The organism is Mucilaginibacter koreensis (assembly GCF_054783355.1).
Genome location: NZ_BAAGQS010000001.1, coordinates 1 through 115,343 on the forward strand (window position 1 = coordinate 1; position 115,343 = coordinate 115,343).

The window sequence follows — 115,343 nt, forward strand, 5'->3', positions numbered from 1 at the left end:
AATGGTACTGCCGTAACAGGTGGAAGAGTAGGTCGGCGCCATACCTTACAAACTAAACCCCCTTACTGAATAAGTATGGGGGTTTTCTGCGTTGTGGACGGTGAGGACGGATGGAAAAGCGCAAATATCCTTTAAAGATGTTTGCCCTTTTTTATGATTTTCCAGTTTGGTTAACTTATCAACTTCTCCGGTGATATAGGCAACTCTCTTACTCTTTTGCCGGTAGCATTATATATGGCATTTGCAATTGCAGCGCTTATACCTGTTATTCCAATTTCTCCAATACCGCGTGCGCCAACTGGAGATATGATCATATCAGGCTTCTCGATAAATTTTACTGTGAACTCCGGCATGTCTGCATGTACGGGTACTAAGTATTGGGCTAAATCTTTAGTCACAATTCGTCCACGGTTAGGGTCATAGGTAGTTTGTTCCATTATCGCCATGCCAATCCCGAAGATCATGCCACCCATTATTTGATTGGTAGCTGTTTTTGCATTCATTACGGTTCCGATATCCATTACAGCCACAGCCTTGTCCACTTTAACAGTTCCAAAATCTTTATCCACGAACACTTTTACAAAATGAGCACCGAAGGAGTGGAAAGAATATGGCTTTCTGTCCGTCTTTTCATCAGCTTGTACCGCGGCATTCTGTTTACTTTCTTTCTGTGCTTCTTCGTCTGGGCCGTTACCTGAAGCAGGATTTGCCTCTTGTTGTTGGCGTGTGGACACATTGGTTACCGCTAATGCTTCTACTTTTTGCAACCCCTGTCGATTCATGATCGCTAAAAAGCTTTCTCCGCGTTCAGGTTTACCGGCAATAACCAAGCGTCCGTTTTCTGCTTTTAAATCTTCTTCTTTTTGATTATGCAGTGGGGAGCGGGAGTCACCAATAGCAGCTTTTGCCAATTTGCTGATCGCACCCAAGGCGGCCGCACGTATAGCAGGGCCTACACTGGCGGTTACCTGTGAGCCACCTGAGTTAGCTCCCTTTGGATAACTGCTATTACCCAATTTTACTTTAACCTGGCTAATAGGTAATGATAAGGTGTCTGCTGCTAACTGTGTCATTACTGTATAAGTGCCTGTGCCTATATCTTGCGAAGCACACTCGAATTCAGCACGGCCATCAGCATAAATAATGGCTTTGGCTGTAGAGGCGCCCCTGTTGGCGGGGTAGGTAGCTGTGGCCATGCCGTAGCCCACCCAATAATTGCCCTCCAACTTGGTAGCCGGCTGGGCACTGCGTTGCGTCCAGCCAATCAAATCTGCTCCCTGCTTATAACATTCAGTTAAGTTCTTTGATGAAAACTGTTTGTCATCCTGTAAATCCTTCTCATTATAGTTAGTAAGGCGTAATTGCAAAGGGTCAATTTTGAGATGTTCTGCCAATTCATCCATCGCTACCTCAATGGCATAAGTCCCTACAGACTCGCCTGGTGCACGCATTGGGCACGGTGTACCACGGTTTAGGCGTACTAAATTATGTGCAACATCTGAATTAGGATTGTTGTATAATATGGTGGTTGCTAAACCTGCCGTTTCTATAAATTCATCTACAAATGAACTTTCTACTGTGGTATCATGCTTTATGGATGATACGCAACCTTCGGCATTAGAACCTAAACTGATTTTTTGCAAAGTTTCGGAGCGTCGGCCACCGGTAGTAAATACATCTTGCCGACTTAATACCAATTTCACCGGCCGGTTGATTTGTTTGGCCGCCATTGCTGCAAGCACTGTATTAGGCCATTGAAAACCTTTGGAGCCAAAGCCGCCGCCAATATATAAAGCAATCACTTCCACTTTTTCGGGTTGTACACCTAAAAGGGAGGCCAATAACGTTTTGCTGCCGGCAACACCCTGCGTAGCGTCATATACCGTTAACTTTTCACCCTCCCACTTGGCCATGGTAGCGTGTGGTTCCATGGCATTGTGATGGTATACCGGAGTGGTATATGTTTGCTCTACTTTTACAGGGGCGTTTTGCAATCCTGCATCCGCATCGCCCCGTTTCAATTGCGTTTGTTTGCCGCCTGTGCCTTTACTTGGCTTATAAGCCTGCGCTAAGTTTTTATGTAAATCAATAGCCGGCTGCTCGGTTTGATAAGTGTAGTTTACCAGCTTGGCTGCATATTGGGCCTGTTCCAGCGTTTCCGCTAAAATTAAACCCACAATCTGCCCATCATAAAATATGCGGTTGCTTTGCAGTGGCAATAAATCTTTCTCGGCATACTTGCCGCCTCCGGGATCAGAACTTTGCGGAAAGTGCAGGCTCATGGCGTTCTCATAAGTAATTACTTTGATTATACCCGGAGCACGCATGGCTTTACTGGTATCAACAGCAGTGATGCGTCCTTTTGTAATTGTACTTTTAATAATTACAGCATGTGCCACATTAGCAACTGCAAATTCAGCCGCATAGGGGGCTGTGCCTGTAACTTTAAGTTTGCCGTCAACACGGTCAACCGGTTGGCCTACTAATGCGCTCATGCTATACCTCCTACTTTACTTAAGGCGCGTACCAGCGTACGTTTTGCCAGTTCAATTTTAAATGCGTTGTCTTTATATGGTTTTGCACTGCTCAATGCAATCTCGGCAGCTTCACGGAAAACTTGTACTGATGGAGCCTTGCCTGTTAAGGCCTGCTCGGCTGCCATTGAGCGCCAGGGCTTGGTACCTACACCACCCAAGGCAATGCGGGCGGTGTGGATGGTTCCGCCTTGAACATCTACTATAACAGCAGCTGATGTTAACGCAAATTCATACGAAGCCCTGTCACGCACCTTTAAATAATGTGATTTTGCTGATGCTGGCACAGGTGGTAAAGTAATGGCGGTAATCAACTCTCCAAGTTTCAGATTGTGTTCCAGGTGCGGGGTTTTGCCCGGCAGTAAATGAAAATCAGCAATGGGAATGTTGCGTTCACCTTTTGGCCCCTGTACATGAATGATTGCTCCCAAAGCGGCCATTGCTACACTCATATCAGATGGGTGGGTGGCAATGCAATAATCGCTGGTTCCTAATACTGCATTAGTACGGTTATAACCCGGTATAGAAGAGCATCCTGAACCCGGCTCGCGTTTGTTGCATGGGAAAGCTGTATCGTAAAAATAAGGGCAGCGGGTGCGCTGCATCAGGTTGCCGCCAGTAGATGCTGCATTACGTAATTGCGCCGATGCCCCCGAAAGCAGAGCTTCAGAAAGTACCATATAATTTTGCATAATAAGCGGATGATAGGCCAGGTCGCTGTTTTTTACCAGTGTTCCTATGCGTACACCGCCATTGGGCAAGGCTTCAATTTTGTTATGTTCGAGGCGGGTAATATCAATCAGTTGTTTGGGCATTTCGATATCCAGCTTCATCAAATCAATGAGGTTGGTGCCACCGGCAATATACTTTGAGCCGCTTACTGCAGTAGCTTCCGCAATAGCGCCTCGGCTGTTTTGTGCGCGGGTAAATTTGAAGGGTTCCATAGTGATTGGTCGGTTAAGCGTTGTGTTGAACTTCTTTAATGGCAGCCAAAATATGTTGATAAGCACCGCAACGGCAAATATTGCCGCTCATGGATTCACGTATCTCAGCATCAGTTTTCGCTTTGCCTTCTTTTAACATTCCCACTGCTGAGCAGATCTGCCCCGGGGTACAGTAGCCGCATTGAAAGGCATCATGCTTAATAAAAGCTTGCTGCATAGGGTGTAGCTCGTCGCCTTTGGCCAAGCCTTCAATAGTTGTAATCGCTGAGCCTTCGCACATGGCAGTTAAGTGGAGGCAGGCATTCATGCGCTTGCCATCAATTAACACTGTGCAAGCACCGCATTGCCCATGGTCGCAGCCCTTTTTAGTGCCGGGCAAACCTAAGCGTTCGCGAAGTGCATCCAACAAAGTAACACGAGAGTCTAAGGTAAGGGTATGTGCTTTGCCGTTAATGGTTAAATGAGTAGTTACTTCATTAGTACCTGCAGGCATAGTAACCACATCGGTAGCTTTTGCCAGGGCAGGTGCCGCAGCTAGGCCAAAGCCTGCCGCAGTAATTTGCGTTAAAAAGCCGCGACGCGTAGTGCCGCCCGAAGAAGTATCATCTTGTTCAGGTAGGTCATGGTAATCATTGGTTTCCAAATCAGCTTGAGTTTAGATTAAATAAACAATGCTTTAATCCTTTATGTTTAATGGCGGTACTATTTGTAATTAATATAAATTACTAAGGGTTAATTAATTGTATGAACTTAAACGTAGCTGCAATGTTAGATACGTTGAATGCATTGCGGCTTTATGCCGGCATGTCATTATTTAATTGCGAACTGCTTATGAATACATTAACTGATCAGCAACAAGTAACCAATACGTGGCCTGTTGCTCACCCGCAGCCTGCGGACAAAGGGCTCTCTACTGCTATTACTTTAAAAATTAATGGGCAGGAATGCACTATCCAGGTAGAGCCTTGGGTGAGTTTACTGGATGCGCTGCGTGAATATGTCGGCCTTACCGGTACCAAAAAGGGTTGTGACCATGGCCAGTGTGGTGCCTGCACCGTTTTGGTAGACGGCAAGCGCATTAATTCATGCCTTACGTTGGCAGTAATGAAAAACGGCAGCGAAGTAACCACCATTGAAGGTTTGGCCAAAGGTGATCAGTTACATCCCGTGCAGCAGGCGTTTATTGATTGTGATGCTTTTCAGTGTGGTTATTGTACACCGGGGCAGATCTGTTCAGCGGTGGGTATGCTGCAGGAAGGCAAAGCACAAACTGCCGACGAGATACGTGAGCAAATGAGCGGTAACTTGTGCCGTTGTGGCGCTTATACCAATATAGTAGCCGCCATTGAACAAGCGAAAGGAGAAATGAGCCATGAATAGATTTACTTATGCCCAGGCTCCTGATGTAGCTACGGCCATTGAGGAAACCAATAATTACGAAAGTGCTAAGTTTATTGCTGGTGGTACCAATTTGATTGACTTAATGAAAGCCAATGTGGAGCGGCCCGATCACCTGATTGATCTCAACAAACTTGGCTTTAACGCTATTGAAGAACTGGAAGGTGGTGCCCTGCGCCTTGGTGCTTTTGCTAGCAACGCCGAAACTGCATATGACAGCCGTGTAGCCGAGCGTTTTCCATTGCTGTCAAAAGCTATATTGGCTGGTGCTTCGCCTCAATTGCGTAATGCGGCTACCAATGGTGGTAACTTAATGCAGCGTACACGTTGTTATTATTTTTATGATACGGCTACGCCTTGCAACAAGCGGGAGCCCGGATCAGGGTGCTCAGCAATTGGCGGGTACAACCGGATACTGGCCATATTAGGTACCAGCGAGCAGTGTATTGCTACGCATCCATCAGATATGTGTGTGGCTTTAGCTGCCTTGGGCGCTACCATAAACGTAAGTGGAAAAAATGGCGAACGCAGTATTCCGTTTGCTGAGTTTCACCGCTTGCCGGGAGAAAACCCCGAATTGGACAATACGCTCGCTGCAGGCGATGTAGTAACATCGATTGATCTACCAGCCAACAACTTTGCACAGCATCATACTTATTTAAAAATACGTGACCGTGCTTCTTATGCTTTTGCACTGGTATCAGTAGCCGTGGGTTTGGACATGGACGGGCGTACTATTAAAGAAGCGCGTATGGCTTTGGGAGGTGTAGCACATAAGCCCTGGCGCGACACTGAGGCTGAAGAAATGCTGAAAGGACAAGAAGCTACCGAAGAAAACTTTAAAAAAGTGGCCGAGAAAGTGCTGACCGGCGCTAAAGGTTATGGAGACAATACATTTAAAATTGAATTGGCTAAACGTGCCATTGTAAGGGCGTTGCAGCAAGCCGCCGGATTGGAGGAACAAGCATGAGTACTACAAATTACATCGGCCAGCCGGTAAACCGTGTAGACGGCCGCGCCAAAGTAACCGGTATTGCTAAATATGCAGCCGATTACAATACAGATATTGATATTGTACATGCTTATGTACTATCAAGCCCGGTTACCAAAGGTAAAATAACCGCTATTGATACCAGGCAGGCGCTGGCACAAAAAGGCGTATTACAGGTGTTTACCCATGAAAATGTAATGAAAACTGCCTGGTTTGACCGCAAGTACAAAGACCAGGATGCGCCTAAAAAAGGGTCGCCATTCCGCCCCTTGCAAAGCAATGAGATACAATTCAGCCTGCAGCCCATTGCTTTAGTGGTAGCCGAAACTTTTGAGCTGGCCCGTTATGCTTCCACCTTAATTCATGTGGAATATGAGGTAGATACAGAACTGCAAACAGGGTTGGATTTAAACCTGGATAAGGCTAAAAAGCCGAGTACTTATAAAGTTCCGGTGACTAAGCCACGAGGGGATGCTGAAAAGGCAGTAGATGAAGCGGCTTATCTGGTACAAGAGGCTTACTATCATGGTAGCGAGCACCATAACCCTATGGAAATGCATGCTACCACCGTAATTTATGGTAATGATGATAAGCTGACTATTTACGATAAGACACAGGGAGTTAGTAATAGCCAGAGTTATGTAACTGACATTTTTGGCCTGTCGGCAGATCAGGCCCGTGTAGTGTCTCCTTATGTGGGTGGCGCTTTCGGCTCGGGTTTAAGGCCGCAGTACCAATTGTTTTTGGCTGTATTAGCAGCTTTAGAATTAAAGCGTTCAGTAAAATTGATGCTCACCAGGCCGCAAATGTTTTCATTCGGCCATCGTCCGGCCACCATACAACGTATTGCCGCAGGTGCATCAGCCGATGGTAAAGTAACGGTAATCACCAATGATGCGTTTACTGAAACTTCGCAGTTTGAAGAATATACTGAAAACATCGTTAACTGGTCGGGCTTGCTGTACCAGTGCGATAATGTCACTTTCTCGCATCAGATAGTACCGCTCGATGTATATACCCCATTGGATATGCGTGCACCGGGTGGAGTAACCGGCGTGTATGCCATAGAAGTAGCCATTGATGAATTAGCCAACAAAGCCGGCATAGATCCGCTGGAGTTCAGGTTGATGAACTATGCCGAAACTGACCAGAATGATGATAAACCTTTTTCCAGCAAAGAGCTACGTGCCTGTTATCAGCAAGGTGCCGAAAGATTTGGCTGGAGCAAGCGCAACCCGTTGCCGCGCAGTACCCGTGAGGGTAATTGCCTGGTAGGTTGGGGTGTGGCTACCGGTGCCTGGGAGGCACAGCAAATGCCAGCCCGCGCCAAAGCCAAACTTTCGGTAAATGGTAAGCTGCTGGTAAGCAGTGGTACATCAGATATAGGAACCGGTACTTATGTGAGCATGACGCAGATTGCCGCCGAAACCCTGGGGCTGCCCTTAGAGGACGTAACCTTTGTGTTGGGCGATACCAATTTGCCAATGGCGCCGCTTCAAGGTGGTTCCTGGACAGCCTCCACTATTGGCTCGGCCGTAAAATCAGTTTGCGAAACCTTGCAAACCCGTTTGTTGCGTTTAGCAAAAGACCTGAAAGACTCGCCTTTTGCTGATGCAGATAAAGAAGATGTGATTTTTGCTGACGGCAAAATCACATTAAAGGCCGATACTTCAAAATCATTGGAGTACACCTACCTGATGCAGGAAAGCGGTAAAAATTATATTGAGGAAGATACCACCTCATTACCCAATATGCTGAAACAAAAAGGCTACTCTCGCTATACGCATTCTGCTGTGTTTGTAGAGGTAAAGATAGATGAAAGCTTAGGTACTATTCATGTTACCCGCGTGGTAAGCGCCGTAGCCGCAGGCCGTATTATTAATACCAAAACCTCACGCAGCCAGGTACTGGGCGGAGTAGTTTGGGGTATTAGTCAGGCCCTGCACGAAGATTCGGTAATGGATATTAACAACGGCCGCTTTATGAACCACGATTTTGCCGAGTATCACATCCCGGTAAACGCCGACATACAGGATATTGACGTCATTTTTGTAGAAGAACACGATGATATTGTAAACCCTTTAGGGGCTAAAGGCCTGGGTGAAATTGGTATTGTGGGCGTAGCTGCGGCCATATCCAACGCGGTTTATCACGCCACCGGAAAACGGGTACGTGATTTGCCTATCCAACTGAATAAGGTGATGTAATTTATAAAACGTTATACGGTTTGAGCAATAAGGGGAGCCTGCAAAACAAGCTCCCCTTATTTTATGTAATTTTGTGAACACAACTTTTCCATGGCAACAGCGTCCGAAAAAACATTTACCCATATCAACCCTGAAACCAATAGCCCGGCTATGGTTGATGTAAGCGATAAGCAAATTACCAAACGCATAGCTAAAGCTCGTAGCGTGGTGGTGCTGGGCGATGAAATTATGCAGCAGTTGGCAGGTAATGATATCCAAACCAAAAAAGGGCCGGTTTTTCAAACCGCCATTATAGCCGGTACTATGGCCGCTAAAAAAACCAGCGACCTGATACCACTTTGCCATCCGCTGGCTTTAGAGAATTGTAAAGTGGAAATTTCGGTAAACGAACATCAGGAAGTGGTAATTGAATGTACTGCCATCATCACTTCTAAAACAGGTGTAGAAATGGAAGCCCTGACAGGCGCGAGCGTAGCCGCTTTAACTATTTACGATATGTGCAAAGCCTTTTCGCATAATATTATGATTAAAGAAACGCGTTTGATAGAAAAAACAGGAGGGAAAAGTGACTTCAGCGCAAAATAAACCGCATCAGAAACATGCGGCCATCCCAAGAGCAGCTTCAGGCGAATTTCATCGTAACGAACTGGCCATATTGGGTATGCCATGCGGCGATATTCAGCAACTGGCCCGACAAATAATTTCTGCCCTGGCAGCACAATACCAAATTGCTTATGTAGATGCCGACCATAAAGCGGAACTGCTTGCCACTGATGCCATGCTATCGCATGGTGCAGCGGTAGAGTTTACCGATCAGATCACTTCACGCAAGGTGGTTTATCAAAAGCAATTCAACAGTTTTGAGCAGAAAACTTTGTTTAATAACCAGGATTTGGTGCTCGTAAATGGCAATCACTTTAAAGCCAGATACCAGATTGCGGTGATTGATGAGCGTAAGCCCTTGGCTAAAAAGCTGGATAAACTAACGGATGTTCAACTCTTTCTATTTACAGATGGTATCACTGAACTACCCGAAAATCTATTAGCGTACAACAGTGACTTGGCAAAGGTGCCGGTATTGTCAATTCATCAAACAAAAGAGATAGCTGCATTTATTGAACAATGGCTAAACAATCGTAAGCCACAGCTAAACGGCCTGGTGCTGGCGGGAGGTAAGAGCACCCGCATGCAAACTGATAAGGGAAGCCTGACGTATTATGGGCAAAGCCAGCGCCAGCATACTTATCAACTTTTAAATGCACTTTGCAGCCGTGCTTATATCTCGTATGCTGATGAGCAATCAGTAAACCGGGAGGAAAATTTGGATTATATTACGGATCAATATTTAGGCTTAGGCCCATTAGGTGGAATATTATCTGCTTTTCAGCAACAGCCCGATGCAGCCTGGTTAACCGTAGCTTGCGATTTACCTTACTTATCAGCCGAAACCTTGAATTACCTGGTACAGCACCGCAACCCATCCAAACTGGCTACCGCCTTTATAGACCCAGAAGGAAAGTTCCCGGAACCCTTAATTTCCATATGGGAACCCCGCGCTTATGCTATATTGCTGCAGTTTTTGGGGATGGGGTATTCCTGCCCGCGCAAAGTGCTGATCAATTCAGATATTGAACTATTGCAGGCACCAAACATACAGGATCTGCAAAACATTAATCACCCGCATGAGCGGGATGAAGCCATGCAGCATATTAAGGTTTCCGGATGAAAACGATTATATTGTCCCGGCGAACATCAAAAATCAAAACGAAGTCAGTAATCGTTAACCTATCATGAAGCGGCTCATAATTCTTTTCACCATTGCCTTATTGCCGTTATTTGGGCAAGCGCAACAGTTACGAATAGCCGTAGCTGCCAACGCCCAGTTTGTAGCTAAAGCTTTGGCAGCCGAATTTAAAAAAGAAACCGGTTTGAATGCTGAACTGATTATAGGTGCTTCGGGTAAATTTACTACTCAAATTGAGCAGGGTGCACCCTTCGATGTCTTTCTTTCTGCTGATATGAAGTATCCGCAAGAGTTGTACAATAAAGGGCTAACTACAACCCGGCCTAAGCCTTATGCTTATGGCAAACTGGTGTTGTGGACGTTAAGCAATACTAATATCAATACAGGGTTATGCGTGCTTACACAGCCGGCTTTTACTAAAATTGCTGTGGCCAATCCTAAACTGGCACCTTATGGCGAGGCGGCTATCCAGGCGTTAACTAAGCTCAAATTGTATCAGCGGGTACAGTCTAAAATAGTGTATGGCGAAAGTATTGCCCAGGTGAACCAATACCTGTTAACCGGTGCGGCAAATGCGGCATTTACAGCAAAATCAGTAGTGCTGGATGCAACCCAAGCCAACAAAGGCAAATGGGTAGAGGTGCCTGCGAATTTATACCGGCCTATTGCGCAGGGCGTGGTGATTTTAAAGCAGACTTCACACCAGCAGCAGGCACAAAAATTTTACACGTTTATCTTTAGCTCCAGGGCTAAACAAATTTTTGAAAAATATGGATACCAATAGAATCAACAAAGTTCAGGGCGTAATTGAACAGGTAGCTACGGATGGACATGTATCATTAGCTACGGTAACTGCCGGCGAAGATACCTTTACCGCTTTGGCTTACACTACACCTGCAAACGCAGAATGGCTGCAAAGCGGTAAAACTGTAGGCTTGGAGTTCAAAGCGGGCGATATGGCCATTGCCAAATCTTTTTCAGGTGAAATCAGTATTCGTAATTATTTTCAGGCTACGGTTACAGGTGTAGAGGCAGGGAATGTGCTTACAGAAGTGATTTTAGATTACAAAGGCCAAACACTATATGCTGTAATTACTAACAATGCTGCTACTGCTTTAGAATTAAAAGAAGGAGATGCGGTAACCGGCTTGGTGAAATCAACTGAACTGGCAGTTAATTACGAATAGTACAGGCATTTGATGGATTACCAACCCTTATGGCTTACCTTAAAGCTGGCGCTGATGACTACAATTGGTTTAAGTGCGTTTGGTATTCCTTTGGCTGCCTTACTGTTTTTTAGCAAATCGCGTTTTAAACCTGTAGCCGAAGCGGTAATCAGCCTGCCGCTGGTACTGCCCCCTTCGGTACTGGGCTTTTATTTGTTGCTGGCCTTTAGTCCGGCCAATTGGTTAGGCAGCCACTTGCTGAGTTGGTTTAACCTGCGCTTGGTATTTACCTTTACCGGGCTGGTAATTGGTTCTATGCTTTACAGCTTACCCTTTATGGTACAGCCTATACAGGCCGGGTTGGAAACGCTGCCGCTGAATCTGCAGCAGGCAGCTTATACCTTAGGAAAATCGCGCCGGCAAACGCTGTTGCGTGTATTATTGCCAAACATTAAACCTGCACTGCTAAGCGGTATCATCCTTACCTTTGCGCATACATTGGGCGAATTTGGTTTGGTGCTGATGATTGGCGGCAATATCCCGGGGGTGAGCCGTGTAGCCTCTATCGCTATTTATGACGAAGCCGAGGCGCTGAATTTTCACAATGCGCATATTTATTCGGCCATTTTATTAGCTATATCATTCATCATACTGTTAGTGGTGTATACTACCAACAGGCACTTGTTTAAAAAGCGGCTGGCCTCATGATAAAGCTGCGCATCAAAAAGCAGCTCCGCTTAGTTGAGGGTATTGCTGATTTACATATAGATACAGAATTTCCCACGGGTAAAATATCGGCTCTATACGGCCCATCGGGCGCCGGTAAATCAACCTTGCTTCATATCATAGCGGGATTAATGCAGCCGGATGAAGGATATATAGAAGTAAACGGCCGGGTATGGCTCGATACCAGTCGCCGCATCAACCTGCCGCCTCAACAACGCAATACCGGCTTGATGTTTCAGGATTATGCCCTGTTCCCGAACATGACGGTGGCCGAAAACCTCTTTTTTGCTGCCCCTAACGGAAAAAATGCAAATGCACAGGTAAACGAATTGTTAGAACTTATACAATTACAAGACCTGCGCAATTCGAAACCTGGCCGGCTTTCAGGCGGTCAGCAGCAACGGGTGGCATTGGCCCGCGCCATCATTAAACAACCTGAAGTGTTGCTGTTAGATGAGCCTTTATCAGCTTTGGATTATAACATGCGGCAGGAGTTGCGCCAGGTTATTGCACAAATACAGCAAGCACAGCAATTCACTACGCTTATGGTGAGCCATGAGATAAGTGAAATTTACTATTTAGCCAGTCATGTACTGCATTTGGATAGTGGTAAAGTAGTCGCTCAGGGCACACCCGGGCACCTATTTGGTTCACCAGAAAATAATACACTGACGTTTACTGCCGAAATACTGCAGATAACATCAACTCATCTCGAAGTGATTGTAAATAGCAAGTTGTTGACCCTGCCTTTAAGTGTGTTGAATGGAACTACATATAATACCGGGCAAAAAGTGACGCTATTATGTAGTCCGGCCGACTTAACTATACAAAAGCTTTCTTAACTTTATATACCGATGCAAAACTATAGATTGCTGCTCTTGTTGTTAACAGCAATTCAGTGCTGATGTAAAGCTATAATTTATACATTTACTTTATGAACATTTTGCTGTTCGGTATTACCCGCGAAATTATTGGTAAGCAAACGCTTACCGTTCCGGAAACCGAACCTATACATACAGTGGCCGAGCTGAAAAGCTGGCTGCAAAACCAATATCCGGCCTTAAAACAATTAAGTTCTTTAGCCATAGCGGTAGATAGTGCTTATGCCGAAAATGAAGATGTTTTAACCACCGATAGCGAAATTGCATTAATACCACCTGTAAGCGGAGGATGATTTGAGTGTCAATACGATTAAAATAGTTGAACATATTGATTTGAACGAAGCCTACACCGCTTTGCATTCACCCCAGGCCGGAGCTGTAAATTTGTTTGTAGGTACAGTGCGTAACCACAATAAAGGTAAAGCGGTTATCCACTTGGATTTTGAAGCTTATGATGTAATGGCTATTAAGCAAATGGAAATTATTGCTGAACGGGCGCAGGCTGAATGGCCGCTGGAAAAGTTAGTAATGATACATGCCAAGGGCGCTAAAGAGCCGGGTGTGCCCGTGGTGGTGGTGGGTGTTTCCTCGGCTCATCGCGATGCTTCCTTTGAGGCCTGTCGCTTTTTAATTGATGAGCTAAAGAAAACAGTACCCATCTGGAAAAAAGAATTTTATGAGGATAACAGCGTTTGGATAAATGCACATCCCTGAAAGATAAAAAATGAGCGAAAGTAAATTAGTTGATAAGTACGGAAGGCAGCTCAATTACCTGAGGCTATCGGTGACTGACCGGTGTAACTTCAGGTGCTATTATTGTATGCCCGAGGAAGGGGTGGACTTTGCCAAGCGCAGCGAATTATTGTCGTTTGATGAAATGTACCAGCTGTCGGCTATCTTTTGCAACATGGGTATATCAAAAATCCGTATTACCGGGGGCGAACCTTTTGTTCGTAATGGTATTATGCCTTTTTTAAACAAACTGAGCAGGGTAGAAGGTTTAAAGGAAATTACAGTAACCAGTAATGGCACCTTATCAGCTAAATACCAGGCAGAGCTGTTGAATTTAGGCATCCGCAAAATCAATATCAGTTTAGATTCATTAGACAAGCACCGCTTTTATCAGATTACCCGTCGTGATAGTTTTGATGAGGTATATCAAGGTATTTTCAAGTTGCTCAATGATGGTTTTGAAATAAAACTGAATTGTGTAGTGGCCGAAAATAAAAATATAGGGGACATTATACCATTCATTGAACTTACCCGCCATTACCCATTGGCAGTACGCTTTTTGGAAGAAATGCCTTTTAACGGTAGCCAAGCCGAAATAAAAGCCGACTGGGATTATCAGCGCATATTGGATCACATCCATCAGCATTACCCGGAGGTGAACCGGTTAATCAGTGAGCGTAGTTCAACTTCGGTAAACTACCAGGTGCCGGGCTATGTAGGTAGCTTTGGGGTAATTCCATCTTTCAGCCGTACGTTTTGCGGTACCTGCAACCGGGTGCGCTTGTCAGCTACCGGTGAATTGCGTACCTGTTTATATGGCCCGCCTGTAGTTAACCTGCGCGATGTGTTGCGCCGTGGCGCTTCGGTGAACGATGTAGAACAGGAAATTTTAAACGCTGTGGCTCAGCGTGAGCCGGATGGCTATGCTGCTCAAACACTGGCTAACAATTCTGTCCACCAATCCATGTCGGTGTTAGGTGGATAAACAGTTTTAACATCTCTTCATGAACACATATACCCGATATAACCGCCAGATACAGCTTCCGGGTTTTGGCTATGAGGCCCAGCAAAAATTACAGCGTGCCAAGGTTTTGGTTATTGGTGCCGGAGGTTTGGGTGTGCCGGTGCTACAGTATTTAACCGGGATGGGCATTGGTACCATTGGCCTGGCCGATGGCGATACGGTAAACGTAACCAACCTGCACCGCCAGGTGTTGTACGGCGATATAGATGTGCAGCAGTCTAAAGTAGGTATAGCGGTTAAAAAGTTGGCTGCCCAAAATCGTCAGGTAAAACTGCAGCCATTTTTCGAACAGGTAACCCGTGACAATATACTGCCATTGGTACAACAATATGATTTGGTGATTGATGCTACTGATAATTTCAGCGCCCGATACTTAATCAATGATGCCTGTGTGATGCTAAATAAGCCTTACATATACGGCGCAGTGCACCAGCACGAAGGGCAGGTGAGTGTATTCAACTATCAGGATGGGCCAACCTATCGCTGCCTGTACCCCGTACCGCCATCCGCAGGTGAGATACCTGATTGCAATACGGCAGGGGTGTTGGGCGTGGTGCCGGGCATTATTGGCTGCCAGCAGGCTTTGCAGGCAGTAAAAGTAATTACCGGCTTGGGCAAAACCTTATCGGGCTGGCTGCAAATTGTTGATTTTTTTAACGATGAACAATACAAAATTAAATTAAAAGCCAAGGCTGAAAATAAGCAGATCAGGCAGTTGCAAGCCAGTTATGAGCCAACTGTTTGCCATACTATTTCTACAATAAAGCCGCACGAACTGGACGACTGGCTGAAAGCGGGTAAAGCCATCTATTTGATGGATATACGTGAAGAAAACGAATATGCCCAAATGCACCTCGAACCCTCCCATCTGCATCCGCTATCAATATTTAACGCTGCTGAGATAAATATTGCGCCTGATACTACCGTAGTTACCTTTTGCCAAAAGGGAAGCCGGAGTTTACAGGCTGCCCAGCGGTTACAAGAGCGCTACCCTGATTTAAATATCTACAGTTTGCAGGGTGGCCTGGAACAATGGTTTTTGGAAATGGGTAACCAGCGCATCATTCGCAACTAAACTGTAACGATAACAAGTCAGCTTATTTTCAACCTATGATTTCTGTACAAGAAGCCTATCACCTCATTCTGCAGCAAGAACGTAATTTCGGAACCGAGCAAGTGCCGATATTGCAAGCCACTGGCCGTACCATGGCGCAAAAAGTAGTTGCCGACCGCGATTTCCCGCCTTATAACCGGGTGATGATGGATGGTATCGCCATACGAAAAGATGCTTTTGCAAATGGTCAGCGCAGCTTTCATATACAAGCGGTACAAGCAGCGGGTCAGCCGGTAATGCAGTTAATTGATGTCAACGCTTGTCTTGAGGTGATGACGGGCGCCATGCTTCCGATAGATACAGATGTTGTAATTCGTTACGAAGACTGTACCATTGAAAATAACATTGCTACGGTACATTTAAATGCGGTTAATTTATTCCAAAACGTACATCAACAGGGTACCGATACAAAGGCGGGCCAGGTGCTTGTTGAAGAAAATCAGGAAATTACCCCCGGCATTGTCGCTTTGATGGCTACGGTTGGTTTAAGTATAGTAAATGTGCACAAATTGCCTGCAGTTGCCATCTGTGCCACCGGCGATGAACTGATAGAGGTAGACCAACAGCCGCTGCCACACCAAATCCGTCAATCCAACAGCTATATGCTGGCGGCAGCCTTATTAAAAGAAGGCATCACAGCCGACCGTTATCATCTCATTGATGAGCCTAACGAAATGCGTGTGCAACTGGAGAATATCATCAGTCAGTATGACGTAATCTTGTTTTCGGGCGCGGTATCAAAAGGAAAATTCGATTACTTGCCCAACGTATTGCAGGATTTAGGTATGCAGCAAATATTCCACAGTATTGCTCAGCGGCCAGGTAAGCCGTTCCTGTTTGGCAGCTTTCCGGATCAGGCTTTGGTGTTTGCCTTCCCGGGTAACCCAGTATCCACCTTTGTATGTTTTGAATTGTATTTTAAAGACTGGTTATATCAAAATCTGCACTTGCAACGCCAAAAATTTCAGGCTCGTTTAACACAACCAGTGAACTTCAAACCTGAGTTAAGTTATCATATCCCTGCTCAGGTAACATGGCATGAGAGTGAGGCTTGGGTAACACCTGTGGGGATGTCGGGCTCGGGCGATTTAACCGCTTTGCTAAAAGCGAATGCGTTAATTACCCTACCAGCCGATGAAAATGCATGGGCAGAAAATGATTTGGTAAAGGTAGTTTTGTTGTACTGATTTGCAGGGGATGTCATTAAGGTTTTAAAACTTCCAGCAGGTTTTTACTGTTGTCAATCATACCGCCATGAAAGAAATCGAAGACATCATCCAGGCATTTGACCAGGCACAGCAGCAGGGCAGGCAAACCGCGCTGGCTACTGTGGTTAAGGTAGAAGGCTCATCATACCGCCGTGCAGGCGCCCGCATGCTGGTTACCGAGGACGGACAGCTCACCGGTGCCATTAGTGGCGGCTGCCTGGAAGGTGATGCTTTGCGCAAAGCCCGCCTGGTGATGGCGCAGCAGCAACCCATGCTGGCTACTTATGATACTACTGACGACGATGATGCCAAATTGGGCGTAGGTTTAGGATGTAACGGCATCATTCATATTCTGATTGAACCTTTGCATGTTAATGATGCTGATAACCCGGTTGCTTTATTTAAAAAGATATTGAGCAAGCGGCGTAATGCAGTATTGGTTACTTTATTTTCATTGGCTAACCGCAAGGGGCCGCAACCCGGAACCTGCCTGCTGCTAACAGCAGATGAACAAATAGAGAAATGCAAGCTACCTGAACTTCAGCATCAGTTAATACCCGATGCACAAGAGGCTTTAACAACCGGCAGATCTTTAATCAGAAATTATACCCATCAGGATACAGAACTTACCGGCTTTGTAGAATTGTTGAAACCACCGGTTAACCTGCTGGTATTTGGTGCCGGTAATGATGCCATACCCCTGGTGCAAATGGCAGCAGTGCTGGGCTGGCATACCACTGTGGTAGATGGCCGTACCAATTATGCTGTACAGGACCGCTTTCCGCAAGCCAAAAATATACTGTTAGCCAAACCTGAACAAGCGCTAAGTTCTATTCGGTTTGATACCCGCACAGTTGTGGTACTCATGACTCATAACTATAACTATGACCTGGCTATGCTGCGCGGGTTGCTGCCTTTAGAGTTGCCTTATGTAGGCAGCCTCGGTCCCAAAAAGAAACTTGCGCGCATGCTGGAGGAATTGCGCGAAGAAGGCACCATTGTTACCGAAAAGCAGTTAGATAAAATTTATGGCCCCACTGGTTTGGATATTGGCGCCGAAACTGCTGAAGAAATTGCCTTATCCATGCTTTCAGAAATGCAGGCTGTATTACAGGGCAGAAATGGCACACCTTTAAGAGATAAGCCGAGTGTTATTCATTCCCGTATGTCTGAAATTACAGGAGTGGAGTAAGTAGATTGAGCCATGACCGGGATCATCATTTTAGCCGCCGGTGCTTCTACCCGGATGGGGCAGCCCAAGCAACAACTGGTGTATGAGCAGGAAACACTATTACAACGCGCCATACGAACGGCTGAAGCTGCTATAGCGGTGAGCGTTGTGGTTGTTTTAGGAGCAAATGCCCAAAAACTTAATATTTCTGCAGAAAGCGATCGCTTAAGTATTTGTTGTAATGATGATTGGCAGGAGGGGATGGCTTCCAGCATTCGTGCCGGCCTGCATCGGTTATTAAAACTTCATCCGGCTATTGAGCATGTACTATTGATGCTGTGCGATCAGCCTTTTGTTAGTACCGAACTGCTTAACCAACTGATACAAACAGAGCAAAGTCAGCAAGCAGGTATAATAGCATGCACCTATCAAAATACGCTTGGAGCGCCCGTGCTGTTCAAGCGCAAATATTTCAATCAATTGCTGGCCTTAACAGGGCAGGAAGGTGCCAAAAAGCTGTTAGTAAAATTTAGTGATGATGTAATAGCTGTACCTTTTGAACAAGGGGCTGTTGATATTGACACCCCGGAAGATTATGAGCAGCTAAGTTCGCCCGAATAAGGCTGTTTATACTGTCATTGCGAGCGATAGCGTGGCAACCGCTTGCTATACAGAAGCGCAGCTGCCTCCGTGCGATGGCCACGTCGTTCCTCCTCGCCATGACAAACAATTTGTAAACCACCACAACACCCTGTACTTTTTACACCTCCTGCCTGCCGTTTCAGCACTAAAATGCTTACCTTCGCATGTTTTTTAGCAAACCTCTGCATGGATTACCAATTTAAAGATATCGAACAAAAATGGCAGCAGTTTTGGGCTGATCATCAAACGTTTAAAGCCGATAATCATTCTGCCAAGCCTAAGTATTATGTGCTGGATATGTTTCCTTACCCCTCAGGGGCGGGGCTGCATGTGGGGCACCCGCTGGGTTATATTGCTTCTGATATTTTTTCACGTTATAAACGCCTCAAAGGCTTCAATGTGTTGCACCCGATGGGGTATGATTCGTTTGGTTTACCGGCCGAGCAATATGCCATTCAAACCGGTCAGCACCCGGCTTTGACTACAGAGCAAAATATTGCTACGTATCGCCGTCAGTTAGACCAAATTGGTTTCTCTTTCGACTGGAGCCGCGAGGTACGCACCAGCGAACCGGGTTATTACAAATGGACGCAGTGGATTTTTATGCAGCTGTTTAACAGCTGGTATAACAAAGCCGAAGAAAAAGCGGTAAGTATTGCCGCATTGGTAGAGCATTTCGAAACTCAGGGTTCAGCTGGTATCAACGCAGTGAGCGATGAAGACACTTTGACGTTTACCGCTGAGGAGTGGAAGGCCATGAGCCATACCGAACAGCAAACCGAACTGTTAAAATACCGCCTGACCTACCTGCGCGAAAGCACCGTAAACTGGTGCCCGGCTTTAGGCACCGTACTGGCCAATGATGAGGTAAAAGACGGTTTTTCTGAGCGTGGCGGTTACCCCGTAGAGCAAAAGAAAATGATGCAGTGGAGCATGCGCATCACGGCTTATGCCGAGCGTTTACTGCAAGGTTTAGATACGATTGACTGGCCGGAGCCGCTGAAAGAAATGCAGCGCAACTGGATTGGGAAGAGTGTAGGCGCGAGTGTTAGATTTCCGATTTCGGAGAACAATCAATCCGAAATCGAAAATTCGGAATCCGACTTCATCGAAGTTTTCACTACTCGTGTTGATACTATTTTTGGGGTTACTTTTTTAGTGATTGCACCTGAGCACGAACTGGTAACTTCGTTAACCACGCCTGAGCAAAAAGAAACGGTTGAAGCTTATACTGAACAAACTAAAAAGAAATCGGAACTGGACCGCATGGCCGATACCAAAACAGTATCGGGCGCTTTTACCGGCAGCTATGTGCTCAACCCGCTGAATGGCGAGAAAGTACCGGTGTGGATTGCTGATTACGTATTGGCCGGTTATGGTACCGGTGCTGTAATGGCCGTACCCAGCGGCGACCAGCGCGATTACCTGTTTGCCAAGCATTTTGATTTGCCGATAGTGCCGATTATCGACATACAGCAAATTGAGGAACAAGCCGACCCAACCAAGGAAGGCTGTTACATCAACTCCGATTTTGCCAATGGCTTGACTTATAAAGAGGCCACAGCCGCTATTATTGCTAAACTGGAAGCCATAGGTGCAGGTAAAGCTAAAGTAAATTTCAGGATGCGCGATGCCATTTTTGGCCGCCAGCGCTACTGGGGCGAACCGGTGCCGGTTTACTTCAAAGAAGGGTTGCCTTATTTGATCGATGAAACCCACTTACCTTTATTACTGCCCGAAATTGATAAATACCTGCCTACCGAAACCGGCGAACCACCACTGGGCCGTGCCGAGGGTTGGAAATATAATGATGAGTTTGAATACGAATTGAGCACCATGCCGGGTTGGGCCGGAAGCAGTTGGTACTGGTACCGCTATATGGATGCCCGCAACAATGAGGAGTTTGCATCTCGCCAGGCCGTAGAGTACTGGAAAGATGTGGACTTGTACATTGGTGGTTCGGAACATGCCACCGGGCATTTACTGTACAGCCGTTTCTGGAACAAGTTTATGAAGGACATGAACCTGGTGGTGGAAGAGGAGCCTTTCAAAAAACTTATTAACCAAGGGATGATTCAGGGGCGGTCTAACTTTGTATATCGCTTAATTGATGACGAGGGAAGGGGAACTAATACCTTTGTTTCTTTCGGTCTTAAAAATCAATATAAAACATCAGCTATCCACGTGGATGTGAATATTGTGGAGAACGAAATTTTGAATCTGGATAAATTTAAAAAGTTCAGACCTGAATTTGAAAATGCTGAGTTTATTTTAGAAGGCGGTAAATACATCTGCGGCGTTGAAGTAGAAAAAATGTCAAAATCTAAGTTCAACGTAGTAAACCCGGATGACATTATCGAACGTTATGGTGCCGATACCCTGCGTATGTATGAGATGTTCTTAGGTCCGCTGGAGCAAAGCAAACCCTGGAATACCAATGGTATTGAAGGTGTGTTTAAATTCCTGCGGAAATTCTGGCGTTTGTTTCATGATGAGCAGTGGAACTTCCGTGTTTCTGACGAAACGCCAACTAAAGCTGAGTTGAAATCATTGCACAAAATCATCCGGAAGGTGGAAGAAGATATCGAGCGCTTCTCGTTCAATACTTCGGTATCCAGCTTCATGATTGCGGTAAATGAGTTAACCGACCTGAAGTGTAACAAGCGGTCTATTTTGCAGGATATGGTCATCATCCTGTCGCCGTATGCACCGCATATTTGCGAGGAGTTATGGACTTTATTAGGCAACGAGCCGGGTACTTTATCTTACGCTCCCTACCCGAAATTTAATCCGGAGTATTTGGTAGAGGATGAATTTGCTTATCCCATCTCCATCAACGGTAAAACCCGCTTAAACCTGAACATCTCTTTGGCTTTAGACCAAAAGGGGGTGGAAGAGATAGTGCTGGCCAATGCCGATGTACAGAAGTATTTGGACGGCAAAACACCCAAAAAAGTAATTGTGGTAAAAGGCCGCATTGTAAATTTGGTGGTGTAACAAAATCATCTGTATAAACATTCTGTCATTGCGAGGAACAAAGCAATCTCGTCGTATATCTGTCGGATAGGTATAGCTACAAGATTGCTTTGTTCCGAGCAATGACAAAACACTAATTAACCTTCAACCTAAACTCTTCCTCAGTTCACCGTAAAAATCTGGCTACGTATGCAAAACGCCCGATTCAAGTCGGGTATTTGTTGCAATTTCGCCCCTGAAAATACACAGCGGATGTAACTTAAAATGTTACAAAAATATTTATATGCCTGCTGTAACAAATACACATAACGCTTCTCTTATCAATAAAAATTAACTGAATGAAACGGATATTTACGCTAATAATTTTGTTTTGCGCTGCCTTAACAGCCAATGCCCAATTTGGTGTGGGCGGTGGTGGCGGCTCTACCATTGTGGGCCGCATATCGGGCACGGTGGTTGACTCTGTAACCAAAAAACCTTTGGATTATGCCACCATTAGTCTTTTCCGCAGTGGCGGTAAAGCCCCGATCACCGGTGCACTTACTGATGAAAAAGGTAACTTCAAACTGGATAATGTTAAAGCCGGCAGTTATAAAATCACTATCTCATTTATTGGTTATCCAACCAAAACCATTGACCCGGTAACTACCACTCCCGGCAAACCGGATAAAAACTTAGGCAATGTGGCCATTTCTTCAGGTTCGCGCAATTTGAAGGAAGTAACAGTTACCGGCAGTACACCGCTTGTTGAAAACCGCATTGACAAGATTGTATACAACGCAGAAAAAGACGTTACTGCCGCCGGCGGCGTAGCTACAGATGTATTACAGAAAGTGCCACTGGTATCAGTAGACTTAAACGGCAACGTATCATTACGTGGTGATGCCAACGTGCGTGTATTGATCAATGGTAAGCCTTCAGGTGCAACTGCCAGCAGCTTATCTGATGTATTGAAAGGTATCCCAGCCGACCAGATCAAAAGTGTAGAGGTAATTACTTCTCCTTCGGCTAAATACGATGCTGAGGGCAGCGCAGGTATCATTAACATTATTACTAAGCAAAAGAATTTTTCGGGTGTAAGCGGCTCGGTAACCGGTGGTGTAGGTACCCGTCAGAATAACGGTAACCTGAACTTTAATTACAATAAAAACCGTTTCAATTTTACGGCTAACGTAGGTGGCAATGCTTCATGGCCGCAAACCTCAACCACCAGTTTGGATCAAACTATTGACCGTGACTTAACCGACCCTAAAACCGGTGCTCCAATCTCTATACATACTGCAACTACACAGCGGGGTGAAAGCCGGGTAACCAGGCATGCACTTACCGGTTCATTATCTGCCGGGTATGAGTTTAACAGCTATAACAGCCTTAATACTTCTTTCAGGTTTACGCAGATTGAATTTAATACCAATTCAACCACAACCAACATTACCAACCTGAACACGCTTGCAAGTACACCAACTTTTAGAAACTACACCCTGAACAGTGATGCCCACGCAGTACCGGCCAGCGGTTTCGACTGGAATTTGAATTATATTCACAAAACCAAGAAAGAAGGTGAGGAATTGGACTTATCAGCCCAATGGAGCCGCAACACCGGCACCACTAACTATACCAACATTTATACTGATGTGTTCTCGAACCTAAAGAACGAAATTGATGGTATCAGCAACGAGTATACTTTACAGTTAGATTATACCCTGCCAATCAGCAAAATAGTGAAATGGGAAGCGGGTGGTAAATCAATTTTCCGCCGTATTAATACCAGCAACGATTTGTATGATTTTGCCAACCAAACTTTTGTTTATAATCCGATGACTTCAAGCACTTATGATTATAACCAAAATGTATATGCCGGTTACTCTGTATTTACCATTACACTGCCTAAAAAGTACTCGTTGTTAGCCGGTGTACGTGATGAGGTTACCAATATTCATGGCGATCCTAAGAGCTTATCACAAACTGATTTGCAATCTTTTGATCAGAACTACAACACACTTATTCCAAGCTTAACTATACAGAAAGAGTTTTCGGCCACCAAGATTTTGAAATTATCTTATAGCAAGCGTATTACACGTCCAAGCTTACAATATCTTAATCCTTTCGTGAACCGTAGTAACCCACAAGCTTTAAGTACAGGTAACCCTGAATTGAGCCCTGAGATTTCTCAAACCGTAGAATTAGGCTATAACACTTATATTGGGTCAAATATTCTGAATTTATCTACCTACTACAAGCGTACATCTAACCTGATAGAAAACATTTCTGCACCTGATCCTAATGCAGCCAATAGCGGTACAATTACTACTTACCAAAACATTGGTGTGAACAACTCAATAGGAGCAAACATATTCGGTACAGTTAATCCGTTTAAAGCATTAACCATTATTGCTAACGTAAATGCGTACACTTACAAGCCTGATCCTTCAGGAATTTATAACCTGGCGCAATCACAAAATGGTACTTACCTGCAGTACTTCGGTTTCCTGAGAGCAACGTTGGAATTACCTAAAAACTTTGTAGCTGAAGCCTTTGCTTTCGGTAGCTCATCACGCCGTACCATACAAGGTACAAGCCCAAGCTTTAGCTTATTTGGTGTAGGTGCCAAAAAACAGTTTATGCAAAAGAAACTGGCTTTGGGTATTAACGTATTGCAACCGTTCAGTAACTATAAAGAGTTTAACAGCAAAACCAATAGTAACGGCATTAATCAAACTACCTCATTTAAGTTACCTTTCCGTTCATTTGGCTTAACGTTTAGCTACAACTTCGGTAAAGTAAGTTTTAGCGGTCAGCAAGGTAAAAAAGGTATCAATAACGATGACTTGAAACAAGGCGACCAGGGCGGTGGTGCACCTTCAGGCAACCCTGCAGGCGGCAACGGTGGAGGCATTCGCTAATACTATTTAAACCTTATCCCATAAAAGAAGCCCCAGCTAAACAGCCGGGGCTTCTTTGTATATAATGAAAGCTGTATGTTGTTATTAATGATCGCGCAAAATGGCGTGATCCATTTTATCGCGTTTAGTTCTTAAATAAACTTCGTTATGAGGGTTAGGCGTAATCTCAATAGGTACAGTTTCTACCACCTCAAGGCCATAGCCAATTAAGCCGGCCCGCTTTTTAGGGTTGTTGCTGAGCAATCGCATTTTTGATACCCCCAGGCTGCGCAATATCTGAGCGCCAATGCCGTAATCGCGCTGGTCTGATTTAAAACCCAGTTTCAGGTTAGCCTCTACTGTATCGAACCCATTTTCCTGCAAATGGTAAGCTTTCAATTTATTGATGAGACCAATACCGCGGCCTTCCTGGTTCATGTAAATTACTACACCCTTACCTTCATCGCTAATCATCTTCATGGCCGAATGCAGCTGTGGGCCGCAATCGCAGCGGCAGGAGCCAAAAATGTCGCCGGTAACGCATGAACTATGTACGCGCACCAATACAGGCTCATCGGGCTTCCATTCGCCTTTGGTGAGCGCTAAATGATTTTCGCCAGTATTCAAGTCGGTATACGCCGTCATTTGAAAGTCACCCCATTCGGTAGGCATGTTAACGCTTACCTCTTTGGTCACCAGCGTCTCTGTATTCAGCCGGTAAGCAATCAGGTCTTTAATAGAAATTATTTTCAGGTCGAAAACTTTTGCCAGTTCTAATAATTCAGGCAGGCGGGCCATTTCACCATCTTCACGCATAATTTCGCAAATTACCCCAGCAGGTTCAAAACCAGCCATGGCAGGCAAATCAACAGCGGCTTCGGTATGGCCCGCACGGCGCAGTACACCGCCATCTTTAGCAATCAAAGGGAAGATGTGTCCGGGACGGCCCAAATCCTCAGGCCGTGTGGCCGGGTCAATTAAAGCCAGACAAGTTTTAGAGCGGTCTGATGCCGAAATACCAGTGGTGCAGTCTTTCAACAAATCTACCGATACGGTAAAGTTTGTTTCTAATGTTGCTGTGTTGCGGCCTACCATAGGTTCCAACTGTAGCTCTTTAGCCCGGTCGGCCGTGATGGGGGCACATACCAGGCCGCGCCCGTGGGTTACCATAAAATTAATGGCTTCGGGGGTAGCATTGCGGGCTGCTGTTAAGAAGTCGCCTTCATTCTCGCGGTCTTCATCATCAACCACAATAATGGTTTTGCCGGCTTTAATGGCTTCAATAGCCTCAGGTATAGTGTTAAGCATGGTTATTAAGCAAAATGACTTATGCCAGCCTATGCGAACCGGCAATACATATATGTTTAAACAAAGTTAAGCGTTAACAGGTGTAAAGCCGTCTGTGCTTTGTAAAAACAATGCAATCAGGCAGCTGCTTTTCTTCTGAAAAGTTTCCTGAAGAACTTCTTATAAGCATCGGCATCAAATAATACCGAATCAGTAGCTGCTTTATAGGATAAAAACAACCCGATAGGCGTGAGTATGACAATCGCAATCCACATACCTATGGCAGGGGATAAGTTTCCTTCTTTGGCGGATTTTTCACCAATGGTAGCAATAATGTAATAGATCAGGAAGAAAATAACCGCCACTACTACCGGCAAACCCAAGCCTCCCTTGCGGATAATGGCACCCAATGGTGCCCCGATAAGAAACAGTGCCAGACAGGCTGCAGGTAAGGTAAACTTCTTTTGATATTCAATGCTGTACTTGCGGATGTCTTTAGAAATATCTTTATAACTTTCTACCCGGGTAGACATCATGCCTTTGATAGAGCGGGCTTCATTTAAAGCACCGGCTATGATGCTGCGTTGTGTGTTTTTATCAGCTTTAGCTAACACATCGGCTTTGGCGTATACCTGCGGTATCTTTTTGGTGATTTTGTGCGGAACCGTGAAATACTTAAAATAGGCTGCAACCATGCTGAAGTTTGACATCACCGTACTGTCTGACCGTTTGATGGTAACGCGCTGGTTCGAGTCCAGCTGTTTGAGGTTCATCATTTGGATGGTAGATTTCCAGTCACTCTGCTTGGTGCGGTGGTTACTAAAATTAAAGCCCGACAAGTCAAACCGCTGTTCGGTTTCTTTAAACCTGAAGCGGATGAGCTGCTGGCGGTAGTCGGACGGGTTTTGTTCGCTGGCCTGTTCCTGCCAGCGGATGCCGTCTTTTAATTTCAATACCAATTGCTCATCATCGGGCGTGCGGTACATGTAGCCTTCTTTGGCAAACAATACGTTGTTGATATTACTTGCCGTGTTACGTTCATAAATCATTACCCCACGCAAAATTTGCCCGTTGGGGTCTTTTTGCTGTACGCGGATGGAATAATTTGGAAAACTATTATTAAACACACCCGGCGTAATCAAAAAGGCGGCCTTTTGCTGGCGCACGTCGTACAGTAGCGAAAAATATTTGTAATTGGCTACCGGCAACATGTAATCAGAAAAAATAAAGGCAGAAATGCTAAGCAGTGTAACCACAATAATCATGGGATACATGGCCCTGCGCAATGATATACCGGCTGATTTGATGGCCACCAGCTCATAATTCTCGCCCAGGCTGCCATACGTCATGATGGAGGACAGGAGGATTGATAGCGGCAGCGCCATGGCTACGTTGGTAGCCGAAGCATACAGCATGAGCTCCAGGATGATATACCACTCAAAGCCTTTCCCAATCATATCGTCGATGTATTTAAATAAAAATAGCATCAGCAATACGAACATTACGATGAAAAAGGTAACAATAAAGGGCCTGATGAAGGATTTAAGTATTAAGAGGTGTATCTTTTTCACGCTGCAAATTTAGGGAAATTATATGGTTCCCCTTAATTATGCCCCCAACACACTTATCAGGTAATCAATCTGGTTATTCCAAATCAGTTTACGCTCGGGTATGGCATCCTCAATGGCAAAATCAGTAATACACAGGGCCACATCATTCGTGAGCTCATCCTGCAGTACTTCCATTTCCAGGTAGTCATCGGCATCATCATTCAGCCATTTGTAGCGTACCAGTTTATTTTCTTTGCTCAGTACAATTTTGGCCTTTTGCTGCTCATCATCCCAGGTAAAGGTGTAAATATGATCGCGAAGGTCCACATCATCAGCAAACCACTGTGCCAGTGCATTGGGTTCAATCAGGAAACTATATAGAATACGCGGAGAGGACTTGATTTCGTATTCAAGTTGAAATTTTTTCTTTTCAGGCATAGCTGGTTTATAACGGCTTACGGGTTGAAGCTGTAAATGTTAACATTTTTTATAAATAAAACTAATTTCTACTATATTTGCAAACCTTTTCAGGGAAATACACACGGCGGGGTAGCTCAGATGGTTAGAGCGTAGGATTCATAACCCTAAGGTCGGCAGTTCGATCCTGCTCCCCGCTACTGAAGCAGGAAGATGAGAAAATACCTCATCTTCCTGCTTTTTTTTCGATTGTAAGTCACTGGAATTTAGGTAGATAAGCTCTATAGCTTTGTTAAGCCGAGCAGTTCGATAAGTGCTTCCGTCAAAATTTAATTTTCCTGGGAAAACCGAATTAACCAACCGCCTTTTACCCATCGAATCAAAGTCATTCCAATAAAGAATCAGCTTTTGCAGGTTGCCAATGGCCTTTTTTAGCAGTGAATCTATCTTTTGAGCGCCATTAGCCAGTTCCATAAGTCTCGCTTCGAGTTTCTCTATCTCGGCCTCGCATTCAGCCTTGTATCTACGGTACTCCGTTACATCCGTTTCCTCGTTATAATATTTCTTTTTAGCGTTACCAAGGCGCACATTGATGGCACTGATGTGTTCGAGGACCTGTTTTCGTGCGCCATTGCCATTCCTGTATTGAGCATTATAGAGTACCAAAAGTTCATTTTCAAAAATCTCAGCTCTGCCAGGTTTTATTGCTAACTTTCTCAGGACTTCCTCAAACTTGTCATTGGCATCTTCTGCACGGTATCTTGTTTTACAACGGGATTGGCAATGGTAATAAGTGTAATAGGTGCTATATCCCTTTGATGAGCTGCCAGTAAGCATCCTGCCGCATTCAGGACAAATGATCAGTCCCCGTAATGGCAACTTGTCCACTGAAACCATTTTAGGCCCCCAAGCGCCCTTAGTCCTTCCGTTGAGCACGTCCTGTACTCTGTAAAATAGATCTTCTGAAATTATACCTTCATGTTGACCTTGCGCAAAATAACGCTCTTCATCTTTGTAGGGAGCAACTTCTATTCTTCCACAATAGACCGGATTGCGAATGATGTTCCAAAAGTGTGCGCTGCCACATTTTAGGCCCTTCTTGTTAGCTTGCTTTCTGACATGGTCAGCAGCATATTGCCCCTCGGCTAACTGTTCAAATACCCACCGCATAATGCCAGCTTCGGGTTCTTTAATATCGATATATTTTTTCCCGGATTCTGTGATCTTATTTACAAAGCCTAAAGGGGCCACACCCATGAAACGACCTTCCTTTCTGGCACGTCGCATGCCAACAAACGTATTCAACGCCCTTCTGTCATTTTCAACTTCCGGAGCGGCAAGATAAAAGGCGAGCATCATCTTATTTTCTGGAATACTCAGATCTAACGGTTGTTCGATTGCCTGCGCTTCTATGCCTAATTTGGCTAAGGTATTGATCATACCATACGCATCGCCGGTATTCCTACTGAACCGGTCCCATTTAGTAAAGAGGATAAGATTAACTCTTCCTTTTTTCTTTTTCAAATCTGTTAAAAGTTGTTTCCAAGCAGGTCGGATGAAGTTTTTGGCAGAATGGTCTTCCATCACAACTTCTAGGATTTGAATGTTATTAATTGTACAGTATCGTCTTAAAGTTTCCTCTTGCCATCGTTGTGAATATCCTTTATCTGCTTGTTCGTCAGTACTTACCCTGATATATAGATATGCCGTCTTCATCTTTCAAAATATTGCTCTAGTGCTAATTTAGCTAAGTTCTTTAGGAATTCCAAGATAGACTTTGCTTCTTGTATAGTAACCAATTCACCATTCCTCCTCAGAATTTCAGCAACTTCCTCAGGTGTTAGTGGTTTTCTGTTCTTTAACATTACTCCTCCGCTTTGTCAGCAAAGCTTTCTAAAACTTTAGGCAAGCAGGATAAGTCACTATTCTTTCCGAAATAATCTAAGCAATCATATATGTATCAAAAGCTTATAGTACAATTAAAATATAAATGTAAGTTAGTTTTATAGCTGGTGACCACTAGATTTAGCTTTCTAGCATGCATATCATGGAGTTAAACGCATGCTCATCTAAGACACTTGATCAATAATGAACAATGGTTTTCAATGTTTTAATTTACACTTATAAACAAAAGCCCGATCATAACTACTGCATTTGACTTAGCAATTGATAATGTTCAGTTATCCTTTATTTATGACTTTTATACTTCTCAAGTTCAGCTCTCGAATGGTCTTGAAATTTAAAGTGGGCTATCAGTTAGGTATATGGTTCGAACCTAACCGTAAGTGTTTCGACTAATCAGCGAATTGAATTTTATAGTCATCAAACTTAGTGAGTATAGAGTTAAAAAAATGTTTCTTACATTTATCTGTTCATCCTAAACTTAAACATCAGTGAGCAAAAAGAAACCATTTAAAGTGTCAGCCAGAACAGCCAGGCTAATCGGCAGAGAGAACGTGTCGAACGCTGACGGCGCGCTGATCGAATTGGTCAAGAATGCTTATGATGCGGATTCTCCTGCCTGTATTTTGCTGTTCGATATTGTTTACGAACATGTTCCGTCTGATTTCGAATCTAAAGCTTTTTTAGCGATTCTTGAAGCTGCTAATGAGCAGCATGTAGAGCTCTTCAAGCGTTGTTACGAACATGCCGATAATGATTTGTACCGTTTAAAGGCGGAGCTTGCAAAAGAGGAAACCGATCAACTGGAATATTATTTCAAAAGCAAAAACTCACTTTTCATTATTGATAGTGGCGACGGCATGACCGAGGAGATCATCGATAAACACTGGATGACAATCGGTACGAACCACAAACTGACAGACGTCTTTACGGCTTCGGGTCGAGTCAAATCCGGGGCAAAAGGTATCGGTCGGTTCGCGCTGGACCGTCTCGGTACAATCTGTAATATGGTGACCTTCCCTAAAGGACAAGCCATCCATTTTGATTGGGTGGTGAACTGGGAAGATTTCGACCTGCAAAATGCAACGATCGGTGAGATCAATGCGGATTTTGAGGAGATCGAAGATGGTGACTATCGCCAGGAGATCGTCCGGATGACTCATAACGGTAAAGTTGCTGAGACCATAAAGAAGCATGCGGACCGGTTCCGCAGCGGTACCTTATTGCATATCCGGGAGCTGAGAGATTGGTGGACAAAACGGGAGATGGACAACCTATTCAATAGCTTGCAAAACCTTTCGCCACCTGCTGACAAACAGAAATTCGAAATCCATTTGTTCAGCCGCGCTGAACCTGATAGCTACGGGAAAGTTAAAAATGAGGAGTTTAAAGATTTCGATTACAAACTAACGGCGCATGTAAAAGCGGACAAATCGGTCAAAATCACCATTGAACGGGATGAATTCCAGTATAACCGAATTGATAAAGACCTTTTTAAGCGGCCACAGATGAAGATCGAGCCCTATGATGAAGAGACCTTTAAAACGAAGAAATACGATATTAATACCTCGATCAATGAACTTTTGCCTTGGCTATCCAAATCTGAGCTCCGTGATGAAGCGGACCAGTTGAGTGAATTTCATTTTGTGTTCTTCTTCAGTAAACAATCGGCGACCGAAGGTGATAAGGAAAGATTTTTTTATAAAAACTTCAGCCGTCTGACACGATCTGACTGGTTCAGAAAGTTTGGTGGCATCAAGATCTATCGTGATAATTTCCGTGTAAGGCCTTACGGTGAACAGGATAATACTGCTTTCGACTGGTTATTATTAGGTGACCGGCAAGCAAAGAGCCCTGCTGCGATAACTAAAAAAGGTGCAGGCTGGCGGGTGGGCCCCAATCAGGTCGCCGGTGTGGTAAGTATTTCCCGGCTGGCTAATTTAAAATTTGAAGATAAGTCAAGTCGCGAGGGGTTCCAGGAAAATGAGACATTTTCCGTTTTTAAAGAGCTTATCCTGGCGATCATTAACGAATTTGAGTTCGACAGGCATACGGTGATGCGGGAAATGGATCTGCTTTTCCGGCAAAAGGAAGAGGAGGCCGAAGCGCGCAGAAAAGCAGAAGAGTTACTGGAGAAAGAACGTGAGGAGCAGGAAAAGCGGGACAACCAGCCTACGGATGACGAAACCGGCGATAAAGAAGTCGGTGGTGATGCGCCACCAGAACCAAAGCCTGATTACAAAGACGAGCGCGACACTTTTAAAAAGGCGTTCGAGGCTGTCAAGTCGGACCTAGAAGATGCTGAGGAAGAAGTGCGGATATTAAGCGCGCTTGCAACAACCGGTTTGATTGTGACCAGCTTTGCCCACGAGTTCTCTTCTTTTCAGTGGCGCCTGGCTCGGCATACCAATTATCTTGAGAAAGAATTACTGGGATTGCTAGATAAGGAAAAGATCGACCGTGAAACGTCCGCCAAGCACAATCCTTTTCTGATGTTGGAAAAATTGCGGACAACTCATTTAGGGATCAATCAATGGCTGAATATCGCACTGGCCGCAGTCCGCAAAGACAAGCGCCTGAGCGACGATATCGATTTCAATCAGTATTTGTCGGATTTTGAAACGGCTTGGGACGATGTGCTCAAAACCCGCAAGGTAGGTATAGAGATCCGAATTGAAATTGCCGAAGAGCTAAAGTTACATGCATACATCATAGATATCGATAGCATATTCAACAACTTGTTGGTCAATTCATTTGATGCTTTTGACGTCGATGGTTTTGTCGGCGAGCGGAAGGTGATGATTACCCTAGATGTATACGACTCTTTGGAGGAAGATAAGAAGTATTTGCAGATCGTCTACAAGGATACCGGGCCGGGGCTTAATAAGAAGATCAACAATCCGAACCTAATCTTGCGTCGTGGATATACGACAAAGGTAGATAAAGCCGGTAATGAGATCGGCACTGGCTTGGGCATGTGGCTCGTCAATGATGCGGTGACATATTATGGTGGCACCATTAAGATCGAAAAACCGGAAACAGGTTTTGAGATCAACATACATTTACCTTTTAACGAGGCAGAACATGAGTAAAGTTAGGATCGCTTATATAGACGAAGAGGACGACGGACGCGACACGTTTGAAATGTATTTCGAACAGTTCGGGGATGGTTATGAGATAATTTGCATCCTGCCCGGAGATAAAACTGTCAATGATATTGTCGATGAGGTCGTGGAATGTGACCCGGGTTTAGTGGTTGTGGACTATTACCTCAAATATATGGACGACACGGTGCCTGCGAACGGAGATGTCGTATTGCAGCGGATCAACGACCGAAAACCTTTGCTGCCAGTGATCATTTTTACTTCGTACACACCGGAAGCTAAAAGGAGTTTTTTATCGCCCGATAAAAAACGCAGTATCTTTTCAAAGATGACCATTGCTGATCCCAATAATTTTGAGTTCAGAGATACGGTAAATGAATATATCAGTTACTATAGAGAGCTGATAACGCATTATAAAAAAGAATTTGCGGAACTGAGTCTTAAATCAGAGAAGACCGCTGACGAATTAGGGCGCCTTCGAGAGCTGGATATTATCTTGGAAGGCTATCCGGACACTCAAAATGCCTATACGCCGCAGGATAAGTCGGACGAAAAATTTGATCACCTGATGCAGCTGATCGGTTCGACGCAGGAACTTTTAAAATCGATCAAAGACAAAAAAGAGAATGGCCATGATTGATTTCAGGGCCGAAGTCCCTACCGATACCTGTACCAAAACTTACGCCGATTACAAAAGCTATAAAATACCATGGTTAAAGAATGATTATTTCGAACGCTGCGGTTATTGCAATGACCATGATGCCTGGTCTAATGGACGCAGAGGCATGCAGATTGATCACTTCGTGCCGAAAGCTAAATTCGCGTCGCTATTCGATGTGCATCACTATTCCAATTTGGTCTACAGCTGCTTTTATTGTAATAATAATAAATCCGATGACTGGGCGACGACTGACCCCTTTCAAGCCATCTCTGCGGATGGAAAAAGCGGGCATATTCATCCCAGGGACAAAAATTACGATGTAGCTTTCAAGCGGTCACCTGACGGCAGCATCGTTCCGCAAAATGATATCGGACAATATATGTTTACGGTTTTATGCTTAGGTTTGAAGCGTCATCGGCTGATATACCACCTGGAAAAACTATTTGACCTGATAGTGGATATGCAAAAGGAGATTGCCGATCTGAGCACGTCGACCGCTGACTTGGTGCTGCTGAAGCAGAAATTGTCGGAATTAACGATCGAGTTTTTTAATTATTATAAGGATTATAGAGGTACGCTTAACAATTAAATAGCGTGTAATGAATTCAGGGTGCAGAAAACGATTTATAATTATCTTTCGCAATATAACGATGACGCTAACCTCGTAGACCGTTTGATCGTTAGTGCATTCCTGCGTATTAACGAATTGCCAGTTTCCGTTAATACGTTGCTCAATTTTTACACGATCCAAGATACGTCCCAAGAATATCCTATCTTGACTGGCTTCCTTGAGGTAATCACGAAAAGTACGTCCGAATTAAATTTCGAGCACCTGATAGAATTATTTGAATTTGTGGTCTCACCTTCGGATAAGATAGTAAATGGGGCGGTTTATACACCTGAATATATCCGGACCTATATCATAGAAAGGACACTCCTCCCGGACTTGGCCGGGCAAGGAGATTGTAGGGTGGCAGATATCGCCTGTGGCTGCGGTGGGTTCTTATTAACCGCGGCGGAACGCCTGAAGAAACTTACGGGCCGATCTTATGAAACGATCTTCGCGCGGCATCTTTACGGTGTCGATATCATGCCTTATAGCATCAGCCGGACGCGGCTCCTCCTCAGCTTATTCGCATTTGCGAATGGCGAGGACCGGGAAGCATTCACCTTCAATTTATTCACCGGCAACTCATTGGATTTTGACTGGCCGCAAGCGCTTGGCCTGCCAGACTTCCCCGGCTTCCACAGCATTGTTGGTAATCCGCCGTACGTCGCCTCGCGCAACATGGATCAGGATACACTAACATTATTGACAGGGTGGCGGGTAGCCGCGTCCGGTCACCCCGACCTCTATATCCCATTCTTTCAGATTGGCTACGAACTGTTAAGACCCGGCGGGATACTGGGTTTGATCACTGTTAACACTTTTATTAAAAGTATCAATGGGCGGGCCTTACGTCAGTATTTCGAAGATGAACAAATTGGCCTAGAGATAATCAACTTTGGCGGGGAACAGGTTTTCAAAGATAGGAACACCTACACTTGCATTTGCTTTTTGCAACAAACTGCACAGCCGGGAATCAGCTATATCCGCTTCACTAGTCATGATCTTAAAAAATTGAATGCGCAAGATTTCGCTCCTTTCGGTTACGCAGAACTTAACCACATCGATGGCTGGAACCTCGTCAATTCACAGGCCACCTCCCGTTTACTGGCGCAAATTGAAGCTACCGGCTTGCAGTTCCGGCAATTGTATGATACCAAGAATGGTATCGCTACCCTGAAAAATAACGTGTATAAGTTCAAACCCCATTTCGAGGATGCAGTCTTTTACTACCTGACCGCTGATCCGGACGGCGATAAAATCGAAAAATCTATCTGCCGGAAGATCGTTAATGCTAACAAGTTGAAGAACGAAGCCGATATTCAAAAAATCACAGAACAGATTATTTTTCCATATACAATAGTTGCAGATGTCGTTACTTTGATCGATGAGCGAACTATGCAAAGAGATTTTGCTTGTACGTACCGATATCTTCAGAAACATAAAATTTTGCTTTCTAAACGGGATAAATCAAAAAAGACTTATGAAGCTTGGTATGCTTATGGACGTCGCCAATCTATGGATATTAAAGGCTTTAAATTATTTTTTCCACATATTTGTGAACGTCCGCGCTTCGTGATTTCCCAAGATACGGACCTGTTATTTTATAACGGCATAGCGGTTGTTTCTAACGACCTGCAAAAACTCCAGATTTTAAAGCGGTTAATGGAAAGTGAGCTTTTCTTTTTTTATATAAAGCATACAACCAAAGACTATGCATCCGGCTATATTTCGCTTAGCCGTAATTACTTGAAGAATTTTGGGGTTTATCAATTTTCTCCCGAGGAGACAACCGAGTTTCTTGAAACGCCGAACCCTGATCAGTATTTGCAGAAAAAGTACCGTATTAAGTTAGTTTGATCGCGAAGACTAATAGAGATCAATGCACCCATATCCTGAGTGGATAAAGAAGTGTGACTTCCGGCGGCCCAACCGCCCTAAACAAACCTTAACACTTTCGGGTGAAACATAATCATGGAACACAATGACCTATTTAAATTGACGATCCTAATTGCTGATGCCCTTTTATAACGGAAACTATAACAAGGAGGATAGTATGGTTGAGGTCTATGAATTTTGTACATTTTGTTCTGACGGCATTTCAGTTTGCTCCGTTACATTGAGATTTGCTATCCTCAGCAATGCGGCCAAAAGGAGATGCATTTTATCAATATTATACTGTGTTAAATTATAAAGGCTGTGCGCAACATTGTTTCTCATATTAATGCCTCCCTCATTGCCAAAAAGGTATTGGAAAAATTGAAGATCATCTTCGTCGAAATAAGCCCGGATAACTTCATTATCAAGAATATTACCCATGATTGCTTCCTGTGTACCTTTTTTGCCCCCGACCGTCGTTGAAATATTCAGCCTTTCGGCAAAATTTCGTAACAGCCCTTCAGATACATCCCCGGCCGTGCCAAGAAAGCTTATTCCGGCTGCAGGAGAATGTTTATAACGACATCAGGGAGGTAATCTATAATGTCGCAAGGGCTATGGAGCGGAAGCCTTCTCTATACCGAGGCAAACATGAAGAACATATACGAGATATGTTTCTGCTGTTTTTAGAAACCAGATATGACGCTACAAGTGGTGTGGGCGAGGCATTCAACAAAAGCGGGAAAACGGATATTTTGCTTAAATATGCCAAAGAGGGAACAAATATCTTTGTAGCTGAATGTAAAATTTGGAAAGGGCAGAAAAAGTTTGCGGAAGCCATCAGCCAGCTTTTAAGTTACCTGACCTACTGGGATAGTAAGACGGCGTTAATGACCTTTGTTCGCCAGCAGGATTTTTCAGCCGTATTGACCGCTGCAAGGCAATCTATTATGATGCAGGCTCATTTCAAAAGATTCGTGCGGGATACCTATAACAGCTCATTCGCTTTTGAGATCGCATCGCCGCAGGACCCACAAAATATTGTCGCGATGGAATTTATGTTCTTCCATTTTCCCGATTAATTTCTGCTGGCAATACCCGATCAGTTTGAATAAGCTTTACAGACCTTTTCAAACCCTTGCTTGTTTTCGTGTTCAAAATAATGATCTATATTTTTATAGCATTGCAATAGCACCGTTAAAAAATACTGGAGCTTTGGTACAAGTATTCCATCTTTTTGGCCGTCAAAGGAAAGGTTTTTAATATGGACCAATTGGGTTTTAGATGGCTTCTCTTCCTTGCTATCGTCAAAAAACAGGTCAAGATGATGATTGCATCTATGTAAGTTCTTATTTTTGTGCTTACAGATAGTATTGATAAAGTCAAAAATTTCCTGGACCGGATATTCTTTAATTTCCGGCAGCGAAAAAAGAAAGTTGCGTGCAGCTGTATTGCTTTTTTTATCCCTTGCAGGCAATCCTGCCGCTTCAATATAAAGGTCCTGGAAATCTGTAAGTAATTCTGAAATAACCAGCAACAGCCTCGTATAATACCTGAATAATTGCTTTGATTCTTCTTTGTTTTCTACGTGGCATTTGTCGAGTGATTCATCTCTCAGGATATCTGTAATGTTTGATGCCCAATCTCCCAGGCTACAAAAGATGCTCACATGCCCACAGTCGCTTTTCCTTTGCCAGCTACATTCAAAGGTTTCAGAAAGGTCGTCATTAGGAATTGAAGATATGTCGTCTGTAATAACTCTTTTAGTCTGTTTTATCCAGTAGGCAAGTGCATTTGCTCTTATTTCGTAAAAACGTGTCATCAGAATAATATTTAGTGTTGGATTGAAATAGCTGTTTAAAAGCACAAAGGCAAGTATCGATGCTGATCTTCAAAACGACTGTAAAAATACCCATATTTCACTTATAAGTAAAATCTTGTTTTGAAAAACATTCAGAATGTCGTATAATTGTGAATTATTCATATTTTTAAATGAAATTTAAACTGCATAAAATAGCGCAGCTAAGCGGAAGTAAGGCGTCGGTATATACCGTTACGCTGGATGGGGACGCTGGCTCACTATTTGAACAGTTTTTAATAGCAAACAAAGGCGAATTTCCTGCAGAAACGCAGGATCTTTTGCTCGCTTTGCGGACGATCGGCCACAAGACCGGGGCAAGGGTTGATTTCTTTAAAAAAGGAGAGGGAAGAATGGGGGACCATATTTCCGCTTTGTTTGATGTGCCGGAGCGTAAGCTAAGGTTATATTGCATCCAGTTCGGGATGGACTGTATCATTTTAGGTGGCGGGGGGCCAAAAACAACCCGCACCTGGCAGGAGGATACCGAACTGAGTCGTCAAATGCATTTATTAATGCAGGTGGCTGACAGAATACACCAGGGCTTTGCTGACAAAGAACTGGGCTGGGGGCCGGGGATGCGTGACATAACCGGCGACCTGGATTTTAAGGAGTATGATGATGACCAAGAATTTTGATAACGGTAATCTGGACTCAATCATCGATGAAATACTGGACAAGGTTGACCCCTTGGACAGCAAAAAGGTGGAGGACAGGTTATTACTCGCGGCAAGGATTGGAGACTTGATCGCGGAAAAGGGATTGTCGAAGAAACAATTTGCAGGACTAATGGGACAGGAACCATCAGTAGTCAGCAAGTGGCTAAGCGGTACCCATAACTTTACCCAGGACACCTTGTCGGCCATCAGTTTTAGGCTGAATGTTCCAATGGCGGAATTTTACAGGGAAAAGCAGGAGCCGATCGTTTTCCGGTCCTCATTTGGAGTGGCAGGACACATTGCCCCGCCAGTACAGCATTTTGGCGGCAACGCTTCTGTTTTAGTATATTATCCCGACAACTATCAAGTGCAATATCCGGGACTTGCTACTACATACGATCCAAAAGAATGGTTGGTTACAGGCTCGCTGATCCCACAATGTACGGATATTCAAAACTCCATATCATTAAGGACCGAAGTGCGTAGGGGAAAGCAAGAGCACCCAGAAATGAAGAAATATCAAAAAGCCTGATCATGAGCAAATTGAAAGAAACACCAAATACAGATGTTCGCATCATCCAGATCAAAGAACGCCTTTTCAAATTTGACGTGCCTGATGATTTCCAGGCGAAGGGGGATTTTCAATTTTTTGTAGCGCTGGAGATAGGTTTAAATCCGACAAAGCAAAAGTTTTTCGTGGATAATCGCATTGAGGTTCGCGCGGAGGCCGATGGCCCTGCTCTTTGTTCCCAGGACACAAGATACTATTTTGAGCTGGTATCACCCAAAACTTTGGAATCTCTGCCGGCTGATTTGCAGTTGGCTGTTAATACGATTGCAATCTCCACCTCCCGGGGGCTTTTATTCTCTCGTCTTCGTGGGACAGCCCTCCATAATGCCGTGCTGCCACTTATCGATGCATCTAACTTTTCTGCAAACGAAGTAAAATAAATTAAATGGACGAGAGGCACGAGATAATTAAGGCTTTCAATCAGGAGCTGTACAAAACCTATACGGATAGCGGGTTGACCTGTTTAACAGACGATAATTATACTTACAAAGGAATAAATGTGATTGCGGTCAATAACCCGGCTGTTGTAATGGCATCCAAAAACGGGCTGATCGACCGCCTTAACGAAGTTTGCGATGAACTGGGGATTGACAGGCAGGTTAAAAACCCGAATATCATGCAGCATGAACTGTTTGTGGCATCGGGGGATATTAAATATCGCACAGGGATCATTCATCTCTACCACCCTTATATAGTTGTCCTAAGTAATTCTTATGGATGGCTTGATGGCAAAAAACATTTTACCTACAGGCAGACAATGGAGGACGGCAGATTTAACCGGGAACTTCCGATAGCGTTTGAAAGCATCTACAAGTTTTGGCAGCGTATTGCAGATTACCTGTGTGTGTTTTTTCCTGAGCTATTATTGAAGTTAAAGGGAAAAACATTTTTTCAGCATCCCTTTGATCATATAAATTCTGTGTATCCTCACCTGGCGGCTTCGGAGAATTTTAAATGGCTGAATGAATTTATGGCCAACGAATACCCGTTATTCAATCAACACAGGAAATTTTTCGTTCATTATTCCGGGTACGACACTGATTATTTCAACAAATTCCTTTCATCAAAAGGGGCTGACGAGGCAGGTGTTAACTCGCTTGATCAGGAACGGCGTGACTGGCTACCCTATCTAAAAAGGCAATTGGAGCTTTGTAATGACGGTTATATTAAACTAATGAATTTTCTCAATGAGATCGAGATAACCCATGACTCAGACGGCAAGATCAAATATGATTTAAAATCTCCAACTGTGGCGTCCAACACCGCTCAATGATTTTCAGTTCCAATTATTGGCCTGATCCCCATAATAAATTGAGTTATCCTAAATTTTAATATAACTCCCAAGGCGAATTTACGGGGGAATCGCTTCCCCCTCAAAATTAATTAAATCTTAATGCATCCCCTCCGTGTACTGTAAATTCCTTGCAAAGGTTAAATGCGGCCTGTCCCCTGAGTTTTGCTGTTCCTTCAATGACCGACCTGAATTTGCAATTATATCACAATACGCAGGACTAGCGGATGAAAAAATTTCCAGATAATTTAGATATACCCATAGAGGTATTTTTTCCTGTCGATGATCATCAGTTAAATATTGACAATTTCAAAGCCAGGCAGAAAACAGAAGAATTAGATTTTCTGAATAGCTTCATCTTTGAAAAGGATAACGTAAGCCTAATGTATACCGAAACTAGGGAGAATTTTATGCTATTAGAATCGGGGACGGGGAATTAACAAATGTTGCGCTTAACATGAGTATCAATCAATAATAGATAACTATTTATTATCTATCAGCTACATCAAAATTGATAAAAATTAGAATTCTATTAAATATAGAGAGCAATATGATTTTGAATGTCAGCCATTCCGATGAAAATTGACCAGCTAAGATTTTAAGCTTTGACTATTCTTGCATTATAGGCATTGTCAATCAATGCTTTGAACAGAAACATTCTGAACTAATTAAAACTGTTATTCCGTGCATAAAAATCATGACACTTTTGATCCATTAAATGCAATGTATTATGATTCACAACACTTTCATCAATAAAAAATTCCTGCAGATAGTTAAGCCCCTGAAAACTACTGAAAATCAAGTAAGCCAAGCCCCAAGAGGTTCGATTTAAAAGTCTAATCAAAATACAAGAAATCAGTTCCGCGAATGTCGGGGCAAAGCGCTGTTGGCAATCGCCAGATTGCAGCAAAGATGTACGTTTGTCCACAAACGGATCTTTGCTGCCTGCCGCAGTGGCTTACCGGGGTTCGGAACTCACCCCTTTTACGAGTCTTTAAATACTTGTCTATGGAAGCATCGAACAACTCGAAAAAAGAAGAACGTTTCACTCATCCGGTCAGAACGAGGGTCACGCCTTCCGTTTATCAACGGCTGGAAAAGTTAATCGAAAAAGGTGATTGCCACAGTATCGGTGAGGTCAGCCGCAAGATTTTATCCAACGAACAGATCAAGATTTTTCATGTCGATGCCTCGCTTAACAGTGTGATGGAGGAGCTAGCGCTAGTCCGAAAAGAACTTAAGGCCATAGGTGTAAATATCAACCAAATCACTAAAGCATTTCATAGTAGCCGTAACGAAAGCGCCAAAAGTTTCTATGCGCTTAAAGTTGCTGAACGCTATGAAATTGTAGGAAAGAAAGTAGACGGCTTACTTGAGATCGTCGCCCAACTGGCAGAAAAATGGTTGCAAAAATCGTGAGCGGAAAGCAGATACGCGGAGTCTTAAATTATAATGAGAACAAAGTTGCTGCAGGCCAGGCACAGCTCATTATGGCCAGCGGTTTTGCCGGTGAAATTGAACGGATGAGCTTCGATAATAAACTTAAACGTTTCGAAAATCTCACAATGACAAATGAAAAAGTAAAAACCAATGCGTTGCACATCTCCTTAAATTTTGACGCCAGTGAAAAGCTGGATACTGGCACCATGCAGGCTATTGCTAACACCTACATGGATAAGATCGGATTTGGTGAGCAGCCTTTCCTGGTTTACCGGCATGGGGATGCGGCGCATAATCACATGCACATTGTTACGACTAATATTCAGCCTGGTGGTAAGCGAATTCCATTACACAATATAGGTCTCTTGGTATCGGAACCTGCCAGGAAAGAGATTGAGCAAGCGTTTAATCTTGTCCGGGCAGAAAGCAAAACATTCAAGCAGCAACCTGCCATAAGACCGGCTGATATTGAGAAGGCCATCTACGGTCATCTTCCAACCAAGCGGGCAATAAGTAATGTCGTGGGGGCTGTTATGAGGCAGTACAAGTATACGTCCTTAGCCGAATTCAATGCCGTACTCAGGCAGTTCAATGTTGTTGCCGACCGTGGCAAAGAGGAATCGATGATGTATCAGAAGAAGGGTTTGGTTTATTCGCTATTGGACAGCGATGGGAATAAGATTGGTGTGCCTATCAAGGCCAGTGCCTTTTACAGCAAACCGACTTTAATGAACCTTGAACAAAAATTCGAACACAATATAGAAAAACGCAAGCCTTACCGGGAGGGTCTCAAAGCAGCAATAGAAAAGGTCTTTCTAAACTTTAACAGTATCACAAAAGCCACTTTTATTGCTGAACTGCGAAAGCAGAACATTCTAGCCTCATTCAGGCAGAATGATCAAGGACTTACCTATGGTTTGACCTTCATTGATCATACCAATAAAACCGTATTTAAAGGTAGCGATTTGGGAAAACCCTATAGTGCAGGTGGTTTAATGCAACGGTTCGGCGACATGGACCAACCTATAGGATTGGCAAATAACAACTTTATCGGACAGACTTCTAAATCCAATTATCTTACTATCAAGGATGAGGAGCCAGAGACAAAGTATCTCCAACCGGATGCTTTTGAACGGCAACTAATGACCTTGATGGGTAATAATACAGAAGACGGCGCACCACTTGCGCCACTTAAGAAAAAGAAAAAACGAAGTCTCGGCCGATAACAAATTCTATTATTTACTAAGGAGGGCATATGCAAACCGGAGAAGATACACAAGGATTACGCAAGATCATCGACTTTACCCGCTTGATCAGCATATTCATTTTAGCCATACACTTTTATATTGCCTGCTTTGCTGCTTTTCAGCAATGGCACTTGACAGCAACGATAACAACGCGCATCGTGTCCAATATCGCCAGAACGGGGTTATTTAAGAATCTATGGAAGCCTAAACTAGCGGCGTTATTAATGTTACTGGTTTCGCTGATCGGAGCCAAAGGCAAGAAGGAAGAGAGCATTGATAAAGGGACAATTACCAGTTTACTGGCTAGCGGTTTACTGTTGTATTTGTTAAGTACCCTGTCTTTTTATTTAACTGCATCGGCAACAGTCGTAGCGATTTTATATATCGGTATTTCGACAACCGGATATCTGCTGATCTTAACCGGCGGTACGCTTTTATCACGGCTCATCAAAGTGGGACTTCAAACTGATATCTTCAATACTGAAAATGAGACCTTCCCCCAAGAGGAAAGGTTGTTGCAAAACGAGTATTCTATCAACTTGCCCGCCACTTACCAATTAAAGAAACAACTCCGCAAAAGCTGGATCAATTTTATCAATCCGTTTCGCGGACTACTGGTCATTGGCACTCCTGGTGCCGGCAAGTCCTATTTCGTTATCCGGCACATTATTACTCAGCATATTAGGAAAGGGTTTACGCTCTTTTTATATGATTTCAAGTATGATGACTTGACCAAGATTGCTTACAACACTTTACTGAATAATACTGGTGCTTACAAAATCCGGCCTAAGTTCTATGTGATCAATTTTGATGACCTGTCACGTACCCACCGCTGCAATCCATTGGACCCGCAAAGCATGGAAGATATCACGGATGCGACAGAAGCTGCCCGGACCATTATGTTAGGGCTGAATCGTGATTGGATCAAAAAGCAGGGCGACTTTTTTGTTGAGTCTCCTATTAACTTTTTGACAGCTGTTATCTGGTATTTGCGCAGATACAAGAATGGCCGTTATTGTACCTTGCCCCATGTCATTGAGCTTATGCAGGCCGACTATGACCCGCTGTTTGGTGTATTGCAGGAACAGGAAGAAATCAAGGTACTCATCAATCCCTTTGTGTCGGCATTCCGTAATAATGCAAAAGAACAACTGGAGGGGCAGATTGCCTCAGCGAAGATCGGTTTAGCTAGGTTAGCATCCCCACAATTATATTACGTTTTGTCAGGCAATGACTTCACCTTAGATGTCAACAATCCTAATGAGCCTAAGATTGTCAGCATGGGCAATAATCCGCAGAAGCTTCAAGTATATGGGGCTGTACTCTCCTTATACATATCCAGGGTCATTAAGCTGGTCAACCGGAAAAATCAGCAGAAATGCAGCCTGATCTTTGATGAATTTCCTACCATCTATTTTAATAATATGGATAGTTTGATTGCTACTGCACGATCCAATAAAGTAGCAACTACATTGGCGGTGCAGGATTACAGCCAATTGAAAAAAGATTATGGGCGGGAACAGGCAGAAGTCATTATGAATATAATTGGTAATGTTATTAGCGGCCAGGTTACTGGTGATACAGCCAAACAGCTTTCAGAACGTTTCGGCAAGATCATGCAGGATCGCACCAGTCTATCTATCAACAGCGATGATACTTCCACCAGTAAATCTTTACAATTAGAATACGCTATCCCAGCTTCTAAGATTTCCGGGTTGTCTTCCGGCCAGTTCGTTGGTATGGTTGCTGACGATCCTGAAAATAAGATTGCATTTAAAGTATTTCACAATGAGATACAAAACGACCATGAGGCTATTAAACGAGAAGAAGAGGCGTATCAACCGATTCCCGTTATTCAGGATGTTACCTCAGATTTGGTTCAAGATAACTATATTAAGATCAAAGATGATATTAAGCGCTTGTTGCTGGAAGAACTTACTGCTGTAAACGAAAAGAATAAAGCATTAGAATTAGAGGAAACAGAAACTCAAGTAATTGAGCCTGTGAATCAAAAGTCTAACCAGCATGTAATGATAAAGAACCGAACACAGGAAAATAATAATCCGGGGGCTATATCAATGTGATTGGAATGCCAAAGGATTTAATGTATTGGCTGTTATTTCGCAAGGAGACAAGTGAGATAATATTATATTATAACTATTGCATTAATGCTTTTGAACCACCTTATATTACAACTCAGACATAACTTTTAATACGTTAACGTCTAGCGCTTCGCAGACTTCGAGTAAAGTGGAATGCATATAATCTCTTCTTGCATTCTCAATTCGACTAATCTGTTCTGCATTCACACTGCACCTGTGTGCAAGTTCAACTTGAGTCCAACCCTTACTTAATCTGAGTGCTTTTACGTTATTTCCAATCACTGAATAATGTTTAAGAAATTTCTCCTTCATCAAGGGAATTTCACATCTTTTTTAAAATAATATCTTGTCAGTATTGACAAGATATTATTTACTTTGTATCTTAGCTAACATTAAGTTAATTAATATCTTATAAGAAATTAGGTTTTATAAACAAAAGAGTCTCGTTGCTCTTCCTTGACACCCAAGATGCGAGACGGTAAGTTTAAAGCCCATACCTTTGCTAATACTTTTGTATTTTGCGAAAGGGATGGGTCTTGCCGTAAATCCACTTCTTGGGGTGTCAACGAAGAGCAGTGGTGGGAAAGGCCCATCCTATTTTAACATTAAAGCGAGTCTCATTAAGTGATGCATAATGAGAAAAGAATTTAATAATAATAGTTCGTGCATCATCCCATGTGATGGAGGCAATTACGCTTCATCGTTTTCTTGTCAGATACAGTTAAATATTACCTTAAATAAGCTATTCAAAAATATAATCAAGGCCCCCGTTTGATTTAATTTTTAGCGGCGGCCGATGCATAGCTGATGAGTTAATATATAGTTTTCTTTCCCTTGCTGCCGCTTTCTTTAGATCTTTTATTAGGCAATGAGTTTGCCTCATCTCCATTAATCAAATCATGAAAAAAATAACGATATACATCGTACTGGCTGTGCTTTGCCTAAATTTTAGTGCATCGGCACAGGTTAACGAGGCTGTTGGTACTGGGGCTCGTGGCCTCCGGATCGGACAATCCGTGCCTGACATCACCCTCACTGGGTTTATTCACTATAAGGATCGGGCCGGTCGTCCGGCCGGTACCGCCCAACTTGCTGACTTTAAAGGCAAATTACTGATTCTCGACTTTTGGGCGACCTGGTGCAGTCCCTGTATCGCCATGATCCCCAGGATGGATAGCTTGCAAAAGCAGTTTGATGGCAAGATGCAGTTCTTGTCCGTGACCTATCAGTCCGCCAACGAGGTCAATGCTTTTATGGCAAAGTTCACTAGGCAGCAACACCGGACTTACGATATCCCTGAACTGGTTGGCGATAAAATATTAAACAATCTGTTTCCGCACAGCTCTTTGCCGCATTTTGTTTGGATCGATCCTGAAGGGATCGTACGGGCCATTACCGATCAGAATGCGGTGAATATGAAGAACATCAATGACCTAATACTGCATCAGGACATCAAAGCACCGGTAAAACAGGAGGTCGCCTTATTGCCCTATGACCGCTCCAAGCCCTTATTTGCCCATCAGAACACGGCGTTTGATTCCACCCTGATCTTCCGGTCTTCCCTGACAGGGTGCGTGGAGGGCTTACGGTCGGGCTATCATTATGACCTTTATCAACCGGGAAAATCCCGCCGGATCACCGCCAGGAACGTGCCCCTGATGGCCTTGTTCAGTAACGCCTATGCCGGTCAGTACAAGACGCTGGGCAACCATAAGATCTTACTCGATGTTCAGGATTCCGCTGCTTTGAATTCCTCCCGGACCGGCGCCGCTTATCATCAATGGCTGTTTGCGGGTCATGGCTATTGTTATGAACTGATCGTTCCGCCACGGCTGGCGCCGGATATCTTCTCCATCATGCAGTCAGACCTCAGCCGGCTGTTTCCGCAATACAAAGCGCGGGTGGAACTGCTGGAACGCGATTGCTGGGTACTGACCCGGACTGCTGCCACCGACAAGCTGAAAACCACCGGCAATAAACCCCATATCCAGGTCGATCGCTTTGGCTTCCAGATGAGCAATGCCACCTTGGATTATTTGATCGTACAGCTGGATTCCTTTTACCTCTCGAACACGCCCTACCCGGTAGTGGACGGCACCGGCTATGCCGGTAAAGTAGACCTCAGCCTGGACGCCAACCTGGGCAGTGTGGAGTCCCTTAATCAAGCCCTGGAAAAATATGATCTGAAATTCGTTTTGAAAAAAGCGCCCGTTGAAATGCTGCACATCAGCGACGACGACAAGGCTTTCTAACCTAATCTATTCAATAACACACTCATGAAAAGACTATTACCTCTTTTATTTGTTATTGGCTTCCCGCTGTTGGTCGTCGCGCAGCAGTCTGCCATCACCGGGACCGTTTTATCCGGGAATAACGGCGAGCCGCTCGCAGGGGCCACGGTGCGTACGCAAACGCAAAGTACGGTTACCGACCTGTCCGGAAATTTCGCGCTCAGGCTTACAGCTGCAGCTGACTCATTAACCATCTCGTTTATTGGGTACCGGACGCAGACCATCCAGCTTAACCACTCACCTGGCTTTCGGCATGTCATTCAATTGGAGCCCACCGCTAACCGGTTGAATGAAGTCGTCATCAACACCGGTTACCAGCGCTTGCCTAGAGAACGCGCTACCGGGTCATTTGCCCAGGTCGACCGGCAACTGCTGAACCGGAGGGTCAGTACCGACCTGCTGAGCCGCCTGGAAGACGTAACCTCCGGGCTGATCTTTAACCGGGGTGCGACCAGCACGAACGCACAGACGCCCATTACCATACGGGGCCAAAGTACCATTAACGCAAACGTGGATCCCCTGATCATCCTGGATAATTTTCCTTACCAGGGTGACCTTAATGACATCAATCCTAATGATGTGGAAAGCGTGACCGTGCTCAAAGATGCCGCTGCGGCTTCCATCTGGGGCGCCCGCGCCGGTAATGGGGTCATTGTCATCACCACCAAAAAAGGAGCTTTCAACCGCCCCATACAAGTATCGCTCAATGCGAACGTGACCATCGGTGCCAAGCCGGATCTGTTTTACCAGCCGCAAATGTCCTCTGCAGAATTTATTGATATTGAGCAAAAATTATTTGCCCAGGGCTTTTACCAGGCTGCGGAACAGTCGGCAGCGCATACGGCGCTCACGCCTGCCGTGGAATTGTTCATTGCGCAGCGTGACGGAAAAATATCAACGGCTGAGGCGAATGCCCAACTGGAAGTCCTCAAGCAGCAGGATGTCCGCAATGACCTGAACCGGTATTTTTACCGGAAAAGCGTCAACCAGCAGTACGCCTTCAACCTCAGTGGCGGCTCAGAAAAACAGCGTTTCTATGTATCGACGGGTTATGACAAAGACCTGGCTAATCTGAACCGTAATACTTACGACCGTTTTACATTAAATGCCTCCAATACCTATTCTTTGATCGGCAGCCGGTTGCAGGTCAATACCGGTTTCATGCTGACGCAAAGCAGGACCCAGCTCGACAACCCTAATTACAATGCTTCCTATAACGCGATCACCAATACGCCTTATTATCCCTATGCCCGTTTAGCCGACAGCGAGGGAAACCCGCTGACGGTCGCTAATGATTACCGGATGGCTTATGCCCGGTCTGCCGCAGCCGCCGGACTTTTGGACTGGCAATACAGCCCGGTCAATGAACTCTATGCGGCGGATCAAATCAGCAGGGTCACCGATTACCGGATCAATGCCAGCGCGGATTACAAGATCATTCCCGCCCTGCACGCACTGGTGTCTTATCAATATGGCAGAGGACTCACAGATGGCAGGAACCTGCAAAGCCAGGATAGCTACTATACGGGTAACCTGATCAACCAGTTTTCACAGGTCAACGCGGACGGGAGCATCAAAAGGATCATTCCCTTAGGTGGCATCCTGGACTTGGGGCAAACCTCCCTGACCAGCCACAATATCCGGGGACAGCTCAATTTCAGTAAAGGCTGGCAAAAAAATGAGATCAATGCCATTGCCGGCTATGAGTTGCAGGAGGTCCATACGACCGGCAATACGTATCGCTTGTACGGCTATGACGGTGACCATGCCACCAGCCAGTTGGTAGACTACGTGAATCCATATCCGTTATACCAGAATCCAGGCGCGACCGGGCAGGTTCCGAACAGAGACACCCAGACGGAGCTCACCGACCGGTATATTTCCTGGTATGCCAATGCAGGTTACACTTTAGACCGGCGGTACTCCCTGACGGGCAGCGTCCGGTTTGACCGGTCCAACCTCTTCGGGGTCAATACCAATCAAAAAGGGATTCCGCTTTGGTCAGCAGGTGCAGGCTGGAACATCAGCCATGAAAGTTTTTATCACCTGGGCTGGTTACCCTACCTGAAGTTCAGGGCAACCTATGGTTTAAGCGGAAACGTGGACAAAAAGCTCTCTGCTTTCACCACAGCCCAATATGCCCTGACCAAAGCGCCCACGACATTGCTGCCCTTCCAGCGTATCGTGAACCCACCCAACCCGGAGCTCCGGTGGGAACAGATCAGGACCACGAACTTCGGCCTGGACTTCAGTACCCGGAATGACCGGATCAGCGGCACGATCGAGGTTTACCAAAAAAAAGGCATAGATCTTATTGGTACCACACCTTTCGCGCCGTCCACCGGTATCAGCAGCTTTACCGGTAACAACGCCAATACACTCACCCATGGTGCTGACCTGACGATCAATACCCGGATCATTGACCGCACCATCCAATGGAATACCACCCTGCTGCTGAGTTATGTCAAAGACCGGGTGACCGAGTATGCGACCGCTCAATTGAACGCTTCTACGATCGGTCTGATCGGCTATCCCATTCAAGGCAACCCGTTGTACGCCATTTATAGTTATCCATGGGCTGGTCTTGACCCCTTGACGGGCGACCCGCAGGGCATTTTGAACGGTCAGGTCAGTAAAGATTATGCGGCCATCCTTAGCAATGCCAGCGCCGGCACGATTGTCTACAACGGATCAGCCAGGCCCACTACTTTCGGCGCATTCCGCAATACCATTACCTACCGGAACTTTTCGCTGTCTGCCAATATCAGCTTCCGTTTAGGTTATTATTTCCGGAGATCTTCTGTCAACTATACTTCCGTACTGAGCGGACTGGGCGGAAGCGGGGATTACGCCTTACGCTGGCAACAACCGGGTGATGAATCCCATACCCAGATCCCCTCGCTGCCGGCAGCGATCGATAACAACCGGGATGGTTTTTATGCGCTCGCGGAAACCCTGGTCGGCAAAGCGGACCATATCCGTTTGCAGGATATCAACTTCAGCTACGACCTTTCAGGTATCCGCCTGAAAAAATTGGCCATCCGGCATTTACAGTTGTACCTGTATGCCAACAACCTTGCCCTGTTATGGAAAGCCAACTCCTTTGGCGTTGATCCCGACTACCAGACCGGTCCGCCGCCCAAAACCATTGCGGCCGGTTTTAAACTCGACTTTTAAATTAAATAGCATCCCATGAAAAAGATAACCCTATACCTATTAGCCGGCATGACCTGCTGGATCAGTGCCTGCCAGAAAGAGTTCCTGGATAAAAAGCCCAACCAGGCTCTGACCGTTCCAACTACCCTGACCGACTTCCAGTCCCTGTTAGATAATAACGCGGATATCAATGTGGCGCCCTATTTGAGCGTGACCGGTACGGACGATGTTTACACCACGGACGCCGGCCTTTCCGGCGCAGGCGTGGTGATCGCCAACAGCTACCTGTGGCAGCCCGATATCTACCAGGGGCAAACCCAGAATGACTGGAACAAACCTTACCAGCAAGTATTCACGGCGAATGTGATCCTGGATGGCCTGGCTAAGTATCAGCCGAACCCGGCCAGCCAAAGCCAGTTTAATATGATCAAAGGCAGTGCCTTATTCATCAGGTCGCTGGCGTTCTACCATTTGGCGCAGCAGTTTGCGATGCCCTACGACCCGGGTACCGCTTCTGCGATCCTGGGCATCCCTGTTCGTCTTTCCTCCGACGTCAATCAGCCATCAACCCGGGGGACGCTGCAACAGGTTTATGATCAGATCACGCATGACCTGCTCCTTGCCGCTGACCTGTTACCCACGCAAAGTGATTATAAGACCCGGCCGACCCGGCAGGCCGCATTCGCCTTGTTGGCCAGAACATATCAAACCATGCAATTATATGACCAGGCAGGGCAATATGCTTCCGCCTGCCTGAATATCCGCAAAGACCTGATCGATTACAATACGCTCACCGCCAGTTTAGCCAAGCCCTTACCCCGGGCATTGCCCAATGGCAATGATGAGGTATTGTATTATACCGCATTGAGCAACGTTAACTTTTTTATTATCCCGACGCTAACCAGCGTGGACAGTGCCTTGTACCGTTCTTATGCGGCCAATGACCTGAGAAAATCCATCTTTTTCACAGTGAAATCCAGCGCGATCACCCAGTTCAAAGGGAACTACAGCGGGACGACAGCCATGTTTGCGGGTCTGGCCCTGGATGAAGTTTATCTCATCCGGGCAGAAAGCTACGCCCGGGCCGGCAACATTTCCGCCGCCATGAACGACCTGAATTTCCTGTTGCAAAATCGTTGGAAGAAGGGAACCTTTGTACCGCTGACGGCATCGAGCACCGAAGAAGCATTAACACAGGTATTGACCGAACGCCGGAAGGAACTGGTCTTCCGGAATACCAGATGGACCGATCTGAAACGGCTAAACCAGGATAACCGGTTCGCCAAGACTTTGATGAGAAACGCAAATGGAAAAACCTATACATTGTTACCCGGAAGCCCGAGATATGCTTTCCCCATACCGGACGATGAGCTCAGGAATAGTGGAATAGCACAAAATAATAGATAAAAAAACAAAGCCGGCTCCCCTGGGGGGCCGGCTTTGCTGATTAAGGAATGATGGTATATTGTCCCATTTCCGTGTCCGGACTGTTGGGCGCCGGTACGCCGTCGGCCGGCTGGCTGTTAAAGAAAGCGGTACAGGCTTTGGATGCTTCCGAACAGCTGTAATTCCCGGATTCGCTACCTTGCTCACGGTTATTTAACACCCAGTGCGTTGTTGCACTGGAACTGGTATTGGCATACTGTTGCAGCACCTTTGGGCTTTTTGCCGGTGCTTTGAATGCCAGGGTGAAGGTAGCTACTGCTACAAGGCCTGCCAGGCCTAGTTTGTTGATGTTCTTAAAAAAGTTACGCATGATCTCTAGTTTTGAATTCGTACCGGAATGGCACGAATGGATTGACCGCACGGACCCTGGAAGCTTGTATCCTACGGCCGATTTTAATTTCTGCAGTGCAGGGCAAACTCTTCTCCTGCTATCGCTGATCATTCAATTGCCTGAGCCTCCTTTCTTTGTTAGGATGTAACCATCTGTTGATTGCCTTCCATTCGTTGTCTATGGCAATACCCCCAAGGGCAAGCCCTATGAAAACGAGATTGAATAAGAGATGCGTACTATAGCCCATATGGGACAAGATCCCGCCACAGCTGCAGGGAACCCGGCCAAATACCCCGGTCATGGTAATCGCAATATAAATCGTAAAAGCACTTAGTAAAGCAACGGAACCATACAGCGCTCTCAACCTGCTTGGTAGATAGAGTAATAAGGATACCAGTACCAACTCTGTCAAGGGTACCAGCCACCATAAGACATCAGCGATCAGGGTTGGAAAAACCTGGTTACGCATTTCCTGCCGTGATTTGTCCAGATCAACCAGCTTGCTCATCGCTGCATAAAAAAACAACGCTGCTATGATGCCGGCAATCACTTTCAATAGCTTTTCTTTTGTGCTCATGGCTCATTCCTTTGATCAACATCTTTAATTACAACCTGGCCTGCTGGGCACAGCGCTGAGCTTTTGATAGATGCTGAGGTAAAGTTCGGTCGCCGGACGTCCAATCATTTACAGTTTCGGAGTAAATGGAAACCGGTTAGATGACAATGCGCAAAAAGTAGATGAACTTTGGAGTCCGCTCGCCCGGGAGCTCCGGATCAACTGGTTGATCATTTAACGGCTTTTCGATAGGTCGTGGGATTGGTATGATAGAACTTGGTGAACGCCGTGGAAAAGTAAGCTTCGTTATCATAGCCGACCATTAAGGCAATGCTCCGGATAGGGGTAGTCGTCTCTTTTAACAGCGTAGCTGCTCTATTCATCCGGAGCTCGATCACCAATTGGTGAACCGGCTTGTCCAAATATTTTTTCGCTAATTTTCTGACCTGCCAACCGGTCAATTGCAGCGCCTCCGCCATCAACGATAGCCGGTTAACCGACTCGGTGTGATAATTCGCTTGCAGGAAATCCAGGAGCCTGCGGGCGTCCGCTTCTTCCAGGTGGGTGATGATATAATGGTTGTTCTCCAGCAGCTTGTGATAAAATTTCAGGCACTTGGTCAGCAAAACCAAAATACCTGCGCCCCGCTCTAAAGCATCTTCGGCAGTGTAATGAAGCATTCGGTCCAGGTAATTCCGGACCGTTTGCCCGATTAGACAGTAAGGCAAGATCAGCGGTGCCTTGCGCCCCGCTACCAGGCACCGCAGCAATTCATCAAACTGAGGGAAGTCCGCTTTTGCCGGCAAGAGCGCTTTTTCTGAAAAGGTAACGATCAGCAACTGGTGCAGTCCCTTTTTCAACCTGGCTTCATAACTCACGACTCCGTTATAAGAAAGATAGAAGGTGCCGGCCATAGCCTGGGAGATCCGGTGGTCCCCTTCATCATAAAAATCGATGGCCCCCTTGAACATGAACGTCAGAAAGGTTGCCGGGTAAAGTACATCAAATTTAATGTAGATCTCTGCAGCGGCTTTGATCTCCAGTAACTGCAGGTAAAATCCGACATGGCTGAACTGCTGGCTCACCATAGGTGCATCCGGGTAAGGAATCAATTCGCATACGGCGTGGGGAACGGGATAAGCACCCAATCCGGGTCGATATTTTACCCGTTTGATCTGCGCTCTGACATTCACTGGAAGATGTATGGCTATTGGTGGTTCCATAACGCTGTTAATTATTGGTCTTATTGTTCCTGTCCAGCTGCGTGATAAGTACAGGAGTTCGGGCCTGGATTTGACCGGCTGATCGTTCCTTTCAAACATTCACATGATCAAAAAATCTAACCAACCCCTTGTTCACCCGGATGAGTCATGACTTCGGGATGGTTATCGCCCGCCGAATAATTTCACAGTTTTTACAACCCTGGTCTCTAAATCTGACGTCTATCAGGTCTTTTTGTGCAGTTTTTAATCAATATTTTTTCGGAAAACTGCTCAAATTCAATGTTCTGGGGCAAAAGAATTAGTTATGTATCGATTGGTCAAGTGTCATTCTCGCAATAATAAAAGACACTTAAATGTAAAGCGGGATGAATTTTTGAAAATTTCGAAAAATAAAGGGTTTAATCGAACATACGATTGCAATTATGGCAGGCTATCATCGGAGAGCCACGCCCAGCGTTAACAAAAATTTAAATATTAACAAAAGGTTAATTTAGTATTAAATAATACGCAAAAGTGACCGCTTTTTGAAAAATGGTACCTTAAATTTAAGGGTAAGCACTAAAACACTTATCCGGTACAATGAATATTAACTTTGAAAAGGCCAGCTTCAAGGATTTTGAGAACATTGAAGGCTACAACATGTATGCAAGGGCCGAGATCTTTAACAACTACCTGAACTTCCTGGATCAACGCGGGCACCTCAATTACCGCATGGTCTGTACCTCCGGCTGCGGCCCTGAAATACAGGTCCTGCTACCCGGTCAATCCAGTCCGCAGCCACTTGTCGGCCTGGTTTCCAACGACTATCTGGGGTTTACCCAACATCCCCGCGTCCGGCAAGCCGCCATGGCTGCGATCGAACAATATGGCACAGGTTCGGGCGCGTCTCCGGCCATCGGCGGACATTTCCGCTTTCACCAGCAACTCGAAGAAGCGATCGCCCGGTTCTTCAGACGGGATCAGGACGCTTCCATTTTATATACCACCGGTTATACTTCCAACAGCGCCACCATCCAGTGCCTGCTGAAAAAGGAGGATATCGCGATCTATGACATGGGCGTACATGCCAGCGTCCAGGAAGGCGGACTGCTTACCAATGTCAAAACCTTTCCGCATAATGACCTGGACCGGTTAGCGCAGGTATTGAAGAATGCGCAGCATGCCTATCGCAACAAGATGGTCGTCATTGATGGTGTGTATTCCCAGGACGGTGATATGGCCCCGCTGGATCAAATTCTTAAGCTAACGAAACAGTACGGTGCTTACCTGGCCGTTGATGACGCCCACGGGATCGGGGTGATCGGTAAAACAGGCCGGGGAGTGCTGGAGTTGTATGACCTGCTCGACGAAGTAGACCTGATCACCGGCACTTTCAGTAAGACCTTCGCCAGTATCGGTGGCTATGTCATTGGCAAGCCGGCGCTTATCCGCCTGCTCAAGTTCCAGTCCCGCCAGCATCTCTTTTCCGCAGCCGGAACCCCCGCAGATATCGCCGCAGTGCTGGAGTCGATCCGCCTGCTCGATGAGGAGCCCCAGTGGATGGACCGGCTCTGGGATAATATCCGTTACTTCCGGCAGGGCTTACTGGATCTGGGCATGGATATCGGTACGACCGAATCTGCGATCATCCCCGTGAAGATCGGTGACCCGAAAAAAACGGGTGAAGCCGGTCTGCTGTTACTGGAACAGGGCATTTATACCAATCCGATCATTTACCCGGCCGTTTCCAGGAAAGATGCCCGGATCAGGATGAGCGTCATGGCCACGCATACCCGGGAACAACTGGACCGGACCTTGCAGGCCTTCGCCCGGGTAGACCAGCAGATCGGCATTGCCCTACCCAACAGATCAAGAAGTGAACATTAAATAAAGCAGCTATGCAATCCGGAAATAAACGCGCCTCCCGCAGGACTAATAACCGGCCGCTGACGGAGCGTAAACTGATCGATGCCGTTGGCGTCATTTTAAAAAAGAAAGGTTATAAAGGCTTATCCGCCCGCGCGATTGCCCGGGAGGCAGAGGTGACCACCAGCCTGATCTTTAAGTATTTCAGCACCGTAGACTCCCTTATTGCCAAATACATCGTCGAAAAAGATTACTGGATGGCCTCTAAAGCCGAGATGACGGTCATGCTGGAAAGTATCCGAAAGAAAAGCGGGCTGATCGAAATGCTGGTCTTTGTCCTGGAAAAACAGTTCGATTACTTTTATCAGGAAGAAGAAATGCAGCAGCTCATTTTGTGGGAGATCACCGAAAAATGTTCCCTCATGGATGGTATTGGCAAAATACGGGAACTCCTGGCCAAGGATTTCTTCCAGCAGACCGACCCCTATTTTGAAGGGTCGGGTATCAATTTTAAAGCAGTCGCCGCCCTGCTGGTGTCAGGCGTTTATTACCTGGTGCTACATGCCCGGACGAACTATAGCACACAATGTGGGATCGACATCCGTTCGGAGAAAGACCGGGCGGAGATCATCAGAACGATCCGTCAGATCTTGCAATGGGCCTTCGATGCGGCCAGATCACGGCGGCACGCCGGATAACCGATCACGATGAAAACATTGGAACCCCTGGAGCACTTGTTAGCCCGACTGCTCGGCGACTTACCCCCGTCGGTCGATCCGGGCTGGTCAGAATATGTACTGGATTTGTTCACCGCAGAACAAGATCGTATCATTCAAACTATCCGGGAAACGATCTATAGCTTCCATGGTGACCCAGGCCGGCGATCCGAGCATATCGAATATCTCCAAACCGAGCTCAGTAAGCTTTCGGACCGGCATTACGCGCTCCTGCCGGATTCCGCTGAACGTCATCCGGAACACCTGGTCTTACTGGCCTTGCTTGCTGCCCTGAATTATATTTACCGGTCGTTGCAGGAACTGTATGGGGTTGCTTTTAATGACCAGCTGAAAGTACCCCTTGCCCTGAAAGCGTCTTTTATAGCGGAAAACAGGAAAATGGCTTTTAAAATTCTCCGGGCACTGACCAGCGCCGGCGAGGACCGCGCACTCCTCCGGCTCATCGCGGATTACCTTGATGTCTTATCCAGGCCGGTCTACCGGCCGGTGCATAACGGCCGGGAGCTGGATTATCAGCTTCATTGGGTACAGTCGCTTCATGCCCTCGCTCAGGCTTATTCCGGTGACGAACTCCGGGCGCGGCTCTTCCCGGAACTGGTCCACCTGAATTTCAATTATTTCCCGGTGATCTGTTATTATACCCGGATGCTGCAGACCAATGATGCCGAGGTGGAATTTTATCAGGAGGAACTGGTCCGGGTGGCTGAAAAGCTCCGCGACCTGCGTTCCATTCCCATTAACATTCACTATGGCTACGAACAAGGAACCGAATCTCTGGGCTATATTTTGGCCAAAGCCCTGGAAGAGGAGGCTGCGACGCTCAAGAAGAAACTCCGTATTCAATCCCGGGTCACTTATAAGAAGTGGGAGAACATGCTTTTTACGCCCTTCTTTCTGCACGCTGCTGCCACGATGGAACAAGTGATTTACTTTTTTCGTGTACTGATCGAGGTCGGCTTTTTTGTCCACCGGAAAAAGGTCGTTTATTTCGATTATGTCGCCAAGCATGTGGAAACAGACGGACAGCAAGGCTTTTCCCCGGGGAGCGTGAAGAATAAGTATAACAACCCCAAGCACGCAACCGCAGAAAAGGTCAAAGAGGTATTTTTGAACGCAGTGCGCTGGATCAACGATAATCCGCCGATGGATTAGCCTGTAACAGGTGCAGGAGCTGGTACTGCTCCAGCAACGCCGTAAGTTCATTCATCCACCTGTAGGTGAATCCCTGTTGGTGGATCAGTTTGCCCCAGCCTAATTCCATGATCTCCTGCAGCGTACGAAATCCCATTTGCGCACATCCCCTGCGTAATTTCCTGGAAGCCGGAAGGTCCCCGACAGGGGTTCTTAGCAATAACAGTTCTTCCCGGGTCAGGGTTGCTCTCATAAAAAGGGGAATAATAGACATCAAGTTTTATGCTCATCAAATATAACGGAAGCCAGTGTCCCCTCCAAATGACTTTAGTGTGATCAGTCCATTAGGGCTGACCGGATTGCGATTTTCCTATTTCTAAAGGTGCCTCGATTTTCCCAGGAACAGGCACTTGACAGTCAGCGCATCGGGTTCCAACCTTTGCAAGATCAATGCCCTCTTTGATCGGACCGGCTGGCATGATGACTGTCGTACCTGCGGTTTTACGCATCGGTGGCGTTGATCCAGGCAGGAAGCCATCATCTTCCTTCCACTGAAATGGCCATTGGATAACCGCCCTGTTGGTACTGCAACCGGCGTTGCAGGCAGCGCGGTATTTACGTTAAGCTCATTGGATTATGCTACCATCGTATGCCCGGCAGGAACTCCTGCGCATGGAAGATGAACTCGCCCGGATCGCCAGGGAACAAACTGAACCTTTACAGCGAATGACCCTGGCTTTGCGGTATATCCGCAAAGCCCTGTCACGGATTTTTGATCACCTGGATAAACACCCCTTTCCGGATCAGAAAGACGAGATCCATTTCTTCAAGGTGGTCAAACCACAATTTTATGGGCCTTATCTTTTCGAAATCATGCGGTATCATCTCGTTACCGGTGCGCCCGTAGGAGACGAAGAACAGCTGCGGGCTTATTACCTGGACGAACTGCGCTTTATTCAGCGCGACCTCCGGCAGCATACCTTTCTTTACCAGTACTACCGGTTAGGTGCGCGGGAACTGGATGAGCTGTATTTTGTACGGGGCGTTTCCGTGCAGAGCGTACTGATCCCGGAGGTTCCGGAACTCGATCAAAACTTTGCCACCAGCGGTGATTACCTCTTTTCCAAATTCAGCGCCTATGAAATGTTGCAGGAATACATTGCCCAGGCCCTGGCGAATATCGGCAAGCCGGAAAGATCGGTCTATATCCGGCCCGGCCGGAACCGGAAACCACTCAAATGGACCGGGGAACTGATCAACAGCGTTGAACTGGGTTACGGCATCTGGCTCTCCGGGCAGTTAAATGAAGGAGATGCTTCGCTGGCCGATATCATCTATTGGCTCAGCGAAAGCCTGGATATCGATCTGAGCAAACATACCGGCCGCTTTGAAGAGATCAAGAACCGGAAGATCCTCAGTCAGACGCATTTTATTGACCGGATGCGGGACACCTTGCGCAAATACATCAGTGACCTGAATGGCTTCCAGCCGCTGAGAAAACGAAAGGCGAACCGGGTTGGGCCCAGATCCGGGGAGGAATGATGATCTCCGGTTGTTCCTATCCATGCCTGTGCCTGAAACTTTTGCAGAAGAACGGCCGCGTGCGGTATTTAAGTGGCTGAAAATTAATCCTCAACGGGTAAAGTTTCGGAAGTGAACTGCACTGGCTAGCCGGGCGTCCTTGCTTTATCAATTTTGCTTTATCAATCCTGCTGCAATGGGGCGGCAGGTCAAATCAGCAAAAAGATGTTACATCAAATCACATGGCAACAGTACCTGCTCCTAATGACGGTGGCCCTGCTCATTTACTACCTCATCATCTGGTTCCGCTATTACCGAAAAGACCCTTCCCGGGCGGCTGCCCGCTCACCGGCCCCGCAGCCAACGCCTGCCAGCGAGCAGGAGCCTGGGAATAACGATGGCCTTTTAGGCAGGCCGGCAGATGACTATGGCGCAAGCACGGTAGACAGCGAGGAACTGATCTTCGGCCCGGGGGAAGAGGAACTTGAAGCATTTCCGGACGATGAAGATCCGGACGATGAAGAGGAAGCCGATCGGCAGGCGGCGGAAGTTACGCCACCGGTGCAGGTAAGTAGAACCGACAACGATGAATTACTGCAAGGGGACATGGCCGACCTGCTGGAGGACATTAAACTGGTCTTCTATTTTATCAAGAAGCACAAACCTGCTGACCGGGCGGGCCTGGTCAGCAGGATGGCCAAAAAGGTGGAGCTCTACCCGCGCGTACTGGAAAGTGAACTGCTGGAGCTGGTCCTCGAAGACATCTGTGACAAAGCGTTGTCCGAGCTGGGTTTCCAGATCGGTCCTGCAGAAATACAGGAAGCGATCATCTACAACCGGGACAGTTACCAGGCCGGACCTTTCTCTAAAAAGGGGAAATGGTAAGCTGACCTGATGCTGCCCGGATCCATTATTCATTCCATTAACTCAAAAAACTATGAAATTTCACACTCCGTATAGTCCCCGCAAACAGGCCCTGTTAAAGACGCTGTTGTTTGCCTTTGCCCTGGTCACCTGCAACCTGATCCATTCGATCTGCTACGGGCAGGATGGCTCCGCAGGCATTACCGAGGCCACCAACAAGGTCAAAGGTTACTTCGATGCCGGGTGTAACCTGATGTATGCCATCGGCGCCGTGGTCGGCATCATCGGTGCCGTCAAGGTATTCGGCAAATGGAACGGTGGCGAGCCGGATACCAACAAGGTCGCTGCGGCCTGGTTCGGCTCCTGTATTTTCCTGGTCGTGGTCGCTACCGTACTTAAATCATTCTTTGGCATTTAACCGCAGCCAAATGTCGAGCATTTATCATATCAACAAGGGCATCAACAAACCCATCGAGTTTCATGGTTTGAAGGCGCAGTACATCGGCTATCTGGCCGGTGGCCTGGTGGGCCTGCTCATCCTGTATGCCATCCTCTACATCAGCGGTGTCAATGCCTACCTCTGCCTGGTCTTGATCGGAGGCCTGGCTACCGCGATGCTGGTCACTATTTTCCGGCTGAGTCACCGCTATGGGCAATACGGGCTGCTGAAAAAAGGTGCCCGGCGCAGCTTACCTGTCTACCTGAAATTTCGCTCCCGCAAACTATTCATTCAACTAAAAGCACACGATCATGGTGAACATTGAAAAGATCCTGCCCATCTATAAAGTGGAGAACGACTGTATTGTGTCCATGCAGGGTGATATTACCCTGGCCTGGCGGGTAGACTTGCCGGAGATCTTTACACGCTCCGGCAGTGATTACGAAGCCTTCCACCATGCCCTGATCAAAGCGATGCGGATCTTACCGCAAAACAGCATCTATCACCAGATGGACGTCTTCCGGAAAGCGCAATACCACGGCGCGCCGGATACCGCCCGGAGCTTCCTGGGCGCAGCCAGTGAACGCTTTTTTGAGGGCCGCCCTTACCTGGACCATTGCTGTTATATGCTGGTTACTAAAAAGCCGGATGACCGTAAAGCGGCAAGCAGCGGCTACTCGGGCCTGATGCGCAGGTCGGTCGTCCCGAAACAAACCACCAATACCATGGTTTTTCAGGACTTTTTGGAAAAGGCCGGGTCTTTTGAGCGGATATTGTCCGACAGCGGCTTTGTTACCCTGCACCGCCTCACGGACGATGAGCTGGCCGGTACCGAAAAGAAGGCCGGGCTCCTGGAGCAATACCTGTTCCTGCAAGGGGAAAACGAGCGCCCGATGCTGAAAGACATTCATCTGAAAGAAGGTATCCGCGTTGGCAACGACCATTGCCAGTTATTCACCCTGTCCGATGTCGAAGACCTGCCCTCGCTTTGCGGCAGCCGGGTCAATTATGACCAATACAGCACGGACAAGACCAAGTTCAGCATCGGTTTTGCTTCGCCGCTCGGACTCTTACTGGATTGCAACCATTGCTACAACCAGTACATTTTCATCGGAGACACCCAACGAACGATGAAAGCGCTGGAAAAGAAAAGACTGCGCCTGCAATCCCTGTCCGCTTACAGCCGGGAGAATGCCATCGCCAGGGATGCGACCGCAGATTTTTTGAATGAAGCGATCAGCGAACAAAGGCTGCCGGTCAAAGCGCACTTTAATGTCCTGGCCTGGACCGATCACCCGGAAGGTGTCCAGGAGATCCGCAACAAAGTGGGTTCGGCCATGGCGCAGATGGACGCCGTAGCCCGGCAGGAAAGCGATGGCGCACCCCAGATCTGGTGGGCCGGCATCCCGGGCAATGCCGCAGACTTTCCGCTCAATGACACTTTTGACACTTTCCTGGAGCAGGCGACGTGTTTTCTTAACGTGGAAACCAATTACCGTTCTTCACCCAGCCCGTTTGGGATCCGCCTGGGTGACCGGCTTACCGGTCGACCGGTGAATGCTGACCTCTCGGATGAACCGATGAAGAAAGGGTACATCACCAACCGCAATAAGATGATCCTGGGACCGAGCGGCAGCGGGAAATCCTTCTTTACCAATCATCTCAACAATGGCTATTATGAACAGGACAGCCATGTCGTGATCGTGGATGTCGGCCACAGCTACCAAGGACTTTGTGAACTGGCGGGCGGTTACTACTTCACCTATAGCGAGGATAACCCCATCAGGTTTAACCCGTTCTTTATTGCCAAGGGTGAAGTGCTCGACATTGAAAAAAAAGAAAGCCTGAAAACCTTGCTGCTGGCGCTATGGAAAAAGGACAATGAGGGCTATACCCGTTCCGAGTATGTGGCCATTTCCAATGCCATTACGCTTTATTACGCACACCTGGACAAGCATCCGGATCTATTCCCCGGATTTAATTCCTTCTATGATTTTTTAATGCAGGAATACCTGCAGGTCCTCCAGGATGGTAATGTTGCCGAAAAGGATTTTGATATCGGGAATTTCCTTTATGTGCTTAACCCTTACTACCATAACGGGGAATACGACTACCTCCTGAATGCCACTGAGAACCTGGACCTCTTAAATGAGCGTTTCATTGTCTTCGAGCTGGACAACATTAAATCGCACGAGATCCTCTTTCCCGTGGTGACCATCATTATTATGGAAGTATTTATTTCCAAGATGCGGAAGCTACCGAAAAGTACGCGAAAGGTGATCCTCATTGAGGAGGCCTGGAAAGCGATCGCCAAGGAGGGTATGGCTGATTATATCCGCTACCTGTTCAAAACGGTCCGGAAATTTTTTGGTGAGGCCGTCGTGGTTACCCAGGAGGTCGAGGACATTCTCAGCTCACCCATTATCAAACACGCCATCGTCAACAATTCCGATTGTAAGATCCTGCTCGACCAAAGCAAATACCAGAACAAGTTCGATGACGTACAGGCTTTACTCGGACTGACGGAAAAGGAAAAAGCGATGATCCTGTCGATGAACAAGGCGAACGAACCCGGCAAAAAATACAAGGAGGTCTTTATCAGCCTGGGTGGACAATACAGCAAGGTGTACCGCACGGAGGTGTCACCGGAAGCGTATTGGGCCTATACGACCGAAGCTGCTGAAAAAGCCAAAGTTCAGGAATTGGCTCAGCAGCTCGGCAGTATGGAAAAAGCCATCGCCGCCATTGTGGCCCGGCAGGCCGCTATACCCGGGAAACCGTCCTGACCGGTCCTATGCAAATCAACCATCTTATTCACCAACCATCATCCCCCCTTTCGGGGGCTAAGGGAAACTTATGAAAACGCAACAGCTATTACGCAACGTCCTTAACCAATCCATCAACATCATGAAAAATTATATGGTCATCCTACCGCTTTCAGCGATGACGCTGTTTGTGACCCTGCCCAAAGAGGCTGATGCCCAACTGGCGATCGCAGAGGTCATCAAGGCCGCCATCACCAAAGTGATCAAAGCCGTAGATCTCCAGGTCCAGCGGATGCAGAACAAAACCATCTGGCTGCAGAATGCACAAAAGGCCTTAGAGAACCAACTGTCCAAGCTTAAGCTGGAGGAAATTTCCGGCTGGTCAGCAAAGCAAAAAGAACTGTACGGGCAGTATTACGCCGAATTGTGGAAGGTCAGATCACTCATTGCTTATTATGAACGGATCCGGCACATTACCGAAAAACAAGCCGCACTGATCGGTGAATATCATCAGGCCTGGGGACTGCTCCGGCAGGACCGGCATTTCAGCGCAGCGGAACTGTCTGCCATGCAAAAGGTCTACAACGGCATTCTGCAGGAGAGCGTGAAAAACCTGGATGAGATCCTGGTCATCGTCAGCGCTTTCAAAACGCAGATGACGGAGGCCCGGCGGATCGAGCTCATCAACAAAGCGGCCGACCGCATTGATACCAACTGCAATGACCTCCGGCAGTACAATAACCAGAACTATATCCTCAGCCTGCAGCGCGCCCAAAGTGAACATGAAATTTTAACCCTCAAAAAATATTATGGGCTACCGGAATAAAGGATCCCAGAATCTCTCCTTTCCAGGAAGGGTTGGGGTAGCGCTGGTTTTTATCCTCCTTTCCTCCGCCGTGCAGGCCCAAACTTTTGCCGAATGGTGGAGCCAGAAAAAAACCCAGCTTAAATATCTGCAGCAGCAGATCGTGGCTTTGCAGGTCTACGGCGGCTATGTCCGGCAGGGCTACCAGCTCTCGCAGGAGGGCCTGGGCAGCATCAGTGCCTGGACCGGTAAAGAATTCAGCCTGCATGCAGCCTATTACGCGTCGCTTAAAGCCGTTAAGCCACTGATCCAGAATGATCCGAAAGCTTTGGAGATTTTCCGGTATGCCAGCGCGATTCCGGGGCAATTTGACCAGCTAGCCGCCTTCACCGGACCGATTGCCAGCCACCAGGTTTATATCACCGCGGTCCGGCAAAAAGTGTTGCAGGAATGCAGCCGGGATATCGACCAGCTCCAACTGGTCATGACCTCCGGTAAAGCAGAAATGACCGATGATGAACGGATAGAACGCCTGGACCAGCTTTATGCCAGTATGAAAGATAAATACGCGTTCACCCTGGCTTTTGGCAACCAGGTGAAAATGCTGTCAGGGCAGATGCAAGGGCAGCAAGAGGAGATTCAAGCGCAAAGGAGGCTGTATGCCATACCTTAAATATTTAGGACTGTTCATGATGGCTGCGCTGGCTCGCCACACGAGCCGTGCTCAATCCCAGGAGGTCCAGCAATTGCTGCTGAACGTGGAAAAGCTCACCCAGTTCAAAGCCATCCTGTCGGACATGCAGCGAGGTTATACGATCCTTAATGAGGGATACGGACAGGTCAAAGACCTGACGCAGGGCAATTTCAGTTTGCACCAGGTCTTCCTGGACGGGCTCCTGCAGGTCAACCCCGAGATCAGGAAATATGCAAGGGTGGCGGATCTCCTCGCTGACCAGGCCAGTATCCTCTCGGAATATAAAAAGGCCAAAAGCCGGTTTGCCGGCAGTGGCAGGTTCAACGCTGCGGAGCTGGATTACCTGACGCAGGTCTATGCTGGTCTGACCAAAGCGGCCCTGCGTAATCTGAATGAACTGGCTGATGTGGTAACCGCCTCCAAGCTCCGGATGAGTGATGACGAACGCCTCCGGGCCATTGATCGCCTGTATGCGGACACCCATGACCAGCTGCAATTTCTCCGGAGCTTCAACCGGCGGACCAGCCTGCTGCAGATGCAGCGACAAAACGAACAAAATGACATCGATCACCTGAAAAAACTGTTTCAACCATGAAAAAAGTAAAAAGATTTATACGAGTCAGACGCTTGGCATTCAGGGCGCTGGGAGGCTTTGGTTTTGCACTCCTCTTTCCCGCGATATGCAGTGCCGAGGGCCTGGCCGACGACTTGAAAGGCATGCAGCCCGTGCTGGATACAGTCTACAGCCAGATGATCCCCCTTTGCAGCCAACTCATAGGGGCGGCAAGAGGGATCGCCGGGTTTGCCGCCCTTTGGTTTATCGCATCCCGGGTCTGGCGACAGATCGCCAACGCAGAGCCGCTGGAATTTTACCCGCTGCTCCGCCCTTTTGCCCTGGGCATAGCGATTATGCTTTTCCCAGGCGTGCTGAGCCTGATGAATGGCATATTACAACCGGTCGTCAGCGCCACGGGCCATATGGTGCAAAACAGCAATACCGCTATCGCCGCCTTATTGAAACAGAAAGAAGCTGCCATCAAGCAATCCTCCGCCTACCAGATGTATGTTGGCGAAAATGGGAATGGTGATCAGGACAAATGGTATAAATACACGCATCCGGATGATCCGGACCGGGAGAACGAGGGCTTTTTCGAAGGCATCGGCAATGATGTGAAGTTCTGGCTCGCCAAGCAGAACTATGATTTCCGGAACAGTATCAAGCAGTGGTTATCCCAGGTGCTTGAGGTGTTGTATGCGGCCGCTTCCCTGTGTATCAACACCATTCGTACTTTTTTTCTGATCGTGCTGGCCATCCTGGGGCCCCTGGTGTTTGGGCTAGCCGTCTTCGACGGTTTCCAGCACAGCCTGAGCCAGTGGCTGGCCCGTTATGTCAATATTTTCATGTGGCTGCCGGTCGCCAATATATTCGGCAGCATCATTGGCAAGGTGCAGGAAAACATGATCCGCCTGGACATCTCGCAGATCCAAAGCCAGGGCGACACCTATTTCAGTTCCACCGACACCGCTTATCTGATCTTCCTGATCATTGGCATCGTGGGCTATTTCTCGGTGCCGACGGTTGCCAACTTTATCGTCCATGCCCATGGCGGTAACGGGATGCTGCAACGCGTGAATGTGATCAGCGCGGGTACGACCAGTACCGTGATCAGCACCGGCGCTTCGGCTGCTTCCGCAGTTGGATCCAGAATGGCGGAAGGCGCCCAAAACATGGTCAATGCACCGGGGCATTTCATGGAGGGCTACCGCAGCAGCGGTGCCAGCACCTATCAGCAAGACAAATTATCCGGAAACACCTAATCAGAAAACCTATGTTCACACAACTCAAAAATATCGATACCGCTTTTAAGCATATCAAACTATTCAGTTACCTGCTCATTTTGGCCTGCCTGCTGATCTCCTGCTTTGCGATCTACCAGAGTTACCGGAGTTCAGCGCGTGACCGCAACCACATTTACATCTTAGCCAACGGTAAGGCACTGGAGGCATTTGCCGCAGACCGCCGGGATAACGTTCCCGTCGAAATCCGGGACCATATCAAAATGTTTCACCAACACTTTTTCACCCTTGATCCGGATGAAAAAGTCATTCAGGCCAATATCACCAAAGCCCTTTATCTGGCCGACGGTTCGGCCAAGACCGCTTATAATAACCTGAAAGAATCCGGCTATTTTGCTGGTTTGGTCTCCGGCAACATCAGCCAGCAGATCGAAGTGGACAGCGTGTCCCTGGACATGGATCGCTATCCCTATTATTTCAAGTGCTTTGCCACCGAGCAACTGATCCGTGCGACCTCCACCGTGACGCGCAGCCTGGTCACGCAAGGTTATTTACGCAACGTGTCCCGCTCGGACAATAACCCGCATGGCTTCCTGATCCAAAATTGGGAGACCCTGGAGAACAAAGACCTTAAAACCAGCACCCATTAAGATGAAGACAGGACATCAGCGATCCGGCCCGGCAAGACCCAACCGGATGATCTCTTACCTGGAACAAACCCTGGAGCGCAGGCAAAAGCAGGTAGCCCTTTATTTGGACCGGAAAACGCAGCACTGGAACCGGGCCTCTAAACTGATCCTGCTTTTGCTGATCTGCCTGCTCTTTGGCGGGAGCAGTGTCTGGCTCCTGATCCAGGCTTGCCATTGATCTTACTATTCACTCACCTTAAATGATTTTATATGAAAATGCATTCAACTGAACAGCTCGAAAAACAAAAAAAGTTCTTCCTGGCACTTCCTATACTGATCTTACCCTTTTTAACACTTGGCTTTTGGGCCTTGAGAGGTGGTCAAGATAAAGCCTCGGATCAGCTTGCCTCCGGCAAAGGGATCAATACCGAATTGCCGGAAGCGCAGTTTAAAGACGACAAACCGCAGGATAAATTCAGCTTGTATGACCAGGCGGCCCGGGATTCGGCAAGGGCACAGCATAGGAGTGATGACCCGGTCTCCGGTAGTTTGGCTGTAGATACCCTTCGTCCGGCCACCGACAAGATCCCTTCCGCATCTGCTGATGAAGTACAGATCAGCCGGAAACTTACGCAGATCAGGCAGCAGCTGGACCAGCCCGAGCCTGTAGCCAAACCGGTGGCCCGCCCGGTTCTTGCCTCAGCAAGCAGTCCTGAAACCGAAAAACTGGAAAAGATGATCCGATCGGTTCAGGATAACAGGACCGAAGATCCGGAGCTGCAGCAGCTTTCCGAAATGCTGGACAAGATCCAAGCCATCCAAAACCCTGATCTGGCCCGGGAAAAGTTTAAACAGGAGTTACCGCCATCGATGCCGGATACTTTATTTAAAGCCGTTCCCGCCGCCATCGACGGCGATCAAAAGGTAGTACAAGGCGGCATCGTCAGACTGCGCTTACAGGATACCATGCGCCTGAACGGGCTCCTGCTGGATAAAGGTCAGGCACTCTTTGGCAATTGTACCCTGGTCAACCAGCGCCTACTGCTGAACATCAAAAATATCCGCATCGGTAACGCCATTATCCCGGTTGACCTGACCGTTTTTTCGCTGGACGGCCTCGCCGGCATCGACGCACCGGAAGCCGAGCTGGCTGAAGCGGCAGGTACCGGCAGCAGCAACGCCCTGCAAAGCATGACTTTTATGCCCATGGATCAGACCCTGGCCACGCAGGCGGCAGGAGCCGGCATCGAAACCGCAAAGAGCCTGTTCAGCAAGAAGATCAAACGCATCAAGGTGAAGCTTCAGACAGGCTACCCGGTATTGCTGCGGAATAACCAGCCCGGAAAATAATTGTCTCCTGGCCATGTATCCCCACAGTATACGCGATGCGGTACAGGACGCGGCTAAACTCGGCTTTGATCCGGTGGAACTGGAACGCGGCTTACGCCGGATGGCTGAACTGAACCTGCGTGGCGACTACCGTCAAAGCCTCTTTGCCGGCGGGCGCTTTTCCTTCGGGAATCTGGCCTTCCGCCTGGATTACCGCTTTAATGGCAGCCGGATGGAACTGACCGGCTATGAAGCGCGGCTGCTCAGGGATGACATCACGCCGGCCGCTCACTGGGAGTTTACAAAAGCAATGCCTTTGGCGGAGGCTATCAGAACCATCATCAAAGACCTGGGTATTGTTACGCCCATCAAACAGATAACTCAATCATTTACCGGGGTAACCACCCCACAAATTTTACGGACCATGAATTTGAATAACCTGGATGACCTCAAAAAAGAGCTTAAAGACCTGGGCTTTAATCCCAAAGTCGCGGATGAGCTTGAAAAACACATGAAGCCCTTACCGGGCCACTTCACCCTGAATGATCAGTTTCCGGGTGATAAGGGGCTGGTGGACATGACCCTCCACTTCCGGAAATCCAACCAATCGGATTTCTATACCTTGAATAAATATGAGGTCACGGCAGGCAAAGTGCCGCCTACCGTGCCCGGCCAACAGTATATGGTCATCTCCGAAAATGAAAAAGACAATCAGAAGCCACTGGTTAAAAGCTTCGATAACCCGAACGAGGCTATCGATTTTTTTAAAAAAGAGAAAGGGACCAGTGAACTGGCGATGGGTGAAAGTGCCGACAGTAAACAGCTATTGGCCAGCAAGGAAAAAGGAACCGTCAATTTCATTGACAAACAGTTCCGGCCTGCTTACTTCAGCCCCGCGGTCAAACAAACCTTTTATATCAAGGAAGGACAAGGGTTTAGCGCCCGGCAGGCGGCCAACCTGGTGCAAAACCGCACCGTTCATCGAGACAACATGCTTACCCGGGACGGCGAGCCTTACAAAGCCTGGATCAGGCTGGACTTTGATCAGAAAAAGGATGATTTCGGCAACCATAAATTCAAACAATTCTATGATCCTTCTTTTGGGTTCGACCTGGAAAAGACCCTGAGTCAATATCAGATCAGGGAATTGTCTGATCCGGCCAAAAAGGAAACCATCATGAATGCCATGAAACAGGGTGACCGGGTGGAGCTTACCGTTAAAGGGCCGGAGAACAAGGATATGAAAGTACTGGCCGAAGCAGTACCACGGTATGGTAAACTGGACTTTTTTAATGAAAAGGGCAGCCGTCAAAAGCGTGAACAGTTTGAAAAAACCTCTGCCGAATTAGCGCACGACAAAGGTCAAAACCAAGGCAAAGAACAACAACAGGAAAAAAGACAGGGTGTGCGGATGTAGCCATCTTCATCGCTTACCTGTAGAATTAAGTTTTCCAATTTGCAGTAAGGAACAGGGCCGGATCTTTCCGGCCCTGTTTTAGACCCAATAATTTTGCCTATCTTGTATGAGGCCTCTTTAAGCTTTTAAGATGACGACCTCGAATGACCGATTACTCCGCTGCTTCATCTTAGAAGATGAAAAGCACCAGGTGGACCATCTTGCCGGATTTATCGATCAGACCATTGGTCTGACATTTGCTGGCTCATCGGCCAATGCGCTGACTGCATTATCCGATGTTACTGGACCGGGCGGGCCGGACCTGGTTTTTCTGAGCACCTATGTGCATGGCATGAACGGTATCGATTTCGCCCAGGCCGTTAAGGGACACACGAAGATCATTTTTATCTCCTCCATGCCCTGGCGGATACAGGAGATCTTCCCCGATGAAGCCTTCGAATACTTGCCCAAGCCGATCTCCTATGAGGCTTTTTTGAAATGTATCGGGCGCATCAGGAAGCGAAAATATTGAGCATGTCACTACTTTGGTTGAAAACGAGCGTTATTTTAGCTTAAATAATATAGCCGTTTTTAGCCATGGAAAAAAAGCCCGCAGAATCTATCCCGATGATCGAGTTTGTTCAGGTCTGGCACCGTTTCAGGATCGCTATAGATCTGCTGGTGCAGGAACAAGGTTATGAAGCGCTCACCGCACCGAACCTCTGCAAGCTGGCAGAGCTACCGGAAAGCGCCATCTTTACCTACTTTGGATCATTGGATATCCTCCTCCGGATGCACGACCATTCCGTCATGCTGGATCAGTTTCTCAAGCTCAGATCCGGAGGCGAAAAGTTAGCGTAGTAAGTATGGACAGGTTATCCTGTTTAATCATTTTCGCAGCAAAGCCGTTTCGTTATTCCTGAACTCATTCCTCAACCGCTTTGCCGGATCGTACAGAACGATGCTCCATTCTTTCGCATAGCTCTTGATGAATTGCGATCATGTCAATAACCGGCAGGCTCTGCGATCTGCAGCGAAAAAGCAGAGAGACGTAAGCATTAATCATTTGCCGCAAAGTTCGCCCGTCAGTCCGCAAACGAGTGCCATTGTTTTTTTTCTTTGGAATCAAGGTCGTATCCAAAAAATGGGTATCCCTTCGTACCTCCGGGAGCCTCCGCATTTTTAGGATCTCCACCTTGCCCTTATTGCGTCCTGCGGGCGGGGTGGCAGCCATCATTAATTTTTTACTTATTAAAACTTTAAGGTTATGGCAACTATTAAAAATTTCAAGGACACTTACCAGGAAGTAACAGACGCGGTAATCGAGCAGATGGAAAGCGGCAACATCGTATGGCATTGCAGTTGGAACCAGGTCGGCTTTCCACAAAACGTAACTACCGGGATCAGCTACCGGGGCTGGAATGTCTTCTGGCTCAACTTTCACACGATGCTGAAAGGCTACAGCCTGCCTTATTACATCACCTTCAAACAGGCACAGGACTTAGGTGGCACCATTAAGAAAGGCGAGAAAGGCACAAAGATCACCTACTGGGCCAGCATTAAGGTCAAAGGACTGGATGATGATGCAGCAAAGCAACTAACCGACGGTGACAGCGCAGCACAACAGACACGTATGGTTCCTAAGGTACATACCGTGTTTAACATCGACCAGACCGAGGGAATTGTGTTTCCAAAGGTCGAAGCCTTGTTCAGGTCAGATGCCGAGAAGATAGCCGCTTGTGAGCAGATCATTCAAGAGATGCCCAACAGGCCGCAATTGAACCTCAACGGCCAATACCCGGTTTATTATCCGCTGAAAGACCTGGTAGCCGTGCCGGACATCGCCCGATTTGACAGCAGTGAAGAATACTACTGTGCCTTGTTTCACGAACTGGCGCATAGCACAGGGCATGAAAGCCGTTTGAGCCGTAAGGAGATCACCCAGCCTAATAAATACGGCAGTGAGCCCTATTCCAGGGAAGAGCTGACGGCAGAACTCACCGCAGCATTCCTGTGTGCCATTACCGGGGTACAGAAGCAAACCATCCAGAACAGCGCAGCTTACCTGCAAGGCTGGCTGAAAGCGTTGAAGAATGATAAGACCTTGATCCTGAAAGCAGCAGGACAAGCGCAGAAAGCAGCTGATTACATGATGGAAGTAGTTCATCAGCCGGAACCGGCCGGTTAAGAAAAGCCCTTAGGGGCTTTTTCTTTTGCGATCAAAGATCACTTGCCGGTTCAGTACACGGGCTGCTTTAAGCAAATAATGAAATTCCGCATAATCTACTTTCAGGTTGAGCCTGGTCAGCAGAAATTCTGCACGCATATTCAGCATGTTCTCCTCCAGTTGGCGGTCAGGGTGTATCGTGATCGAGGTTTCAGCAAGCGCATTTCCAATGACCATTTTTAACGATCACCTGTTTGAGGATGCCCCCTCTTTTTATATCATGCGATAATATTCCGTGAAAAAAGGGGGATGCTATATTTCTGAGCCTATGATTATATCCCTGTCAAATTCAAATCGATTGGTTACCGGCAGTGGGATACCGCGTTACTTAGGCGCAAAATAAAAACGATCATTTTTTTAAAAACAAATGGTTTGTTATTTGTTATGATCTAAACGGAAATGGTGTCTTCCGTTCAAAATAACCGCCTCGTGCTGATGACGCCTACAATTATAGCATAGATAAAACCTTGCAGGTTTTGTCGTGAACATTATTGTAGGTGAATGATCAGCGATACACAAATCCCTTTTCTATTCCGTCTCGTATCTAGTCAGGTCACCTCCCTGCTCATTGTTCCGGCATTAGTTCATGGTTTTATCCATACGATTTAAACTTTTAAAAACAACATAAAATGAACATCAAGAACATTATGGCCAGGGAAGTTTTGGATTCAAGAGGTAATCCGACCGTTGAAGCGGAGATCACTCTAGAAGATGGATCCACAGCAAGGGGAATCTCACCATCGGGTGCCAGCACCGGTGAGAAAGAAGCGGTGGAACTACGCGACGGCGACAAAAGCCGCTATCAGGGCAAGGGCGTTGAAAAAGCAGTAGCTGGAATCAATCAGGAAGTTAAGCGCACGGTTATCGGCTCTGCATTTGCGGATCAGGCAGCCTTTGACAAAATGCTGATCGACCTGGACGGAACACCTAATAAGGCTCGGTTAGGCGCTAACGCCATTCTGGCCGCTTCGATCGCCTTTGCGCGGGTCAACGCTGTATCCAAAAAGATTCCCCTTTACCGTCAGCTTATCGAGCGCGATACCTATGTGATGCCGGTCCCATGCATGAACGTGATCAACGGTGGTCGGCATGCGGACAATAACCTGGATTTTCAGGAATTCATGATCGCCCCGCACCATGCGCCGAACTTTAAAGAAAGTATCCGCATGGGAGAAGAGGTATTCCATACATTAAAAAAGCTATTATCTGACAAAGGCTATTATACCGGTGTGGGCGATGAAGGTGGTTTTGCGCCCAACCTCCGCTCTAATGAAGAGGCCATCGAAGTGATCCTGCAAGCTATTCAGAAAGCCGGATACAAACCCGGCGAGGATATCTCTGTTTGCCTGGACCCGGCTACCAGTGAAATGTGGGATAATGGTCATTACAAAATGTACAAAAGTGACCAGCAGCGTTATACCTCGGAAGAGATGGTCGATCTATGGGCAAAATGGATCCGAACCTATCCTATCGTGCTTTTAGAAGACGGTTTGGGCGAAAATGACTGGGATGGCTGGAAGATCATGACCGATCAGCTGGGCAGCGAAGTGGAATTGGTCGGCGACGATATCTTTTGCACGAACCCTTCGATCATTCAGGAAGGCATCGATCGTGGTATCGGGAACAGCGTATTGATCAAGCTTAATCAGATAGGCACGGTATCAGAGACCTTACAAGCTGTAGCATTGGCGCAGCAGAACGGCTACCATTGTTTCATCTCCCACCGAAGCGGTGAAACCGAGGACACGACCATCGCTGACCTGGTGGTAGCCACCAATGCCGGGCATATTAAAACGGGAAGTGGCTGCCGCTCGGAGCGGGTCTCCAAATTTAATCAGCTTTTACGCATTGAACAGGAACTGGGTAGCAAGGCCCGTTTTGCAGGGATCGAAACTTTTAAACGGTAGCAGCAGATCAGGATATGAAAGCCCTTATCACCTCGGAGCGCTACCGGATCGTTAAAGAACTGATCAGGTGGAGCTTGCTTATACTTCCGGTAGCTGTCGCTATCGGAAGTATGGTCGCCTTGTTTCTATGGATACTGGACCTGGCCATCATTTACCGGTTCCATCATCCCTGGCTTCTATTTTTGCTCCCGCTGGCCGGGGTACTGATCCACTTGATCTATCGCTCGGTCGGCAGATCTTCTGAAAAAGGCAATAACCTGATCATGGATGAGATACATGAACCAGGCGGGGGCGTGCCACCGCAAATGTCACCGATCATTCTATTGACCACGGTATTGACACACTTGTTCGGTGGTTCTGCCGGTCGTGAAGGTACCGCGGTACAGATTGGCGGAAGCATTGCCCATTTATTCGGAAAGTGGTACAGACTATCCGTTCAGGACATGCAGCTGCTGCTCACGTCCGGAGTAGCCGCCGGGTTCGGTGCCGTGTTTGGCACACCGCTGACGGGTGCGCTGTTCGCCCTGGAGGTCCTGGCCATAGGGCGTATGCAGTATAACGCGTTATTGCCTGCACTGATCGGCGCAGTTGCCGGAGATTATACGGTAGCAGCCTGGGGAGTCCACCATACGGCCTACCAGATCAGCGCCTTTCGGCATGAACCCTATTTTTTATCGGCTTATCTACCTTTTGATGGTCTGTTAATGGCAAAAGTAATGTTAGCGTCCGCGGCATTTGGGATGTCCAGTGCTTTGTTTTCTTCACTAGTTCACGCGATCAAGGTCGTTTCAGGTCATTTTATACGATCGAAATGGCTGATCCCTTTTACGGGTGGCTTGGTCATTATCGCGCTGACCTATCTCAATAGCAAACCTGACTACCTGAGCCTTGGTGTCGCTGCAGAGTATCCCGGGGCCGTTACGATCCAGTCGGCTTTTCATGCCGGAGGCGCAGACCTGTTCAGTTGGTTTTGGAAAATGATCTATACGGCTATCACGCTTGGCTCTGGATTTAAAGGCGGAGAGGTAACCCCTTTATTCTATATCGGGGCTACCCTTGGTAACACTTTATCTGCTGTATTGCATGCACCGGTAGGCTTATTTGCAGCGCTGGGATTCATTGCCGTGTTTGCCGGCGCGACCAATACGCCGCTGGCCTGTACGGTCATGGGAGTAGAACTGTTTGGCGGTGAACACGTACTTTATTATGCGATCGCTTGTTTTACAGCCTATTTATTCAGTGGTCATTCGGGCATTTACAGCGCGCAAAGGATCGCCATCCCCAAATTGCTGAATGCCGGCATAACGCCCGACTCCGCTTTGGGTGACCTGGGTAAAAGCCGGCCGCATTGGTACGAACGATTTCTAAAGCATTAACTGCAGAGGCGGGGCGCGGTTCTACCGCGCCTCTATTTTAACGGTAACGATCTTGTTGACCATATAGGTCCTGCGATCCTTGTCGTGTTCCATGGGTTGCGTATTTCCCTGACTGTCCGTCGCCCTCGACATCAGTTTATATTGGCTATCGCCCGCAGGAACCTGCCAGTTGTATTCCCAAAGCCGCCAGGCGAACTTAACGTGCTTGCCTAGCAATTTTGCCGGTTTCCAGGTTACACCTTCATCGAAGCTGACCTCGACTTTGGTTATTTCATTTTCTCCGCACCAGGCCGCACCATGCACCCGGTATGTTTTACCGGCAGGGATCACTTCGCTTAGCGCTGGTCTGGCGATCTCTGCTTTTACCTGCGTTGGGTATTGAGGCTTGGAAGAAAGATCAAAGTTACGATGCTTGGATCACCTATGCCTCATGGCATGAGAATCTGAAAGATGTTACACAGGTTGTAGAACTGCCTTTGGCATCACGGCTATTTCGTGGTACGCCGGTAGCGCTGACATCCAATACCAAACACGCAGCGCAAGCCAAACAATTCATTCAATTCTTACAAAGTATCGATGGCCATGCGTTATTGGAAAAGTGGGGATGGGAATAAAGCTCACTGTTAAACTATAGCAAAAACAGATCGACAGAAGCAGCCTGCTTTTGTTTTATATGCTTGAGCTATTTTCATAACTTTAGACTATCAACCATCTATTTTGACGATGAAAATGACTTAGTTTTATGATTGATCTTTGAGATATAAATAAAGAAGATCATGAAAACTATTCAACGTTACGTCCATTATGAATTTGATGACCAAACAATTATTATTGGCGACAAAGTTCTAAAAATCGCTGTACCTGTTATCGTATTGACGGCAGCTACTTTTCCTTTTTTGTTGTTACTTTTCCGACTTAGCTAATAACATTTATCAGTATGTTCGATTTTCGATTACAGGTTTTTCATACAGTGGCCAAGCGGCTGAACTTTACCAAGGCGTCCACGGAACTTTTTATTAGCCAGCCTGCAGTGACCAAGCATATTAAAGAGCTGGAAGAACAGTTTAAAACCACGCTGATAGAGCGTAGCGGGAATAAAAAAATATCGCTCACACCTGCTGGCGAAATGTTGCTGGCTTATGCGGATAGACTGGCCGCTGTTTACAACGAGCTGGACTTTGATATGAACCTACTGATCAAAAAACATTCGGGTACGTTGCGTATCGGTGGCAGTAATACTGTTGCGCAATACGTGATTCCCCCGGTATTAGCCCGGTTCCACGAAAAGTTTAAAGATGTACAAGTAAACCTGGTGCCAGGTAATACGGAGCAGGTTGAGCAGGCCTTACTGAATAAAGAGATCGACCTGGGCATTGTAGAGGGCATCCTCCGTAATCCGCAGTTGAGCTACCAAGAATTTTTGAGTGACGAACTGGTGCTGATCTGTAGTGCCTCGAATACTTTTAAAAAAGACAGCATTAAACCGGAGGAATTAAAAGAACTGCCTTTATTGTTTCGTGAACCCGGTTCGGGAACGTTGGACGTTATTGCTCACGCTTTAAAGCCTTTCAATATCAAATTATCAGATCTGAAGATAGAAATGCAGTTAGGCGGCACGGAAAGTATAAAGTCTTATTTGCTACACAGCAAATGTTTTGCATTTGTATCGGTGCAGTCGATCTTGAAAGAGTTGAAGTATAACGAATGCCGGATCATCGACATTAAAGACCTGACTATTGAGCGGCCATTTTATTTTATCCTGCTACACGGTCAACCTTCATCATTAGCAGAAATATTTATGCGATTCGCTAAAAGCTATAAGAGCCTATAAGCATCTGATATGACTGAAAAGAAGAAAAAAGTCATTATCATGTTTATTGCCGAAGCACCTGGCTCTACCAACAACCATTTTTATTTAAAAAACACCAATTTATTCCGGGCAATGCGCGCGGCCTTTGAACAGGCTTTTGGTAAATTTAGTTCTGCTGACGATTTTCTTGATTTTTTTAACAAGTCCGGCAGCGTCCTGGATCATCTATATCCTCTGGGTAAAGAAACATCAGTTAACTTAACGCCTTATGCTGCCGAACAGTTAGCAGATCGTATGCGTTTGATTCAACCTAAACACGTTATCATTTTAATGAAGAGAATTGCTCCCGATGTCAGGAAAGCAGCTATCGATGCCGGTGTCTCTCCATCTGAAATTCTGACCACCGCATATCCCGCAGGAAGTGAAAAGAACAGGCAAGTCTTTATTCACGATATATCAACATGGTTAAGACACATACTCGATAATTTTTAGTTATCGTTATGTCTGATTACAATCATAGATCTTTTTCTCGGCAATAAGATTTGATAGCTTGGTTGAGCTGGAAACTTTCCCATCATTTGAGGGTTTATTTATCATATTCAAATGGTATGAAAATATCTAAATATATCCACTCTTGCGTGCTATTAGAAAAAGACGGTTTTCGGTTATTATTTGATCCCGGTAAGTTTACCTTTGCCGAGAACTTGGTAAACGTCGAGGAATTTAACAAGGTCAATGCTGTCATCATTACCCATGACCATCCAGACCACCTGGACGTAGAAAAGTTGAAAGCCATTATTAAGTTAAGCGGCGCAACGATCTACACCAATAAAGAAGTTGCTGAGGGACTAAAAGGGTCTGGTCTTTTTTGTGAGTTGGTTGAGCCGGGAAAATTCGATATCGGTCCTTTTGCTTTGCAGGCGATCAATGTAAAACATGAGAATATTCTTGATAGTCCACTGCCTGATATGCAAGCCTACTTGATCGATGGCAGGATCTTAAATCCTGCGGATTCTTTTGGCACTTATGATGATGAATTTCAACAGCCTGAATTATTAATTCTGCCTGTCATGGCTCCGTTCACGACAGAGATAGCGGTAGCGGATTTTGCAGATCGTATTAAACCCGAGGCCGTACTACCAGTGCACGATGGCTACGCCAAGGATTTCTTTTTAAAACAACGCTACGAGACCTACAGTAAGCACTTTGAAAAACAGGGGATCATATTTCATCAAGCAATGCAACCGGGTTTTAGCATTAGCATTTGAAGAAGCAGTATTCGTTAATAAGCCGCAAGCCTGCTAAATTTACCGCATGATACAGTTTGGGCCAGCATTGCAATCAGCGTTAGAAGAAAACAGCCAGCGGAAGCCATTACCGGCGGGCACGGTGCTGATGTCATCCAACAGTTATGTGCGGTCATTGCCGGTGCTTTTATCCGGCAGTATGCGGGTTATGCGGCAGGATGAGGACGGCCGCGAGATCCTTTTATATTACATCAAACCCGGCGAAAGCTGTATCATGTCATTCCTGGCCGGGATACATGAGGATACCTCAAAAGTACGCCTGGCGGTAGAAGAAGATGCCAATGTCTTGATGCTGCCCATTACCAAAGCCAGCGAATGGGTAAAAAGCTATCCCGAATGGGCCGACTTTATTTTTAAACTTTACCACCAGCGTTTCGAAGAATTGCTTACTGTGATCAATGAGGTTGCCTTTCAAAAACTGGATGACCGTATTGTAGAACTGCTCAAGAAGAAAGCCGCGGTATTCAATTCCCTTGAATTTCAGATCACTCACCAGCAACTGGCAGAAGAGTTGGGCACAACGCGCGAAGTCATATCACGCCTTTTGAAGCAAATGGAAAAGAAGGAAATGATCACCCTTTCCCGCAATAAGATCACTTTAAATTTCCCTGTGTAACATAAGTCACCAATAACCAGGCCGAAAGCAGATAGCTTTGTTCCATCAATCATCAGGTTTTGGAAATAGCAGGTTACGCAGCTTCGGTTTTAATTGGTTTGTCCCTTGGGTTAATAGGCGGCGGTGGCTCTATTCTCACTGTATCTATTCTCGTTTATTTTTTTGCTATCGACCCAGTGTTAGCGACCACTTACTCTTTATTTGTAGTTGGACTAACCAGTACCGCAGGCGGGGCCAGCCATTACCTAAAAGGCAATGTGGATGTTAAGACCGCGTTGATCTTTGGTTTACCATCCTTGGCCGCCGTATTTATCATGCGGAGATGGGTAATGCCAGTGATACCAATTCACTTATTTACGCTCGGACACTGGACTGTTACCAAAAGCATGCTGCTGATGCTTGTTTTTGCCGGTCTGATGCTGGCAGCATCCCTTTCCATGATCCGGAATAAAAAGGAAGATCGTGGTAGTTCCCAAGAGCTTAGTTATCCAAGATTAATTTTGCAGGCCATAGCTGTTGGCCTTATCACTGGTTTTGTAGGTGTTGGCGGTGGTTTTCTTATTATTCCATCGCTGGTATTGCTCGCAGGTTTACCGATAAAAAAAGCAGTGGGTACTTCGCTTATGGTAATGACCATTAGCTCGCTGCTGGGTGTATTGGGTGATATCACCGGGAATGTAGTAATAAATTATGAGTTTTTAGCCGTCTTTTCGGGTTTTGCCATTGCCGGTATCATCCTCGGCAGTTACCTCACGCGGTTCATCAGCGATATCCGCCTGAAGCCTGCCTTTGGCTGGTTTGTATTGGCTATGGGTATCTTTGTTTTAATAAGCACTTTAACTAACTCACATGGACATCATTAAACAACCGTGGCCCTGGTATGTAGCCGGGCCGTTGATAGGGCTCATCGTGCCGGCACTATTAATATTGGGTAACAAAACATTCGGTATCTCATCTACTTTGCGGCAGATATGCGCGGCTTGTATCCCGGCAAATATTTCCTTTTTTAAATACGACTGGAAGAAGGACACATGGAATTTGTTTTTTATTGCAGGCATCGTTATAGGCGGATTCATCGCTGCACATTTATTGTCCAATCCCGGGCCGGTGGGCATCAATCCTAAAACCATTGTTGCCTTGCAGCAGCAGGGCATTAAAGATTTCAGCGGTTTACTGCCACGGGATATTTTTAGTTTCAAGGCGCTTACCACTTTAAAAGGGTTTGTGTTTATTGTAATCGGCGGTTTCCTGGTTGGCTTTGGTACGCGCTATGCCGGTGGCTGTACTTCCGGCCATGCCATTATGGGTATTTCCTCTTTACAGTGGCCTTCCCTGGTAGCCACCTGCTGCTTTATGATCGGCGGCTTCGTCATGACCTGGTTGATCTTACCTTATTTATTACAGCTATGAAGAACCTGAAGTTTTTACTGGTGGGGATGTGCTTCGGTATCATCCTGATCAAATCCGAAGTGATCTGCTGGTTTCGGATACAGGAAATGTTCCGACTACAATCCTTTCATATGTATGGCATCATCGGCAGCGCTATTGTAGTGGCCATGATCGCTATAGTATTGATCAAACGCTTTAACATTAAAACAATCCATCAGAAGCCTATTGTTATCCCGGACAAGAAATTTAACTGGGGATATGTTTATGGCGGGTTGATCTTTGGTTTAGGCTGGGCGCTTACCGGCGCATGCCCCGGCCCGATGTTCGCGCAGATCGGCAGCGGTATTTTGGTTACAACTGTAACGCTGCTGAGTGCCATAACAGGCACCTGGGTTTATGGTCTATTACGTGAAAAACTCCCTCATTGATATGAAGATCGAACAATTTGAAGATAAAGGCCTTTCGCATTATTCTTATGCGATATTAAGCGAATGTGAAAACAAGATCGTGCTGATTGACCCATCAAGGGATATTACGCCATACCTGTCTTACGCCAAAGCACACGAAGCCACCATTATCGGTGTGATCGAAACTCACCCGCACGCCGATTTTGTGAGCGGGCACCTGGAATTGCAACAGGTTACTGGAGCGGTAATTTATTGCTCTAAACTATTGGGCGCTGAATATGCCCATCAAACATTTGACGATGGCGATGAGCTCTCATTCGGCAAAATAAAACTCAAAGCCCTGAACACACCAGGGCATTCGCCGGATAGCATCAGCATTGTTTTAGCACATAATGGCCAGGATAAAGCCGTGTTTACCGGCGATACACTGTTCATTGGTGATTGCGGTAGGCCTGATCTGCGTGAGCAGGCCGGAAACCTAACTGCGAGGCGTGAGGAATTAGCCAAACAGATGTATCATTCACTGCGCGACAAATTGTTGGTGTTGGACGATGCGGTTTGGGTTTACCCGGCACATGGCGCAGGTACCTTATGCGGTAAAGCGCTAAGCGATGCTAATCGCAGCACTATCGGCGCAGAAAGAGCGGGCAACTGGTCGTTACAGGAAATGAGCGAAACTGAATTTGTGCAGACCTTGCTGGGAGATCAGCCATTCATACCAAAATACTTTGCTTATGATGTTGCCTTGAATAAGCATGGCGCACCACCATTACAACCAGCATTAGCTGGCGTTCCGGCCAAAAAACCGGTCGAGCTGAACAGCGAACTGTTTATTATCGACGCCCGCCCTGAACAGGAATTTAAAAAAGGGCATTTGCCAGGATCGATCAATATTCAGGATGGCGGCAAATTTGAGACTTGGCTGGGCAGCATTATCGCACCCGAAGAAGCTTTTTATTTAGTAGCTGAAAACGAGGAGAAACTAAAGCAAGTAATCGGTAAAGCCGCTAAAATCGGTTACGAAGCTTTTTTAGAAGCCGCATTTGTGATTGACGGAGGCCACGAACAAATGGCAGAACTGAACTTTGCTCATTTTGCTGCGCACCCGGAGCAATACACGATAGTCGATATCCGAAACGAAGCTGAAGTTAAAGCGCAGCCGGTTTTCCGGAATGCTCTTCCTATTCCACTATATGAACTGCGGGAGCGTTTAGCGGAAATTCCTTTCAGTAAACCTATTGTGGTGCATTGCGCCGGAGGCTACCGCAGTGCTGCCGGCAGCAGTATTGTTGCTAACGCATTTGATTCGAAAACCAACGTGTTCGATCTTAGTGAAGCGATCAAAAGTTTATATCTTAACAATAGCTGATAAAAAAGAACACTGCGAAAACGTTTATGCACAAAAAAAGCTGACCGAAGTAAGCTGGTACGAGCCAATACCAGAAACCTCGTTAACGATCATTAACAGCTTAAATCTTCCAAAAGATGCAGCGATCATTGACATTGGGGGTGGTGACAGCTTAATGGCGGATCATCTGCTGGTAAGGGGGTACACGAATATTACCGTATTAGATATTTCTGCCAAGGCTATTGACAGGGCGAAGTTACGGTTGGGTGATAAGGCCAACGGAATTAAATGGATCGTAAGTGATGTGCTGGATATGGAAATTGACGATCAATATGACCTTTGGCATGACCGGGCAGCATTTCATTTTTTGACCAATACAACAGATCAAAGCAAATATGCTGAAGTGGCAACTAAACATCTGCCCAATAAAGGATGGCTCATCATCGGGACGTTTGGTTTAAATGGCCCTGAAAGGTGCAGCGGATTAGCTGTTGAAGGCCATTCCCCTGCTTCGTTGTCGAATATTTTCCAAGAGCAGTTTCAATTAACTGGCAGTATGGAACATATTCATCATACACCTTTTGATACTGACCAGATATTTAATTACAGTTGGTTTCAAATAATACCATAACCTGTGGTTATCGTTCATTGCCTTTTATGATAAAAATCATTACTAAATAAGGTGGAATTTTGGGGTATCAAAATAAAGTATCATGAATACCCAACATCAGTTAACCCAGCCCCATACATTTCTTCACCTGAACGAAAACACCCGTAAGGTCATTTTTATACTTTGCGTGTCCGTGTGCCTAACACCATTTGTAAGCCCGGCCATCGCGCTGTTATTAGGTTTGGCGGTCGCACAATTATCCGGTCACCCGTACCTGCACTTAAATCATAAAGCGACTCACTTGTTATTACAAGTATCTGTTGTGGGCCTGGGGTTTGGTATGAACGTGCATAGCGCCATGCAAGCCGGTAAAGAAGGCGCTCTGTTTACCATCGCATCGATCAGCAGTACATTATTATTCGGCTTTCTGCTCGGTAAATGGCTAAAAATTGAAAAGAAAACTTCGTATCTGATCTCCAACGGTACCGCTATTTGTGGCGGCAGCGCCATTGCCGCCATTTCTCCAGTGATCAAGGCCGAAGAAAAACAAATATCTGTTGCGTTGGGCTGTGTGTTTATTTTAAACTCTATAGCATTGTTTGTGTTCCCGGTTATAGGGCATTACTTCAACTTATCGCAAACCCAATTTGGTTTATGGTGCGCTATAGCCATTCATGATACCAGCTCAGTTGTAGGAGCCGCCAGCAAGTACGGCGCACATGCTTTGGAAGTCGCCACTACTGTAAAACTGGCCAGGGCGCTGTGGATCGTGCCTATCGCTTTCCTTTCAACCTTCCTGTTCAAAAACAATTCTAAAAAGGTAGCTATTCCTTATTTCATCGGGTTATTCATCCTGGCCATGATCGCCAACACTTATCTGCCCCTTGTAAAATTGATCAGCCCCTACATGGTGATGATCGCGAAAGCTGGACTTACCTTAACATTATTCCTGATCGGTGCTGGTCTATCTCGCCAAGTACTGGCTTCAGTAGGATTTAAACCTTTGTTGCAGGGTGTGGTACTTTGGATACTAATCTCGACAAGCGCTTTGTATGCCATTATGCATTTGGCATAATTTCAAAGAATAATGGCAGAATACTGTAAATAGCTTGATATTGTTGGAAGCTATTTTGCACTTAAAAACATCAGTTATGTTTTTCCTCTGCTACTGGAGGGAATCAGGCTCCCTTAATCGTATGAAGGGAATAAAAAGTAGATAATGGCGACAAGCGAAAACATTTACTGTATCAGCCGAAGGCTCAAAAGCGGAGTTATTGACCAAAGTATTCAATGTAGAAGGTTAAAACGCCGAAATTAACCGATCTCAAAACAAAGCCGGGCCTTCAAACTTTATGATTTATAAACGATGCATACTATCCAACAATCCTTACAGAATTTATCCTCCTGCTTTGGATGTTGCTTGGGGAATATTTTTTGGCTTCCTGCTCTATGTCGCTATCAAAGCGTTTATTTCAACCCGAAACCGTATCGTCAAGGTTAGGTAGGAATACCGCATGATCAGTTGGGGTTTCTAAAGGTTATTGTATTACAAGACACTAAAAAACTGATCAAAACATTCTCTGTGACATCCCTTCTGTATTCACTTTCCAAATAAAACAGGGATTTTCCATGCTGCCAATTCTGATCAATTCCGCGATCGACCAGTTACTAGGTACCAGCCAATACTAAGCAAGTCTATGTAATGAACATTGCCGTCAAAAGCGGTCCATGACCAGCGTGCCAGTGTATTTTGTTGAACAGGTTTGGCTTGATTAAGCGAAATAGATTTAGGAACATCGACGTACAGAGAAATCCAGTTTTTATTTTTTCACAGAAACGCTGGACACGCATGGTAAACGACATTAGCATAAGTTCCGTGAATGGAATTGATACTACGCAGCGATAACAGAGTTGATGATAGCTGCCAGGTTTTCTACATCAAAAGGCTTTTCTACAAAACGATCCGCACCGGCTTCCTTAGCGATCATTTTGCCATCGATAGCCGCTGAGAAAAGCACGACAGGAATACGTAAGAGTTGAGGCGTTTTTTTGATCTGTCTGGTCAGTTCATCTCCTGGAAAAGGCATCCAGATGTCTATCAGCATTACATCCGGTTTTTCCGCAATAGCCTGATCGATGACCTTGCTGCTATTGATCTGGGTGATGACCTCAAAACCCGAATACTCCAAAAGCATACTGGTCATATCCAGGATGTCTTTGTCATCATCACAAACCAAAACTTTACACATCGACTTCCTATTTAATAAGATAGAGCAATTATAATGCCTTTAGTTTAATGGGTCAAGGGAATTTCAAACCAAAAAGTACTGCCGATGCCTAATTCACTTTCCGCGCCGATCTTACCGCCGTGCCGCTCAATGATCTCGCGGCATAGATACAAACCGATACCAAACCCCTTGGTGGTTTTCATATGTTCGCCCTCGACCCTATAAAAACGGTCAAAAACGTGTGGCAGGTCTTTAGCCGGAATGCCCATGCCCTCATCTTTGACGCAGACACGTACCTGTCCATCCCGGGTGGTAGCCGAAACGTTAATGATCGTTCCCTGCGGGGAATACTTGACCGCATTGTTAATCAAATTGATCAGCACCTGTTCTATTTTGTCCTCATCAGCCAGAACGGGTGTATGTTCTACCGGATGATAAATCACGGTATGCGTGGTGATTGTCGCTAACGATTCCGATTCAGCAGCCTTGACCAGCTCAGCCATATCAAAGGGTTTGTGATTGATCTGTATCTTTCCTTCGCCCATGCGTGCGACATCCAGGAATCCGGTGATCATGCTGCTCATTTTACCGACCTGCCGTTTGGCTTTTGCCGATACGTTGCCGGTGAATTGATCATTGTTCTTTCTCGCACTCATCTCCAGCATTTGCAGATAACCACTTAGTGAAGTTAAGGGTGAACGGAGTTCGTGGCTCACAATGCCGATAAAATCGATCCGGCGCTGTTCTTCCTGCTTTTGCTCGGTAATGTCCAGAACGGAGCCGATGAACCGGAGCGGTGTGCCCTCTTCACTAAACAAGGTCTTACCGATCGCTCGTACCCAGCGCTCGGGCGAGTGTTCCGTAGCCGAGATACGGTATTGTATGTCGTATCTTCCGCCACTGGATTGTCCGTAAGTTTGTGATCGCCTGGTCGCCTGTCTGACACGTTCCACGTCGTCCGGGTGCAGCCGTTCGAAAACAACCCTGTTATCCTGGAAACTATCCTGATCGGGCAGATTAAATATCTCGCGGAACCGGGCATCCCAATTATATACTTTATTCACGAGGTCCCAGTCGAACAGGCCCAATTGAGCAGCTTCTTTCGCCGAGGTCAGCTGTTCTTCTTTCTCTTTTACTTTAACAAGTGTGGATGCTAATTCTTCAGCTTGCGTTTTTTGCGCGCTGATGTCCTGTGCGATCCCGGAGAAGCGGTAAGCGATACCTTTATCATCGAAGAACGCCTTACCGCAGCAGTGGAGCCAGCGTAGACGCTGATCTTCGGCACCGATCGTCCTGAACTCAATATCATACGAACCATGAGATGCGGGATCAAGGGCATACATTACGGCCTCATTAACCTTGGGCCTGTCATCAGGATGCATATACTTCAGCACCTGTTCGTAAGGCACTACATCGTCTTTAGAAAAGCCATAAAGTTCCTTGCAGCGTTCATCCCAACTGACCAGGTTGTTTACGATGTCCAGGTCCCAGGTACCCACATCAGCAGCTTTCATTGCAAAACGAAGGCGCTCTTCTTTGATGGTAAGTTCCTGGTGCAGCAGTGCACGCTCCTCCTGAATGGATCGCAGCTCTTCATTCGTCGCCGTCAGTTCTTCGTTGCCCGCCTGGTATTCTTCATTAACGGCGCTCAGTTCTTCATTAATGTTCGAAAGTTCTTCGTTGAGTTCCTGCTGCTGCCTTTCGCTGGCTTCCAGTTTTTGCCTGGCTTCAACAGCTCCTGTAATATCGACCACCGTGCCGACAAAACGTTGAGGTTCAGCCTCACTATTAAAATAGACCTGACCTACCGCCCTGACCCAGCAGATGTTACCGTTGCTGGCATCGACCACGCGGTATTCGATATCGTAAACACCCCCGGTAAGTGACTGGTCATAAGCATCACGGACCGCTTGCAATGTCCGTTCCCGGTCATCGGGGTGCAGTCCCTCTGCAAAATCGCTGCTGTACCCTACGGCTTTAGTTGGATCAACCCCAAATATTTTGCGCGTACGTTCATCCCAGTATAATTTGTCATTCACCACATCCAGGTCGAACACCCCGAAGTGAGCTGCTTTCTGGGCTAAATGAAGTTGCACCAGCACGGCATCGACGTCCGCCTTGGCATTACGCTGGTCGGTCACTTCATTGGCCACGATCTGTACACTGATGACCTCGCCTTTCCCGTTCCTGATAGGCTGATAGACGAAATTGAAATAGGTGGTCACCCATTCAGCACTGCGCTCGATCATCATTTTGACATCGTTGCCGTAAAGGGGATGGCCTGCGTCCCTGACCTTTAAGATCAGGCTGGTTAAAAACTCGCTTTCAGATGCGGAAAGCACTTCACCCAAAGGCTTACCGATCGCCTGGTTATCCACACCCCATAATTCCAGCAGCTTGGTGTTGGCCGTATGTATCTTAAAATTTACTGCATCGATCACACCTACGGCAACGGGCGCGCTTTCCAATAATAATTCCGCTTGCTGACTCGTTACGACCAACGTATCATGCGTGTGTTCTAACTGGTCATAGGCGGTGCGGAGTTCTTCGCCGTAAGCCTCCATTTCCCCGTTTACTGCATTGAGCTCATCATTGACCTGTTGTAGCTGTTGGGAATATAAAGTGCGTTCTGTAATATCGATCGCTGTATTGACGACCCCATAGATCCTGCCACCGTCGTCCCTAAGCGGCTTGAAGGAAAAATCAAAATATTTGGTCTGAAGCTGCCCGTCCACCAGCAACTCAGCCTGGCCATCCGGGTTATGGTATTCATTTCCACTCGTGTAAACATCGGTCAGTAATGCAAAAAAGCCCTGATCCCGGATCTCCGGAATAGCGTCCAGTAATTTCATGCCGGTCACACCAGCTTCTTTGGACCAGATCGCCAGCATCTGCGGGTTAACCGCACCGATAGTATGTTCAGGGCCTGTGAAAATAGCGGCTCCTATCGGGAGCGCATTAACCATAGTTTGTTGAGCGTAAGGGGAAAGCATGCGGACAAATATTGTCAAAAATAAGATTTTTAATTAATAGGACAAAAAATTGGCTTAGCGGCAATTTCGCGGAATTAGTAGCGGCATCAATGTGATAACTGCTTAGCTAAACTTACAAAACAAAAAGGATTCTATTCAGCATCGAAATGCGGGCATTCTATCTTAGAAAGAATCAGCTGGTCTCCAATCCAGATCCCAGGTCGACAGCGACGGCGGTTTCCAGCGAGTTTTCTTTCAGGATGGGCATACTGAAGTAGAATGTCGAACCTTTACCCAGTTCGCTTTCGATCCATACTTTGCCCTGGTGCCGTTTCAATATTTCCGATGAAATGAACAAGCCCAAACCCAGTCCTTCAAACCGCATAGCCGTATTGTCAACCCGGTAATACCGGTCAAATAACCTATTCACATGGGTCGGGTCAATGCCGATACCGAAATCCTGTACTGACACCACCAAACGATCGGATTCCAATTTACTGCTGACAATGACCTTCTCACCCTGTGGCGAATATTTGACCGCATTGGAAAGAAAGTTGTTCATGACCTGTTCCAGCCGAAAATGATCTCCGGTAAAGCTGATATCCACTGCATTTTCCAGGACGATATCATGCTTGACCGCCATGTGCCGGATATTCTCTACGCTTTCGGTCAGTAACTGGCGAAAACTGAAAGGCTGCATATCATATTCCAGTTTACCGGAATTTATTCTGGTAACGTCCAATAAATCGGCGATCAGCTTTTCCAAACGCTTGATGTGATCTGATGATTTCTGCGCGAAACCAGCTATGCGGTTGATATCCCCGCCCCGGAGCAGAAGCTGATTAAAAGCCTTGATACTGGTGAGCGGCGTTTTAAGCTCATGACTGGCGATCGATATAAATTCATCCTTTTTCTGCTCATTTCTCTTTTGCAGATCTATATTCGTATTGGTACCCAGCCAAAGCTGGATCTTGCCGTTCTCGATCAACGGTACCGCGCGACCCAAGTGCCATTGATAATCACCATCGGCGAACAACAACCTGAATTCAACGACATACTCATTACCGTTCTCGATCGCGTGTAGCCACAGATCCATCGCCTGGGGCAGATCTTCAGGATGGATAAATCGCTGCCACCCTTCGCCAACGATAGCATCCATGTTTGCCCCGAAATCTTTGATGACCACCTGGTTCACATAATCGATCGCGCCTGATGCATTTGCGGTCCAGACCTGCTGGGGGATCGTATTTAACAGAAAGCTGAAGCGTTCCTTGCTTTCCTGCAACTGCCCGATCAACTCGTGTAAATGTTCCTGCGTGCTGACCAATTCTTCATTCGTGGAAGCCAACTCTTCGTTGGAAGCGACCATTTCCTCGTTGATCGCATTCAGCTCTTCATTGGAAGCCGCCAGTTCTTCCGTTGTTTCCTGTAGCTCTGCCTGGCTCTGCTCTAATTGCTGACGCGACCGGACCGATTCCGTGACATCGACCACTGAGGCTAGGATGGATTCTACCTCCCGGTCCTCGTTAATAATCGGATCATAGGAGAAGTTCACATAAATGTTCTTCTCAGATCCATCCGGATGCTTGATCAGTACGGGTAATTCCGGGAAGGCGATCCGTTCACCAGTATCAAAAACGCTTGCAAGCATTTCAGGAAAAGGTTGACCGACAAGTTCGGGAAAAACATCGACGAGCTTCTTTTCTAATGTTTGATCAGCATCGCGCTGCCAGATCTCGTACATAGCGGCGTTAGCCTGCTCAATGACCAGTTCCCGGCCGTTCAAGATCGTTAGTGCCACTGGTGTGGTCTGCACCATAGCATCCAAACGGTGTTTAGCCGCCTTAACAAATCTGCTGGCCAGCACCTGTTCGGTAACCTCTGTAGCTACGATCATCACACTATGCGTTTCCCCGTTCTCATCCTTGATGGGCTTGAAAACAAAATTGGTAAAGATCTGTCGCAGCTCCCCCTCATATTCCATTATCCCCGGAGCTTCGCTGCCATAATAAACCTCTCCGCTGGCGTAGACATTTTCAAGGATCTGGAAAAATGCCTGTCCCTGTATCTCCGGCAGTGCGTCATAAATGGTCTGCCCGATCACAGCAGAAGACTTGCCCCATATCTTAAGTATATATTGGTTCGCTTGTTCTATGATAAAATTGGATCCAATCAATACGGCGATCGCAACCGGTGCATCATCGATCAGGTAGCGCATCTTGGCCTCGCTGGAGGTCAGCAAAGCAGTTCGTTGCGATACACGGTCTTCTAATTCGGCATTTAACTGGTTGAGGTGTTCCTGGGTCTGCTGCAACTCTTCGTTGATAGAACTCAGTTCTTCATTCGCTGAAGCAAGTTCTTCATTGAGGGCCTGCTCGTTCTCTAAATTATAAAGATGCTGTTGTTCCTGTTCAATCGCCTTTCGGCCCAGTACTGCGTCGGTAACATCCGACGCAGTATGCAGCATACAATATACGTGGCCATCGCTGTCTTTAATGGGCCGATACTCGTAATCATAGTAGCTCGTCTGTAGTTTGCCGTTGATCTCTAATACTGCAGGTATGTTTATCCCCGAAAAGGTTTGCCCGGTACGGAAGGTATCACGCATCTGCTCCAGGAATGGCTGACCGACCAACTCCGGAACAGCAATTTGTAAAGGAAGGCCGACAATGTCACGCGACTTACCCCAGAATTGCAGCATCGCTTCCGTAACTGCTTCAATGATCAGGTCTTCCGTAGTGTAAATGGCCGTAGCGATTTGTGAGCCGGAGAAGATGTCCAGCAATTGATCGCTACTCAGCAGTCGGGTCTTGTTCATGTACTTTAAACAAAACGATAAAATTAATAAATTATTTGCAGATCAAGTTTTGGGTAGAATTGGAGTTTCCTTATATCGGACTAATTATTATGCTGTGAATTAAAAACCTATGATAATTAAGTTTACAAAACTAGGACAATATAAACCTGCTGATGGTTTAATATTTCTTGGTTGGGCTAATTACAACACCAATGTATACGATTGGAAATTTAGGCCGATCTAAACAACGCAATAGTAGAAAGGTGGAAGTTTGAGCGAACGTCATAGGTAAACAAGCGCCTTTTTTAAGATTAAACTAAAAAATTAAATAAGATAAGCATCGGTTGACTTTACTTTAACCTCTTAGCCGAATGTTTACTGCTGGATGTTGTCAGCTTTGTAAAACCTGTTATTTTTGGGCATAGAATATGCCATATGTCACAGGATTGGATCAATAGATGGAATGAGCGCTACAGCAATAGCGATTTTGCTTACGGTGAGTTCCCGAATGAATACCTTCGAAAACAACTGACAAAATTAACACCGGTTAAAATACTTTTTCCCGCCGAAGGAGAGGGAAGAAATGCAGTATTTGCAGCCGGTCTGGGTTGGGAGGTGTCTGCTTTCGATATCAGTGGCGAAGGGCAGAAAAAGGCGGAGCAACTTGCCCGGAAGAATCAGGTTAGTATAGATTATCAAGTAGGGGAGCTACAAACATTGGGTTACTTTGACGAGGAATTTGATGCGATCGCCTTGATTTATGCCCATTTCCCTGCAGCTATTAAATCACAAATACATCAAGCGCTTAGGCCGTTATTATGCAAAGGCGGGACAATCATATTTGAGGCATTTAGTAAGAATCATCTTGCGTATTTGAATAAAAATGAGAAAGTGGGCGGACCGCAAGATATTGAATCCTTATTTTCTATTGAAGAAATTCAAACAGACTTCGCCAATTATGAGGTTATAGAGATCGAAGAGTTAGAGGTCGATCTACATGAAGGACTTTATCACAACGGCTTGGGTTCTGTTATTCGGTTCGTCGGCCGTAAACGATAGTACTATCATGTGGTTCTATGGATACGCAAAAAGCCAATATAGCTATAGTCAAGTGAGCTATCTGAATATCACCTTCGCAACTTATTTGTGTCGTAATGCTTACGGTTCATACAGTCCCTACGCTAGGTAAACCACTAAAATTCATCAGACGTTCTACGGCAACGCAGAAGGGTGTTTCGCCAAAATTTGACTAGGTTGTTCCCATGCGCCTGGTCAGGTATTCCAGGGCAAACTGACCCTTTAACGCTGGTAAAATATCATAACACCCGACACATCCGTAATATATGCGGTTAAACAATTTGCCCGTGATTTAGGAGAATCCAGGTAAGACTCCAGCGGGTCATCTTTTTGCTGATCGTTCCAATTTATTGACTGATGTTTATTTTGCTCTATGAGAACTAAATTAGTGCTTTATGGACATAAATCATCTGGCAAGACTGTTCTAAAAATACCGGTTCCATTGAAAGACAACATGTGCATAAACGTGCAGCGTAAATTGACAGTTCTATATTGTAGTAAAGCGAGTCATCGATCTTTCTATTATATTTACGATTCACCCTAATTCATATGCTCGCTTTCCTATTTCCCCAATTTAAATATCTCTTTGATAAGGAGATACAACTGCTTGACCGTGCCAGGATCAGAATTCTTACCACATTACTGATCTTATATGCAGCACTATTTACTTGCCTGACCATATTCTATCTTTTTCAGGAACGTAATTATCTATTGTTAAGAGCAGGCATAGTAGCTGCAATTTTGATCGCAAATTTTGTTTTGCTGTTGAAAGGAGTTTCATGGCGTAAAATGGCACACGTTTTCGTCTGTTGTTTTACCATCCTGATCTGGACCAACATCTTATTTATTCATCAGGGGGTAAATCTGGTAACGGGCCAGTATGTCGTCCTGATCGTTACCTGCGGATTCTATTTGTTGGAAGAAAGATGGGGATTACTTTATTCATTACTGAACATATTACCGCTGATAGCTTACGTCCTTTCTGATGATTACCTTAAAATTGCAGGCTCCACACAATTTCAAAACCAAAACAAATCAGCCTATCATATTATACTGATATTTAATTTCGGTGCATTGTTATATGCGCATTACTTTTTCTTCAAAGAGTATAAAAATGCAACTAATAAAGAGCAGGTGCAACGCAAGAAATTGAATGAAGCTTTAAAAGCTGCTAATTACACCGCTCAGGAAAAAACCAACTTCTTAGCGACCATGTCCCATGAATTGCGGACGCCACTGAATGCCGTGATCGGAATGACTAATCTGTTGCTGATAGAAACCCATTTGGAAGAACAGAAAGAAAATTTGAATGTACTGCAATTTTCAGCAGAAAATCTGATGTCGATCATTAACGACATATTGGATTTTAATAAAATAGATGCTGGCAAGGTAGAGGTTCATCCGGTCAACTTCCGGCTTGACGTACTCATTGACCACCTCTGTGGAACGTTTAAGGGTAAAGCCGAGGCCAAGGGCATTCAATTTAATTGCGTTTCTGCCGAGGTGCTTTCGGGCAAGACATTGTTCGGCGATCAGACCCGAGTCATTCAAATTCTGTTTAACCTCGTAGGGAACGCTGTAAAGTTTACATCGGATGGTTATGTCAAGGTAAAAACTGAAGCGCTGCTGAAAAAAGATGATCTTGTCGATGTTACTTTTCTGATCACGGATACTGGTATAGGCATACCGGAAGAAAACTTAGCTTTTATTTATGAACCCTATACGCAGTCCCAGGCCAGAACGAACCGGCAGTATCATGGCACGGGCCTGGGCCTGACCATAGCGAAAAAACTGGTGGAACTACTGGGCGGAGAACTACACTTACATACTGCAGAACGCGTGGGAACATCTTTTGCCTTTACGCTTCCTTTTAAGCTCCTGAATGATCACTTGCCTACTGTAAAGGAATCCCAACAAGTTTTCAAAAATTTATCGGAGCTCAAAGTCTTGGTCGCAGAAGATAACCCGATCAATGTATTGGTGATCAAAAAGATCTTGAAAACTTGGGCAATAGAACCACAGATCGCCGTCAATGGACAGCATGCGGTGGAGGCGGTAATGTCAAATGATTTCGACGTGGTATTAATGGATATCAATATGCCGGTAATGGACGGCTTTGAAGCGTCTAAAACGATCCGGGAGCTGGCTGACCCTGTGAAGGCAGCTATTCCGATCATAGCGGTGACCGCCTCGGTCGGCGCTTCTATTGAGCTCCATCACGGTTACCAATATCTCAGCGATTGCCTCTTAAAACCATTCAAGCCTGAAGATCTACTTTCACTCCTGCAAAAAATTTGTCGTTGATCATCTAAGATCTTTTATCTCTGAATTTTGTGCAGTATCATTAGCTGTAAAAACGGATCCCAAAAGCTAACTGCGCGGAGATGTTTGGTTAGCGGGTACATAATTATTCAGATCCGTAAATTGGCTTATGTATAATAATATAGCCTATCCGTGTATGTGAGACTTAGCCCAAAGGCATATATTTAGCTGCAGATCAACGGGTTTGATTTAAAGATTTTTTTTATTTTAGATATAATAATAAAGATCATAATGTAATGGTGATGCAAAAGGTCAGGTTCTGGATTGTAACTTGTCAATCACATAGTCCTTGAATCTTTTAATGATATAAATACGTATTGTTCTTATGTCACAACGGGAACTGGAACGACTGCAGACGGTCAACCGATTTTTAAAATTGCAGATCAGCAAGGAAACTGAGCTGCAAAGGATTGTGGAGCAGGCCGCAGCATTGTGCAGTGCCCCGATAGCGATGATCACTTTTATGGAAGATCAATTGCAGCATATTAGATTTCGTGTAGGCACCGATCTCACGCAATTGCAGTATGATCGCTCTTTTTGCCAAAAAGCGGTTCAGCAAGATGAGGTTTTCGTCGTCGCAGATGCAAGTACAGATCCTTATTTTTCTGAAAACCCCTATGTGAAAAACCAACCCAATATTCGTTTTTACGCGGGAGCACCACTCCAGACCAGTGAAGGAAATGCGATCGGAACGGTTTGTGTTTACGATGTGGAAGTTAAAAAGCTGAGTTCGATCCAGCAGCGGATGCTCAAAAGCATGTCTAAACAGATCGTTCACCTTTTGGAATTCGACGCCAGCCTGCAGTTGCTCAAAGATCAGTACATTGCTTCCAAGAAAGTGGCGGTCACGCTCCGCTCGTTTTTTGAAAGCTCCAGCTCCAATCATATCTTATTGAACCGGGAGATGTGTGTGATAGCCTTTAATAAAGCATTTGATGATTTTACATTTGCTACCCAAGGGAAACGTTTGATCCCAGGCAACCCATTGGTCGATTTTCTGCACGTCGGCTTTCGTTCAGATTTTAAAGCTGCGTTCAAAAAAGCAATGGAGGGTGAAAAAGTCACTCTTGAACGGCATCTTCAATACCAGCAGGGGCAGATCTGTTGGTATATGACCTTTGAACCGGCTTATGACAGGGATCGGCAGATCATCGGCGTATCTTTCAACAGGATTGATATTACTGACCGCGTTAAGCACGAAGAACGTGTTAAAGAACAACAGAAAGCGCTTCGCAAGATACGTCACGTGGAATTGCATGAGTTGTATACGCCAGCCAGAGAGATCGTTCGCCTGATGGATGAGGTGCGGAATGATGCTGAGTTGTCGCACTTGGAAGAAATAAAATTGTTGGTGGAGGCTGTAAAGGAATTGCAAGAAAAAATAATGATCTAAACCTCAAAGCCAAATGCCTAAACGTGAATTAGAAAGGTTGCAAGCTGTCAACCGTTTTTTGAAGTTAAAGATCAGCAAAGAAGAAGAATTGCAGGAGATCGTGTCTCTGGCGGCAGACATCTGCGGCACGCCCACTGCACTGATCACCCTGATCGACGCCGATACGCAGTATATACCCATTAAACAAGCATTTGATTTTAAGACCACACCGCGCACACAAGCGTTTTGCAACCATGTTATTGAGCAGCAGGATGTGATGATCGTGCCGGATGCCAGCTCTGATGAACGCTTTGTAAATAATCCATTGGTTACCGGAGATCCGAATATTCGCTTTTACGCAGGAACGCCATTAACTACACAAGACGGACTTAATTTGGGCAGCCTATGCGTGATCGATCAGGTACCAGGTCAATTGAGCGAAGAGCAGCAGCAGATGCTGCAAATGCTGGCCCAGCAAGTGATCCAGCTACTTGAATTTGATGCCAGCCTGGAATTATTGAAAGATCAATTCCTATCCGCAAAAAAAGAAGAATTGACCATGCGGTCTTTCTTTGATAGTTGTACTTGTGCGCATCTGCTTCTGGACCTGGACCTCAAGGTGATCGCTTTTAGCAAAGCAATGAGCGATTTTATCAAGGAACATCACCACATCAATATTGTGCCGGGCTTTGCGATCATGGATCTGATCGATCCTAAAGATCGCAATAGGGTGCTCCTCGCTTGTCAGGACGCATTGCAGGGAAGATCAATCCGTATGGAGCGACACTTGGAATTTAAGGATAAGGCTTACTGGTGGGACGTGACTGTGCATCCCGCCCGCAATCCCGATGGTGAGATCATTGGTGTGTCTTATAATGGCAGCGATATATCCGAACGCGTACGTCAAAAAGAAAGCGCAGAAGCCCAGCGGCTGCAACTGGATGAGATCGCTTTCGTACAGTCTCATGAACTCCGCAGACCGGTGGCCTCGATCAAAGGCCTGTTGACCTTGATCGACATGGAAGGCTCTTTAGACAATTCCGAGCTGCTGCTCGGGATCCAGGAAAATACGGAACGCTTAGATAATCATATTCACCGGATCGTAACTTATACAACTAACCGGCCCCATTATAATTCATAGCACCTTTTCGTGAAAAATACGTATAAAGAAATACCAGCTGCCGACTAAGCTTCCAACCATTGTGAACAAAGAAGATCATTTCCTACCAGCCAACGAACAGGATCGTCTCCGTGCGTTAGCCAAATACGATATACTCAACACCCTTAGCGAAGCGGAATTTGACCGGATCACCGAACTAGCTTCCATCATCTGCAAGACACCGATCTCCCTGATCACCCTGGTCGATGAGCAGCGCCAATGGTTCAAGTCAAAAGTAGGGCTCGACATCAGCGAGACCCGTCGGGAACTGGCTTTTTGCCAGCATACTATCTTAGGGTATGATCTATTTGAAATACAAGATGCGACGCAGGATGATCGCTTTAAAGATAACGAACTGGTTACAGGGCAGCCGGATATTCGTTTCTATGCGGGATATCCTTTGACAGATTCAGACGGATATAACCTGGGCACCCTTTGCGTTATTGACCGTAAGCCGCGTGCCCTTGATGGAGATCAAAAGAAAGCGTTGCAGCTGTTATCCAAAGAAGTGATGGCACTGATCACCGAGCGCAGGCAAAAAGAAGAGATACGGGAGTTCGAAAAGCTTTTTGCCCTATCCAGCGACCTGATCTGTTCGGCCGGCACGGACGGTCTTTTCAAAAAAATAAATCCTGCGATGCTTGCGCTACTGGGCTTAAGTGATCAAAATGTTGAGCAAATATCTTTTTTTGATCACGTACATCCTGAGGACCATGCGGATGTAGCAAAAGAAGTAGAGCACCTAAAGCTGGGACGGTCCGTACTCAATTTTACCATCCGTATTCTTGCGGCTGGTGGTGACTACCGGTATGTCCAATGGGTAGCCAGTCCAGAACCCAAGACCCAGAATTTCTTCGCGGTCGGTCGGGATATAACGAACGAAACTTTAAAAGACCAACAGTTAGACGAAAGCGAATCAAGGTTTCGTACCGTTTTCGAGAACTCACAATCGCTTATTTCCACTCATGATCTGGAGGGAAACTTTATTTCGCTTAATCCCGCCGGGGCAGCTATGCTGGGATTTGCCCCGGGTGACACGGTCAACAAGACGCTTTTCGACCCCATACCAAAGTCGGAATGGCCGAATGTTAAAGCTTATTTAAAAACGATCCGCGAAACAGGAAAAACGCAAAACTTTATCACGTTCAAACACGCCGACGGGGAGCTTAAAACTGTACTTTTCAACAACCTATTGCAGCGATCATCGACCGGAGAGTTTTATGTGATTAGCAATGGTACAGATATTACTGAACGTTACCTGCTTGAAAAAGATCTTGAACGGACCAAGAAGATGTTAGAGGAAACCAATCAGGTGGCTCGTGTCGGCGGCTGGCAAATGGATCTATCCAGTGGTACCCTGTACTGGAGTCCCGTCACCAAGGAGATCCATGGTGTATCTCAGAACTTTGAGCCGGACATGCGATCAGGAATCGATTTTTATAAGGAGGGCGAAAACAGGGAGGTGATCACCGCTGCCGTGGAAAAAACGATGCGGGAAGGCACACCCTGGGATGTAGAACTGCAGATCATTACCGTGCAGGGTAAAGAGCTCTGGGTCCGCGTGATCGGTACAGCCGAAATGGAGAACGGCGTGTGTAAACGGATGTATGGCACATTCCAGGATGTCGACGAAAAAAAACGCGTGCAACTGGAAACGAACAAGGCCAGGGCGATCCTGTCGGCATTTGTTCAACATACGCCTGTAGCAGTAGCGATGCTCGATAAGGATATGAATTACATTGCGGCAAGCGATCGCTGGATCAATGACTATGACCTGAAACAGTCTTTTGCGGTCGGTAGATCTTATTATGAGCTTTTTCCTTTTGTTAAAGAGGAAGGAAAAGCGCGGCACCAGCGCATTCTTGGTGGAGCTACGGAATCGGCAACGGAAGATGCCGCAGTGATACCAGGTTTTGATCACCAGCAGTATATTGCCTGGGAGATGCGCCCCTGGTTCCAGTTTGATGGCACGATCGGCGGAATGATGATCTCTACCCAAAACATCACGTCCCTGGTGCAACAACGGGAGGAATTGAAAGTCGCCAAGCAACAGGCGGAACAAGCCAGTATCGCCAAATCTGAATTTTTGGCTAACATGAGTCATGAGATCCGTACGCCACTTAATGGCGTGATCGGATTTACAGACCTGGTTTTAAAAACAGAGCTGACATCCACCCAACATCAGTACCTCAGCATTGTCAACCAGTCAGCCGGAGCTTTGCTTAGCATCATCAATGATATCCTGGACTTCTCCAAGATTGAAGCAGGAAAGCTGGAATTAGACATCGAAAAGTGCGACCTGTACGAGATGGCTTCCCAGGCAACGGATATCATTACTTACCAGGTACAGCAGAAAGGCTTGGAGATGTTGTTGCATCTGGCACCTGACCTGCCCAGGTTTATCTGGACGGATTCGGTCAGGTTGAAGCAGATTTTGATCAATTTACTATCAAATGCGGCCAAGTTTACCGAAAAAGGTGAGATTGAGCTCAAAGTAGATGTGCTGGAGCAACTGGAAGGCTATAGCAGATTTTGCTTCTCAGTACGGGATACAGGAATCGGTATCCGTCCGGACCGTCAGCAAAAAATATTCGAAGCATTTTCGCAGGAGGACAGCTCTACGACTAAACGCTACGGAGGGACCGGGCTGGGACTTACCATATCCAATAAACTGCTGGCCATGATGGGGAGCAGGCTCCAACTCAAAAGCACTCCGGGGAAAGGCAGCACCTTCTACTTTGAAGTGACACTAAGGTCCGCTCCTGGTGAGGCTATCATGCTTGATGACACGGTTAAACTGGACCGGGTATTGATTGTGGATGATAACGATAATAACCGGGAGATCATCCGGCAGATGCTGCTATTAAAAAACATACAGAGCACGCAAGCCAAGAATGGTCTTGAGGCTTTGCAGTTGCTGGCCGCCGGAAACAATTATGATCTGATCTTGATGGATTATCATATGCCTTTCATGGATGGGCTGGAGACGATTCGCAAGATCAGGGAAAATATCGCCTCTACTCAAGAGGAACTGCCGATCATTTTGCTTTCCAGTTCTTCGGACAATGAGCAAGTCATGCAGGAAGGAGAACGATTGAAAGTCAGTAGCCGTATTTTAAAGCCGGTAAAAATGCAGGATTTCTATTATGCCTTATCCCGTTTAAATAAAACAAGCAAACAGCAAAAACCGCTTACCAACTTCAAACCTCAGTCATCGGCAACTGAGCAGTCGGCTCGCATCCTGATCGCAGAAGATAACGCAATCAATATGTTATTGGCCAAGACGATCCTCAAAAGGATCGCTCCGAACGCGTTGATCTTAGAAGCTGTAGATGGCCTCAAAGCAATGGAGTATTGTAAGCAGGAACTGCCGAATCTGATCTTTATGGACGTTCAGATGCCGGAGATGAATGGCTACGAAGCAACCAGATCGATCAGGCAGCTACCGACTGCAGCAACCATACCGATCATTGCATTAACGGCTGGCAATGTCAAAGAAGAAAAGGCCAGGTGCCTGGAAGCAGGTATGGATGATTTCCTGGTCAAACCAGTCGTGGAAGAAGATATAGCAGCGATACTGGTCAAATGGCTTAAGCAGCCTCAACAATTGCATGAAGTTTCACAGCTAAATTATCTTAGTCAAACAGATCATTATGATCCATCCATTCTACAACGATTTACGGATCATGACGAGGATTTGATAGCTGAAATTCTGGAAATGACCAAAAAGGAGCTGATAATTATACAAGACCGCTTGCCGACTTTGATCCAATCAGGCGATCTAAATGGCATCCAAGAACTGGGACATAAACTCAACGGCACTGCGCTGTCTGCAGGTCTGCCGGTCATCGCAAAGTTGGCTAAAACTCTAGAGCATATCCAATCTTTGGATATTGATCAGCTGACCAAAGTATCTTTAGATTTTCAAAAGGAAGTAAGCTTTATTTTAGAACTTATTTAACGCTTTAGATCACAGAAAATAATTATGATGACATAATTGCCTGATGTGATCGATCTGAATGAGTCACACATGTCAACTAAGAATGAATGTTTTGGTTGATGTACGATATCAGTTAAAGTGAAAGAATGCACGCACGCAACTTTGTTCAATAAAAATTCAGTTATAGGTAATTTTTCCTTCCTCCAGCAAAATGGTTTTCGTAGGAACTTCCAATCCTTTTTGAAAATGCAAGTATCGCTTCCATCGGAATCCCTACTCTATGAAGCGCATAACCTTCTTGATAGAGGCTATCATAACAGGAAACCAGGCATTAAAATCGTAATGATTAAAAGCTAATATTTTACTACAAATGAAAAATTTAGCAGATGGCGAAGGCAATCAATCTTGAAAAAACGCTTAAGCTTTTTGACGATAAGCCGCAATACCTAAAAGACAAAAGCATTGTGCCCTTAAAAAAGTCAGGTGGGGTTACTTAATATAAATTGGATGAGATTCAAAATTGATGAATGCGGGAAACTTAGGTATCCTATTACGGCTATAATAAAGAGTAAAACTCACCGCATAATAGCCCAAGTGCTACAATCACAATGTTAATGCGACCGTCCGGATTCGGCTATGAAGTGCCGCCCGATCGCTTTTTAGTTGAGATTTATTTGATGCGAAAAACTAAGCAAATCAGACTGTTACTTCTTCATTTACTTTGAAGAACGCAGTTGATACTACATCAGAAGCTAACGCTATCTGAACTGGGAAGTGCTGACTATTGACTGGCTTTCCGATCATGAATAAGGACTCAAATTAGAGCATCGACATCGCTATCAATCACCATTTTTGTTTAATACCAAAGTTTACTTGCTAGAATTAGTGCCCCGTGCCATGGCAAACACCGCATACCATAGTAGTGTAACTGGTTGTTCCTCGCGATTTGCTGCCTGTGTAAGTAGTATAATCTGCGTTAAAACCTTTATTCATAGCATCGGCGCTGGTAATTTTACCTGTTCCCTTACACCAGGCACATACGCTTTCCGTGCCGCCGGTTGTTCTACCCGAAACTATCTTAGTTACGGGCTGGGCATATATATTGTAAAGGTCTATCTTAACATTTCTGGCAGCTTCTGCCTTACGTATTAGCCAATCTTGCATGTAAACATCACTTTGCTGCAGGGCTCCTTTTTCAACCAAGTCAAAATAATCGGCGGTTAAGTAAGGATTGCGTAGCGGCAGCAAATAATCGGGGTCATTAAACTTAATGATGCCTGCCTTGTTGTAATTTGTTCTTAAATCGCCGCCTTCCATGTTTTGATCTACGCTACTAACGTATTGCGAAAAAAATACCAGCGCTTCGCCTCGCTCATAATTTATAAGAGCGATTTTATATCCGGGCAGCTTATCCCGGCCATACTTGTTATCCTGGGCATACTTTAACCGATTATTTGACGGATAGTCAATTTTAGCAAGCCGCCGCCCATCTGCCGTAGAAAATTTATATATACTGTAACCGCTTACCTGCGAGGTATCGTTTCGACTAAACTGTATCAGCGTATCGCGGTTGGCGCTATACCACCGCCAGTACTCATGGCTAGGTTTGGGCATATCCAGCTTTACGGCCTTTGTGCCTTTATTGGTGTACAGGTATCCGTCAACATATACCGTATCTAATTTATCAGTAAACAAAAATTCCGACGCCTCATTGCCTTGGTCAAAATTATCCGTATGAGTAAGGGTAGCTATAGGCTGTATATCGTTCAATGTTAATTTATATAAAACGGTGGTGTACTGCAAATCCTTTTTGCCTTTATAGGTCATGCTTCGTACCACTACAAAGTCTTGCTCTCTCTTTAGCAGCGTAAAGGGCATAAGCCGGTACTTCATCTTTTGATATTTGGTTTCGGCTGCCTTCAAAAAATCATAGCCAAATGGGTCGTACGGAGGCTGCGTCCATACACTTTTAATTTCTGCAATATTGCTGGCCGCACTGGCCGAGCGGTCGGCTATCAGTGCGCCCGTGGTTAAGTCATAAGCGTTATCGGCAATCCATAGGGTATTTTGCTTATTCTCAAAGCGATATTTCAAACCCTGCAGACGGACTGTAAAAAAATCCATCATCCTAAACGGGTAGGGCGCTTCTTTTGCCTGTGCCAGCAGTATGCCGTTTACAAAAAAGCCCGTTTCCGCTTTGCCGTCGGTATAAACTTTTTTCCCATTCCCGTAAATCATCCCTTCCCTGAAAGCCCCTGTGTAAACATCGCCATTGGCCATTTGCAGCCGGCCTTCACCACTGTATAAACCATTGGTAAAATTACCTATATACTCCTGATCGCCATTTATCAACCGCCCTGCACCGTTAGGACGGCCATCCTGGAAGCGGCCTTCGTAGATCATGGTTGAGGCATACCTGTACAAGCCGCTGCCATTATTACAATTACCGCTTAAGCACTGCGCTAAAGCTGGTTGTATTAAGCAACAACAAAGAAGCAATACAGCAGAGGCTGCTTTGTAATTTTGCAGGGAAGTTTGCATAAATTCAATAATATAATCAACCAAAGTTAGAGGTATCGCAAGGGCTTGCAATAGGGATATATACCAGATGTAATGGGTATATATCCCTATGAAATAAAAAAATACATCTGAATTTTTTTTACGACTATGATTATATAGAAAACGTCTTACAAATGTAGATTTAGATAAATCCTTAAGAAATTGAGGTCAGTAAAAAGGGTGTAGATGCTATATTATAGATATACACCTAATTGTCAAGTCCAATCCTGATGGCAAACTTGACCAGTCCAATTGTGCTTTTACAGTTAGTTTTTTCAAGCAGGTGCTGGCGGTGGTTATCAACCGTTTTTTTGCTGATGCAAAGCTTGTCGGCAATCTCCTCGCTGGTCAGCTCTTTTACAATCAGGCTCAGCACTTCGCGCTCGCGCAGGGTAAGCTGGCTCAGCTGCTCATCCTGCACTTTTTGCTTGTTGTACTGGTTATAAATAATGGGCACAATATCCTGCGAAAAATAAGTGCCGCCGGTTTGTATGCGGTGCAGGGCCTGCAGCAGTTCGTTACGGCCGGCGTTTTTCAAAATATAGCCGTCGGCCTCGGCCATTACGGCTTCTTTTACGGCGGGAGCATTATTATACATGCTTAAAATAAGCACCTGTATATGCGGAAACTGGCTTTTAACCATACGGCACAGCTGCGTACCGGTAAGCAGGGGCATGCTAATATCAGTCAACAGCATATGAAAGCTTTGCGGACTGGCGGTTATGCGCTCATAAGCGGCCTGGCCGTTGTTGGCTTCAGCCACAATATGGTAGCGCTCGTCGGCGGCCAGCATGCTTCTGAGGCCATCAATAACCATTTGGTGGTCATCGGCTATTATTACATTAATCTGCTCGCTCATGGGGTTATCCGGGTATAATAATCTCTATTTGGGTGCCGCTTAGTTGCTGGCTGCGTACCTGCAGGCTGCCATCCAGCAGGTTCACGCGGGCCGCTATGTTTTTCCAGCCTAGGCCGGTTGAGGTGGGTATGGTAGCTGTGTCAAAACCTTTGCCATTGTCTTTAATCACCAGCAGCATTTGGTTGTGCTGCGGCAGCACGCTCAAATTAATTAAAGTGGCCTGTGCATGGCGCACCATGTTGCTCAATACCTCCTGCACTATGCGGTATATAGATAGCTCGTTCGATTTTTCAAACTGATGGTGGCGCACTTCATCGGGTATATCAACCACTACCTGGGTACCGCCGCTGCCATTTACTTTTTCGCCCAAATCTTCCAAGGCATTAAACAGCCCGAAGTTCAGTTCTTCAGGTATCAGGTTATGCGATATATAACGTACTTCCTGAATGGTCTGGTCAACCAGTCTGGTGGTTTTATCCAACCACCCGGCTGCTTCGGGCTGCTGGTTGGCTGTGGTAAGGTTCATTTTTACCACAGCCAGCATTTGGCCTACGCTATCGTGCAAATCGCGGGCTATGCGTATGCGCTCGCTCTGCTCGCCATCAAAAAGGGCTTTTGCGGCTACTTCCTGCTGTTTAAAAATCTCATTTTTAATACGGTTTTCTTGCTGGGTTTTATATCGGCTGTAATACAGGTAGCCTAGCAATGTTCCGGCTGCCAGCAGCAGTAATATAAAAGTTATGGCATAGTTGCGTTGTGTAATTTGCAGCTTACGATTTTCTAAACCTAGGGCCTGTATATGAGCCTGCTCGCGCAGCGCTTTTATACGCTGTTCGTTTTTGTCGGCATCCAGCCGCTGGTTGGTTAATTGCTGGTCTTTATTTTTTAGGTTCAGGGTATTAATCAGCAACGTTTGATTTTGTTCAACCAGCTGCAATTGGTCTTTACCCAGTTGCAGCTGGCTGTTTTTCAATTGCAGCGATTTGATGTTGTTTTGCTGGTTAAGCAGCGCTATGGTGTTTTCCTTCTTTTCGGTTTCGTATTTTACCTCCATCTCGGCTACCTGCCGCTGCATGCGGTTGTTATAAATAGTATCCCTAATTAAGGCATATTTATCATAATATTCGTCGGCCTCGGCGTGCCTGCCCAGGGTGTGTAGTATATTGGCCTTGTAAATAGCGGCGTCGGCCTGCGAGAGTTTATCACCGTTGTGACCGGCATAATAAGCGGCCGAATCGTTATACAGAACAGCCGTGTCAAGCTTGTTCAGCTTTAAATAAAACGACGACATGTTGTTGAACAAGATTGCAATATTGCCTTTGTCCTGTATTTCGCGGCTGCATTTTAAAGCAATATGGTAGTACTTTTGGGCTTCCTTAAAGTTGTTGTCGTTTTCGTAAAAAACGCCTAAGTTAATAGCTACGGTAGCCATGCCCTTTTTATAATTTTCGACCTTAAATATGCCAAAAGCTTTTAGTTTAAGTTCCAGTTCTTTGGTGCGATTGCCTAAGCCTTTATAAGCCCTGGCCATGTTGGCCATGTTGTTGGCCGCAATTCGGGTTAAGCCTTTTTGCAGGTTAATATTTAAAGCCGCATTAAGCAGGTTAACCGCTTTTTGGTATTGTTTGATGCGGATGTATGAGTTGGCTAAATTACCCATTATTATGGCTGCCGCTGTCGTGTCTTTAACCTGCTCAAAGTATTGCAGCGCCAGCATATTTCTATTGATGGCCGTTTCATAATCGGCCTGGTAATCGGCTATCAGGCCGTAGCCAATGTTGGCGGTAGCTATGGCAAAGGGGTTGTGGTGGGCCTGCCCGCTTAGCATTAAGCGGTTATAAAAATAAGCCGAACTATCGTGGTTGCCTTTAAAGGTGTAGTAACCGCCTAAGCTGTTTAATGCGGTATGGTATTGTTTAATGCTGTAAGCATCGGCCTTGTTATCGCATAATTTAATAACCTGTAATAAATACGCAGGCGCTTTTGCGTTAAGGTTTTTTGAATGTTTTAAACCTTCCTGTACCAGTTTGTAAATAACGGCTGTATCTCTTACAGACTTATAAAAAACCGCTGGTGCTGGCTTGGCCATAGCAGTTGCAGTTATAATTTGCAGAGTGAAAGTGATAAGCCTTTTCAGGTATTGAAGTTTTAAACCGTTCATGTACAGGGGTTAAAGCCTAAAAATAAAAAAAACGGAGCTATAAAGCCCCGTTCTTACTCAAAAAAACTATTCTACTTAATAGTACCCTTAAAGCTGCCCTGCTCGGCAAAGCTTTCTTTACGGGCGCTGTTGTAGGCAATGGCGTAAAAGGTGCCTTCTACGCTGCTGCCATCTACCTTGGTAATGTTTACTTCGCCGCCGCCGGCCATAGTACCGCTGTTATCGGTTGAGTAGTTCATGGTGCCGTCGGCTGCCTTGGTATAATCTTTACTGATGATGATGCCTCCGTTTGATTGGCTAGGGCCCAATGCATACTTGCCTACAGCTACCTTTTTCAGTAAAACAATGCTGATGCTTTCGTTGCTGCCGTCTTTAATAGCCGATATGCTAAAGGTAGTAATACCGGCAGCCGTAACCTGCGTCATGCCGGCTTTGGTTGACGAAAACTTACCCGACGAGCCGCCATCGAAACCGTAGTTGCCTGCGGTTACTGTGGCAGCGGCACCGGTTGCACTGGCACTGGTATCTTCATCCTTGTCTTTTTTACAGGCTGCGGTTCCTAATACAGCCAGCAGCAGCACAGCCATGGTTAATTTTTTCATGTTGCTTTTATTAAAATGGTTTATTGAGTGATGCGTAGAATATCCTTTTGGTTGGCTTTGATATATAGATTGCCTCGGGCATCTGATACCATCATTACCGTACCGGTAATATCATTTAAGTCAACCGTAGGAAATTTGATATAGAATGAGCCCAGCGTGGTATAGCCGGCCGTGCCGTTTTTGGCCTTGCGAATAACCCAGGTTTTAGCCAGCGGGTAGGTACCGTTCGACTGGTCTATCAGGGCATAAAAGTTCTCGCTGTCATCAACCGCGTAGCGCAGGTAGCCCAGCTGCCGGGTTGACTTGATACGGTCGGCATCATCATTAAACAGTGTTTTCAGGCTAAAGCTGGCATCGGCGGTGGTACCGGCATCCAGGTTCCATTTGGCAAAAGTGCAGGTGTTTGAATAGCCGCTGTTATCGGTTGTATAAGCTACATAGGCGGTACTGCTGTTAAATACGGCGCCTTCAGTAGTTGGCTGCAAACCCGGAAGTGATGCCCCACCGGTTACAATATCGCCGTTTGGCTTAATCTTGAAATTTGGACGCAGGCATATCTCGTTGGCCGTGTTAACAAACAGGAAAGCAATGCCGGTATTATCACTTACCGAGCTAAAGTTGGTTTTAATTTCGGTTACAGCAGCGCCATCGGGCGTAATTTTATAAAGTGAATACGTGTTGGGCTTGTTCTCGTACCGCAGTGTATACACATTGCCTGCCGCATCGGTAGCTATTTTGGTGACGTTGGTTATACGCGCATCAGCCGTTAATACCTGCGGGGCCGAGTTGCCTCCGGGATCGAGCTTGTAAACCTTGCTGCCTGTTGAAGTAGCCAGGGTATAATCTGAGTAGTATATTTGATTTTTTATCTTGTCATACCACATGGTGCCTATTTCATTGGCGGCCGTACCAATTTTACTAAAGTTAAGTGTGCCTGATACAACGTTTACATAGCTTACGCTGGTTCCGCCGGTTGCGCTGCCTGTGCTAACGGTAAAGGTTGGTGTAAAGCCGGCAGCTGGTGCGGCGTTAGTACCGTTAACAGCTATAGTTATTGTACCCGTGCTAGCTGTAGCCGGTATCTCGGCGGTTAAGGTAGTAGCCGTGGCCGTTTTTACGGTGGCTACAACTGTTGTACCGCTGGTAGCGGTAGCAAATTTTACGACGTTTTCGGCAAGTACCGTACTAAAGTTAGTGCCGGTAAGCGTAACTATATCGCCGGCTTTTCCCGTAGCGGGCGATAAGGCCGTAAATGTGGGTACAGCTACCGGTTTGGGTGTAACCGTAGGGTTAGTGCCCTGCGAATCTTTATTGGCAGCCGTTATGCCTTTAACGCTAACTGTTAGGCTGCCCGATGTGGCGGCTGCCGGTACGGTAAACTTAATTTCCGTATCAGTAACGGATGATACGGTTATGGCTGTATTACCCAACGTAACTTTAACATCGGTGGCGGTGCTGCCAAAACGGAAACCCGTTATGGTAACCACGTCACCCGTTTGCGGGTTTTTGGGTTGTACGCTGGTAATTTCGGGCGTTTGTGTAGTGGGATTGTCTTCGGTTTTATCTTTTTTACAAGCGGTTAAACCAGCCATTAAGAAAAGGATAAGTACCGTTAGTACATGGAGTTTAAGGATAACTGTTTTCATGATATAAGCCTTTTAGCAAAAGTGTTATATCGGCAGGCAGGCTGCAATAAGGAGAGTTACTAAGAATCATAGGTATATATACCCGTATATGATCGATGATCAAGCCTCGAAATCGACGGCAATATTATTTATTTAAATAAATAATAATTAAGCTGGGTTAAGGACTACAATTTTATAATTTGCGTCATAGACATTCCCTAGTGATTCAAAACTATTATAAGAAACAGGCAGATAGAAGTTTTGATATTTTCTGATTAGCTTTTGCGAACAAGAGGCCGGTTGCAAACTCAAATATGTTAACTAACAACAAAAAGTGTTATTAGAACTGTATAAGTGGGTTTGCAAAGTAGAAAAATATTTCAACCAGATAATGCCTATGATAATGTGTCGAATTTGAACCGGGAAGGCATATTCAGGATCAACGTTGGTATTTCTGAACAAACATTTGCCCGGCTTTTTCCTGATACGCAAAACAATGGGATTTGACTATGCTTATTTATTTTATGCCTCATCTCCATTACATTGCACAATATTTCGCCTGTATACTCAATTATGGACAGGAAAATGGGGAGCAATTGATTTGAGTTTACTGGAGAAGCGCACGGCATCGTTAAGAGATGATTTGACAAAAAGCAAGTCTGTCAGAAGTTCAGTTGAACAGGAATTTGGACAAAATAGCCACCTTTAATTTTTTTTAAATCGTTCATTTATGTCATCATCATTTCCGCGCCGGATCGCAGCCGTACTTGGTCCTGCTCTTATCATTGTTACTTCCTCAGAGATAGTAAACTTGAAAATATGGCTGGACGTTCATCCAACGCTGGTGTACCTGAACGGTCTGCTGTTTGTAATCGGCGGGCTGATCATTGTTACAAATCACAATCGTTGGGAAATGAACCGAGGTGTATTAATAACTATTTCAGGATGGATGCTTCTTTTGGCGGGAACCTTCCGGATGTTCTTCCCAACATCGGCACAGCTTGGTCCAGGCTTAATGACTTACATCATAATTTCTTTACTCGGGTTGTTGGGTATAGCTATAAGTTTCATCGCGATCAAAAAATAATCACTGAAAATCAACTGTATTACTTTCAGGATACGCCTTTAAAGAATTAACAAGTATTCGATTTGCGGGGAGCACCTCCGGATAAGCTTTACTAACGATCAGGCCACTGCTCTTAGGTTCTTTCAGTAGACGGGACAACAATTTATAGTTTAGATTACAGGGGCAGTTAGATAAATTCACCGTTATATCTACGCAAAACTTCCGAAGATTCAAATCTCGTCATTAACATCAATTTTGTCTAAAATGGACGTGTTCACAACCAGCAATCGAAATTTTTTGTTTAAACTAAAAAATGCTCTAACACACGTCATATTCTAATGACTGAATACTATTACCTGTGCTCTCAAATACGCCAAAGATACAATTCAAGGCAGTCAAAATCTCTCTGAAATACCTGCCAAACTCTTCAAATCGTCTAAAAAATAATTCGAAAAATATTCGGCTTGGGCTACTTTAAAACAAGGCAAATCAAGTCATACTTGGTTTGCCTTGTTTTTTACGATAAATCAGTATTTAACTATTTATTACCTCCAAATTTCATTGTGGGTAGTTGTCTTTTTGTATAAGTAGCAGTACCACCTGATAAGTTGTTTTCTTTTCCCAACGACCTATAAGCCATCCAATAAAGCTCGAAATAAATATATCATTGTTTTCTGCTTCATTAAGAAGGCTTAAAACAGCTTTCTTATAAGCCGCATCAAAAATCACATCCGGTTTAAGCAAATACTTTTCAACCAATTTTAGAAATTGCAGTACGCGCTCTTCCGAAGTTTTCAGCAAATATTTCCGGTAGCGCCGGCGAAAACTGCTGATCCGCGACATGGCCAGCTCAATATTGCCAAACTGGGCCTGCACCAAAACTTCCATCAGGTTTTTGCGGATGGTCCACAACATTCCCATTTTCTTTTCATACCAGGCATCAGTGCGCGTTAGTAAAGTTAACTGCTTTAAACTGGCGCGATTGTTACAAAGCGCCAAAAACATGGTAAGGCATATCCGTAAGTCCTCTAATTCTTCGGGCTTGGAACTGGTTTTTGCATCAGAAAGTGCTTTCTGCAACAACGTAATTGCTTCCTCGGCAAAGCCCGTGAAAAATAAGTTGAGCCCTGCAATCAACTGATGACGTAGATGGAATAATGTATAATACCGATTATCGGTTAGCATCAACTCCATCATTTCCTTGAGGTATGATGTGCTTTTTGAAAAATCCCTTCGCCGCAAATGAAAATTTGCCACATAATACAAAATGGAGATATGGTAAAAAAGATAAGCTAGCTTATGATCTGTGCGGCCCTGCATAAACCTGTTTGTCCGGTTGATATAGCGCTCTATCAAAGCATAGTTTTGCTGTATGGCAGCGTATTCGTTGGCAATGAAAAGGATTTGGTAAATAGATTTATAGGTCATTAAGTCCTGTGCGGAAATTTTGTATTTGCGGATGGTCGTGATCATCAGCGCCGTGAGGTTCACCACCTTGCCTTTCAGGTGTATTTCCTGCAACTGCTGCCTTAAAAAAGCATACGCCATATTGAGCCTGGCTTCACGCTGCATATGCAACTGGTTATGCATAAAGCGTGCGGTTAAATCTTCCAAATTTTCTGCACCGGGCAGGTGAGCATATTGGAGTTTTAGTAGTAAAAGTTCATTTAGTAAATTAAACTGTTCTAAATGTTCGGCCAGGCGTTCTGCCTTATCCAGGCATTTGAAACCAATTTTCGTTACCTCATTTTCTAATAAATAGCGCCCAACTACCACAAGGCGCAATGCATCGTAAGTTTCTGATTGATTGTTTTCAAAAGTTCTCTGTGACAAGTAGAGCAGCAAATTATCCTGCAGCCTTTTACGTAAGGCATGGTAAGCATCTTTATTTTTTCCGGGTTTGTAAAGCTTGTTTATCTTATCTATATCATCAGTTTCTATCAAATTAAACAACTGCAGGTTTTTGACATCATCCCTCTTATTGTTTCTGCGTAAAAACTGCCTGAAAGCATTTCTATCTGTATTGTTTAATAAGTTGACCAGTTCTGAAAGTGAGTCCATGGGGATAATTCGGCGTTTATAAAGGTAACATAAATGCGTAATATATCGTCAGTAATTCGAAGAACTTACCTTTCTTGGGTCTTTTTTACACCGCACATTTGCTTCCATATTAATCAACAAAAACAAATTAAACATGGAACCGCTACAACACAAAACAGAAGAAAATTCACCAGTGGTAAAATTTGGTGAAAAAAACAGAAACCCGTTTAAACCTACTGCTGCCTTTATAGGCGCCTCCTGGTTTGCTTTATTAACGGGCATGGTTGGCTATTGCATCGGCTTATGGAATGCCGGCATGACTTTAAATGAAAAAGGATATTACTTCACTATTCTGCTATTCGGCTTGTTTGCCGTAATCTCGGTGCAAAAAAGTGTGCGTGATAAAGCAGAAGGTGTGGCCGTAACAGATTTGTATTATGGTATCAGTTGGTTTGCTGCTATTGCCGCCATGATACTGCTTACCATTGGCTTGTGGAATGCAGATTTAGCCAGAAGTGAAAAAGGCTTTTATGCGATGGCTTTCTGCCTGAGCCTATTTTCGGCTATTGCCGTACAAAAGAATACCCGCGACGCTAAATTGGCGGGAGATAAAGAACTGTAACGTAGCGGTTGCCGCCCCGCAGCGCTTTGCTTATGCAGGCCTGCGGGGATTTTTTTATGAGGCAGAAAGATTAAAGAAATAGTGATTTTTTAAAAGCTTACTCCATCAGCTTTAAATCACTTTTGTCCAGCCATCCGCGGCTTATCTGGCCTTGCTCATTTTTATAAACAACGTAGATATAGCCGTTCTGGTCGTCTAAAGCGGTGATGCGGGCATTGTTCCAGATATTGATATTGGCTTTACGCCGGCTCTCTGGCTCCGGCTTGTTGTGAAAGTAAGCATATTGGGCAGAGAGGGTAAAGGTTTTGCCTATATCGTTATCCGGGCCTGGCTTTGCAGTAGGGGTATAAGTATCAGTAGTAGTGCTTTGGGTTGAAGCAGGCCGGCTTTTGTGCCTTTTTGAGCTTGCTGGTTGCTTTGATGCTGATTTTGTGGATGGGGCATCCGTTGTATTTGCCTGCTCCGTGGTTGGCGTTGATGGTTTGGAACGATAAATAAAATAGGCGGTACACGCAGCAATCAGTATAAGTATCACCAGGGCGGTAAGCCACGGTGAAGGTGTTTGCTTTGCAGGAGTTACGGGCGGAGCAGAAGGATTGTTGATCACAGCAGGATTTACCGGTTGCTGCATTTGAACTTTTGCATGTAAGATTTCTGTCTCCTGTTCTTTTCGGTAAATAGCAACTTTCAGGCGCTCAATTTCCTGTTCTTGTGCTTGTAACCGGGTTTGTTGCTGTAGCAGTGTTTCCTGCAATTTTTTATTTTCGTTTTCGAATGTTAGCAGCTCTGCCCGGTTGTTTAAAGTTGTGTCGGCTGTTTTGTGGCTTGTAATTGTATGATATAAGTCGGTGCCATTGGCGAAGCGTTTAGCCGGATCTTTTTCCAGGCATCTGAACATCACCTCCAGCAGCCAGGCAGGTACCTGCATTTCGGCCGCTTGCTTCTCTGCAGGCCATGAAACCGGAAGCTGTGCTTTACGTTGGGCAAGCGGTTCTGGCGGCTGTGCTTCTAAGTGTGACAACATCACCGAGCTGCGGGCAGTATGGCCATTATCCTTCATGGGGAATGGTACCGCGCCGGTTAGCAGCTCATACAAAATGATACCATAGCTGTAAATGTCTGATTGGTACAGCAGCATGCCTTCGCTCTGTTCGGGCGCCATAAACTCTACCGCACCGGCGTGGCGCAAACTGGAGCGTCGCTGCTCGTTAGACATTACGGCCAGACCAAAATCAAGCAAAATGTAATTGCCGGTTTGGCTATTCCATTTTACATTATTGCTTTTAATGTCGCCGTGCTTAACCTCATTCAGGTGGCAATGGTTAAGGGCATTGGCCAATTGGTCGGCTACTTTAATGATTTCCGAAATGGTAAACACAGGGGCGTGCGGTGGTTTCAGCAGTTCTGCTAAATCCGGCCCTTCAATAAACTCCATTTCGATGTAAGGCAAAGCGCCGCTTTCTGTAATACCCGAGCTGAGTATTTTTACCACATGCGGGTTAGGTTCTTGGTTTACCCTTTTCAGCTTTTCAACTTCGTTCCGAAAATCCTTGTAATTTTTATCCTCATCGCTTTCGGTTTGTATCGGCGTGGGTAACAGTTTAACTGCTACCATAACCGGCCCCATTCGCTTTGCCTTATAAACGGAGCCCTGACCACCGGTACTTAATGCCCCCATGTTTTCTAAGCCCGCCGTAATGGTAAACATTTTAGCCATTTATCATAAACTGCCTGCCGGGTAAATGGTTTGTAGCAACGCTATGGCACAATTCGACTCAAAGTTTAAACGCAGGAGTTGCTATGGTTATCAATAAACGTATAATCAGGCCAGTGGCAGCTTAAACCAAAATTTGCTGCCCTTGTCTATTTCGCTTTCCACACCAATTTCGCCGCCATGGCGCTCTACAATTTCTGCGCTCAGATACAAACCAATGCCAAAGCCTGAAATCAGCTCCGTGTGCTGATTGTCTACCCGGTAATAGCGGTTAAACAGTTTTTCAATGTCATGTGGTTTAATGCCAATACCTTCATCCTGTACCTCTACTTTTACCTGACGATCAGTTTGGGTAGTAGTGATGGTGACCTGGCCGCCCCTGGGAGAATACTTAATGGCATTGCTAATCAGGTTCGATACCACATTGCCAATCTTATCCCGGTCGGCAAATAGGGTAACATCAGGGCCGGATATGAATTTGACGGCGTGCGCACTGGTGCCCGACGCCGACTCTTCCATGCTTTCATGGATGAGCTGGTTTAATTCGAACCTTTGCTTGTTAAGATGGATTTTTCCGGATTCCAATCGCGAAACATTCAGGAAACCGCCAATCAGCGTATTCATTTTTCTTAACTGATTGTTGATTTTCTCCAGCGTATCAGCAGTAAACTTATCTTCAGATTTTTTAGCTCTTAGCTGTAGCATTTGCGAGTAACCGCTAAGCGAAGTAAGCGGTGTTTTTAACTCATGGCTTACCATGCCAATAAAATCATTTTTGCGGAGTTCGTCTTCTTTTATCTCTGTGATATCCAGGATGGTTCCTATTACAGATACGGGTTCTCCGGCCTCATTCAATTCAACTTTTCCGGTAGAGTTGATCCATTTGGGCTTACTTCCATCAAACGGATTAATCTTGAAAGTTTCATTAAATGTTGCCTTGTGAGTTATGGCTTCCTCAATTGCTTCCAATACACGCTCTTTATGCTCAGGGTCAATTAATTCTGAAGCTGCATTATAAGTTAAAGTCAAATCAAGCGGAAAACCGTGAATGATTCTGGCACGGTCAGAAATTGTGGCTTCACCTGTATTGATGTCTAAGCGCCATATACCCATATTGGCTGCTTCGATAGCTAAACCTAACGTATCTGATGTTTTTTCCAATTCTTTGCGGGCCATCACCTGTTCGGTTACATCAGCAGCCACGGCCATCATACCGGTTATGGCTTGGTTTTCTTCGCGCAGTGCTTCTACTGTAAGGTTGATATAGATAGTTTCTTCTTTACCATAGCGCATTAAGCTTACCGGTATTTCGCCTGATATAAAGCGTTCACCGGTTTGATAAACCTTATCCATAATAGTACC

Annotated in this window: 102 protein-coding genes, 1 tRNA gene and 1 riboswitch (1 of these 104 running past the window's edge); of the genes, 76 read left to right on the forward strand and 27 right to left on the reverse strand. The window is 45.9% G+C overall.

What is annotated here, in order from left to right; all coding sequences use genetic code 11:
• Positions 1-170 precede the first annotated feature (170 nt).
• Genes ACYVNW_RS00005 through ACYVNW_RS00015 form a run of 3 tightly spaced genes read right to left on the reverse strand, consistent with a single transcriptional unit; the run spans position 171 to position 4,121 of the window.
• Complete coding sequence (locus ACYVNW_RS00005) at positions 171-2,495, reverse strand: xanthine dehydrogenase family protein molybdopterin-binding subunit (RefSeq protein WP_460677775.1); 2,325 nt, start codon at positions 2,493-2,495, stop codon at positions 171-173.
• Positions 2,492-3,478, reverse strand: coding sequence for an FAD binding domain-containing protein (locus ACYVNW_RS00010; protein WP_460677776.1), 987 nt, complete (start codon positions 3,476-3,478; stop codon positions 2,492-2,494). The genes ACYVNW_RS00005 and ACYVNW_RS00010 overlap by 4 nt, the downstream gene beginning before the upstream one ends.
• Positions 3,479-3,491: 13 nt before the next feature.
• Positions 3,492-4,121 carry a (2Fe-2S)-binding protein gene (locus ACYVNW_RS00015; protein ID WP_460677777.1) on the reverse strand — a complete coding sequence of 210 codons (630 nt, stop codon included), beginning with the start codon at positions 4,119-4,121 and terminating at the stop codon, positions 3,492-3,494.
• Between the two features lie 188 nt (positions 4,122-4,309).
• Here ACYVNW_RS00015 and ACYVNW_RS00020 point away from each other — a divergent pair, with 188 nt between their 5' ends.
• From ACYVNW_RS00020 to ACYVNW_RS00105, 18 genes are all read left to right on the forward strand, one after another.
• Positions 4,310-4,858, forward strand: a complete 549-nt coding sequence (locus tag ACYVNW_RS00020; RefSeq protein ID WP_460677778.1) for a (2Fe-2S)-binding protein — start codon at positions 4,310-4,312, stop codon at positions 4,856-4,858.
• Entirely contained in the window at positions 4,851-5,846 is a 996-nt protein-coding gene (locus ACYVNW_RS00025; RefSeq protein WP_460677779.1) for an FAD binding domain-containing protein, read from the forward strand. Before ACYVNW_RS00020 ends, ACYVNW_RS00025 begins: the two co-directional genes overlap by 8 nt.
• Positions 5,843-8,074 (forward strand): xanthine dehydrogenase family protein molybdopterin-binding subunit, encoded by a 2,232-nt coding sequence (locus ACYVNW_RS00030; protein WP_460677780.1) that lies wholly within the window; start codon positions 5,843-5,845, stop codon positions 8,072-8,074. The genes ACYVNW_RS00025 and ACYVNW_RS00030 overlap by 4 nt, the downstream gene beginning before the upstream one ends.
• A gap of 90 nt (positions 8,075-8,164) precedes the next feature.
• Entirely contained in the window at positions 8,165-8,659 is a 495-nt protein-coding gene (gene moaC, locus ACYVNW_RS00035) for a cyclic pyranopterin monophosphate synthase MoaC (RefSeq protein WP_460677781.1), read from the forward strand.
• Entirely contained in the window at positions 8,640-9,800 is a 1,161-nt protein-coding gene (locus ACYVNW_RS00040) for an NTP transferase domain-containing protein (protein ID WP_460677782.1), read from the forward strand. The genes moaC and ACYVNW_RS00040 overlap by 20 nt, the downstream gene beginning before the upstream one ends.
• A gap of 64 nt (positions 9,801-9,864) precedes the next feature.
• On the forward strand, positions 9,865-10,602 hold the full coding sequence (gene modA / locus ACYVNW_RS00045) for a molybdate ABC transporter substrate-binding protein (RefSeq protein WP_460677783.1): 738 nt from the start codon (positions 9,865-9,867) through the stop codon (positions 10,600-10,602).
• Positions 10,589-11,005, forward strand: coding sequence for a TOBE domain-containing protein (locus tag ACYVNW_RS00050; protein WP_460677784.1), 417 nt, complete (start codon positions 10,589-10,591; stop codon positions 11,003-11,005). Before modA ends, ACYVNW_RS00050 begins: the two co-directional genes overlap by 14 nt.
• Positions 11,006-11,017: 12 nt before the next feature.
• Complete coding sequence (gene modB / locus ACYVNW_RS00055) at positions 11,018-11,692, forward strand: molybdate ABC transporter permease subunit (RefSeq protein ID WP_460677785.1); 675 nt, start codon at positions 11,018-11,020, stop codon at positions 11,690-11,692.
• Positions 11,689-12,552, forward strand: a complete 864-nt coding sequence (locus ACYVNW_RS00060) for a sulfate/molybdate ABC transporter ATP-binding protein (protein WP_460677786.1) — start codon at positions 11,689-11,691, stop codon at positions 12,550-12,552. Before modB ends, ACYVNW_RS00060 begins: the two co-directional genes overlap by 4 nt.
• A gap of 92 nt (positions 12,553-12,644) precedes the next feature.
• Positions 12,645-12,884 carry a MoaD/ThiS family protein gene (locus ACYVNW_RS00065; RefSeq protein WP_460677787.1) on the forward strand — a complete coding sequence of 80 codons (240 nt, stop codon included), beginning with the start codon at positions 12,645-12,647 and terminating at the stop codon, positions 12,882-12,884.
• Between the two features lies 1 nt (position 12,885).
• Positions 12,886-13,305, forward strand: a complete 420-nt coding sequence (locus tag ACYVNW_RS00070) for a molybdenum cofactor biosynthesis protein MoaE (protein WP_460677788.1) — start codon at positions 12,886-12,888, stop codon at positions 13,303-13,305.
• 10 nt (positions 13,306-13,315) lie between these two features.
• Positions 13,316-14,308 (forward strand): GTP 3',8-cyclase MoaA, encoded by a 993-nt coding sequence (gene moaA, locus ACYVNW_RS00075; RefSeq protein WP_460677789.1) that lies wholly within the window; start codon positions 13,316-13,318, stop codon positions 14,306-14,308.
• A 19-nt stretch (positions 14,309-14,327) separates the two neighbouring features.
• Positions 14,328-15,422 (forward strand): ThiF family adenylyltransferase, encoded by a 1,095-nt coding sequence (locus ACYVNW_RS00080; RefSeq protein ID WP_460677790.1) that lies wholly within the window; start codon positions 14,328-14,330, stop codon positions 15,420-15,422.
• 35 nt (positions 15,423-15,457) lie between these two features.
• The gene (locus ACYVNW_RS00085; protein WP_460677791.1) at positions 15,458-16,648 is read left to right on the forward strand and encodes a molybdopterin molybdotransferase MoeA; all 1,191 of its coding nucleotides are present in this window, start codon (positions 15,458-15,460) and stop codon (positions 16,646-16,648) included.
• Between the two features lie 67 nt (positions 16,649-16,715).
• Positions 16,716-17,861, forward strand: coding sequence for an XdhC family protein (locus ACYVNW_RS00090; RefSeq protein WP_460677792.1), 1,146 nt, complete (start codon positions 16,716-16,718; stop codon positions 17,859-17,861).
• A gap of 12 nt (positions 17,862-17,873) precedes the next feature.
• A complete protein-coding gene (locus tag ACYVNW_RS00095) occupies positions 17,874-18,461 on the forward strand; it encodes a nucleotidyltransferase family protein (protein ID WP_460677793.1) in 588 nt (195 codons plus the stop codon).
• A gap of 207 nt (positions 18,462-18,668) precedes the next feature.
• Entirely contained in the window at positions 18,669-21,479 is a 2,811-nt protein-coding gene (leuS, locus tag ACYVNW_RS00100) for a leucine--tRNA ligase (protein WP_460677794.1), read from the forward strand.
• 317 nt (positions 21,480-21,796) lie between these two features.
• The gene (locus ACYVNW_RS00105) at positions 21,797-24,361 is read left to right on the forward strand and encodes a TonB-dependent receptor domain-containing protein (protein ID WP_460677795.1); all 2,565 of its coding nucleotides are present in this window, start codon (positions 21,797-21,799) and stop codon (positions 24,359-24,361) included.
• Positions 24,362-24,445: 84 nt separating this feature from the next.
• On the opposite strand, the gene ACYVNW_RS00110 is transcribed toward ACYVNW_RS00105, so the two are convergent.
• The 3 genes from ACYVNW_RS00110 to ACYVNW_RS00120 all read right to left on the reverse strand — a co-directional run bounded on the left by ACYVNW_RS00110 (position 24,446) and on the right by ACYVNW_RS00120 (position 27,615).
• Complete coding sequence (locus ACYVNW_RS00110) at positions 24,446-25,648, reverse strand: bifunctional 3,4-dihydroxy-2-butanone-4-phosphate synthase/GTP cyclohydrolase II (RefSeq protein WP_460677796.1); 1,203 nt, start codon at positions 25,646-25,648, stop codon at positions 24,446-24,448.
• 116 nt (positions 25,649-25,764) lie between these two features.
• Positions 25,765-27,198: an LptF/LptG family permease gene (locus ACYVNW_RS00115; protein ID WP_460677797.1), complete on the reverse strand. Its 1,434-nt coding sequence runs from the start codon at positions 27,196-27,198 to the stop codon at positions 25,765-25,767.
• Between the two features lie 36 nt (positions 27,199-27,234).
• Positions 27,235-27,615 (reverse strand): START-like domain-containing protein, encoded by a 381-nt coding sequence (locus tag ACYVNW_RS00120; RefSeq protein WP_460677798.1) that lies wholly within the window; start codon positions 27,613-27,615, stop codon positions 27,235-27,237.
• Positions 27,616-27,720: 105 nt separating this feature from the next.
• Here ACYVNW_RS00120 and ACYVNW_RS00125 point away from each other — a divergent pair.
• Positions 27,721-27,794: transfer RNA gene (locus tag ACYVNW_RS00125), tRNA-Met, on the forward strand.
• Here the strand turns inward: ACYVNW_RS00125 and ACYVNW_RS00130 are convergent.
• Positions 27,754-29,310, reverse strand: coding sequence for a recombinase family protein (locus ACYVNW_RS00130; protein ID WP_460680985.1), 1,557 nt, complete (start codon positions 29,308-29,310; stop codon positions 27,754-27,756). The genes ACYVNW_RS00125 and ACYVNW_RS00130 overlap by 41 nt on opposite strands.
• A 677-nt stretch (positions 29,311-29,987) precedes the next feature.
• Between ACYVNW_RS00130 and ACYVNW_RS00135 the strand changes: the two genes are divergently transcribed.
• Genes ACYVNW_RS00135 through ACYVNW_RS00150 form a run of 4 tightly spaced genes read left to right on the forward strand, consistent with a single transcriptional unit; the run spans position 29,988 to position 35,728 of the window.
• On the forward strand, positions 29,988-32,588 hold the full coding sequence (locus ACYVNW_RS00135) for an ATP-binding protein (protein WP_460677799.1): 2,601 nt from the start codon (positions 29,988-29,990) through the stop codon (positions 32,586-32,588).
• On the forward strand, positions 32,581-33,240 hold the full coding sequence (locus ACYVNW_RS00140) for a response regulator (RefSeq protein ID WP_460677800.1): 660 nt from the start codon (positions 32,581-32,583) through the stop codon (positions 33,238-33,240). Before ACYVNW_RS00135 ends, ACYVNW_RS00140 begins: the two co-directional genes overlap by 8 nt.
• The gene (locus ACYVNW_RS00145; RefSeq protein WP_460677801.1) at positions 33,233-33,850 is read left to right on the forward strand and encodes an HNH endonuclease; all 618 of its coding nucleotides are present in this window, start codon (positions 33,233-33,235) and stop codon (positions 33,848-33,850) included. The genes ACYVNW_RS00140 and ACYVNW_RS00145 overlap by 8 nt, the downstream gene beginning before the upstream one ends.
• Before the next feature lie 21 nt (positions 33,851-33,871).
• The gene (locus ACYVNW_RS00150; protein WP_460677802.1) at positions 33,872-35,728 is read left to right on the forward strand and encodes an HsdM family class I SAM-dependent methyltransferase; all 1,857 of its coding nucleotides are present in this window, start codon (positions 33,872-33,874) and stop codon (positions 35,726-35,728) included.
• 207 nt (positions 35,729-35,935) lie between these two features.
• Here the strand turns inward: ACYVNW_RS00150 and ACYVNW_RS00155 are convergent, their stop codons facing one another.
• Entirely contained in the window at positions 35,936-36,301 is a 366-nt protein-coding gene (locus ACYVNW_RS00155) for a DUF4209 domain-containing protein (protein WP_460680986.1), read from the reverse strand.
• 62 nt (positions 36,302-36,363) lie between these two features.
• Here ACYVNW_RS00155 and ACYVNW_RS00160 point away from each other — a divergent pair, with 62 nt between their 5' ends.
• A complete protein-coding gene (locus ACYVNW_RS00160; RefSeq protein WP_460677803.1) occupies positions 36,364-36,828 on the forward strand; it encodes a hypothetical protein in 465 nt (154 codons plus the stop codon).
• A 20-nt stretch (positions 36,829-36,848) separates the two neighbouring features.
• Here ACYVNW_RS00160 and ACYVNW_RS00165 read toward each other — a convergent pair whose 3' ends face one another.
• Positions 36,849-37,568 (reverse strand): hypothetical protein, encoded by a 720-nt coding sequence (locus tag ACYVNW_RS00165; RefSeq protein WP_460677804.1) that lies wholly within the window; start codon positions 37,566-37,568, stop codon positions 36,849-36,851.
• A gap of 170 nt (positions 37,569-37,738) precedes the next feature.
• On the opposite strand from ACYVNW_RS00165, the gene ACYVNW_RS00170 reads away from it, so the two are divergent.
• From ACYVNW_RS00170 to mobC, 8 genes are all read left to right on the forward strand, one after another.
• Positions 37,739-38,242: a hypothetical protein gene (locus tag ACYVNW_RS00170; RefSeq protein ID WP_460677805.1), complete on the forward strand. Its 504-nt coding sequence runs from the start codon at positions 37,739-37,741 to the stop codon at positions 38,240-38,242.
• Positions 38,220-38,795 (forward strand): helix-turn-helix domain-containing protein, encoded by a 576-nt coding sequence (locus ACYVNW_RS00175; protein ID WP_460677806.1) that lies wholly within the window; start codon positions 38,220-38,222, stop codon positions 38,793-38,795. The genes ACYVNW_RS00170 and ACYVNW_RS00175 overlap by 23 nt, the downstream gene beginning before the upstream one ends.
• Before the next feature lie 2 nt (positions 38,796-38,797).
• The gene (locus ACYVNW_RS00180; protein ID WP_460677807.1) at positions 38,798-39,214 is read left to right on the forward strand and encodes a hypothetical protein; all 417 of its coding nucleotides are present in this window, start codon (positions 38,798-38,800) and stop codon (positions 39,212-39,214) included.
• Positions 39,215-39,363: 149 nt separating this feature from the next.
• Positions 39,364-40,107: a hypothetical protein gene (locus ACYVNW_RS00185; RefSeq protein WP_460677808.1), complete on the forward strand. Its 744-nt coding sequence runs from the start codon at positions 39,364-39,366 to the stop codon at positions 40,105-40,107.
• 245 nt (positions 40,108-40,352) lie between these two features.
• Positions 40,353-40,565 carry a hypothetical protein gene (locus ACYVNW_RS00190; RefSeq protein ID WP_460677809.1) on the forward strand — a complete coding sequence of 71 codons (213 nt, stop codon included), beginning with the start codon at positions 40,353-40,355 and terminating at the stop codon, positions 40,563-40,565.
• Positions 40,566-41,133: 568 nt separating this feature from the next.
• Positions 41,134-41,544 (forward strand): plasmid mobilization protein, encoded by a 411-nt coding sequence (locus ACYVNW_RS00195; protein ID WP_460677810.1) that lies wholly within the window; start codon positions 41,134-41,136, stop codon positions 41,542-41,544.
• The gene (locus ACYVNW_RS00200; protein ID WP_460677811.1) at positions 41,526-42,791 is read left to right on the forward strand and encodes a relaxase/mobilization nuclease domain-containing protein; all 1,266 of its coding nucleotides are present in this window, start codon (positions 41,526-41,528) and stop codon (positions 42,789-42,791) included. Before ACYVNW_RS00195 ends, ACYVNW_RS00200 begins: the two co-directional genes overlap by 19 nt.
• 29 nt (positions 42,792-42,820) lie before the next feature.
• Entirely contained in the window at positions 42,821-44,896 is a 2,076-nt protein-coding gene (gene mobC / locus ACYVNW_RS00205; protein WP_460677812.1) for a conjugal transfer protein MobC, read from the forward strand.
• Positions 44,897-45,001: 105 nt separating this feature from the next.
• On the opposite strand, the gene ACYVNW_RS00210 is transcribed toward mobC, so the two are convergent.
• A complete protein-coding gene (locus ACYVNW_RS00210) occupies positions 45,002-45,226 on the reverse strand; it encodes a helix-turn-helix domain-containing protein (RefSeq protein ID WP_460677813.1) in 225 nt (74 codons plus the stop codon).
• Between the two features lie 587 nt (positions 45,227-45,813).
• On the opposite strand from ACYVNW_RS00210, the gene ACYVNW_RS00215 reads away from it, so the two are divergent.
• The 3 genes from ACYVNW_RS00215 to ACYVNW_RS00225 are packed head-to-tail and all read left to right on the forward strand — an operon-like array spanning position 45,814 to position 51,768.
• Positions 45,814-47,166 (forward strand): TlpA family protein disulfide reductase, encoded by a 1,353-nt coding sequence (locus tag ACYVNW_RS00215; RefSeq protein ID WP_460677814.1) that lies wholly within the window; start codon positions 45,814-45,816, stop codon positions 47,164-47,166.
• 24 nt (positions 47,167-47,190) lie between these two features.
• Positions 47,191-50,382 (forward strand): SusC/RagA family TonB-linked outer membrane protein, encoded by a 3,192-nt coding sequence (locus ACYVNW_RS00220; RefSeq protein WP_460677815.1) that lies wholly within the window; start codon positions 47,191-47,193, stop codon positions 50,380-50,382.
• A gap of 15 nt (positions 50,383-50,397) precedes the next feature.
• Positions 50,398-51,768 carry a RagB/SusD family nutrient uptake outer membrane protein gene (locus tag ACYVNW_RS00225; RefSeq protein ID WP_460677816.1) on the forward strand — a complete coding sequence of 457 codons (1,371 nt, stop codon included), beginning with the start codon at positions 50,398-50,400 and terminating at the stop codon, positions 51,766-51,768.
• 40 nt (positions 51,769-51,808) lie between these two features.
• Here the strand turns inward: ACYVNW_RS00225 and ACYVNW_RS00230 are convergent, their stop codons facing one another.
• The 3 genes from ACYVNW_RS00230 to ACYVNW_RS00240 all read right to left on the reverse strand — a co-directional run bounded on the left by ACYVNW_RS00230 (position 51,809) and on the right by ACYVNW_RS00240 (position 53,917).
• Entirely contained in the window at positions 51,809-52,117 is a 309-nt protein-coding gene (locus ACYVNW_RS00230) for a hypothetical protein (RefSeq protein ID WP_460677817.1), read from the reverse strand.
• A 118-nt stretch (positions 52,118-52,235) separates the two neighbouring features.
• Positions 52,236-52,715, reverse strand: coding sequence for a MauE/DoxX family redox-associated membrane protein (locus ACYVNW_RS00235; RefSeq protein WP_460677818.1), 480 nt, complete (start codon positions 52,713-52,715; stop codon positions 52,236-52,238).
• 209 nt (positions 52,716-52,924) lie between these two features.
• Entirely contained in the window at positions 52,925-53,917 is a 993-nt protein-coding gene (locus ACYVNW_RS00240) for a helix-turn-helix transcriptional regulator (RefSeq protein ID WP_460677819.1), read from the reverse strand.
• A 579-nt stretch (positions 53,918-54,496) separates the two neighbouring features.
• Between ACYVNW_RS00240 and ACYVNW_RS00245 the strand changes: the two genes are divergently transcribed.
• Genes ACYVNW_RS00245 through ACYVNW_RS00255 form a run of 3 tightly spaced genes read left to right on the forward strand, consistent with a single transcriptional unit; the run spans position 54,497 to position 57,651 of the window.
• Complete coding sequence (locus ACYVNW_RS00245) at positions 54,497-55,783, forward strand: aminotransferase class I/II-fold pyridoxal phosphate-dependent enzyme (RefSeq protein WP_460677820.1); 1,287 nt, start codon at positions 54,497-54,499, stop codon at positions 55,781-55,783.
• An 11-nt stretch (positions 55,784-55,794) separates the two neighbouring features.
• On the forward strand, positions 55,795-56,460 hold the full coding sequence (locus ACYVNW_RS00250) for a TetR/AcrR family transcriptional regulator (protein ID WP_460677821.1): 666 nt from the start codon (positions 55,795-55,797) through the stop codon (positions 56,458-56,460).
• 9 nt (positions 56,461-56,469) lie between these two features.
• Positions 56,470-57,651 (forward strand): hypothetical protein, encoded by a 1,182-nt coding sequence (locus tag ACYVNW_RS00255; protein ID WP_460677822.1) that lies wholly within the window; start codon positions 56,470-56,472, stop codon positions 57,649-57,651.
• On the opposite strand, the gene ACYVNW_RS00260 is transcribed toward ACYVNW_RS00255, so the two are convergent.
• Positions 57,626-57,787, reverse strand: a complete 162-nt coding sequence (locus ACYVNW_RS00260; protein WP_460677823.1) for a hypothetical protein — start codon at positions 57,785-57,787, stop codon at positions 57,626-57,628. The genes ACYVNW_RS00255 and ACYVNW_RS00260 overlap by 26 nt on opposite strands.
• A gap of 515 nt (positions 57,788-58,302) precedes the next feature.
• Between ACYVNW_RS00260 and ACYVNW_RS00265 the strand changes: the two genes are divergently transcribed.
• From ACYVNW_RS00265 to ACYVNW_RS00340, 16 genes are all read left to right on the forward strand, one after another.
• On the forward strand, positions 58,303-59,172 hold the full coding sequence (locus tag ACYVNW_RS00265) for an RteC domain-containing protein (protein ID WP_460677824.1): 870 nt from the start codon (positions 58,303-58,305) through the stop codon (positions 59,170-59,172).
• Between the two features lie 204 nt (positions 59,173-59,376).
• Entirely contained in the window at positions 59,377-60,036 is a 660-nt protein-coding gene (locus ACYVNW_RS00270) for a hypothetical protein (protein ID WP_460677825.1), read from the forward strand.
• 52 nt (positions 60,037-60,088) lie between these two features.
• On the forward strand, positions 60,089-60,433 hold the full coding sequence (locus tag ACYVNW_RS00275) for a DUF4134 domain-containing protein (RefSeq protein ID WP_460677826.1): 345 nt from the start codon (positions 60,089-60,091) through the stop codon (positions 60,431-60,433).
• A 10-nt stretch (positions 60,434-60,443) separates the two neighbouring features.
• Entirely contained in the window at positions 60,444-60,779 is a 336-nt protein-coding gene (locus tag ACYVNW_RS00280) for a DUF4133 domain-containing protein (RefSeq protein ID WP_345954640.1), read from the forward strand.
• Positions 60,766-63,240 carry a TraG family conjugative transposon ATPase gene (locus tag ACYVNW_RS00285; RefSeq protein WP_460677827.1) on the forward strand — a complete coding sequence of 825 codons (2,475 nt, stop codon included), beginning with the start codon at positions 60,766-60,768 and terminating at the stop codon, positions 63,238-63,240. Before ACYVNW_RS00280 ends, ACYVNW_RS00285 begins: the two co-directional genes overlap by 14 nt.
• A 70-nt stretch (positions 63,241-63,310) precedes the next feature.
• Positions 63,311-64,045: a conjugal transfer protein TraI gene (locus ACYVNW_RS00290; RefSeq protein WP_460677828.1), complete on the forward strand. Its 735-nt coding sequence runs from the start codon at positions 63,311-63,313 to the stop codon at positions 64,043-64,045.
• Positions 64,029-64,697 (forward strand): hypothetical protein, encoded by a 669-nt coding sequence (locus ACYVNW_RS00295; protein ID WP_460677829.1) that lies wholly within the window; start codon positions 64,029-64,031, stop codon positions 64,695-64,697. Before ACYVNW_RS00290 ends, ACYVNW_RS00295 begins: the two co-directional genes overlap by 17 nt.
• Complete coding sequence (locus tag ACYVNW_RS00300) at positions 64,684-65,313, forward strand: TerB family tellurite resistance protein (RefSeq protein WP_460677830.1); 630 nt, start codon at positions 64,684-64,686, stop codon at positions 65,311-65,313. The genes ACYVNW_RS00295 and ACYVNW_RS00300 overlap by 14 nt, the downstream gene beginning before the upstream one ends.
• On the forward strand, positions 65,310-66,536 hold the full coding sequence (gene traJ / locus ACYVNW_RS00305) for a conjugative transposon protein TraJ (protein ID WP_460677831.1): 1,227 nt from the start codon (positions 65,310-65,312) through the stop codon (positions 66,534-66,536). The genes ACYVNW_RS00300 and traJ overlap by 4 nt, the downstream gene beginning before the upstream one ends.
• A gap of 11 nt (positions 66,537-66,547) precedes the next feature.
• Positions 66,548-67,165: a conjugative transposon protein TraK gene (traK, locus tag ACYVNW_RS00310; RefSeq protein WP_460677832.1), complete on the forward strand. Its 618-nt coding sequence runs from the start codon at positions 66,548-66,550 to the stop codon at positions 67,163-67,165.
• Between the two features lies 1 nt (position 67,166).
• Complete coding sequence (locus ACYVNW_RS00315; RefSeq protein ID WP_460677833.1) at positions 67,167-67,382, forward strand: hypothetical protein; 216 nt, start codon at positions 67,167-67,169, stop codon at positions 67,380-67,382.
• A gap of 32 nt (positions 67,383-67,414) precedes the next feature.
• Entirely contained in the window at positions 67,415-68,494 is a 1,080-nt protein-coding gene (gene traM, locus ACYVNW_RS00320) for a conjugative transposon protein TraM (RefSeq protein ID WP_460677834.1), read from the forward strand.
• Positions 68,495-68,507: 13 nt separating this feature from the next.
• The gene (locus ACYVNW_RS00325; protein WP_460677835.1) at positions 68,508-69,890 is read left to right on the forward strand and encodes a hypothetical protein; all 1,383 of its coding nucleotides are present in this window, start codon (positions 68,508-68,510) and stop codon (positions 69,888-69,890) included.
• A gap of 130 nt (positions 69,891-70,020) precedes the next feature.
• On the forward strand, positions 70,021-70,401 hold the full coding sequence (locus tag ACYVNW_RS00330) for a LytR/AlgR family response regulator transcription factor (protein WP_460677836.1): 381 nt from the start codon (positions 70,021-70,023) through the stop codon (positions 70,399-70,401).
• A gap of 65 nt (positions 70,402-70,466) precedes the next feature.
• Complete coding sequence (locus ACYVNW_RS00335) at positions 70,467-70,730, forward strand: hypothetical protein (RefSeq protein ID WP_460677837.1); 264 nt, start codon at positions 70,467-70,469, stop codon at positions 70,728-70,730.
• Between the two features lie 406 nt (positions 70,731-71,136).
• Entirely contained in the window at positions 71,137-72,057 is a 921-nt protein-coding gene (locus ACYVNW_RS00340) for an ArdC family protein (protein ID WP_460677838.1), read from the forward strand.
• A gap of 9 nt (positions 72,058-72,066) precedes the next feature.
• On the opposite strand, the gene ACYVNW_RS00345 is transcribed toward ACYVNW_RS00340, so the two are convergent.
• Positions 72,067-72,273 carry a hypothetical protein gene (locus tag ACYVNW_RS00345; RefSeq protein WP_460677839.1) on the reverse strand — a complete coding sequence of 69 codons (207 nt, stop codon included), beginning with the start codon at positions 72,271-72,273 and terminating at the stop codon, positions 72,067-72,069.
• Positions 72,274-72,482: 209 nt separating this feature from the next.
• A riboswitch (Fluoride riboswitch) is annotated at positions 72,483-72,548 on the forward strand.
• A 177-nt stretch (positions 72,549-72,725) separates the two neighbouring features.
• Between ACYVNW_RS00345 and eno the strand changes: the two genes are divergently transcribed.
• Together eno and ACYVNW_RS00355 are read left to right on the forward strand one after the other, a co-directional pair.
• A complete protein-coding gene (eno, locus tag ACYVNW_RS00350) occupies positions 72,726-74,003 on the forward strand; it encodes a phosphopyruvate hydratase (protein ID WP_345954626.1) in 1,278 nt (425 codons plus the stop codon).
• Between the two features lie 14 nt (positions 74,004-74,017).
• Complete coding sequence (locus ACYVNW_RS00355; RefSeq protein WP_460677840.1) at positions 74,018-75,379, forward strand: voltage-gated chloride channel family protein; 1,362 nt, start codon at positions 74,018-74,020, stop codon at positions 75,377-75,379.
• A gap of 21 nt (positions 75,380-75,400) precedes the next feature.
• Here the strand turns inward: ACYVNW_RS00355 and ACYVNW_RS00360 are convergent, their stop codons facing one another.
• Complete coding sequence (locus tag ACYVNW_RS00360) at positions 75,401-75,709, reverse strand: hypothetical protein (protein ID WP_460677841.1); 309 nt, start codon at positions 75,707-75,709, stop codon at positions 75,401-75,403.
• Between ACYVNW_RS00360 and ACYVNW_RS00365 the strand changes: the two genes are divergently transcribed.
• The 12 genes from ACYVNW_RS00365 to ACYVNW_RS00420 all read left to right on the forward strand — a co-directional run bounded on the left by ACYVNW_RS00365 (position 75,688) and on the right by ACYVNW_RS00420 (position 83,941).
• Entirely contained in the window at positions 75,688-75,993 is a 306-nt protein-coding gene (locus ACYVNW_RS00365; RefSeq protein WP_460677842.1) for a substrate-binding domain-containing protein, read from the forward strand. The genes ACYVNW_RS00360 and ACYVNW_RS00365 overlap by 22 nt on opposite strands.
• A gap of 162 nt (positions 75,994-76,155) precedes the next feature.
• Positions 76,156-76,302 (forward strand): hypothetical protein, encoded by a 147-nt coding sequence (locus ACYVNW_RS00370; RefSeq protein ID WP_189549034.1) that lies wholly within the window; start codon positions 76,156-76,158, stop codon positions 76,300-76,302.
• A 14-nt stretch (positions 76,303-76,316) separates the two neighbouring features.
• Positions 76,317-77,210, forward strand: a complete 894-nt coding sequence (locus ACYVNW_RS00375) for a LysR substrate-binding domain-containing protein (RefSeq protein ID WP_460677843.1) — start codon at positions 76,317-76,319, stop codon at positions 77,208-77,210.
• Positions 77,211-77,219: 9 nt separating this feature from the next.
• Positions 77,220-77,681, forward strand: a complete 462-nt coding sequence (locus ACYVNW_RS00380; protein WP_460677844.1) for a hypothetical protein — start codon at positions 77,220-77,222, stop codon at positions 77,679-77,681.
• 116 nt (positions 77,682-77,797) lie between these two features.
• Positions 77,798-78,457, forward strand: coding sequence for an MBL fold metallo-hydrolase (locus ACYVNW_RS00385; RefSeq protein WP_460677845.1), 660 nt, complete (start codon positions 77,798-77,800; stop codon positions 78,455-78,457).
• A 46-nt stretch (positions 78,458-78,503) separates the two neighbouring features.
• Positions 78,504-79,112, forward strand: a complete 609-nt coding sequence (locus ACYVNW_RS00390; protein WP_460677846.1) for a Crp/Fnr family transcriptional regulator — start codon at positions 78,504-78,506, stop codon at positions 79,110-79,112.
• A gap of 59 nt (positions 79,113-79,171) precedes the next feature.
• Entirely contained in the window at positions 79,172-79,975 is an 804-nt protein-coding gene (locus tag ACYVNW_RS00395; protein WP_460677847.1) for a sulfite exporter TauE/SafE family protein, read from the forward strand.
• A complete protein-coding gene (locus tag ACYVNW_RS00400) occupies positions 79,962-80,522 on the forward strand; it encodes a YeeE/YedE family protein (RefSeq protein WP_460677848.1) in 561 nt (186 codons plus the stop codon). Before ACYVNW_RS00395 ends, ACYVNW_RS00400 begins: the two co-directional genes overlap by 14 nt.
• The gene (locus ACYVNW_RS00405; RefSeq protein ID WP_460677849.1) at positions 80,519-80,929 is read left to right on the forward strand and encodes a DUF6691 family protein; all 411 of its coding nucleotides are present in this window, start codon (positions 80,519-80,521) and stop codon (positions 80,927-80,929) included. The genes ACYVNW_RS00400 and ACYVNW_RS00405 overlap by 4 nt, the downstream gene beginning before the upstream one ends.
• 1 nt (position 80,930) lies before the next feature.
• The gene (locus ACYVNW_RS00410; RefSeq protein WP_460677850.1) at positions 80,931-82,277 is read left to right on the forward strand and encodes an MBL fold metallo-hydrolase; all 1,347 of its coding nucleotides are present in this window, start codon (positions 80,931-80,933) and stop codon (positions 82,275-82,277) included.
• Positions 82,240-82,887, forward strand: coding sequence for a class I SAM-dependent methyltransferase (locus tag ACYVNW_RS00415; protein ID WP_460677851.1), 648 nt, complete (start codon positions 82,240-82,242; stop codon positions 82,885-82,887). Before ACYVNW_RS00410 ends, ACYVNW_RS00415 begins: the two co-directional genes overlap by 38 nt.
• An 82-nt stretch (positions 82,888-82,969) precedes the next feature.
• On the forward strand, positions 82,970-83,941 hold the full coding sequence (locus ACYVNW_RS00420) for a YeiH family protein (protein WP_460677852.1): 972 nt from the start codon (positions 82,970-82,972) through the stop codon (positions 83,939-83,941).
• Positions 83,942-84,758: 817 nt separating this feature from the next.
• On the opposite strand, the gene ACYVNW_RS00425 is transcribed toward ACYVNW_RS00420, so the two are convergent.
• From ACYVNW_RS00425 to ACYVNW_RS00435, 3 genes are all read right to left on the reverse strand, one after another.
• The gene (locus ACYVNW_RS00425) at positions 84,759-85,115 is read right to left on the reverse strand and encodes a response regulator (protein ID WP_460677853.1); all 357 of its coding nucleotides are present in this window, start codon (positions 85,113-85,115) and stop codon (positions 84,759-84,761) included.
• A gap of 44 nt (positions 85,116-85,159) precedes the next feature.
• Positions 85,160-88,087: a PAS domain-containing protein gene (locus tag ACYVNW_RS00430; RefSeq protein ID WP_460677854.1), complete on the reverse strand. Its 2,928-nt coding sequence runs from the start codon at positions 88,085-88,087 to the stop codon at positions 85,160-85,162.
• A gap of 172 nt (positions 88,088-88,259) precedes the next feature.
• Positions 88,260-90,884, reverse strand: coding sequence for a PAS domain-containing protein (locus ACYVNW_RS00435; RefSeq protein ID WP_460677855.1), 2,625 nt, complete (start codon positions 90,882-90,884; stop codon positions 88,260-88,262).
• A gap of 414 nt (positions 90,885-91,298) precedes the next feature.
• Between ACYVNW_RS00435 and ACYVNW_RS00440 the strand changes: the two genes are divergently transcribed.
• From ACYVNW_RS00440 to ACYVNW_RS00460, 5 genes are all read left to right on the forward strand, one after another.
• Complete coding sequence (locus ACYVNW_RS00440; protein ID WP_460677856.1) at positions 91,299-91,922, forward strand: class I SAM-dependent methyltransferase; 624 nt, start codon at positions 91,299-91,301, stop codon at positions 91,920-91,922.
• Positions 91,923-92,489: 567 nt separating this feature from the next.
• Positions 92,490-94,244 (forward strand): ATP-binding protein, encoded by a 1,755-nt coding sequence (locus tag ACYVNW_RS00445; RefSeq protein WP_460677857.1) that lies wholly within the window; start codon positions 92,490-92,492, stop codon positions 94,242-94,244.
• A 343-nt stretch (positions 94,245-94,587) separates the two neighbouring features.
• The gene (locus ACYVNW_RS00450; protein WP_460677858.1) at positions 94,588-95,655 is read left to right on the forward strand and encodes a GAF domain-containing protein; all 1,068 of its coding nucleotides are present in this window, start codon (positions 94,588-94,590) and stop codon (positions 95,653-95,655) included.
• A 13-nt stretch (positions 95,656-95,668) separates the two neighbouring features.
• Positions 95,669-96,775: a GAF domain-containing protein gene (locus ACYVNW_RS00455; protein ID WP_460677859.1), complete on the forward strand. Its 1,107-nt coding sequence runs from the start codon at positions 95,669-95,671 to the stop codon at positions 96,773-96,775.
• 61 nt (positions 96,776-96,836) lie between these two features.
• The gene (locus ACYVNW_RS00460; protein WP_460677860.1) at positions 96,837-100,754 is read left to right on the forward strand and encodes a response regulator; all 3,918 of its coding nucleotides are present in this window, start codon (positions 96,837-96,839) and stop codon (positions 100,752-100,754) included.
• A gap of 861 nt (positions 100,755-101,615) precedes the next feature.
• Here ACYVNW_RS00460 and ACYVNW_RS00465 read toward each other — a convergent pair.
• From ACYVNW_RS00465 to ACYVNW_RS00485, 5 genes are all read right to left on the reverse strand, one after another.
• On the reverse strand, positions 101,616-103,136 hold the full coding sequence (locus ACYVNW_RS00465) for a hypothetical protein (protein ID WP_460677861.1): 1,521 nt from the start codon (positions 103,134-103,136) through the stop codon (positions 101,616-101,618).
• Between the two features lie 364 nt (positions 103,137-103,500).
• On the reverse strand, positions 103,501-104,151 hold the full coding sequence (locus ACYVNW_RS00470; RefSeq protein WP_460677862.1) for a response regulator: 651 nt from the start codon (positions 104,149-104,151) through the stop codon (positions 103,501-103,503).
• A gap of 4 nt (positions 104,152-104,155) precedes the next feature.
• Positions 104,156-106,312, reverse strand: coding sequence for a tetratricopeptide repeat-containing sensor histidine kinase (locus ACYVNW_RS00475; RefSeq protein ID WP_460677863.1), 2,157 nt, complete (start codon positions 106,310-106,312; stop codon positions 104,156-104,158).
• Between the two features lie 71 nt (positions 106,313-106,383).
• Positions 106,384-106,914: a hypothetical protein gene (locus tag ACYVNW_RS00480; RefSeq protein WP_460677864.1), complete on the reverse strand. Its 531-nt coding sequence runs from the start codon at positions 106,912-106,914 to the stop codon at positions 106,384-106,386.
• Between the two features lie 20 nt (positions 106,915-106,934).
• Positions 106,935-108,560, reverse strand: coding sequence for an IPT/TIG domain-containing protein (locus ACYVNW_RS00485; RefSeq protein WP_460677865.1), 1,626 nt, complete (start codon positions 108,558-108,560; stop codon positions 106,935-106,937).
• A gap of 333 nt (positions 108,561-108,893) precedes the next feature.
• Here ACYVNW_RS00485 and ACYVNW_RS00490 point away from each other — a divergent pair, with 333 nt between their 5' ends.
• Entirely contained in the window at positions 108,894-109,046 is a 153-nt protein-coding gene (locus ACYVNW_RS00490; protein ID WP_460677866.1) for a DUF6194 family protein, read from the forward strand.
• Between the two features lie 223 nt (positions 109,047-109,269).
• A complete protein-coding gene (locus ACYVNW_RS00495; protein WP_460677867.1) occupies positions 109,270-109,626 on the forward strand; it encodes a hypothetical protein in 357 nt (118 codons plus the stop codon).
• 537 nt (positions 109,627-110,163) lie between these two features.
• Here ACYVNW_RS00495 and ACYVNW_RS00500 read toward each other — a convergent pair.
• Entirely contained in the window at positions 110,164-111,666 is a 1,503-nt protein-coding gene (locus tag ACYVNW_RS00500) for a hypothetical protein (RefSeq protein WP_460677868.1), read from the reverse strand.
• Between the two features lie 133 nt (positions 111,667-111,799).
• On the opposite strand from ACYVNW_RS00500, the gene yiaA reads away from it, so the two are divergent.
• Positions 111,800-112,267 carry an inner membrane protein YiaA gene (gene yiaA, locus ACYVNW_RS00505; protein ID WP_460677869.1) on the forward strand — a complete coding sequence of 156 codons (468 nt, stop codon included), beginning with the start codon at positions 111,800-111,802 and terminating at the stop codon, positions 112,265-112,267.
• A gap of 97 nt (positions 112,268-112,364) precedes the next feature.
• Here the strand turns inward: yiaA and ACYVNW_RS00510 are convergent, their stop codons facing one another.
• Both ACYVNW_RS00510 and ACYVNW_RS00515 read right to left on the reverse strand, forming a co-directional pair.
• On the reverse strand, positions 112,365-113,984 hold the full coding sequence (locus tag ACYVNW_RS00510; RefSeq protein ID WP_460677870.1) for a serine/threonine-protein kinase: 1,620 nt from the start codon (positions 113,982-113,984) through the stop codon (positions 112,365-112,367).
• A 105-nt stretch (positions 113,985-114,089) separates the two neighbouring features.
• Positions 114,090-115,343, reverse strand: the 3' portion of a protein-coding gene (locus tag ACYVNW_RS00515; RefSeq protein ID WP_460677871.1) for an ATP-binding protein. The gene runs 2,457 nt beyond the window's last position; 1,254 of the gene's 3,711 nt are visible here — the last part of the coding sequence; its start codon lies off the right edge, out of view — the gene reads right to left on this strand; the stop codon is at positions 114,090-114,092.

Coding starts and splice junctions, on each gene's coding strand:
- ACYVNW_RS00005 (WP_460677775.1), bottom strand. CDS start 2,495: ATGAGCGCATTAGTAGGCCAACCGGTTGACCGTGTTGACGGCAAACTT.
- ACYVNW_RS00010 (WP_460677776.1), bottom strand. CDS start 3,478: ATGGAACCCTTCAAATTTACCCGCGCACAAAACAGCCGAGGCGCTATT.
- ACYVNW_RS00020 (WP_460677778.1), top strand. CDS start 4,310: ATGAATACATTAACTGATCAGCAACAAGTAACCAATACGTGGCCTGTT.
- ACYVNW_RS00025 (WP_460677779.1), top strand. CDS start 4,851: ATGAATAGATTTACTTATGCCCAGGCTCCTGATGTAGCTACGGCCATT.
- ACYVNW_RS00030 (WP_460677780.1), top strand. CDS start 5,843: ATGAGTACTACAAATTACATCGGCCAGCCGGTAAACCGTGTAGACGGC.
- moaC (WP_460677781.1), top strand. CDS start 8,165: ATGGCAACAGCGTCCGAAAAAACATTTACCCATATCAACCCTGAAACC.
- modA (WP_460677783.1), top strand. CDS start 9,865: ATGAAGCGGCTCATAATTCTTTTCACCATTGCCTTATTGCCGTTATTT.
- ACYVNW_RS00050 (WP_460677784.1), top strand. CDS start 10,589: ATGGATACCAATAGAATCAACAAAGTTCAGGGCGTAATTGAACAGGTA.
- modB (WP_460677785.1), top strand. CDS start 11,018: ATGGATTACCAACCCTTATGGCTTACCTTAAAGCTGGCGCTGATGACT.
- ACYVNW_RS00060 (WP_460677786.1), top strand. CDS start 11,689: ATGATAAAGCTGCGCATCAAAAAGCAGCTCCGCTTAGTTGAGGGTATT.
- ACYVNW_RS00065 (WP_460677787.1), top strand. CDS start 12,645: ATGAACATTTTGCTGTTCGGTATTACCCGCGAAATTATTGGTAAGCAA.
- moaA (WP_460677789.1), top strand. CDS start 13,316: ATGAGCGAAAGTAAATTAGTTGATAAGTACGGAAGGCAGCTCAATTAC.
- ACYVNW_RS00080 (WP_460677790.1), top strand. CDS start 14,328: ATGAACACATATACCCGATATAACCGCCAGATACAGCTTCCGGGTTTT.
- ACYVNW_RS00085 (WP_460677791.1), top strand. CDS start 15,458: ATGATTTCTGTACAAGAAGCCTATCACCTCATTCTGCAGCAAGAACGT.
- ACYVNW_RS00090 (WP_460677792.1), top strand. CDS start 16,716: ATGAAAGAAATCGAAGACATCATCCAGGCATTTGACCAGGCACAGCAG.
- ACYVNW_RS00095 (WP_460677793.1), top strand. CDS start 17,874: ATGACCGGGATCATCATTTTAGCCGCCGGTGCTTCTACCCGGATGGGG.
- leuS (WP_460677794.1), top strand. CDS start 18,669: ATGGATTACCAATTTAAAGATATCGAACAAAAATGGCAGCAGTTTTGG.
- ACYVNW_RS00105 (WP_460677795.1), top strand. CDS start 21,797: ATGAAACGGATATTTACGCTAATAATTTTGTTTTGCGCTGCCTTAACA.
- ACYVNW_RS00110 (WP_460677796.1), bottom strand. CDS start 25,648: ATGCTTAACACTATACCTGAGGCTATTGAAGCCATTAAAGCCGGCAAA.
- ACYVNW_RS00120 (WP_460677798.1), bottom strand. CDS start 27,615: ATGCCTGAAAAGAAAAAATTTCAACTTGAATACGAAATCAAGTCCTCT.
- ACYVNW_RS00130 (WP_460680985.1), bottom strand. CDS start 29,310: ATGAAGACGGCATATCTATATATCAGGGTAAGTACTGACGAACAAGCA.
- ACYVNW_RS00140 (WP_460677800.1), top strand. CDS start 32,581: ATGAGTAAAGTTAGGATCGCTTATATAGACGAAGAGGACGACGGACGC.
- ACYVNW_RS00145 (WP_460677801.1), top strand. CDS start 33,233: ATGATTGATTTCAGGGCCGAAGTCCCTACCGATACCTGTACCAAAACT.
- ACYVNW_RS00160 (WP_460677803.1), top strand. CDS start 36,364: ATGGAGCGGAAGCCTTCTCTATACCGAGGCAAACATGAAGAACATATA.
- ACYVNW_RS00165 (WP_460677804.1), bottom strand. CDS start 37,568: ATGACACGTTTTTACGAAATAAGAGCAAATGCACTTGCCTACTGGATA.
- ACYVNW_RS00170 (WP_460677805.1), top strand. CDS start 37,739: ATGAAATTTAAACTGCATAAAATAGCGCAGCTAAGCGGAAGTAAGGCG.
- ACYVNW_RS00175 (WP_460677806.1), top strand. CDS start 38,220: ATGATGATGACCAAGAATTTTGATAACGGTAATCTGGACTCAATCATC.
- ACYVNW_RS00180 (WP_460677807.1), top strand. CDS start 38,798: ATGAGCAAATTGAAAGAAACACCAAATACAGATGTTCGCATCATCCAG.
- ACYVNW_RS00185 (WP_460677808.1), top strand. CDS start 39,364: ATGGCATCCAAAAACGGGCTGATCGACCGCCTTAACGAAGTTTGCGAT.
- ACYVNW_RS00190 (WP_460677809.1), top strand. CDS start 40,353: ATGAAAAAATTTCCAGATAATTTAGATATACCCATAGAGGTATTTTTT.
- ACYVNW_RS00195 (WP_460677810.1), top strand. CDS start 41,134: ATGGAAGCATCGAACAACTCGAAAAAAGAAGAACGTTTCACTCATCCG.
- ACYVNW_RS00200 (WP_460677811.1), top strand. CDS start 41,526: ATGGTTGCAAAAATCGTGAGCGGAAAGCAGATACGCGGAGTCTTAAAT.
- mobC (WP_460677812.1), top strand. CDS start 42,821: ATGCAAACCGGAGAAGATACACAAGGATTACGCAAGATCATCGACTTT.
- ACYVNW_RS00210 (WP_460677813.1), bottom strand. CDS start 45,226: ATGAAGGAGAAATTTCTTAAACATTATTCAGTGATTGGAAATAACGTA.
- ACYVNW_RS00215 (WP_460677814.1), top strand. CDS start 45,814: ATGAAAAAAATAACGATATACATCGTACTGGCTGTGCTTTGCCTAAAT.
- ACYVNW_RS00220 (WP_460677815.1), top strand. CDS start 47,191: ATGAAAAGACTATTACCTCTTTTATTTGTTATTGGCTTCCCGCTGTTG.
- ACYVNW_RS00225 (WP_460677816.1), top strand. CDS start 50,398: ATGAAAAAGATAACCCTATACCTATTAGCCGGCATGACCTGCTGGATC.
- ACYVNW_RS00230 (WP_460677817.1), bottom strand. CDS start 52,117: ATGCGTAACTTTTTTAAGAACATCAACAAACTAGGCCTGGCAGGCCTT.
- ACYVNW_RS00235 (WP_460677818.1), bottom strand. CDS start 52,715: ATGAGCACAAAAGAAAAGCTATTGAAAGTGATTGCCGGCATCATAGCA.
- ACYVNW_RS00240 (WP_460677819.1), bottom strand. CDS start 53,917: ATGGAACCACCAATAGCCATACATCTTCCAGTGAATGTCAGAGCGCAG.
- ACYVNW_RS00245 (WP_460677820.1), top strand. CDS start 54,497: ATGAATATTAACTTTGAAAAGGCCAGCTTCAAGGATTTTGAGAACATT.
- ACYVNW_RS00250 (WP_460677821.1), top strand. CDS start 55,795: ATGCAATCCGGAAATAAACGCGCCTCCCGCAGGACTAATAACCGGCCG.
- ACYVNW_RS00255 (WP_460677822.1), top strand. CDS start 56,470: ATGAAAACATTGGAACCCCTGGAGCACTTGTTAGCCCGACTGCTCGGC.
- ACYVNW_RS00260 (WP_460677823.1), bottom strand. CDS start 57,787: ATGGGATTTCGTACGCTGCAGGAGATCATGGAATTAGGCTGGGGCAAA.
- ACYVNW_RS00265 (WP_460677824.1), top strand. CDS start 58,303: ATGGAAGATGAACTCGCCCGGATCGCCAGGGAACAAACTGAACCTTTA.
- ACYVNW_RS00270 (WP_460677825.1), top strand. CDS start 59,377: ATGTTACATCAAATCACATGGCAACAGTACCTGCTCCTAATGACGGTG.
- ACYVNW_RS00275 (WP_460677826.1), top strand. CDS start 60,089: ATGAAATTTCACACTCCGTATAGTCCCCGCAAACAGGCCCTGTTAAAG.
- ACYVNW_RS00280 (WP_345954640.1), top strand. CDS start 60,444: ATGTCGAGCATTTATCATATCAACAAGGGCATCAACAAACCCATCGAG.
- ACYVNW_RS00285 (WP_460677827.1), top strand. CDS start 60,766: ATGGTGAACATTGAAAAGATCCTGCCCATCTATAAAGTGGAGAACGAC.
- ACYVNW_RS00290 (WP_460677828.1), top strand. CDS start 63,311: ATGAAAACGCAACAGCTATTACGCAACGTCCTTAACCAATCCATCAAC.
- ACYVNW_RS00295 (WP_460677829.1), top strand. CDS start 64,029: ATGGGCTACCGGAATAAAGGATCCCAGAATCTCTCCTTTCCAGGAAGG.
- ACYVNW_RS00300 (WP_460677830.1), top strand. CDS start 64,684: ATGCCATACCTTAAATATTTAGGACTGTTCATGATGGCTGCGCTGGCT.
- traJ (WP_460677831.1), top strand. CDS start 65,310: ATGAAAAAAGTAAAAAGATTTATACGAGTCAGACGCTTGGCATTCAGG.
- traK (WP_460677832.1), top strand. CDS start 66,548: ATGTTCACACAACTCAAAAATATCGATACCGCTTTTAAGCATATCAAA.
- ACYVNW_RS00315 (WP_460677833.1), top strand. CDS start 67,167: ATGAAGACAGGACATCAGCGATCCGGCCCGGCAAGACCCAACCGGATG.
- traM (WP_460677834.1), top strand. CDS start 67,415: ATGAAAATGCATTCAACTGAACAGCTCGAAAAACAAAAAAAGTTCTTC.
- ACYVNW_RS00325 (WP_460677835.1), top strand. CDS start 68,508: ATGTATCCCCACAGTATACGCGATGCGGTACAGGACGCGGCTAAACTC.
- ACYVNW_RS00330 (WP_460677836.1), top strand. CDS start 70,021: ATGACGACCTCGAATGACCGATTACTCCGCTGCTTCATCTTAGAAGAT.
- ACYVNW_RS00335 (WP_460677837.1), top strand. CDS start 70,467: ATGGAAAAAAAGCCCGCAGAATCTATCCCGATGATCGAGTTTGTTCAG.
- ACYVNW_RS00340 (WP_460677838.1), top strand. CDS start 71,137: ATGGCAACTATTAAAAATTTCAAGGACACTTACCAGGAAGTAACAGAC.
- ACYVNW_RS00345 (WP_460677839.1), bottom strand. CDS start 72,273: ATGGTCATTGGAAATGCGCTTGCTGAAACCTCGATCACGATACACCCT.
- eno (WP_345954626.1), top strand. CDS start 72,726: ATGAACATCAAGAACATTATGGCCAGGGAAGTTTTGGATTCAAGAGGT.
- ACYVNW_RS00355 (WP_460677840.1), top strand. CDS start 74,018: ATGAAAGCCCTTATCACCTCGGAGCGCTACCGGATCGTTAAAGAACTG.
- ACYVNW_RS00365 (WP_460677842.1), top strand. CDS start 75,688: ATGTTTTACCGGCAGGGATCACTTCGCTTAGCGCTGGTCTGGCGATCT.
- ACYVNW_RS00370 (WP_189549034.1), top strand. CDS start 76,156: ATGAAAACTATTCAACGTTACGTCCATTATGAATTTGATGACCAAACA.
- ACYVNW_RS00375 (WP_460677843.1), top strand. CDS start 76,317: ATGTTCGATTTTCGATTACAGGTTTTTCATACAGTGGCCAAGCGGCTG.
- ACYVNW_RS00380 (WP_460677844.1), top strand. CDS start 77,220: ATGACTGAAAAGAAGAAAAAAGTCATTATCATGTTTATTGCCGAAGCA.
- ACYVNW_RS00385 (WP_460677845.1), top strand. CDS start 77,798: ATGAAAATATCTAAATATATCCACTCTTGCGTGCTATTAGAAAAAGAC.
- ACYVNW_RS00390 (WP_460677846.1), top strand. CDS start 78,504: ATGATACAGTTTGGGCCAGCATTGCAATCAGCGTTAGAAGAAAACAGC.
- ACYVNW_RS00400 (WP_460677848.1), top strand. CDS start 79,962: ATGGACATCATTAAACAACCGTGGCCCTGGTATGTAGCCGGGCCGTTG.
- ACYVNW_RS00405 (WP_460677849.1), top strand. CDS start 80,519: ATGAAGAACCTGAAGTTTTTACTGGTGGGGATGTGCTTCGGTATCATC.
- ACYVNW_RS00410 (WP_460677850.1), top strand. CDS start 80,931: ATGAAGATCGAACAATTTGAAGATAAAGGCCTTTCGCATTATTCTTAT.
- ACYVNW_RS00420 (WP_460677852.1), top strand. CDS start 82,970: ATGAATACCCAACATCAGTTAACCCAGCCCCATACATTTCTTCACCTG.
- ACYVNW_RS00425 (WP_460677853.1), bottom strand. CDS start 85,115: ATGTGTAAAGTTTTGGTTTGTGATGATGACAAAGACATCCTGGATATG.
- ACYVNW_RS00430 (WP_460677854.1), bottom strand. CDS start 88,087: ATGCTTTCCCCTTACGCTCAACAAACTATGGTTAATGCGCTCCCGATA.
- ACYVNW_RS00435 (WP_460677855.1), bottom strand. CDS start 90,884: ATGAACAAGACCCGACTGCTGAGTAGCGATCAATTGCTGGACATCTTC.
- ACYVNW_RS00440 (WP_460677856.1), top strand. CDS start 91,299: ATGTCACAGGATTGGATCAATAGATGGAATGAGCGCTACAGCAATAGC.
- ACYVNW_RS00445 (WP_460677857.1), top strand. CDS start 92,490: ATGCTCGCTTTCCTATTTCCCCAATTTAAATATCTCTTTGATAAGGAG.
- ACYVNW_RS00450 (WP_460677858.1), top strand. CDS start 94,588: ATGTCACAACGGGAACTGGAACGACTGCAGACGGTCAACCGATTTTTA.
- ACYVNW_RS00455 (WP_460677859.1), top strand. CDS start 95,669: ATGCCTAAACGTGAATTAGAAAGGTTGCAAGCTGTCAACCGTTTTTTG.
- ACYVNW_RS00465 (WP_460677861.1), bottom strand. CDS start 103,136: ATGATCTACGAAGGCCGCTTCCAGGATGGCCGTCCTAACGGTGCAGGG.
- ACYVNW_RS00470 (WP_460677862.1), bottom strand. CDS start 104,151: ATGAGCGAGCAGATTAATGTAATAATAGCCGATGACCACCAAATGGTT.
- ACYVNW_RS00475 (WP_460677863.1), bottom strand. CDS start 106,312: ATGAACGGTTTAAAACTTCAATACCTGAAAAGGCTTATCACTTTCACT.
- ACYVNW_RS00480 (WP_460677864.1), bottom strand. CDS start 106,914: ATGAAAAAATTAACCATGGCTGTGCTGCTGCTGGCTGTATTAGGAACC.
- ACYVNW_RS00485 (WP_460677865.1), bottom strand. CDS start 108,560: ATGAAAACAGTTATCCTTAAACTCCATGTACTAACGGTACTTATCCTT.
- ACYVNW_RS00495 (WP_460677867.1), top strand. CDS start 109,270: ATGTCATCATCATTTCCGCGCCGGATCGCAGCCGTACTTGGTCCTGCT.
- ACYVNW_RS00500 (WP_460677868.1), bottom strand. CDS start 111,666: ATGGACTCACTTTCAGAACTGGTCAACTTATTAAACAATACAGATAGA.
- yiaA (WP_460677869.1), top strand. CDS start 111,800: ATGGAACCGCTACAACACAAAACAGAAGAAAATTCACCAGTGGTAAAA.
- ACYVNW_RS00510 (WP_460677870.1), bottom strand. CDS start 113,984: ATGGCTAAAATGTTTACCATTACGGCGGGCTTAGAAAACATGGGGGCA.